Origin of the sequence: Nannocystis pusilla, from assembly GCF_026626665.1 — a bacterium.
Classification (GTDB): domain Bacteria; phylum Myxococcota_A; class Polyangia; order Nannocystales; family Nannocystaceae; genus Nannocystis; species Nannocystis pusilla.
This window is the reverse complement of sequence record NZ_JAPNKE010000002.1, coordinates 7207471-7322813: the sequence shown is the minus strand read 5'-3', so window position 1 is coordinate 7322813 and position 115343 is coordinate 7207471. Positions and strand designations below refer to the sequence as shown.

Genomic DNA, 115343 nt, shown 5'->3' with positions numbered 1-115343 from the left:
TACGGCAAGGCGGTCGAGCAGGGGCGGGCGGCGCGGACGGCCGAGCTGCAGGCCAAGCTGCGGCCGTTCGTGCTGCGCCGGCGCAAGCAAGAGGTGGCGCCGGAGCTGCCGCCGCTGACGGAGATCGTGCTGCGCTGCCCGCTCGACGCGGAGGAGCGGCGGGTCTACGACGGGCTGCGGGTGGCGGCCGAGCTCGAGCTGCCGAAGCTGCAGTCGGGCGGCGGGATGCTCGAGGCGCTCGAGCTGCTGCTGCGCCTGCGCCAGGCCGCGTGTCACAGCGCGCTGGTGCCGGGGCAGGAGGCGACGCGCTCGAGCAAGGTCGAGCTGCTGCTGGCGCAGCTGACCGAGGTGACGGCGGCGGGCCACCGCGCGCTGGTGTTCTCGCAGTGGACCAGCCTGCTCGACCTGGTCGAGGACGCGCTGACCGCCGCGGAGCTCGAGCACGTCCGCCTCGACGGCGCCACCGAGGACCGCGCCGGCGTGGTCGCCCGCTTCCAGGCCGAGGACGGGCCGCCGGTGATGCTGATCTCGCTCAAGGCCGGCGGCACGGGGCTGAACCTCACCGCGGCCGACTACGTGTATTTGCTCGACCCGTGGTGGAACCCGTCGATCGAGGATCAGGCCGGAGCGCGGGCCCACCGGATCGGTCAGTCGCGCCCGGTGTTCCTGCACCGCCTGATCGCGGAGGACACGGTGGAGGAGAAGATCCTCGAGCTGCACGCGCGCAAGCGGGCGCTGGCGCAGGCGACGGTCGACGAGGGCGACGTGTCGGGCCTCGGCCGCGAGGAATTGCTCGAGCTGCTGAAGTGAACCGGTAGATCAGTCACCCACGAGGCAGAAGCATCCGGCGGCTCCTTCGGCGTTCCCGCAGACCTCGCGCTTGTTCACGTCGAGCGCGTTCAACTGCTGGTGGACGAGGGTCTCGGAGAGCAGCGGATTGAAGCGAATCCAGGTCTCTTCGAGCGGCAGAGGGTCTCCGTTCTGGGCCAGGACGTCCAGCAGATCGGCGGAGAGGAGGGCCTCGTTGCCGTCGATCGTGAGCCGCTTGACCCTCGTCAGGCCGCTGAACCCTGCGAGGTCGACGAGCGCGAAGTGAGACGCTGCGGCCTGCTCCTCGAGACAGGAGCCGATCCTCAGGGTCTCGACCTCCTGAAAAGTGTCGAGGGCGATCTCCTCGAGCGAAGGGTTGCTCGACATGATCAATGAAGTGAGCTCGCTGATCTGCTCGAAACCCGTCACGAGGCGCAGGTTCGCGTTGTGATTGATCACGATCGCCCGAACGGACTTCAGGTTCTCCAGGCCCTCGGTCGTCTCCAGCCGATCGTTCCAATCGATCGCCAACCCGTACCCGATGGTGTGCAGGCAGCTCAAGAACGACAGGTCCGTCTGGGGAAGCGCGCCCATCGAGATGAAGACATCGTCCGTCACATGGCCGACGTTGGCGAGGGACGCGAGATCGGTGTCTTCCCAGACGAAGAGGTCGCCCTCGACGACTTCGCTGCACGGCTCGATCGCGCCGGTGGAGCTGCTCGTGGCGCTGCCGGTCGAGTCGCTCGTGGGTTCATGGGTGGAGCCGCTGGTCGAGGTGTCGGTCGAGCTGGACGAACCGTCGGTGGAGCCGACCGTCGTGCTCGCGGCGTCGCTCTCCGTCCGGGTGCTGTCCTCGTGCGGCGGCGCCGGCGGGCAGGCCGTCAGTGTCAGGGCGATCAGGCTTCCAGGAGCAGCGGACCTCATCGAAGAGACCATGACATGGTTGGCCTGGTCGAATCGAACCTCGAGGACCTTCAGCGAGAGATCGTCGCCGGTGAACCGGCCGCGCGCCTTCCGCGGCGACGCGGACGCCACGCGGGTGTGACGCTCGCGTTTGCTCTCGCGCGCGTGGGCGCGGGCCGCGAGGGGCGGGGTATGATCGGCGCATGATCGTTCGCTCGACTTCGCCTTCGCTCTCCGTTCCGCTGCTGTGCGTCGCGCTCGCAGGCTGCGGCGACGCGGTCGCCACCACCGATACGCTCGACCCGGGCACGAGCACGAGCTCGACCACCGCCGAGCCGACCACCGCGGTCACGCCGACGACGTCGACCACCACCGGCGAGGAGACGACCGACTCCGGCGGGATGTCGGCGAGCGAGTCGACGACGACCACCACCAGCACGACGACCGGGCCGGACACCGACACTGCGGTCAGCGCGACGGAGACGACGAGCACGAGCACGACCGACACGAGCACGTCGAGCACGACGAGCACGAGCACGACCGACACGAGCACGAGCACGACGGATTCGACGAGCACGACCACCGGCGGCGTCGAGGTGCCGGAGACCTGCCTGTCGGCCGACTTCCCGGTCAAGGTGCCGCTGTGCGGCGACGGCGGGCCGGCCTGCACGACGCTGCGCGACGAGGTGGTGAGCGCGAACATGATGTTCCGCAACGACATGCCGGCGATCGCCCTCGACGGCGACTGCGAGCCGGTGGTGCTGTACTCCGAGGCGGTGAACGGCTACCACGGGTTCTACGGCGAGCGCCTCGGGCCGGGCATGTGGGTGGCGACGCCGACGCCGATGGTGGTGGCGACCGGCTCGCTGGCGTCCGACCCCGACAACGACGCGGTGTTCGCGATGGTCGACGACGGGGCGTTCGGCACCTCGCTGTGGCGCCGCTTCGACGGCCAGTGGGCGCAGGAGGGCGCGCTGGTCGGGATGAACCACGTGCGCGCGCACCAGCTGGCCCGCGACGGCGTCGGCGCGCTGCACGTCGGCCACGTGAACAGCGACTTCGCGGTCCAGCACGAGGTGTTCGATGGGGCATGGTCGAAGGAGCAGGTGATCACGGACGCCGAGATCCACGTGCGCCTGGCGCTCGACGCCGCCGACGCGCCGCGCCTGACGTCGTGGGCGACGGTCGACGCGACCTGGAAGCTGCACTACTTCGCCCCGCCCGGGGTGACCGAGGTGGTGGCGCCGCTCGGCTCGAACGTGATCGAGCGGCAACACCACGACCTGGCGCTGGTCGGCGCCGAGGCGACGCCGTGGGTGCTGCTGGCCCGCAAGCAGGCCGACCAAATCCACCATGACATCATCCTGGCCCATCGGACAGGTCCGGCGACGTGGGCGCTCGAGACGCTGGCGGCCGAGAACGCGCCGGCGGACAAGACCTGCGACGACCCGCCGCCGCAGGCCGGCGTCACGTGCGACTTCGACTACCAGACCTACTACCCGCTGGCGCTGGCGGCCGGGCAGGACGAGGTGCGGGCGCTGTACGTGGCGATCCGCCGCCAGGGGACGCTGGTGTCGGCGTGCGAGCAGAACCCGCTGCCGTTCTGCTACTGGAACACGCAGGTCGAGGAGCGCAGCTCGGAGCTGCGGGTGGCCTGGCCCGGGAGCCAGCCCGACGAGCACCAGGTCGCGGCGGTCGACGTGTTCACCGACCGCGCCGCGGCCCGCCTCGACACCGCCGGGCAGATCCACCTCGCGTTTTACGACGACCCCGCGGGCGTCGGGCTCGACCCGCTGGTGCGCTATGTGATGATCGGCGGCGAGTGATGCATGCAGCGGCTCGCCCCCGCGCACGGGGCGAGCCGCACCGGGCGAATGAGGCGGCGCCGCGGTTCACTCCTCGGCGTCGGGCTCGACCGCAAATGCGCTACGTGACGAGCGCCCGGAGGTCGTGGCCCCGCGGCGCGGGGCGAGCCGTGCTGTTCGTGAGGACATGTTTTATAAAACATGTCCTCGGCGACATGGAGTCGCGGCGCTCATGCTCCTTTGAAATTGAGCAGCGGGCGCAATCGTCGGACCACGCGGGTCAGCTCGCGCTGCGCTCGCATGACCGCGCCGATGTCCTTGTAGGCGGCCGGCGCCTCGTCGCGGAGGGCGTCGGCGGCCCGGTGGTCGAACCACACGCCGTCCATCTGGGCGACGACGTCGCCGGCGCGAATCTGCCGGCGCGCCTCGCCGCGGCTCAACTGTCGGCCGGCCCCGTGCGCGCTCGAGCACAGGCCTCGGGCCTCGCCGCGGCCGCAGGTGTGATAGCTCGGCGCGCCCATCGAGCCCGGCACGATCCCCGGCTCGTCTGCCCGCGCCGACACGGCGCCCTTGCGGTGGACATACAGCCATTCGTCGCCCGGCTGCTCCCGGCGGACGAAGTTGTGGTGGCACGATATCCACGTGTCCAAAGGACATGGCCCTCGAAACAATGGTCAAAAACCTCGGCGGCGCGGGCGACCATGTGCGCCCGGCTGGCCTCGGCGTAGTCGAGGGCCCACTGCATGTCGTGGAGGTACGCTTCGCCGCCCGGGCTGTCGGCGACGAGGCCGCGCAGGCCGGCGCCGATCGGCTCGGCGAGCGCGTCGTGGTGGTCGCGGATGGCCGTGCCGATCCCCCGCGAGCCGCTGTGCACCATCAGCCACAGGCGGTCCTCGTCGTCGGCCTGCAGCTCCAAAAAATGGTTGCCGCGGCCGAGCGTGCCGAGCTGCAGGCCGGCGGTGCGGCGCTGCTCCGATTGCAGCGAGGGGGAGGACAGCGGGCGTTCGGCCAGCGCGGGCGGCAGCGGGGGCCCGCGCCCGGGTGGCGCAGCGCCGGGATGGCGCGCTGCAGGCCGACCAGGACCGCCGCGGCGGTGCGCGCGTCGGCGAGGACGCCGGCCTCGACGTCGCAGGCGACCGCCGCCATGCCGCAGCCGATGTCGCCGCCGACCGCGGCCGGCAGCAGCATCGTGCGGGTGGCGACGACGGTGCCGACGCACACGCCCGCGGCGAGGTGGACGTCGGGCATGACGGCGATCCGGGCGACATCACGGACGTGGCGCAGGCGCTCGAGCGCGTCGGCGACGTCGCGCGGCGGCGGCTCGGCGACGAAGCGCGTGAGGGTGGCCGTCATGGCGTCACCTCCGCTGCGGGGCGAGGCGGGCTCATGGCAGGGCCTCCTCGTCGTTGTCGCGGATGCGTCGCTGCGGGGCGAGGAGGGCTCATGGCAGGGCCTCCTCGTCGTTGTCGCGGATGCGTCGTTGCGGGGCGAGGCGGGCTCATGGCGTCACCTCCTCGTCCGGTGTGCCGCGGGTCGGTGCGGGCACCAGCCGGAACACCAGGTTGGGCGTGCGCTTGCGGTGGATGGCGCCGGCGATCTCCGAGCGCAGGTAGGAGCGCAGGGCGTCGAGGCGGCGCATCACCAGCTCCGCCTCGCCGCCGCCGGCGCCCACGGGCAGCGCCAGCACGACGACCAGGTTGCCGCTCCCGGGCTCGGGTTCGACCCCGACCAGCGTCAGCGACGACACGTGCGGATCGTCGATCTCGCCGGCCAGCACCAGGGCGAGGCGCTCCTCGACCTGGCGCGACAGCTGGTCGAGCTTGCGCCGCGTCTGGGCCGGCAGGGCCGCGCCGAACAGGGCTGCGGGGTCGATGTCGTCCGGCAGCGATCGTGGGGACTGCGAATATTCAGTTGTGGCCGACGCATGGCGGCGCCGGCGGTCTCGATGTCGATTCATGAGAGGCTCTTTGCGGACTCAATGCACACACACGGGGCCGGATCGCCGGGGCGATCCGGAACTCAGGCACGTGTATGTGGAGAGACACGCATGGCCGACTCCGAGGCCACGAAGCTATGCGAACTCGTGGCCCCGCGCAAGCGGCCGGGGCCGCGCGGGGCGAGCACGCGCGCCTCAGGGCGCGGTGCAGACGCCGACCGGCTGCGGCTGGTCGGGGACCTCTTTGCAGGTCGTGCCGGCCGGGCAGGCCGAATCGTCGCCGGGCGGGCACAGGGCCGCGCAATTGGTCGGGTCGCCCATGCCCATGCCGAGCACGCACTGCCCCTGGGCAGCCGCGCCGGTCGGCGGGCACATGGTCATGGCGTCGCACTGCGGCGCGCAGAAGTTGCCCTCGATGCCGGTGACCTGCAGGCAGTCCGAACCCGCCGGGCACTCGCCCATCGCCCCGCAGCCGAGGTACTCGCCGCCGCCGCCGCCGGTGGTGGTGTCGGTCGTCTCGTCCTGGGTCGTCGACACCGTGGTGGTGGTCGTCGTGGCGGGTTCGGTCGTCGAGGTCGAGGTCGTCGTGCTCGGCTCCTCGGTGGTCGTCGGCGGCGAGACCGTCGTCGTGCCCGGCTCCGTGGCGGTGCTCTCGGTCGCGGTGCCCGCGTCGGTGCCGTCGGTGTCGGTGTCGGTGTCGGTCGCCGTACCGTCGGTCGTGTTGTTGTTGGTGGTGTTGGTGGTGTTGGTGGTGCCGGGCGTCGTCGCGGTGGTCGCGGTCGTCAGCATCGGCTTGCCATCGTCACCGCAGGCCGCGAGGCCGAGCGCGAGGACGGTCACCAGGGAAAAGGAAGTAAGAGAACGAATGGACATGTTGTCTCCGCGGGAGTTTTGGGCGCAGCGTGCGACCCTGCGCCCACGCTACACAACCGCGCCTCGTCACGGAAGCCGACTTGTCGTGCGTTGGCGGACGGGCGGACTCGAGCGTCGGGGCTGCAGGCCCCCGGCCGGTGAGGTCGCTATCGTCATGGTCGCGAAACCGGCGCGAAAACGACCGAAATCTGCAGCGAGCGGGCCCGGCGGGCTCTCCAGAGGCGGGCGTGACGAGCTGTCCCCAGAGACATATCACGCCGGGCGGCCGCGGGCCCGCGAATGCGGTAAGCAGAGGGTGATGACAGGGCAGAGCTTGCTGGGGCGAAGGCGGCACGTGTTCGAGATCGAGGACCAGCCGTGGTTGCCGCAGGCGATCCGCGACGGCGTGACGGGCTACCTCAATTACCTCGGCAACCTCGACGCGCGGCCGTATCAGGGCTTCTGCGACGCCCTCGCGGCCGCGCTGCGGACCACCGGCGAGCGCGAGATCCTCGATCTCTGTTCGGGCTCGGCCGGTCCGCTGCCGACGCTGATCGCCGAGCTCGACCGGCGCGAGCTGCCGGTGCGCGTGCGCCTCAGCGACCTGTTCCCCAACGCCGACGCGATGGCCGCAGCGGCCTCGACCGTGCCCGGGCGGATCGTCCACGAGACGCGGCCGGTCGACGCGACCGCGGTGCCGGCCGAGCTCGCCGGCTTCCGCCTGCTGTGCAACGCCTTCCACCACTTCCGACCCGAAAAGGCGCGGGCGATCCTCGCCGACGCGGTGGCGCAGCGGCGCGGGATCGCGTTGTTCGAGGGCGTCGGCCGCTACCCGGCGTCGATCGCCACGTGCATGGTGACGGGCCTCGGCGTGCTGGCGACGTCGCTGCTGATGCGACCGGTCCGCTTGTCGCGGCTGGCGTTGACGTGGGTGGTGCCGGCGATCCCGCTGGTCGCGACGTGGGACGGGGTGGTGTCGTGCCTGCGCGTCTACTCGCCCGAGGAGCTGCGCGAGCTGCTGGCGACGGTGCCCGGGGCCGAGGACTACACGTGGCAGATCGAGGCGGAGCCGCTCGGCCGCAGCCCGATGCGCGTGACCTGGCTGGTCGGGGCGCCGCGCGCGGCGTGAAGGCGGAAGCCCCACGAGAGATGTCTTGAAGGGCATGTCCTTCTAGACATGTGCGTCGCAACGGACGGAGCCGAGCGCGAGCCGTCGGCGCGATGGCGCGCCGACGCGGCCCGTGCGAGCTCGCGGTATGCTCGCCGGCGATGCCGCTCGAGCTCGTGCTGCTGACGACCAATGCGCGCAAGGCCGACGAGTGGCGGCGCAACTTCGATCGCTACGGGATCGCGGTGCGGGCGGTCGCGGCGGCGGCGACCGCCGAGACGGCGCGTTCGTTGATCGAGGCGGCGCCCGCGGGCGTCCGCGTGATCGCAGTGTGCCGCGAGGACAGCGACCTGTTCGTCCACGGTACCGACGTTCGCAGCGAGCGCCACGACCTCGAGCTGGTCGACCACGTGACGACGATCGAGGCGTGGTTCATGGAGGACGGGGAGCTGCGCGCGGCGCATTATCGACACCGGGCGGAGGGCTTCGTCGACCGCTCGCGCGGGGCGTGCGAGGAGCCGGGCGGGTGGTGGGACGCGATCTTCCGCCTGCGCGCGACCAGCATGACGTATGCGGAGATGCGCGCGGGGGCGGGCAAGCAGTCGTCGCGCGACATGGCGATCTCGCGGTTTTTGCTCGACCGCGTCTATTATAAAAAGCGCGTCGATCTGTCGGCGACGCCGCGCGCCGCGACGGACGATCGAGTTCGACGACGACGTGGCGGCGTTCGTGCGCGAGAGCCCGTGGCTGGGCAGCCCGGCGCTGGCGCAGTTCGGGATCGATCGGGTGCTGGCGGCGGTGATCGATCAGGGGGTGTTCTTCCGCGCGGCGCAGAACCGGCGCGAGCGGGTCTACTGGTGGCCCGGGCTGAACGCGGGGATCCCGTACACCCCGAAGCGCGACGGGCTGCACGAGGCGACCTTCATGATGCACGACTTCGGGCACTTCCTGCTGCCCGACCTGGTGTTCACGGGGACGGCGAGCGAGCTGCACCGGCGCGTGTACGTGGCGTATCGCATGATCTCCGAGGCGGTGACGCTGGTGCTCGCCGACATGGTGTTCGTCGAGGCGCTGCGCCGTTCAGGGGTCGAGTACGACTGGACGCGGCGGCACGCGCATCCGCTGTTCGCCGCGACGCAGATCGATCCGTCGCAGCCCGAGGGCTTGCGGGCGCTGCTGGCGGCCAACGTCGGCTATTGCGTGGGGGGCGACGATTCGCGGTGGCGGGCGCTGCTTGCCGAAGCGGGGGCGTCCGACGCGGCGCTCTGCGATTATCGCCAGAAGTACGAGCCGTACTTCGTCGAGGACCTGCGGTGGACGGTGCGCAACTGGGAGACGATGACGGGCCGCGCCGACGAGTTCGCGCGCTGGTGGGCCGACACGGGGCCGCTGCGCGCGCTGGCGGATCTGGGGCTCGAGACGGTCGAGGCGTTCGCCGAGCAGGTGGCGACGGGGCCCGGGTCGCTGATCGATCGGGTGTTCGCGCGGGTGATGGCGACGCGCATCGAGCCGGCGCTGCGCGGGCAGGTGGCGCCGGCGTCGGCGGAGGAGCGGCGCGAGCGGGCGTTCCTCCGCTGGCTGGTCGGCCAGTTCGGGGTGTTCGCGCGGTTCCCCGCGGCGCAGGGGTCGGCGCTGACGCGCTCGCGCCTGACGGAGTTCGTGAAGACGCACCGCGGACGGCTGGGGCCGGCGGAGATCGCCCGGGCCCGCGCGTTCTACGAGCGCTTCGTCGACTCGCTGGCGGAGCAGCACCTGGCGAGCCTCGACGACGCGGCGACGTGGCGCGAGGTGTTCGCGCTGGTGGAGCCGTTCTACGTGTTTTATGACGGCCCCCGCGAGGCGTACGAGCCGCTGGCACAGGCGGCGAGGCGAGTGCTCGGCGAGGAGTGAGGTGTCCCCCGGGACAGGTGATAGCGTCGTGTGTCCCTATGAACATGTTTTTAAGGACATGTCATGCGGGCGAAAACGCCCGCGCCGACGCCTCGCTTCCACGCTATGATCGCGGGCTCGCATGTCCGACGCCGACGCTATCTCGAATCGACCGACGCTGGCGGTCGCGACCATCGGCCATCATCACAGCGGCAAGACGTCGCTGACGGTCGCCATCACCGAGCTGCTGTCGCAGCGCTCGAACGGGGCGGTCCGGCCGGTGACGGTGCTCGAGCTCGAGCGGCGCGGCGGGTTGTGGTCGCGGTTTCATGGCGATGTCCACAACCCGAGCGAGGGACACATCGAGACGCGCACGATCGCCGCGAGCGAGGTCCGCTACGCGACCGAGCACCGCAACTTCATCCAGGTCGACAGCCCCGGCTGGCGGCCGTGGCTGAAGAACGCGGCCCGGGCCCAGGCGGTCGTCGACGCGCTGATCCTGGTGGTGTCGGCGCCCAAGGGGGTGGAGCCGCAGACGCACGAGCACCTGCTGCTGGCCCGCGCGCTGGGGCTGTCGCAGGTCGTGGTCTTTTTGAACAAGTGCGACCGCGTGGTCGACCTCGAGTGGCTCGACATGGTCGAGCAGGACGTGCGCGAGCTGCTGATCCGCTGCGGCTTCGACGGCGACGGGACCCGCATCATCCGCGGGGCCGCGGCGCCGCGCGAGGGCGATCGCAAGCGGTGGGAGGCGTGCATCTCCGACCTGCTCGAGGTGCTCGAGCTGGAGCTGCAGATCCCCGAGCACCCGGTGCAGGGCTCGCCGCTTTTGTACCTCGACCACGTGTACTCGCGCCGGCCGGGGCAAGAGGGCCTGGTGGTCGACGGACGGGTGCGTCGCGGGCAGGTGCGCCCCGGCGACACGCTGACGATCGCGGGCTTCGGCGAGCCGATCGAGGTGCAGGTTTCGAAGCTCGAGATGAACCGCCGCAAGGTCGAGCGGGCCCAGGCCGGCGAGTTCGTCGGGCTGCGGCTGGTGCGGCCGCGGCTGGCGCTGCAGCCCGAAGAGCTGCGCGTCGGCCAGGCGCTGGTGAAGCAGGGGAAGACCGCCGTGCGCCGCGTGACGGCGCACCTCGACCTGCTGGCGACCCGCGAGAACGGCCGCCGCACGCCGGTGCGCAGCGGTCACATCGGCCTGCTGCTGTTCGGGACGGCGGTGGTGGCCGGGCGCTTCGACGTGCTCGGGCAGGAGACGATCGCGCCGGGCGAGGGCGCGACCGTGGCGGTCGAGCTGATGCAGCCGGTGTACCTCGAGGACGGGATGCGGTTCCTGCTGCGCGACGGCAACCAGGGGCCGCTGTTGCCGGCAGGCGAGCGGGCGCGCTGGGCCGGGACGTCGGGCATGGGACGCGTGCTCGAGGCGCGCGGCTGAATCCGCGATCCGGACGCGGCGTGGACGTGGGACGGGCGTGAGCGCGTCGCCGGGGGCCGGCGGTCGCGCGCCGCCGGCCGATCACGACGACGTGCGTGTCATCGAGATGGGCGATTGGATTTTTTCGGGTCCCCGCGAAGCGGATCGGGCAGGCAGCGAAGTCGCTGCGAGATTTTTTGTTGGAGACGGCGGAGGAGAACGACTGCGGCGCGTCACTTCATGCGCGCGAGGTTCCGCCAGAAGTGCCTCAAGCTGTCCGTGCCGCCGAACAGGGTCGTGAAGTGCGTCGAATCGACCATGAGGATGTCGCCGGCGCGCTGATCGGCGGGCGGGAGCCGGAGCAGGCAGTTGAACTCGGTGTTGCCGGCGGTGGTGAAGGGGTGCGGGCGCTGGAGGTCGATGGGCTGGCGCGCGAGCACCTGCACCGCCTTCGGGTCGCCTTCGAGCAGGGCGTAGTGCGGTAGGTGCGGGTGGAAGTTGAACGTGGTGACGTCGGTGAGCAGCCCCTTCTCGTCGAGGTCGCGGAAGGCGGTCAGCGGGGCGATGTTCCCGGTGCCCGGATCGACCGCGGGGCGCAGGCCCCATTGATTGATCACGGGGATGTCCAGCGCCTGCAGCAGTGAGCGGGTGTAGCCGCCGAAGCGCTGCTGCCGGGGCACGAGCGGGTCGCCGTGGTGCTCGTATTCCTCCTGGCGCTGCGCGTAGTCCGGGGTGGCGCCGACGTCGTGGTGCGGGGCGATCACGAGGCAGGTGCCCTGCCGCTCGAGCCAGTGTCGGATGGCGGCGATCTCCTCCGCCGCGGCCGCCTGGGCGGAGAGCAGGGTGTCGAGGCCGAACACCAGGAGGGTGTCGGTGTCAGCGAGGATCCGTGCGTCGATGGGCAGCGGGTAGCCGGCCTGATCGACGCGCTGGAACACCGCCACGGGGTGACCGGTGACCTCGCCGGCGAGCGCCTGAAAGCTCAGCGCGGAGCGGTGGAACAGCTCCAGGGTGCCGTCGATGCCCTGGAGGAACCGCGCGGCGTCGTACTCCGGGGTCTCGTAATCCGGCCACAGCACGCGGCGCACCTCGGTGATGGTCGAGTAGCGGTTGTCGAGCTCCGCGAGGTCGCGCTGGGCCTCCCACGCGTAGCTCCACGCCCAGTAGATGCTGATCCGCCGCTTGCCCGGCGTGTACTTGCGCGGGACGTGGGTCTGATTGTAAGTCCTCGCCGGGGGGATGTTGCGATGCGTGGAGTTCATGGCGGTGAATCGGGACGAGGGATCGGGGTCAGCCGCCGGCGACGAGCCAGTGCAGCGCCGCGAGCCCGGGGATGAAGAAGTAGGCGCCGCCGCGGACTGTGGTGAATGCGGGCAGGCCCGTGATCCGGCGGCGGATCGGTCGCGTCGGGATCTTGAACTCGAGCGTGCCGTCCTGGGTGCCGACGATCGGATCGCGCTCGTTGCCCAGCTCGTGGAAGTTCTTGTCGTTGATCCACACGTTCTGGGCGAACTCGAACTGGCGGATCAGGCTGGCGCACAGCAGAAACGCCGCGACGCCGCGCTCCTGGCCGTCCTCGGGCGCGTTGTCGGGCAGGGGTGGGCCGTAGGTGGCGCCGCGGCGGATCATGCGGTGCCGGTTGATGCTGGCAGCAGTGTCCCGCGGGTTGACGCGGCGGATGTGGGCGCCGAGCGGGACGGCGTAGCCGTGCGGGTCGTCCTGCGCATAATTGAAGTCGTTGTTGCGCTGCGGGTCGGCGCCGAGCTCCGGGTCGTCCGCGTCGGGCGCGAGCACCAGCGGGGCGCCGCTGCGCCAGCGGCCCATCAGCTTGGCCGCCAGCAGCTCCTGCTCCGCGGGGGTCTCGCCGTGCTCGGCGAGGAACTCGCGGAACTTGCCGACGTGCTCCTGCAGCCGGCGATACGCCATGTAGCTGCCGTTGCGCGCGAGCACCTCCGGCTGCGGCAGGCCGGCGGGCGGTCCGACCTCGTCGGGATAGCCGAGGATGAATTCGCCGGGCTTCAGCAGCCCGCCGGAGCCGGGCGTGGGCTCGTCTCCGGAGCCCTCGATCGCCGGGTTCGTGAGCTGGTCGCGGTAGCCGAAGTGGTCGTGCGCGTGGTCGAACGGCGGGATGGCCTCGACGTCGATCGCCGAGAGCAGGTCCGTACCCGGAGCGCCCGCCCGTATGCTCGCGAGCTCCTCCTGGTAGTGCGCCCGGTCGGCGATGTCGCGGGTGAAGAGGAGGACGATGGCGTGGAGCTCGGGACCGGTGAGGTCGCCGACCCAGTGGTCCGGATGGTTCGCGCCCGTGTCGCCGAGGATGGCCGCGCGCGCCGCCATGCCCTGGCGGAACTCCTCCGGGAAGGTGGCGAGCGAGGCCTCGTCGACGCCGAGCGCGCGCAGGCCGTGCCACGTGAACGCGAGCGTCACCCACCGCTTCTCGTCGGCGATCGACGCGCGCATCGCCGCGACCGACTGCACCTGCTCGACCATCGCGGACAGCCACGCCCGCCCCGCCGCGGCGCTGTCGAACGTGAGGAACTCGTAGCGTCCGGCGCGCGCCGGGGCGCGATTCAGGAGGATGTACTGAATGTCGTCGAGGTCGAGCATGCGGCGGGCGTCACTGCATCTGATCGAGGATGTCGGAGAACAGGGCCTTCACGCGCAGCGACTTCTTGACCTCGTCGGCGCTGACGTACGGATATTCGCCGTACTCGAGGAAGCTGGGGCGGTGGTGCGCTCGCACGAATTCGACGAAGGCGGCAGGATTGGTCTTCCAGTCGGCCGGAAAGCCCTCCAGGTTCTCGAAGACGGTGCTGATCCCCGACTGCGAGAACAGCTCGACGGCGTCCTCGGTGTACTTGTCGAAGTCGGTGTCGAAGATGCCCTGGTACATGAAGTAGGTCGCACCCTCGATCTCGAACAGCACCCAGCGCAAGTAGTGCAGCTGGAGCGGGGCGAGGAAGTGCGGCTGCTCCTCGATGGCTTTTTCGAGGGTCCGCCCGTGCTCGCGAAAGACCTCTTCGCGCCCGGGGATGATCTTGGCGACGATCGTGAAGCCGTAGCAGGCAGGGGTCTTGGGGAAGATGGGCCCGTAGCGGCCGTACTCGACGGCGTCGGGGAAGAAGCCGCCCTCCGGGATCGCCATCGCCGCGGGCTTGGACCATTCTGGTGGCTTGGACCTGTCCGACACGATCCGCGAAGATGCAGGCGTCGCAGGGCGTTGCAAGCGGCTGGGAACAACTCGGCGGCCCGTGGACTTGCTAACGCCGTTGAGGCGGATCGGAGCGGATGGTGCGCGTGCGGCGCGAATCGGAATGCGTCGATGGTGTCGCCGAATGTCGACACCGTCGCGCCTCTCCGGATCGTCAGGGGGATGATCGCGGGCGATGGTGGGCGAGCTTGGCGGCGATCAGCTGGTGGTCCGCGGCGGCGATCAGGCGATCGACCGTGCAAAAGGCGTCGTCGGCCTGGGCGATCCCGACGGAGAGGGTCAACGTCAGCGCGCGCCCGTCGACGGTCGAGGTGTGGCCGGCGACGTCCGTGCGGATCTGCTCCGCCAGCGCCGCGGCGCGCTCGGGGTCGGTGTCTGGCAGGAGCAACGCGAACTTGTCGCCGGCCTGGCGGGCCAGGGTGGCGCCCGGGGGCACGTGGGCTCGCAGGCGCTGGACGAGCTCTCGCAGCAGCTGGTCGCCCGCGAGGTGTCCGTAGGTGTCGTTGATGCGCTTGAAGCGATCGATGTCGAGCATCACCAGCGAGAGCGGCTTTCCGGAGATCTTGGCGGTCTGGAGCTCCCGGTCGAGCAGGCCGACGAGCTGATGCTGCTTGTGCAGGCCGGTCAGGCCGTCGAGCTCCGACGGTGAATAGGTGGACTCGGCGGGGGGCGCGTCGACCACCTTGAGAAGGGTGTCGCCGATCCGGACGCTATCGCCGTCGGAGAGCGGCGCCTCCTGCTTCTGTTGGCCGTTGACCCAGGTGCCGTTGGTGCTGCCGTTGTCGACCACCCACCAGCCGTCGGTGCGTTTTCAGAGCGCCCGTGGCTGCGGGAGGCGGAGTCTCCCCCGAGGACGATGGCGTTGTGCTCGCCGCGTCCGACGGTGATCGGCGCCGAGGCTGCTTCCAGCACATGGTGCTGGCCGACCGTCGCCGCGTCGCCCGAGGCGCGAATGACGAGGTAGCAAGAGCCTGCCGTCGCGCGGCGAAAGCCGAAGAAGAGGCGACCGGCCCAGTCGCCGGTGGGGTCGGGCCTGCCCATCGCGTGGCTCTCGACGCCGCCGTCCGAGAGCTGCTTGGGGATGGCGATGCACTGGCCCGCGAGCGCGCGGGTCTCCGCGTCTTTGACGGTGTCGCAGTAATAGACCTGCTCCTTGCATTGCTGGCAGAAGCGGACGGAGTCGGACTCGCTCGGCGCGAGCGTCTCCCACCGCTTGGGGCAGGCGAAGAGGAAGCGGACCCGTGGACGCTCCTGCTTGGCGCTGTCGCTGCCGCAATTCATGATCACTTCGCGGAACAGCAGGTTGGCGTATTCGAAGCCGATCTGCCGCCCCAGCGCGATGAATCGCGCGATCACGGCGGGATCGGCGGTGGGGCGCGAATGGAGGGCGACCTCGAGGCGCAGCCACTCGGCGCGCGCAGGGTCGCGGCCCTCGATGAGCTCCGCGTAGGCGAGCCGGCCCGCGTCGTCCAGCGACCGGGCGTAGGCCTTGTTGATGAAGGGGCGTTCGTCTTCGGAGCTCAGGTACTCGGAGATGCGGGACTGCGCCTGTGCCACGCAGAAGGGCATAGCACACCTGTTTCGGCGGGCGCATTCGCGCCCAGGCGGTGCGAGGCGGATCGGTGTTCGCAGCGAGGTCGCCGGGGTGGACGAGGGTCAGCGGCCCGAGCGAGCGCGTTCGACGGCGCCGGGCGGCGGCTGGACGTCGCGGCGGCGCGCTGCTGCGAGCGCGCGAGCTCGCAGTCGCGGAACGTCGACGGGGGAGCCGGCTCGTGTCGAGGGGACTCCGCGTGGCCACCTACGCCTGCCCCTATTGGGTGACGCTGTGGATCGTCGAGAACAGCCTGTGGGACGACGAGGCGGCGGACACGATGCGCCGGCTGACGAAGCGCTTCCTCGACAGCCTTGCCAGGGCGCTGGGGCTCGACCCCGCGGCGCGCGAGGACATCGAGAGCGCCACGCGTGCGCTCCGCGGCAGCGACGAGGACGCGGACGACGACTGAGCCGCCATGCTGCCTTGATTCGCTGCGTGCGTTGCTTCAGAAGGGCAAGACGCGGGCGCTCACCAGCTGATCGGCTCGAAATCCTTCAAAAAGACGCCGCGCAGGAATTCGCCGTCGCGGAGGCCGCGGACGATCGGGTCACACACGCGGGCGGCGGCGTCGACGAGGTCGAGGGGGGCATGAAGCCGCGCTCGCGCATGGCGTCGGCGATCGGCGCGGGGTTCTCGTTGGAGGCCCAGCCGGTGTCGACGCTGGTCATGTAGATCCGGTCGGTCGCGTAGTCGTCGGCGGCGGTGCGCGTCATCATGTTGAGCGCGGCCTTGGCCATGTTGGTGTGCGGGTGGTACGGGGCCTTCCAGTCGCGGTCGAAGCGGCCCTCGGGGGCGGAGACGTTGACGACGAAGGCGGCCCCGGCGGCGCGGGCCATGGTGCGGCGCAGGCGGGCGTTGAGGACGAACGGGGCGACCGTGTTGATCAGCTGGACCTCGACCATCTCGATGGTGCCGACCTCGTCGAGGCGCAGGCGCCAGCTGTTGCGCTCGCGCAGGTCGAGCGGCTGGCCGAAGCCGTCGTCGCTGCGCTGGGGGAACAGCGGGTGCTCGGCGAGCGAGATGTCCCCGGGGACATGTGACTCGACGAGCAGCGACTGCAGGGCGGGCGCCAGGGCCTCGGGCGCGGCCTCGTCGGCGAGCAGGGCGGCGTAGAACTCGGGCGGGCGGTGGACGGTCTGGGCGGCGTTGTTGACGAGGATGTCGAGGGCGGGCAGCTCGGCGTCGAGGCGGGCGGCGAAGGCCTCGACGCGGGGGATCTGCCGCAGATCGAGGGCGACGATCTCGAGGCGCTCGCGGAATTCGGCGAAGTCGGGCTCGGCGGCGAAGCGGCGGGCGGCGTCGCGGGCGAAGCGGGTGGTGACGATGACGCGCGCGCCCCAGCGCAGCAGTCGCAGGGCGACCTGATGGCCGATCTTGATGCGCCCGCCGGTGACGAGGGCGACGCGGCCGCGCAGGTCGAGCACGTCGCCGCGGCGGGCGTAGCTGCGGGCGGCGCACTCGGGACACAGGCGGTCGTAGAAGAAGTGCAGGCGGGTGTAGGGCCGCTTGCACACGTAGCAGGTGCGGGCGCCGTGCAGCTCGTGGATGCTGGGGTCGGGAGGTTCGACGGCGGGCGCGGCGACGCCGAGGTGGCGCTGACGAATGGCGGCCTCCTCGCTGCGCCGGCGATCTTCGGCCTGCTGGGCTTCGCGGCGGCGGCGGTCGCGACGGCGGTCGCTGCGGGCCTGGCGACGGTCGTCGCGGTGAAAGCCGAACACGGCCCGGCGCAGCTCGACGAGCCGCGGGTGGTCGCTGCGGAGGAGAGATGGCCGAAGGGACAGGTGGCCGAGGAGGCGCAGGGCGGCGGCGAGGTCGGCCTCGGCGAGCGGGGACGGGAGCTCGTGGGCGAGGCCCTGCGACGGGAGGGCGCGGCGCAGGCGGGCGAGCTCGGGCGCGGGCCGGCGCTCGGGCTGACGGTTGGCGTTGCGGGCGAGGCGGGCGAGGAGGCCGTCGCGGAGGTGCGCGGGGAGGTCGTCGAGGTCGAAGGCGCAGAGGTGAAGGTTGGTCCCGGCGGCGGCGACGAGGGCGCCGCGGTCGACCGAGCGCGGGAGGGCGAGGCGGTGCCATTGCACGCGCGGGAGCAGGCGGTACCACTCGGTGGTGGCCGGCGCGTCGAGCAGGTAGGGGCCGCCCAAGCGGAGGTCGTCGAGGACCCTGTTCTTGAAGACATGTCCGACGAGACATGCCGAACGCGCGGTGAGGGCGGCGCGGCCGAGGTCGAGGCTGCGCAGCGCGGTGTGAGCGGCGAGCGCGGGCAAGAGGTCGGACAGCCCGGGCGGGCCGAGCGGGTTGCCGCGCAGGGAGAGGTGCGACAGCCGCGGGTGGCGAGCGACGAGGGCGGCGAGGTCGACGGCGGTGTCGGGGCCGAGGTCGCAGTCGCCGAGCCACAGGCCGCGCAGGCCCGGGAGGTCGAGCGCGGGCAGCAGGGCGGCGACGTCGAGGCCGCAGAGGTCGAGGTGCGCGCCCGGCAGGACGGCGCCGTGGACCAGGCGCCGGGGCGTCGCGAGCTGGGGGTCGCTGGAGAGGTCGGCGAGGAGGCTCGCGCGGTCGATCGGCGTGGCCATGAGCGGCGCGGCAGCGCGCGGCGAGGATGATACACGATGGCGGACGCGCGACGGGCGAAGCCGAGGACGCCGCGGGCATGCGCCGACGAGGACGAGGTCGCTGTCGCCGCGCCGCGCACGGACTCGCGGACGTGACCGCAAGGGCCGCGCCGCGATCGTGTTACGCTGCGGCGCCGAGATGCCGGACGGGGTGACGATCGAGGTGGCGATGATCGTGCCGCGGACCGAGGCGGAGGGGCCGGGGGTGCGCTACGCGGTGTGGGTGCAAGGCTGCCCGCTGCGCTGCGCGGGCTGCTGCAACCCGGAGATGCTCGAGTTCGGCGGCGAGGGGTCGACGCGGCGGCTCGCGGCGGACCTGGTCGAAGAGGCATGTGCGTCGGGGGCGGAGGGGGTGTCGCTGCTGGGCGGCGAGCCGTTCGCGCAGGCGGAGGCGCTGGCGCCCGTGGCCGAGGGGGTGCGGGCGCGCGGGCTGTCGGTGATGATCTTCACGGGCTACACGCTGGCGGAGCTGCAGACGCAGGGGCCGGCGGCGGCGCGGCTGCTGGCGGCGACCGACCTGCTGGTCGACGGGCGCTTCGAGGCGAAGCTGCGCTCGCAGCGGCGGCGCTTCATCGGCTCGGACAATCAAGTGCTGCACTTCTTGAGCGACCGCTATGCGCCGGACGATCCGAAGCTGCAGGGCGGCAACACGGTGGAGCTGCGGATCCGCGGCGGCGAGATCACGCTCAACGGCTGGCCGGTGCTCGGGCCGCGCACGCGGGTGGCGCGATGAGCCTGGCGGTCAGCGTCGACGAGGGGCACGCGCTCGAGGTGCTCGACATGCTGATCCGCGGCCGACAGGTCCGGATCGTGCCGACGCATCCGGTGTCGCAGCCGCGGCCGGAGCTGGTCGAGGTGGCGGGGCGCAGGATCGCTTCGACGTGCCTGCGCGTGCTGGTCGAGTCGGGTCGGCGCGAGCGCGTGGTGCTGCGCCGCGGCCGACGCGTGCGCGGGAGAATCTGGGATGCGGCCCGCAGCGAGGGCTTCCGCCTGCGCTTCACCGAGGCGACCTACGAGCTGTGGGTGCAGGCGACGCAGCGGCTGGCGGAGATCGCCCGGCCCGCGGAGGTGGTGGAGGGCGAGGGCAGCTCGCGCAAGGCGCGGCGGCAGATCCGTCGCATCATCAAGATCGCGGGGACGGACACGGGTGATTGGCTGGTGTACGCGCTGGCGGTGCGCCACCTGGGGCGCGTGAACATGCCGCGGGAGATCCGCGAAGACTTGGGGCGGCGGCTGTGCCTGGGCTCGCCGCTGGCGACGCTGTTCGCGCTCGAGGACTGGTCGCGCCAGGTCGACGGCGAGGAGTCGTCGGGCAAGCCGGAGCTGCTGCTGAACGGGCCGCAGGTGGTGCTGCTCGAGTGCCTCGACGAGGTGCTGGCGGAGCAGTGGGCGGAGCAGATCGGCCGCTGCATGCGCTGGTCGCCGGGCGAGGAGCGGGCGGAGCGGCTGCTGACCGCCGCGCGCGTGCTCGAGCAATTCGTTCATGCGATCGACTTCCGGGCGCGGCTCGATCTGGCGCGGCCGCTGTGTCGCGCGCTGGCGCGCCTGTGCGGCGGCGAGTGGGGCGATCCGCCGGCGGTGGTGTCGGCGCAGCTGGTGGCGGATTCGGGGCTGATGCTGCGCTCGCAACAGGACGCGCTGCGGCGAGCGCTGGCGCGGATCGTGGGGCTGGGCGAGCGGCTGGCGGAGCTGCGCGAGGCGATGACGCGCCACGCGTTCGGCGACCGCCGCTACGAGGAGTCGCAGCTGTATCTCGAGCTGTTCGATATGGTGCTGCGGCCGCACCTGGGGCGCCTCGACGCGCTCGCGCGAGTGCTGACGGGGCGGCTGGGGTGAGCGCCGGCGGAGGGCGAGGCCGACGCACAGGAGGACGCGCGAGGGTTCGGCCTCGCCAGGGCGCGCGCGGGTCGGTTAGGATGGGCGCCCGCGAGGAGGCAGCGTGAGCCGAGGGTACCGCATCCGCATCAGCGATCCGAACTGGCGACCGGTCACCTACCACGACGCTGCGCGGCGAGGTCGCGACGACCGACGCGATCGAGCTGGACGTCGGGATGCTCGAGATCCTGCCGGAGGGGGCGATGACGGCGCTGCTGCGCGAGGAGCTGGCGGCGAGCGGCTGGTCCAAGGGACAGGACGGGGGGATGTCGCGCGAGTTCGGCGAGGTGGCGGTGACGCTGTCGCCCGACGGCCGGACGGTGACGGTGCGCGCGGCGGCGTCGAAGCAGGTGACGGCGCGGGCGACGAGCCAGGAGCAGGCGAACTCGCGGCTGGACGCGGCGGGCAAGCAGGCGGAGCGCGACCTGGCGCAGGAGGTGGCGCGGCGGCTCGGCGCGCACGAGGGCGAGATCCGCGGCGAGCTGCAGGCGGCGCTGCAGAAGGTGTACGCCGAGGCGCTGCGGCAGAAGGCGGCGTCGATGGGGCAGATCGAGAGCGTCCACGAGGGCCGCGGGGCCGACGGCGAGCTCGAGCTGACGATCAAGGTGCGGGTCTGAGCGTGCGACGCACGGTGCCGATCGAGACCCTGCCGGGCGAGGTGCGGGTCGAGGACGCGGTCGAGATGGCCTGCGCGCAGGACGTGACGTTCATCGAGGAGCGGCTGCGCCGCGGGATGAGCGTGCTGGTCGAGTGCGACAAGGAGCTGGCGCTGCACGTGTACCTGGCCGTGCGCGCGCGCCTGCGTCGCGGGGCGGCCAACGGGCGCGGGCCGCAGATCGTGATCGTCGACGGGCGCCCGCGCGAGGGCGAGGAGAGCCGCGGCAACCTGGCGACGATGCTGACGCAGCTGACGACGGCGATCCGCGGCAGCGTCGAGCGCACGATCATCGTCCTGCTGCACCTCGACGTGCTGACGACGACGCACACGAGCCTGACGATGGAGGCCCGCGAGGCGATCCCGCTGCTGTACGAGAACCCGGAGGCGGTGCTGCTCGGCTTCCGCGACCCGAGCTTCTCGCTGCCGAAGGTGATCGAGGGGGTGTTCGCGGTCCGCCGCGAGATCGTCGGGGTGCCGCGCGAGTCGCTGGCGAAGATCGTGACGCAGCGAGAAGCGAAGGCGATCGACGCGGACAACTTCGATCCGTTCGCCCTTTATAAATATGTGTCGGGGCTGAACCCGGTGCGGCTGCGGCGATTGATGCAAGCGGTCGGGCTGCGCCGCGAGGCGATGCCGGGGCGTTCGCAGGCGGCGCAGGTGTACCGCGAGCTGCGCCGGCAGACGGTCAGCGAGGACGTCGAGCTGCCGAACGTCGATCTCGAGCGCGACATCGGCGGCTACCCGGAGGTGAAGCTGCGGCTGCGCGAGGAGCTGCTCGACCTGCTGCGGCGCAAGGACAGCCTCGGGAGCGAGGGCGAGATCCAGGCGCTCGAGGGGCTGTTGCCGCGCGGGATCATCTTTCACGGGCCGCCCGGGACCGGCAAGACGTACTTCGCCAAGGCGATGGCGACGGCGATGGACGCGACGGTCATCATCGTGTCGGGGCCGGAGCTGAAGTCGAAGTGGGTCGGCGAGAGCGAGGAGAACCTGCGCCGGGTGTTCCGCCAGGCCCGCCGCAGCGCGCCTGCGGTGGTGGTCTTTGACGAGATCGACGCGTTCGCGCACGCGCGCGGGACGTACGAGGGCTCGGGGGTCGAGCACTCGATGGTGAATCAGTTGCTCACCGAGATGGACGGCTTCCGCGGCAGCGAGAGCGTGTTCGTGGTCGGGACGACGAATTCTTGGAGAGCCTCGACGGGGCGCTTCTGCGGCCGGGGCGATTTGAGTTCTTGATCGAGATTCCGGCGCCGGGGGTGCAGGACCGGCGGGAGATCGTGGAGATCTACGACCGCAAGCTCGAACTCGGCATGTCGCGCGAATTGCAGGAGCACCTGGTGCGGCGCACGGAGGGGCTGGCGGAGCGGGCGCGCGGGCTGCCGTTCACGGGCGATCACATCTATGCGGTGTGCCGGGCGCTGAAGCGGCAGGCGATCCGCACCGGCGAGAAGAAGTTCACGCCGGAGGACATCGATCGCGCGCTGCAGCGAAAGACGCGGGCGGCGGTGGTGCTGAGCCCTTCGGAGGAGCGGGTGGTGGCGATCCACGAGGCCGGGCACGCGCTGCTGGCGATGCTGGTCGAGCACGCGACGCCGCCGGAGCGGATCTCGATCGCCGCCGACATGGAAGGGGCGCTCGGCTACGTGCTGCGGGCCGCGCGGGCGCGGCCGTACGCGATCACGGCGGCGGACATGCGGGCCGACATCTGCGTCGGGCTCGGGGGCATGTGCGCGGAGCGGCTGGTGTTCGGCGAGGTGTCGATCGGGGCGCACACCGACCTGCAGCAGGTCAACCGCATCGCGCGGGCGATGGTCGAGGAGTACGGGATGGGCGCGAGCACGGGGGTGCTGGTGCGCCTCGACGATCCGCCGCGCCACGGGACGCCGATGTCGGAGCGCCGCCGCGAGCGCATCGACGCCGAGGTGACGGAGATCCTCGAGAAGGAGCTCCAGCGGGCGCAGGAGCTGTTGACGGGCCACCGCGCGATGCTCGAGGCGCTGGCGGAGACGCTGCTGTCGCGCAAGGTGCTCGACCGCGCCGAGCTGAGCGCGCTGACGAAGGAGAGAGCCATGGCTGAGGTGACGATCCGTCTGCGCCACAACCCGCGCACGGGGGAGCGCGAGGTGGTGATCCACTACGAGTCGGACAGCGACGCGCTGCCGCACGAGCACGAGCGCGACCACCGGGCGCTGGCGGAGCGGCTGATCGGCCGGCCGCTCGAGCAGGTGCTCGGCGGGATGACGGTCGACCGCGTGGTGGTCGAGAAGGCGCCGAAGGCCGGCGCGGCGGCCAGCGAAGAGGTGGCGCGCGAGAAGGCCGGCGTGCGCGGCACCTGACGAGCGAGCGCGGACGTGCGGTTCTGCCTGCTGCTGACGGGGACGACGAGCGACGGGGCGGCGCTGACGGTGCTGCTCGAGGCGGCGCCGTTCCTGGCCGAAAGGACATGGTCGGTGCTGCTCGACCGGTCAGGGCCGGGCAGCGCGCTCGCCTGCGAGGCGCTCGATGCTGTCCTCGCGGACAGGCTCTTGCCGCGCGGGCTGCCGCTGGCGACGGCGGTGGAAGAGGACGAGACGCTGGTGCTGACGCCGCTGCGCGGCGGAGCGCCGACGCGCTGGAACCTGTGGAAGGAGCGCACCGCGCCGCGCTTCGTGGAGGCGCTGCGGCTGCGAAGGCTGCCGGGCGAGCCGCTGGTCGACGAGGCGCTGTTCGTGATGCGCTCCGACTCGGAGGCGCCGCGGCTGCTGCTCGAGCGGCTCTTGTTGCTCGGGCGCTCGGACGCGCAGGTGGTCAGCTTCGTCGACGAGGCGGCGGCGGGCAGCTTCGCGGTGAAGGTCAAGGCGCCGCCGATCTATTTGATGATGGCGGCGCGCGACGGCGGCGGTGAGATCGCGGTGTACGGGCGCAATGGTGGCAGTCCGCTGTGGGTGGCGTGGTCGTTCGAACATCCGGCGGCGGGTCCGGCGGCGGCCTCGCTGGCGCGGATGAACCAGGCGGCGCTGGTCGACCGCGACGGTCAGTGGGTGCGCACGCCGGCGGACTGGCGGGCGCGGGCGATCCTCGACGCGGTGGCGCCGGAGCTCGCGGCGCCGCGGGTGGCGATGCGCTCGGTCGAGTCGGAGGTGCGGTTCCGGGTGCCGATTCGCCTGGCCCCGGCGGCGCTCACGGACCCGGACCTGTGGCTGCTGACGCCGGAGCTGTTGCTCGAGCTCGAGCCGCTGATCGAGGTGAGCACGGCGGACGAGCTGTCGCGGCTGACGGTGGCGCGGCTGACGGGCGCCGACGGGACGGTGTATCTGCTGCGCGAGCGGGTGCGGCCGGGGACGCCGCGCATGGCCGGGCGCGTGAGCGACACGCTCGGGGTGCCGGGTTATTCGCAGGTGGCGGGGGCCGACAACCTGTACGTGCCTGTCGGTCGGCGATTGATGCCGGTGCTGCGACGCGACGATCTGCGGGCGCTGCTGGGGCTCGAGCGGGCGCACACCGTGGTGATCACGGAGGACCGCGACGGGCCGCGGGTGGTGACGATCGTGGAGGTCGACGAGCAGCCGCTGCAGCGGTGGATCGACTACGTGGCGACGGACCGCCGGCTCGAGCTCGACAAGCTGCTCGAGCGCAGCGTGTTCGAGTTCCCCGAGGTGACGATCGAGTGGCCGAAGGAGGCGCGGCCGCCGGCGCCGAAGAAGCCGGTGATCCGCGAGGGGCCGGTGAAGCGGGCGCCGCCGCCGAAGCCGGTGGTGGTCGAGGAGCCGGCGAGCGCGGTCGACGTCGACGCGGCGGCGCACCTGCGAGCGCTGCGTGAGCAGGTGCGGACGCTCGAGCGGCGGGTGATCGCGGGCGGCTGCGACGAGCCCGAGGTGTGGCAAGATCTCGGGGAGATCAAGGCGCAGCTCGGCGACGGCGACGAGGCGGCCGATTGCTTCGAGATGGCGCTGCTGCACGGCGGGCCGCCCTACGACGAGAAATTGGCGAGGCGGCTGGTCGCGGCGACGCGGGGCAGTGATTCGGACGACGCATTGATGGAGTGGGTGGTGGCCGACCGGCGCACGCCGGCGGAGGCGAGCCGCCTGGGGGCGTCGCTGGTGGCCCGCGTGGCGACGCAGCGGCCGCCGGCCGACGAGGTGATGCAGCTGGCGCTGCCGATCTTCGCCGACCCGCGGCTGCCGGTGTCGCGCCGGCTGGCGTGGGCGGTGCTCGCAGGTTGGCACCGCCACGCACGCGACCGCCTCGGGATCACGCGGGCGAAGGAGGCGATCGTCGGCGGGATCAACGAGCGCGGGCTGAGCGAGCTGCACGACCTGCCGCGATTCGTGCGCCACGCGCTGACGCGCGAGGGCGACGACAACAACCACGAGGAGCCGGCCGAGGCCCGCACGGACCGCCTGCAGCAGGGGCAGCTGATCGCGCTCGAGGCGCTGTGGCACGAGGCGGCCCACGCAGGGCTGCCCGACATGGACGCGCCGACGGCCTTCTTGCGCCTGATCTTCGCCGTCGGGTTCGCGCGGCTCGGCGCGCGCGGGCTGGCGCAGGACCTCGTCGCGCCCGTCGAGCTCGAGCTCGATGTGCACGAGATCCCCAACCGCGCGCTGTTCCGCCTGTACATGGCGCGCCTGGCCCACGAGAGCTCGGGCGGCAGCGCGGAGGTGTGGACGGCCGAGGTGACGCGGACCGTCGAGGGCGTCCGCGAGCCGCGGCTGCAGCAGGCGGTGACGTGGCTGCAGAAGCGGTCGATGTGGCTGCGCACGAGCGGCGAGGAGGACTCGGCGCCGAGGGCGACGCGCTACAAGCTGCCGCCGGGGGTCGACGTGAGCGGCCTGGCGGAGGTGGTGTCGCGCGAGCTGTCGAGCGGGACGCGGTCGTTCGACTACCTGCTCGCGGAGGCGGTCGACGTGTGCGTGCGGCGGGCGCTGGCGAGCGGCAGTGATGCGGTGGTGGCGGAGGTGCTGGCGAGCGCGGAGCCGGGCCTCGGCAACATCCAGATCTTGAGTCACCGCGCGGAGGCGGTGGCGGCGTGCATCCACGGGGCGGCGAGCCTCGGCGACGACGCGATGCTCGGGCGCCTGCTCGAGGCGCTGGTGAACATCGCCCGCAGCGAGAAGCTGGGGTCGGCGCGCGAGCTGGTGCGGGCGACGCAGCGCGGGCTGGCGGCGCTGCGCCGGTTCGGCGGACTCGAGCCGGCGCGGGCGCTGCTCGAGGCGCTGGCGCGGGTACACGCGTACACGTCGAGCGACCAGATCGCGCTGTCGGCGACGGTGGCGACCGGGTTCGTGCAGATCGGCGAGGAGCGCGTGGCCGACGAGGTGCTCGACTCGCTGTGCACGCAGGTGCTCGGCAACGGGCTCGACTACGTGACGCGCGCGCAGGGCGGGCTGGCGGTGGCGCAGGCGCTGCGGCACTGGCCCAACATGACGCGCGTCGAGCGGTTCCGCCGGTTCGTCGCCGAGCTGGCGGCGTTCCGCGACACGTTCACCGCCAGCCGCTACTTCGATACGCACAAGATCCTGATCTTGGAGGCGATCGTCGACAGCCTGGCGGACAGCCGCACCCGCCACAGCGACCGCGTGCAGGGCTTCCTCGACCAGGAAGAACACGCCCTGCGCCGGCGCATCGTCACCGACTGGAGCGCAGTATGTGGACGCTAGAGGAGCTCGAGCCCGAGATCGACGATATCCGCGCGCGGATCCAGCAGCACCGCCGGGGTCTGAAGGAGTACTTCGTGGCCCGCGACGAGGAGATCGATCTGGCGATCCTGTGCGCGGTGGCCCAGGAGCCGCTCTTGCTGGTGGGGCCGCCGGGGACGGCGAAGAGCGACCTGGTGGTCAAGCTGACGGAGAGCCTCGGGCTCGGGGCCGGCGATTACTTCGAGTACATGCTGACGAAGTTCACCGAGCCGAGCGAGATCCTCGGGCCCATCGACATCGCGGTGCTCAAGGAAGGGCGCTACCTCCGGCGCACGCGCGGGATGCTGCCCGACTGCCGGGTGGCGTTCCTCGACGAAATCTTCAAGTCGAACTCGGCGATCCTCAACACGCTGCTGACGATCCTCAACGAGCGCAAGTTCTATCAGGACGGGCAGCCGACGCCGGTGCGCCTGGTGATGCTGTTCGCGGCGACCAACGACATCCCCGACCAGAGCGAGCTCGAGGCGATGGCCGACCGCTTCATCCTCAAGATCGAGACGAAGCCGGTGAAGGACCGTCACTTCGAGGAGCTGATCGACGCGGGGGTGATGAACGAGTCGTACCGCGCGAGCGGACACAAGCCGTGGACCCGCGGGGCGGCGTCGCTCGACGATTTCTTGAAGCTCAAGCGGTTCATGGACCTGAGCTTCGGGATGGGCCGCGAGCCGGGCCGCGACCGGGCGCAGTGGTTCCCGCGGCCGGTGTTCGCGGAGATGCGGCGGATCGTGCGGGCGCTCGAGACGGAGGACAAGGTGCTGGTCAGCGACCGCAAGCTGGTCAAGCTTTATAAAGTCATCCGCACGCAGGCGTTCCTGAATCACGGCGGGGCGGTGCAGACGTCGGACCTGAACCTGCTGGCGTACGTGGGCAACCGCCGCGACGAGATCCCGGTGGTGGCGAGCAAGGTCAAGGCGCTGCTGGGGCTCGGCGGGTGAGCGCGTGGGCCGGCGACTCAGCCGCGAAGAACTGCTGCCGGCGCTGAAGGCGTGGGCCCACGTGAGCGGCTACGGCGGCTCGCTGGCAGAGTCGCTGCCGCCGGCGCTGGGCTGGCTGCGCGCGCTGTGGGAGGAGGGCTACGACGCGCTGCCGCTCGACCTCGTGCACGACCTCGGGACGCTGCTGGTCGAGGGCCGGGCGTTCGCGTTCGCGTCGAGCCGCGACCTGGCCGACTGGCCGGAGGAGGAGCGCGGCGAGCGGCTGGCGTACGAAGATCGGGTGCTCGGCAAGTGGGTGCTGGACCCGAGCGTGGGCGACGCGCACGTGGCGATCGCGGCGCTGTCGGGCGAGCTGCAGCCGCGAGCTCTGGCGCACGCGATCGGCCTGGCCCTCGGGCCAGCTTCGCGGAAGGCCGAGCTCGACGCGGGCAACCCGGCGATCTTGCGCTCGTCGTGGCGCGAGGCGCTGGCGCTGTGCGCGAGCTGGCCGGCGCGCCACGGGGCGTGGGAGGAGCCGCCGGTCGACGAGCACTGGCAGGCGTGGGCGCTGTCGATCCGGGCGGCGATCGTGGGCGGGCTCGGCGAGGGCAAGCTGTTCTCGCCGGAGGATCTGTGGAGCTGGCCCACCTGGCCGACCTGCCCAACGAGTCGAGCCGACTGGCGCTGCGCGAGCTGCACGCGGCGACCGCGGCGATCGGCGGGGTCAGCCCGAGCGTGGCGATGGCGGTGCGCCGGCGCGCGCAGGAGGTCGCGATCGACGAGGAGGACGCGAGTCATTACCCGGCCGGAGGCTTCGACGCGCTGAGCACCCGCGGGCGCTTCGAAAATCTGGTGCGCAGCGAGGTGGCCTATGTCGATTCGGGGCGCGACGAATTGGGGCAGATCGATCTGTTCGACGTCCGCTTCGCCCAGGGCGAATTGCTGTACTACACGCGCGACGAGAGCCCGCTGTTCGACCAGCGCCGGCGCGTGACGGTGGTGGTCGAGCGGCCGCTCGACCAGCGGCACAAGCACCCCGAGCTCGACGCGCAGACGCTGGTGCTGGTCGACGCGGCGACGCTGCGGCTGCAGGCCGACATGGTCCAGGTGTTCGGGCCGAGCGGGGCGGAGCTGCACCTGCGCTGGCGCACCAGCGGGAAGGCCGACGCGGAGGCGGCGGAGGAAGAGGCGCGGCTGATGGCGATGACTCTGGCCGACGACCTGGCGCACCGGCGAGTGACTCTGGCGACGATGACCGACTGGCAGGAGGCGCCGCCGCGCGGGCTGGTGGTGTTCGCGGCGCATCAAGAGGACCCGCGCGCGGGGGCGCGAGCGTGGGTGCGGGTCGGCGAGCCGCGCTGGGTGCTGGACGGCGAGAGCTTCGCGGTCGGCGAGCCGGGCGGGCTGCGAGCGCTGCTCGACGCGCTGCTGCTGCGGCTGTTCGCCTAACGGTCGGGTTCCTCGGCGCTCGAGTTCATCAGGCGGTCGCGGTAGAGCTTGCGGAAGCGCAGGGTCGGCTCGTCGGTGCGGACCGAACGCTCTTCGCTCGCGGGCGGGACCTCTCCCGGCAGCGAGGTCTCGATGACGGCCCGATCCTCGCCGCCGATCTTTCGACTGCCGCGGCCGAAGTAGAAGTCGAACAGGCGCGAGCGCAGGAAGTCGCGGACCGTCACCATGATCATGTGGGTGGTCGTGTCGTCGACGGGGAGGACGGTCAAGAGCAGTTCGAAGATGCGTCTGCCCGCGGGGAGGTGCAGATGCATGGTGTTGGGGAAGCGGTAGTCGAGGGTGATCGGCTGGGGGACGCCGTCGATCGTGGTCGAGGTCCGACCGCCCCACGACCGATCCTCCCAGGCGATGTCGAGCCGCGAGTCGGGGCGATAAGGCAGGGCGTCGCGGAGCGTCCGCCGGTGCACGAACGGGAGGTGCGGCCAGTCGAGCGAGTTCTCCATGACGCGCGTCCAGTGGACGGCGAACGGCATGGTGAAGCTGCTGAGCGAGAGGTCGTCGCGCTGCAAGACGTCGGGGACGTCGGGCTCCGAGGGCGCCGCGAGCCCGGGGGCCGTGTACAACCACAAGAGCCCGCCGCGCTCGCGCACGGGCAACGGGGTCGCGCCGAGCCGCTCGCGTTTGGCGTCGGGGTTCCACGGGACGAGCTGGTTGCTGCCGTCGCCGGCGAAGCGCCAGCCGTGGAACGGGCACTCGAGGCATCCGCCCTCGACCTTGCCGAGCGACAGCCGCACGCCGCGGTGCGGGCAGCGATCGACGAGCGCGCAGGCCCGGCCCTCGCCGTCGCGGAACAGGACCACCCGCTCGCCGGCGACCTGCAGCGGGAGCGGCGTGCGGCGCTTCAGGTCCCGACCGAGGCCGACGATCGTCCAGACGTTTGCGAAGCCGCGGAACATGGCTGACCTCCTGTCTCTTCTTTCACCGAACCGGGAGGCGCGCTCGAAAGCCGCGTGCGGTGATTGTTCGGCCCGAGGAGCGCGAGCCGGGACGAAAGCGCGCCGGCGCGGCGAAGCCGGCGCAGCCTGACGAACGAGGTCGACTTCGGCGGCCGAGGCGGTGCGGTCGCGCGCCCGTGTGCTCCTGCGGCGAGCAGGAGTGCGAGCGCGCGGACATGGGCCTCGCGTCACGACGGTGAGAATGGCGGCAGAGCGCGGAGGCAGAGCTCGCGGCGAACGAGCTCGCCATGCCGTGGCGCGCTCAGTTGTGAACGAAGCATTCCCAGCAGAACGTGTCCTCGATGCCCTGGAGGTCGACCGGGAAGACGCACAGCTGGGGGACCGTCGTCGACAGGGTGAAGTCGTCGAGCGGGTTGTCCCCGGCCTGGATGTAGTCGCACTCGCTGAGCCACGGGTCGTCGAGGATGGGGGCCAGCGCGGTGACTGCGTTGTCGGTCAGATCGATCTGCTGCAGCGATTGATAGGCGGCCAGCGGGGCGAGGTCGGCGATCGCGTTGCCCGCGAGCGAGAGGTAGACGAGCTTCGCGGTGGCGAACTCGGGCACGGCGGTGAGGCCGGCGGCGTCGGCCTCGACGGACTGCAGGGCCGGGTGCGCGGCGAGGCTGGTCATGCTGGGCGTGAATGGGTTGCCGGAGACGTCGAGGCGCTCGAGCACGGGCGCGCCGAGCAGCGGGGCGAGGTTTTTCACCTGGTTGTCGCGCAGGTCGAGGTCGAACAGCGCGGGCAAGGCGAGCGGGGCGACGTCGACGACGTGATTGACGGCGAGGTCGAGGTCGGTGAGCGCGTGCAGGCCGGCGAGCGGGGCGAGGTCGACGATCTGGTTGTGCGAGAGGTCGAGGTCGGCGAGCGCGGTCATGCCGGCGAGCGGGCTGAGGTCGACGATCGCGTTCTCCTCGGCGGACAATCGGGTGAGGGCGACCAGATCGGTGAGCGGGGCGAGGTCGACGATGGCGTTCTCGTCGAGGTCGAGGCTCTGTAGGGCGCCGAGGCCGGCGAGCGGGGCGATGTCGGTGATCTGGTTGCTGTCCAGGTTGAGCCCCTGCAGGGCGCCGAGGCCGGCGAGCGGCGAGAGGTCGGCGATCTGGTTGTCGGACAGGCCGAGGCTCGTAAGATTGACGAGTGGGGCGAGCTCGCCGATGTCGGTCAGCGCGTTGTTGCCGAGGTCGAGTGATTCGAGGCTGACGATGTGCCCGAGGCCGGTCAGATCGGCGGTCTCGATGTTGCTGGCGTATAGCTCGGTCAGCGGCAATCCGGCGAGCGGGGCGAGCTCGCCGACCGGGTTGCCCGAGATGTGGAGGAACTTCAGCTCGACGAGGCCGGCGAGCGGCGAGAGGTCGGCGATCTGGCTGTTCGCTACCTGCAAGGAGGCGAGCTTGGTGAGGCCGGCGAGCGGGCCGAGGTCGACGATGTCGGGGGAGTAGAAGGTGATCTCGACGAGATTTTTAAAGCACTCGAGGCCGGACAGCGAGGCGACGTTGTGGCTCGTGAAGATGGTGTCGAGCGATTCGGCGAGCTCGACCGGGATCGGGCCCTCGGGGACCTCGAGGCGCAGGCGCAGGTACTCTTCGAGCAGCGGATCGGCGATGACGATCTCGGTGCATTGCACGGGCGGCGGGGCGGTGGTGCCGGTGGTGGAATCGTCGGTGGTCGTGGTGACTTCGCCGGTGGTCGGCGGCGGCGGCTCGGTGGTGCCGGGCTCGGTGGTGCCGTGGCCGTCGGTGCCGTGTTCGCCGGTGGTGGTGGCGGGCTCGCCGGTGCTGCCTTGCTCGGTCTCGCTGGCAGTGTCCGGGCCGCAGGCGAGGACGAGGGCGAGGGCGAGCCGCGGTCGAGGACGCATGGGGTCAGGATGCCGGGACGGGTCGGATTGTCCATCCGCGGGCGAGGTCCGGGCGAGGGCGGAAATCACGGGTGGCGGGGCACGGAACGGCCGGGTGCTGGCCAGAGCAGGCGGAATTGAGATGTCCTCGAAGACAGGTCCATGCGCGTCGCCGGATGCCCGGGTCGACGGACAGGTGGGCCGGTCCCGCGCTCGCGGGCGAAGAGCGGGCAGCGATCAGCTCTCGCGGGGCTCGTCGTCGTCGGCGCGGACGAGGGCGGGGACGAGCTGGATGGTGAGGTCGGTGAGGCGCCAGTCGAGCTCGCGGGCGATCGCGTGGACCTGCACGGTGCGCTGCAGCGGGGCGGACTCGTCGACGGGGACGAGGTAGACCTCGCCGATGAGGACGTGGCCGTGCTCGCGCAGGCGGACGGAGGCGCGGTGGACCCACGGCAGGGCGACGAGCTCTGCGGCGAGGCGGTCGGGCAGGGGGTCGTCGCTGCGGCAGGCGACGTCGCGGGGGCGGCGGTCCATGAGGTCGCCGAAGGCGGCGATGAGGTTGCGGCCGCCGTCGTGGGTGATGTCGATGGCGATCGCGCAGGCGGCCACTGCGTCGGCCCACCACAAGCCGAGGCCGATGCCGAGGACGCCGAGCATGCCGGCGGCGCCGGTCATCCAGTCGGCCTTGTTCATGAGGGCGTCGGTGTAGAGCGCCTTGTCGTGGAGGTCCTCGGCGAGGCGCAGCTTGATCCGCCCGAGGATGACGGTGGGCACGGCGCTCCAGACGAGGGCGGCGAGCATGAGCCAGCCGAGCCAGAGGTCGTGGCCGAACACGGTGGCGGTGCCGATGGTCGGCCGCTCGGCGCGGATCAGAGTGTAGAGGCTCTCGCCGAGCAGGTAGATGCCGAAGCCGAGGAGGGCGACGGCGGCGACCAGGAAGGCGATGGTGACCGCGCGGTGGTAGCCGTAGCGGTAGGCGTCGGTGGCCTCGCGCCGGCGCAGGCGGGCGGCGATCAGCACCGCGAACGGCGGGACCATGCCGAGGATGTCGTCGATCCACACGGTCTTCATCGCCTGCGACTCGCCCATCACGACGGCGGTGAAGGCGATCGCGGTGACGAAGTACAGCAGCGAGACCTGCTCGACCCGCTCGGCGCGGCGCATCGACGGCTCCTTGCTTCTCGGGAGCTCGTGAGCCGGCGTGTGACCCCAGCGCTCGCTCATGAATCACCGCAGTCCGCCCGCCCCCGCGCGAGGGCGGCGTCGATGTCGGCGCCGCCGAGGAACGCCTCGAGCTGCATGGTCCAGGCGTTCTCGCCCGGCGGCACGGCGAACACGTGCTCGCCGTCGACGGCGCGGTGGTAGGTGCGGGTGAAGCCGACGTCGTCGGCGTAAGGGCTGTCGGCGACGAGGCCGCCGATCACGAGGTCGTACTCGAAGCGCTGCAGGGCGGCGAGCAGGCGGGTCTCGCCGCCGAGCGTGAAGGTGAGGTCGAAGCCGCGGGCGCGCGCGAACTCGCGGACGAGGTCGACCTCGGCGCCGGCGAGCGAGCGACCGTCGCGCCGGCAGGCCCACGGCGGCTCGTGGATGACGCCGACACGGATGCCGCGGAGGGCCACGCGATCGGCGGTGCCCTCGGGGTCGCGCGGCAGGTCGCAGGCGCAGAGCCAGGCGACGACCGCGAGGCGCTCAGCCGTTGACGATCTCGCCGCCATTGGGGTGGAGCACCTGGCCGGTCATGTACGAGGCGTCGGCGCTGGCGAGGAAGACGAAGCAGGTGGCGCACTCCTCGGGCTCGCCGGCGCGGCCGAGCGGGCTGTCGCTGCCGAAGCCGGCGACCTTCTCGGGGTCGAAGGTGGAGGGAATGAGGGGGTCCAGATCGGGCCCGGGGCGACCGCATTGACGCGGATGCCGTCGCCGGCGAGGTTGGCGGCGAGCGAGCGGGTGAAGGCGACGATCGCCCCCTTGGTGGCGCTGTAGTCGAGCAGGCCGCCGCTGCCGCGGTAGGCGGTGACGGAGGTGGTGTTGAGGACGCTGGCGCCCCTTGCTTGCGCAGGTGCGGCAGGGCGGCCTGGGTCAGGAAGAACATCGAGAAGATGTTGGTGCGGAAGGTGCGGACGAGCTGCGCCTCGTCGATGTCCTCGAGCTTGTCCTTGGGGTGCTGCTCGGCGGCGTTGTTGACGAGGATGTCGAGGCGGCCGAAGCGATCGACGACCTGGCGGACGGCGTCGCGGCAGAACGCGCCGTCGCCGATGTCGCCGCGGATCGCCAGACAGGCGCGGCCCTCTTTCTCGACCTGGGCGGCGGTCTCGCGGGCGTCGCCGTCCTCGCTCAAATAGACGATGGCGACGTCGGCGCCCTCGCGGGCGAACAGCACGGCGGTGGCGCGGCCGATGCCGCTGTCGCCCCCGGTGACGAGCGCGACCCGACCCTCGAGCTTGCCGCTGCCGCGGTACTCGGGCCGCTTGAACTTCGGACGCGGGGTCATCTTCGACTCCTTGCCCGGCGGCCTCTGGGTCTGCTCCGGCCGCTGCTCGCTCTTCTCGTCGCGCTTCGATGCGTTGCCCATGGCTGTCTCCGGTTCGTCTCCTGGCGCCCTTGGCCCAGGGGGACGAGGGACTCGTGGCACAGGCGGCCTGACTGTCAACGCAGAGAGCGGCAGGCGAGCGCGCGGGCGCTCGAACACGGCAGGGGCCGCTGGCCGCGACGAAGGCGCAAAAGGCGCGATCTCGCACATGTGTCCGAAAGGGCAGGTGGCAATATTGGGCGCCGCTCGGGGCGGGCGAGCGGGCGAGGTACGACGCCACAGGCTGAACAGGGTGGCATCGTCGGGCGGTTCTGAGGCGCCGACGAGGCCGTTGAGCGTGATCAGGGCTGCGGCTACCATGCCGCCATGGTCGTCGACGCCGACGTTCCGTCACGCTGGAGGCGACACGGCCGGATCATGCACGTGCTCTCCATGGTCGCCGGCGGGCTCTGCGTCCTGCTGGTGGTGCACCCGAGCCTCGGCTACGCGCCGCGTGGCAGCGTCATCGCGGGTGCTGACCTACGCTGGGAAATCATGGAGATCGTGTGGTGGCTGTTCCTGGCCATGGGGGCGACCGCCAGCGTCGTGGTCGCGTTGCTGCCGTCGGCGACGCCGCGGCCGCTGTGGTACGTGGTGCCTTATATGCTCGGCGCGGTGGTCGCGTACAAAATGCTGCCGATCATCGACCGATACTATTGAGATTGCCCGGCTGCTCGGGTCTGGTCTGTCCTGCGTGCCCGCGGGCCGACGCGCGTGGCGATCTTGCCCGTGGCTCGGCCGCGTCGGCCCGGCTACGTTGACGAGGGAGCAGCGTGCGGGTTCATGTCGAACCGCGATGGCTGCTCGCTTTGGAGAAACTATGGCAAAAAAGGATACTTGTTGCATCGAGCCGGCCGACCTCCGGGTCCTCACCCTCGAGCAGGCCGGTCCGGGCATGCACGTGGTCTACACCGTGCCGACCGGCAAGGTGTTCGTGCTGACGGCGTGGATGATGTCGGTCCCCAATCAGGCGAGCGTCAGCACCCGCATGCTGCGGTCGGGCTCGCGCGTGGCGCTCAACCGGATCTTCGATGCCATCAAGCAGTTCAATCACATCACTTTTCCGACCGGGATCGCCTTCGCCGCCGGCCAGACCATCGAGCTCGACGATTTTTTCAATTGGGCCGACCACATGCTTTACGGGTACGAAGTCGATGACTGAGGCACGTCGTCGTCGGCATGCCGGCTGACGAGTTGCATCGAATCGTCGAGATGGATCGGCGCTCCCGCAGGGGGCCGTGCTCGCGTCATTGGACGATCGTTCTTCCGCCGAATGACTGCCTTCGATTCGAAGCGGGCGGCGTGAATGGCGGGACTGATGATTTGGATCGAGTCGCGGCAATGAATCGTCGCTGTACAGGCCCAGCGTGGACGTCGCGGGTGCCGCGAATCGCAGGAGGCGGCGAATGGCGGATGGCGCGGGTCGCGGACGCGCGAGGCCGACCGCGAACGCCGGCGCGGCGCTCGCCGGACGCAGGTGGTATCACCGCGGACGAGCGCCGTGCGCAGCCCGCAGCAGCCGAGGAGTCGTGATCGCGCCCGCCACAGGCGGGTCGCGGTGGTGCTCGGCGGGGTGCTCGGGCTGCTGCCGGCCCGGGCGCCGGCGATGCCGACGATCGGCTGGGAGGCGCCTGCGGGCTGCCCCTCGGCCGAGCGGGTGGTGGCGCGGATCGGCGAGGTCGTGGGGGAGCGGCCGGTGTCCCCGGCGGTGACCTCGGTGCGGGCGCGGGTCGAGCGGCAGGGCGGGGGCTGGCTGCTGGTGGTCGTGTTCTCGGGCCGCGACGGGTCGACCGAGCGCCGGCTGACGCTCCACGACTGCGAGGCGACGGCGAACGCCACCGCCTTGCTCGTCGGCATCGCGCTGGTCGGGCCGGCCTCGGTGGCGGCGCCCGAGGAGATGCCGCTGGCGGTGCCCGTGCCGGAGCCGGACGCGAGGGACGGCGGGACGACGAGCCGCGATCGCGGGGGCGCGGCGGGGCCCGGCGGGCGCGGGGGCGGGGCAGGGTCGCCGAGGTCGGGCGGCGAGGCGCGCGGGCGCGCGGCGGATGGAGCCGAGGCGCGCGGGCGCGCGGCGGACGGGGCGGGCGCGGAGAGGGAGGCGCGAGGGCGCGCGGCCGGGCAGGAGGGGGCAGGGCGAGACGCGCGGCGGCGGTCGAAGATGGGCGCGGGCGCGCGGCGGGGACGGACGGGGAGGCGCGCGAGGGCGCGGACCCGGCCGCGCCGGCCGGCGCAGGCGGGGCCGGAGCCGACAAGGACGGGCAGGAGGGCGTGGTCGGAGCGGACGCAGGAGGGCGCGCGGCCAGAGCACCCGCCGATCGGCCCGGTGGAGGCGCCGCAGCGGCGACGCGGGCGGGGAACGACCGGGCCGGGGGGCGACCGCGCGTTCCTGCAGGTCGGGCCGGCGCTGGCGGTGGGCGTGCTGCCGCGGGCGACGCTCGGGCTGGCGGCGGGGCTGGGCGTGGCGTGGCGTCGGCTGCGGGTCGCGCTCGGCTACGCGGGATGGTTCCGCAGCCCGGCGCGCTGGGCCGAGGACCGGCAGATCGGCGCCGACGTGGCGCTGCACGCCGGGTCGCTGCGAGTCGGGCCGGTGCGGCGGGTCGGGCCGGTCGAGCTGCAGGCGGCGATCGGGCTGGAGTTCGGGGCGCTGCGGGCGGCGGGCGTGGGCAGCGAGGTCAACCTCGAGCGCCGGACGTGGTGGGGCGCGACGCTGGTCGGCGGCGGGCTGGCCTGGGCCCCGCGGGCGCTGCGGGGCCGCGGGGCGCTGCGGGTCCAGGCCGAGCTGGTGGTGCCGCTGCACCGGCCGACCCTCCTCTACAACCGCGAGCCGATCTTCCGCTTCGGGGCGCTGGGCCTGCGCGCCGGGTTGCTGCTGGAGGCGCGGTTCTTCTGATGACGAGGACGAGCCGCGGCCGCGCGAGAACGCGCTGCATTCTCATTAATGGCAGCGCCCCGCTGCGGGAAAGCAGGCGGCGATGATCCCCCTGGCCCAGCCGCCGCACACCGAGGACGCGCCGACGTCCGCGGAGGCTGGCGCGCCGGACCTGATGGAGATCTATCGCGCGCACGTGGACTATGTGTGGCGAATCGCCCGGAGCCTGGGGATCCCCGCCGATGCCGCGGAGGACGTGACCCAGGAGGTGTTCCTCTGCGTGCATCACCGACTTCACACATTCCGGCCCGGCGGGTCGATGCGGGCGTGGCTGTTCGGGATCACCCGCAACCTGGTGCTGCACGACAAGCGCAGCTACGCCCGCCGCGAGCGTCACCTGGCCGCGTTGCCACACCCGCAGGAGACGGCGCGCGAGCCCGACGCGACGGTGCGGGTGCAGCAGGCGGCGGCGCTGATGCAGGCGTTCCTCGACGAGCTCGACCTCGACAAGCGCCTGGTGTTTCAGATGACGGAGATCGAGGAGATGACGGCGGACGAGATCGCGGAGGCGCTGGCGATCCCGCTGGGCACGGTGTATTCGCGGCTGCGAGCGGCGCGGGCCCGACTCGAGCGATTCCGCCTGCGGCTGCACGCGCGCGACGAACGGAGGCACGCATGCGCGACGAACCCGTGACCACGCCCGAGCTCGTCGCCGCGTACCGCGACCGCGAGCGCCCGTCCGAGGCGGCGCGCGAACGAATGGCGCGCGCATTGATGGCAGCGACGGCGGCCCGCTCGGCGACGGTGATCCCGCTGCGCCCGTCACGACGGCAGCGTCGCGGGGTCGCCGGCGGCTGGCTGGCCCTCGCGGCCGCGCTGGCGCTGATCGGGGCGTCCTCGTATTGGCTGGTGAGCGCGCGGCAGCAGCCGAGCGGGCCGGCCGACATGCTGCTGGATGCGCACGACCCCGCGCCCGCGCAGGGGACGGTCACGCCGAAAGCGAGTGAGGCGCCGGGCGGCCGTGTCGTGCATGCGATCGCAGAGCCGCGCGCGACGACGGTCGAGGGGGAGAACGTCGAACTGGTGGCCGCGACGACGGTCGAGGGGACGGTGGAGAACGTCGAGCCGGAGGCCGCGACGAAGATCGAGGGGGCGGCGGTCGAGGTCGCAGCAAAGACCGAGACGGCCGCGGCGGATCCTGCGCAGCGTCGAGCGGGGCGCTCGCAGGCGCGTCAGGTCGCGGCGGACTCGCCGCGCGGGGAGGATGCGCCTGCAGATCCGGTGCTCGAAGAATTAATGTTGATTCAGCAGATCAAGGACGCCCTCGACGCCGAGCGCCCCGCGGCCGCGCTGGCGGCGATCGATGCGCATGCACGGAAGTTCGCCCGCGGCAGCCTGGTCGAGGAGCGCGAGGCGTTGCGCGTGGTGGCCCTGTGCGACACCGGCGAGGTCGTTCGAGGCGAGCGCGCGCAGCGGGCCTTTATCAAAGCGTACCCGCGATCGGCGTACCGCGAGCGGGTCCGCGCGGCGTGCCCGGTGGCTGCAGCGGCGACGGAACAATCGACGATCGATTAATGGCGGAGGGCGCGGGCGGGAAACACACTCGCAACGAGAGACCCCGTCATGCCTTACTTGCCCGTAACCTCGACCTCCCTGCGCGTCCTGCTGCTGACCGGGCCCGCGTGCCTGCTCGCCGCCTGCGTCGACGACCTGCCCGTCGGCCAGACCGGCAGCGAGACCGACACGACCACGCAGACCACTTCGCAGACCACCGAGACTTCGATCGATCCGCCGTCGACCACGACCGAGGAATCGACCACCGACGCGCCGACGAGTTCGACGGTGACGTCGGTGGAGCCGACCGGCACGGAGACGACGACGGTGGAGCCGACCACGGCGACGACGGCGGTCGAGACGACGACCGACGACACCAGCACGACGGCGGAGACGACGACGAGCACGAGCGACACCGACGCGAGCACCACCGATTCGACGACCGGCGACAACGAGGGCTGGCAGCCGCCGAATTGCGCGTCGGTGACCGGCACGGGGGCGGTGACGTTCAGCTTCGATCAGGGGGCGACGCTGGCGCCGATGGACCAGCAGATCCAGCCGGTCACGTACACCTTCGGGCTGGTCGCGCTCGGCAAGCCGGGGGCGATGCTGGCGGGCTCGGGGCAGCAGATCCTGGCGTCGAGCGACGCCGGCTGCTCGTGGCACTCGATCGGCGCGGCCGGCAACCCGAACGCGCCGGCGGTGCGCCTGCACGCGGCCGGCGAGACGCGGGCGTACGCGTACGGCGACAACAACGAGGCGATCGTGCGCGTCGACGACGAGGTGATCACGAAGCTGAGCTCGCCGGCGGGGCAGGACGGGATCGTCGGCCTCGGGGTCGACCCGGGCGACCCCGATCACGTGCGGATCGGCGACAGCGCCGGGCGCGTGTGGGACTCGGTCGACGCCGGCATGTCGTGGCAGCAGATCGGGATCCCCGCGTTCGCCGGGTCGCTGGCCTACCGCGCCGCGTTCGACCCGCAGGACATCGACCACGTGCTGTTCGGGGCGCTGGCCGAGGGCGTGCTGACGTCGCACGACGCCGGCGAGGGCTGGCAGAGCGCGGCCGGGCTCAGCCCCGGCAATTCCAACGGCTTCAACCTGGTGGTCTCGCCGGTCGACGGCGACATCGTGTGGGTCGAGGGCCTCGACCTCGAAGACCCCAACGACCAGACCCAGCGCCACGTGTATCGCTCGGAGGACGGCGGCCTGACGTTCGACGCGGTCATCGAGGCGAGCGAGGCCACGCTGTACAACGGCAACCACCTGTTCCCCCACCCGACCGACCCCGACGTGCTCTACTTCGTGTTCGGCTCGAATTATCAGGCGTACGGGACCGACCTGTACCGCTACGATTACGGGACCGACGCGATCACCCTGACGCACAACATGTGGCACGACACGGTGATCGCGTTCCTGCCGAGCGACCCGTCGGTGATCTACCTCGGGCTGTCGATCGAGCCGGGCGGCGGGTGAAACGGCGGTCGGGTGGATTGAGTACATGTCCCGAGGGACATGTACCTTCTCGCGGCCCCGGGGCCCTCGCCCGGCGCCGAAGCGGTCGTGGGCGCGCCTTGCTCCGCGCCGCGGAGATCGGCTAGCGTGCGGGCGTGACCCATACGCAGATCGAGATCCCGACCGACGACGGTGTCTGCCCCGCCCACGCCTACACGCCGCGTACGCCGGGGCCGTGGCCGGCGGTGCTGGTGTTCATGGACGGGGTCGGCATCCGGCCCACTCTGGTGGAGCACTGCGAGCGGCTCGCGGAGGCCGGCTACTTCACGCTGCTGCCCGACTTGTTTTACAGATCGGGGCCTTACGAGCCGCAGGACCCGGCCAAGCTGTTCGGCGATCCGGCGGTGCGCGGGGCGTGGTTCGCCCGCCACCGCGCGACGACCAACAGCGCGGCGGTGATGCGCGACACCCGGGTGTTCTTGGAGCACATCGCCGCCGAGCCGGGGGTGCGCCCGGGGCCGGTCGGGGCGGTCGGCTACTGCATGGGCGGGCGCATGGCCGTCACCGCCGCCGGTCACTACCCGGACCGCTTCGCCGCGGTCGCGGCCTACCACCCCGGCAACCTCGCCGACGCCGAGCCCGACAGCCCGCACCTGCTGGCAGCGAAGATCTCCGCCGAGGTCTACGTGGCGGCCGCTCGCGACGACCCGACGTTCCCCGAGGAGCAGAAGCAGCGGCTCGCGGCCGCGTTCGACGCCGCGGGCGTGAAGTACACGCTCGAGACGTACCCGGCGCGCCACGGCTGGGTGTTCCCCGACATCCCGGTGTACGACGCGGCCGGCAACGCGCGCCACTGGGCCACGCTGCTCGAGCTGTTCGCGCGCACGCTGCCGCGCTGAGATGGCCGATCGGGCATGTCCGAGGGGGCATGTCCGAACGGGCACGTACGCTCAACGCTCGCGGCCGCCCTCGATGAGCTCGACGAACAGGGCGGTGATGTTGTCCTTGCCGCCGCACAGGTTGGCGTAGCGGATCGCCGCCGGGGCGGCGACGCGCGGGTGCAGGCGGAACAGGTCGATGAGGGTGTCGGCGGCCTGGTCGAGGTACTCGTGGAGGCCGTCGCTGCAGAGCAGCAGGCGGTCGCCGAGCTGCAGCGGGAAGGCCATGATGTCGACCTCGACGAACTCGCGCAGGCCGATGGCGCGGGTGATCTGGCTCTTGCGACCGCGCGCCTTGTCGGCGCTGGCGAGGCCGAGCTTGACCTGCATGTTGAGGAGGGTGTGATCCTCGGTGAGCTGACGGACGTCGTCGCCGCGGGCCAGGTACACCCGCGAGTCGCCGACCTGGCCGACGATCGCCAGCTCGCCGGCGACCAGCACGACCGAGGCGGTGGTGCTCATGCCGGTGTAGCGAGCGTCGGCCTCGGCCATGCCGTGCACGAGGTAGCAGGCGTTCTGCAGCGCGCTGCGGACCAGCGCGCCGAGCCGCGCGACGGTCTCGGGGCTGATGCAGATCTGCGGCTCCACGACCGGGGGCCCGTGCACGACCTGCCTGCGCGCCAGGCGGGCCTCCTCGTGCGCGTAGTGGATGAGCTCGACCTCGCGTTCGACCCACTCGCGGATCAGCTGGACCGTGGTCTGCGAGGCGACCTCGCCGCAGGCGCGCCCGCCGACGCCGTCGCACACCACGAACAGACCGAGCTCGTCGCTGGCGTCGAACGCGTCCTCGTTCTGGCTGCGACGCCGACCGACGTCGGTGTCGCCGTGATGCCGGGTGCGCACGGGGCGAAGAAGATACAGCATGCGCGCCGCGCGAGCGTCGCCGCCGCGAGCGCGATGTCGTCATTGTGACGCGCGAGGCCGCGATGTGGAGATCGATCGGGGGCGCGGGCTCCCGGAGATCGATCGTGCGGAGACGCCGCGCTCGACGATTCGGAGCGGAATCGCGCGGCCGATCGCGGCTGCGGCGCTGGCGGAGGCCGTCGGCGCGAGGGCAGCCCCTCGGACCGGACGAGCCCGCACGCCCGCTCCTATGATACGAGTGAGGCGGACACGCCGGGCGAGTGCGAGCAATCGACCTCGCCGCCGCGAACGTCGCTGGCGCCGAAGGACATGTCTTTGGGGACATGCTGAAGGCGCGTTTGCGGCCCTCCGGACCGCGAGCGTGGCGCTGGCGTGGCGCGGTGCGATCGGCGATCGTGAGGCGTCATGCTCCGGTCTCGCCTGTCGCTCGTGCTCCTCGCCGGCCTCGTCCTCGCCCCCGCGCTCGCGCGCGCCGACGTTCCGCCGCCCCCGTCGATCGCCACGTGCGAGGGAGCCACGGCCGGGGCCGCGTGCGAGCTCGATGCCGGCGGCCCCGGGCAGTGCGCGCCGTGGAAGTGCTCGAAGCTGGATTACTCGCAAGGTTCGCCGCCGAGGTCGGTCGAGTACGACTGCTTGCGCTGCGCGGCGGCGAGCGAGGCGAAGCCGGTGGAGGCGAAGCCCGCGGACACGAAGTCCGCGCCGCCGGCGGCGGAGGCGAAGGGCTGCGCGATCGATCCGGCCGGCGGGATGCTCGGGGTCCTGTTCGCGCTCGTGGGCGTGCGTCGCCGTCGTCGCCCCGAGTCACGCTGCCGGGGCTGAGATCTTTCGTCGCTCGCGCGTCCGCGGCCCCGCGGTGCACGGCAGTCGTCGCGCCGAGATTCCATCGCGGTCCCGCGGCCCTGCGACGCCGGCGACGATCCGCGCCGGTCAGCCGCCGTCGATCACCGTCCGCCCGCGCGGCGCGAGCTTGTAGACCCCGGCCTCGCGCTCCATGTAACCGCCCATGATCCACTCGCGGCGGATCGTGCAGAAGTCGGGGTGGACGACCTCGATGAAGCGGTTGAGCTCGGCCTCGCGGTACTCGCGGCGGCGCGGCAGCCGGCGCAGCACCTCCTCGAGCACGATCTCCTTCTTGCGGCGCTGGGCCGGCAGCGCGCGCAGGCGCGGCCCGTCGAAGAAGGCCCGCAGGACGTCGCGCGTCTCGGTGTCGACCGGCGAGGCGGTCGCCAGCTCGCGCACCCGCTTGGGCGACGACACCGCCTTGACCGCCCCCTGCAGCGCCTCGATGTCGAGCTGATAGAAGGTGTAGGGCGCCTGCCGGGTCTCGCGCAAAAGGCCCGCCTCCGACAGCACGCGCAGGTGATGCGACACGGTGGCCGGCGTGACGCCGACCTCGGCCGCGAGGTCCTGGCCGCAGCGCGGGCGGTCGACCATCGCGGCGATCATGCGCAGGCGGGTCGGATCGGCGAGCCCCTTGAAGAGCTGGACCAGGGCGGGCTTGGGATCGTCGACGGCGGCGTCGGCCATGCGGCGACGATAGTTGTCGATTTGATGGTTGTCAAATTGATCAACGTCAATTTAACGGCTGCTTGACCGCCAGCCAGGCCTGGCGGGCGGGTCACGGCTGGTAGCCTCCGCCAGCCCGGTGGCGCGGGGTGGTCCGGTGAGGGCGCGAGGGCGCGCCAGCGCGAGGCAGCGCGGTGAGCCGGCGGGAGCGAGGCGTAGCGGCTCGCGGCGATGCCGGACGACGAGCGTCGCGGGCGCGACGAGCCGATCGAGGAGTCGCGGTTCGTGGCTCGCGGCGAGGGCGGGCGTCGCGGTCGGAGCCGGCGGGAGCGAGAGTCGAGGACTTCGCGACGACGACGCAGGCGAGCCGGGCCCCGCGCGGAGCCCGGCTCGCGGTCGTCGGTGCCGCTGGCTCAGAGGGTGCCGGCGACGTAGCAGAGCGACTCGACCTCGTCGTAGACGATCTCGCCGGCGATCGGGGCCTCGACCTCGGCCTCGTCCTCCGCGCAGTCGGGGGTGCAGTTGTTGCAGTACGACGGCGGGTTGTCGGACTGGCACGGCTTGGCGCTGCAGCAGATGACCGCGTGGGCGGTGCTCGGGCCGCCGAAGGCGACCGCGCCGAACGAGAGGGCGACAGCGACGAAAGAGAGCGAACGAATGAGACGCATGACCATACTCCTTTGGACTCGACGTATCGTAGCCACGCACGGCACACGGCCGCAGGGCGTGGATTGGCTTCGACCCGGGCGCCGGAACCGGCGCCCTTGCCGGAACAGTAGCCGCCGACCGGCGATCAATTGCGGCGTCGCGAAAAATGCGACGATCGGCTTCAGAATCGGGTGAGACACCAGGAAATAGGGGGGTTCCCCGGTCGAATCGGTGGTCACGCGCGCAGTGGCCTGCGCGCCCCGAGACGCGGCTCGCGTCATTCGAGGGGTTGCCCGACCCCGAGCGATTGCGTCGCCGGCTCCTTCCGCGCGCCGCCGCCATGACCCTGCCTTCCGGGCGAAAACCGGGATGAGGGTGCGCGATTGCCGTCGGCGAGGGGCGCGAATGGAGCGAGGCGTGCGGCCTCGTTGCATTCCGGCGCGTGCCTGCAATGAGTCGTCGGCGATGGCCAGAGTGCGACCCTCGGGGGTCCATCGCGCGGGCCGGCGCCGAAGGTTGGCCGGCGCGAGCAAGAGGCTGGCCGGCACGGGCAAGCGGGGCTCCGGCCGGCTGCCTATGCTCCGCGCCATGCAACGCCCCGCTCTCGCTCTCACCGCCGCCCTCTGCTTCGTCGCTTGTGACGCGCCCGAGGCCGCGGGGGTGCTCCACACCTTCACCTCGGACGCGGCAGGGTTCGACACGCACTCGTTCTATTACGACACCGGCCGCGAGGTCGTCGTGTTCGACGCGCAGTTCACCGAGCCGCTCGCGCAGGCGCTGGTGGAGGACATCCGGGCGCATACGGATTCGCCGATCCGCTACGTCGTCATCACCCACCCGAACCCCGACAAGTTCAACGGCGTCGGGCCGCTGCGGGCCGCGGGCGCGACGGTGGTCGCCAGCGAGGCGACGGCGGCGGCGATCCCCGGCGTCCACGCTTACAAGCGGGCCGCCTTCGTCGGCAACGGCACCTTTACCGAGGACAGCTACCCGCCCGAGGCGACCGTCGACCTGACCTTCCGCGACAGCCTCCGGCTCGAGCTGCTCGGCGACGCGACCGTCGAGTTGCAGGTGCTCGAGCACGCCGGCGTGTCGAGCACCCAGACCGTCGCCCACATCCCCGCGGCCGAGGCGCTGATCGTCGGCGACCTCGTGCATCACGGCGCGCACGCGTGGCTCGAGGGCGGGATCGTCGACGGCGCGCCGCGGCCCGACCTCGCGGCGTGGGCGGCCGCGCTTGACGAGCTGCGCGCGTGGGGGGACGTCACGGTGTACGGCGGGCGCGGCGCGCCGGCGGCGATGGAGGACGCGGTCGTCGCCCAGCAGGACTACCTGGTCGGCATCGACAAGGTCGTCCGCGACTACGTGGCCGGCGTCGACGACCCGGACGCGTTCTCCGGCGAGGCGGCCGCGGAGCACTACGCGGCGATCACCGAGGCCGCGCGGGCCGCGTTCCCCGAGCGCGAGCTCGACTACCTGATCACCTACGGGGTGTACGGATTGGTGCAGTCGCTGGTGCGATGATTGCGATATCCTCGCCGGCGAGATGCCGCCTCGCATCGACGTCGACGCCGCCCCGGTCGCCAGCTTCGTGCTCACCGATCGGCTCGCGGCCGGGACGGACTCCGGCTGGCACGTCCACGCGCGGCACCAGCTGCTGTTCGCCGGCAGCGGCCTGATGCACCTCGAGACTGCCGACGCGCAGTGGCTGCTGCCGCCGCAGCAGGCGGCGTGGATCTCCGCCGGCGCGCGTCATCGCGTCCGCGTCCGCGCCGCCGCGGCCCTGTGCACCGCCTATCTCGGCCCGCCCGCGCCCGACCTCGCCGAGGGCGCGCGCGTGTTCGCGGTCCCGCCCGTGGTCGCGGCGATGCTCGAGCACGCGGCCGGCTGGGACATGCGCCGCTGTCATGGCGACCCGGCGGCGCGCTTCTTCGCGGTGCTGGTCGACCTGTGCCGCGAGGCGGTCACGCGCGGGCGGCCGTGGTTTCTGCCGACCGCGCGCACGCCCGAGCTCGCGCGCGCGATGGCCCACGTGCTGGCGCGCCCGGGGGCGCCGCACACGATCGCCGCCGCGGCCCGCTTCGCCGCGGTCTCGCCGCGGACCCTGGCGCGCCGCTTCGCCGCCGAGGCGCGCATGTCGTTCGAGGCGTTCGTGCGGGCCGCCCGGCTGCTGCGGGCGATGTCCCGCCTGCTCGAGCCCGGCGCGCAGGTGACCGAGGTCGGGCTCGAGGTCGGCTTCACCAGCCCGGCCGCGTTCTCGCGCGCCTTCGCGGCGTTCGTGGGCGAGCCGCCGAGCGCGTGGCGGCGACGGCACGCGAGTGACGCCGGGTAGCAGCGAGGACGTCGTGGGCCGAGGATGGTGGAGATGCGCCTCGCGCCTCACGCGGCCAGGCGGGCCGGCGCGTTTGAAGTTCGAGGACATGTCATGAAAGACATGTTCAAATAGATATGTCTATTGTGACATGTCTGTTTGGTCTTCTCCGCGGATGCGCCTCGCGGAGCGGTCCGTTCGCCCCGCGAGCGAATGTCCGCAGGGACAGGTGACTCGTGGCGCAGCGGCGCGGGCCGGGCCGAACGCGTGGGGCCGCGCGGAGCTCGACGGCTCCCGCGCGGCCCGGGCGCGCCGGTGTCAGCGGATCCAGATGTGGCCGGCCGTATTATAGATGTTCGGACCGGCGGCGAAGCCGGACGGCGTGCGCCAGGGCGCGTCGACGCCGGGGGCGACGTCGCAGCCGGAGGTGTAGTACGACTGGGCGCCGAAGCCGGCGGCGTCGTTGAGGGTGCTGATGTTGGCCTCGTTGTTGAGCACCAGGCCGAAGCGGACGCGGGCGTCGTAGCACGACTGGTCGTCGTCGATGTTGATGCCGACGGCGATGTAGTTGGGGGCGATCGAGGCCTCGGCGATCGTGCGGCCCTGGATCGTCAGCCACTTGGTCTTCTCGGCCTGGGACTCGTCGAAGTACAGGCCCTTCATGGCGATGTCGGAGCCGACCGGGGTGTTTTTGAAGAGGTCGAGCAGGGTCGTGGTGGCCGGCAGCGCGTAGTGCTTGCAGCTGTAGACCTTGGTGACCGGGTGCTGCATGCAGCCGCGGATCTCCGCGCCCGGGAGGGCGTTGTAGGCCTGGAACTTGCCGTCGAGGGTGTCGGTCGGGGAGTTCAGGGCCTCGTTGACGACCGAGACGTTGGTCCAGTGCGGCGAGTAGAAGTCGAAGGTGCCCTGCGACGGGGCGAAGCGGATCGCCAGGGACCAGCCGCCGCCGTCGGTGGTCATGTCGCACCACACCTTGAACGGCGCGCCGGGGCCGGCGCCGTCGGCGTCGATGTCGTAGAGGCCGTCGGTGGCGTTCGGCTGGGCCTGCTTGATCGCCTTGCAGCTGGCCGAGACGACGCACTGGCCCTGGTCGCAGCTGCCGCTGCCGCAGTCGCTGCCCTCGTTGCAATTGTCGGCGAGCTCGCACGGGTCGCACTCGGGGCCGCCGCAGTCGACGTCGGACTCGCCGCCGCTCTGGATGCCGTCGGCGCAGGTCGGCGCGGCGCACAGGGTGGTGCACTCGTCGCTGTCGTCGGCGTTGGCGTCGTCGCAGGTCTCGACGCCGTCGCGGACGAAGCCGTCGCCGCAGGTGGCGGCGGCGCAGTTGCTGAGGCAGGCGTCGGTGTCGATGGCGTTGGCGTCGTCGCAGTCCTCGCCCGCCTGGACCACGCCGTCGCCGCAGGACGCGGGCGCGCAGGCGTTGTTGCAGGCGTCGTCGTCGGCGTCGTTGCCGTCGTCGCAGGCCTCGCCGGGGCCGACGAAGCCGTCGCCGCAGCTGGCCTCCTGACAGCCCTCGACGCAGGTGTCGGTGTTGTCGTCGTTGCCGTCGTCGCAGGCCTCGCCGGCCTCGATCACCCCGTTGCCGCACACCGGGTCGGGCCCGCCGGTCGTGGTGGTGCCGTCGGTGGTCTCGGCGTCGGTGGTGCCGGTCGTGGTGGTGTCGGTCGTGCCCGTCGTGCCGGTCGTGGTGGTGGTGTCAGGGCCGTCGGTGGTGCCGGGGTCGGTCGTGGTCGGCAGCGCCGTGGTGCTCGCGTCGCCCGAGGCGCTCCCTTCGGTCGGCAGCGCGGTGGTGCCGGTGGTCGGGCCGGTAGTCGGGTCGGGCGTCCCCGTGGTGGTCTCCGTGCCGGTGCCGGCGTCGGTGGTGGTCTCGGTCGCGGTCCCGGTGGTGGTGCTGTCGCCCCCGTTGCACGCGACCAGCAAACAGACACTCCACGCCACGACTCCACGAAGCTGTGCTCTCATCGACTCTCGCCTCCACACAATGTTGACGATGACGGGTAAGCCGACGCGACCAGCCCTGTCAAGCCGCGAGCGCGCGCGGTTCCGCTGCCCGCGACATCACCGCCGTACGTGCAATCGGGCTCGACCGTGTGCGAGCGTCCGCGGCGGCTTCACCGCCCGATCGCAGAGCGCGGCCGCGTGTCGGCCAGAGCCCGAACGGGCCGCGTCTTCAGGTGCCGAGGCGTTGCGCATGGACGACGAGAGCCCCGGCGCGCGCGTCGATCCGTGCGACTCGTCTCGCGCGCAGGACGACGAGTGACCTGCTCGTCACACGTGGCGAAGGGCGAGCCCAGGGATGACGCGATGAGCGGCCGAGCCCGGGCGGCAGCGAGAGCCGCGAGCTTCGCTCTCCGACGAACGAACGATCGCGGTCCTGCAGCGAAACCATCGCGGGGCCAAGACCGATCGCGACAGCATCGGTCGCCGGGTCGGCGAGCTTCATCGAGGCTCGAGCGCCGACAGCGGGGCTGCGACCGTGGGCGCGAATCGCCGCTGTCGGTGACGAGCTCCCGCGCTCTGCAGCGAGCGTCGCTCGGCGTCGGTCGACGCGCGCGTGTCTCTTCGAGAGAGATGTCCGAAGAGACATGTCGATCTCGAGCCGACTGTCGAAGTCGCGGCGAGTTATCTGTGCTTTTGGACATGTCTTATAAGTCATGGTGATTCGGACGGGCGACGCGGCGGGGGCGAGCGACCTCGTGTGGGCGGGATCGGCGCGATCGGTCGCGGCGAGGGATCGCGGAGCAGGGCGGCGAGCGGGCAGCGGACGCGAGCGGCAGGACGGGACGTGGTCCAGCGGGCGGGCGGGGGCCGTCGGATGAGCCCGGTGAGGCCGGGTGGCGTTGCCGGGGCCCGAAGCGCTATCATCGTTGTGGCATGAACACGTGGATCGTCGGGGTCGACCTCCGCCACCGCAGCGACGGCGCGGTGCGCTTCGGGGCGTGGTTGCGCGAACAGACGAACGGGGCGATCGAGCTGGTGGGGGTCCACGCCGCGCCGACCGCGGTGGTGGATCAGCTCGACCAGTTCGAGGGCCGCGTGCGGGTGCGCGAGCGGCTGAAGACGGAGGCGGAGCTGGCGATGGACCGGGCCGGCGTGCGCGAGGCGTTCGCGGACCTCGAGCTGGTCGAGGCGGACGAGCCGGCGGAGACGCTGGCGAGCGCGCGGGCCGAGCGGTCGGCGATCGGGATGATCGTCGGGCGCAAGGCGGCGAGCGACGGGCGCGACCTGGTGCGCCTCGGCAGCGTGGCGCGGCGGCTGCTGCAGCGGCTGGTGGTGCCGACGTTCGTGGTGCCGCCCGACCTGCAGACGGAGCAGCTGCGCAGCGGGCCGGTGGTGGTGGCGGTGACGCCGGCCGACGCCAGCTCCGGCGCGGTCGAGGTGGGCACCGCGCTGGCGAAGTCGCTGGGCCGCCAGCTGCTGTTCGTGCGCGTGGTCAGCGTGCCGGAGGAGTACACGCAGATCTACTGGTCGACCGACGCGCTGGCGCAGTTCAAGGGCCAGACGATCGCGGCGGCCAAGGACCGCACCGCCGAGTGGCTGGCCGACCAGGGCCGCAACGAGCCGGTGGTGGTCCGCTACGGCGACACGATCACCGAGATCCTCGCGGTCGCGACCGAGCAGGGGGCGCCGTTCCTGGTGTGCGGGTCGCGGCTGCTCAGCCGCATCGAGCGGGTGATCGCCCTCAGCACGTCGAGCGAGCTGGCGGCTCGGTCCGCGATCCCCGTGCTCGTGGTCCCGCCGGACGCGCGGCCCTAGCGGGCGCCCCGCGGGGCGTGCGCCGGCTGCGAAAGTGGGATATAGACGCCCCGCCATGCACGTCCGCGCTCCGTTCGCGCTCCTCCTCTCCTCCGTCCTGGTCGCCTGCACGGCCGGCGAGGCCCCGAAGACCGACGCCAAGGCCGAGCCGGCCAAGGCCGCCGAACCCGCGAAGGCCGAGGTCAAGGCCGAGCCCGCGAAGGTCGAGGCGCCGCCGCTGCCGCTCGAGCCGAGCGCGGACATCAAGTACGACCCGCCGTTCGACGGCAAGCCGCTCAGCAGCAACAAGACCGCGAGCGGGCTGACGGTCGAAGACTTCGTCGTCGGCGAGGGCGCCGAGGCGGTCCAGGGCGGCGAGGTCGAGGTCCACTACACCGGCTACCTGACCGACGGGCAGATCTTCGACACCTCGAAGAAGCGCAACCGGCCGTTCACGTTCTCGCTCGGCGAGGGCCGGGTGATCAAGGGCTGGGACGAGGGCGTGGTCGGCATGAAGGTCGGCGGCAAGCGGCGCCTCATCGTGCCGGCGGCGCTCGGCTACGGCGACCGTCGGGCCGGGAAGATCCCGCCGGGCGCGACGCTGGTGTTCACCATCGAGCTGCTGTCGTTCACGCCGCCGCCGCCGCCGCCGCAGCCGCTCACCGCGTTCGAGGGCAAGCCGGCGTCGACCAAGACGCTCGAGGACGGGCTCAAGATCAGCGAGTTCAAGGTCGGCGAGGGCGCGGAGGCCAAGGCCGGCGATACGGTCGCGGTCCACTACCGCGGCACGCTCAAGGACGGGACCGAGTTCGACTCGTCGCTGGCGCGCAAGCCGATCAGCTTCCCGCTCGGCCAGGGCCGGGTGATCAAGGGCTGGGACCTCGGCATCGCCGGCATGAAGGTCGGCGGCCTGCGCAAGCTCGAGATCCCCGCCAAGCTGGCGTACGGCGAGCGGGCGAAGGGCCGGATCCCCGCCAACTCGGACCTGACGTTCACCGTCGAGCTGATGTCGGTCAAGCCGGCCCCGACGCCGCCCGCCGGCGTCACCGGGCCGCACGGCGCCGGGCCGCACGGCGCCGCGCCGGGTGGGGCCCAGCCGGGCGCGCCGGGCGGTGCGCAGCCGGCCACGGCCCCGGCGACCGCGCCGGCCAAGCCCGACGCGAAGGCCCCGGCGACGGAGAAGAAGGCCGGGTGAGGGCGCCCGCGGCGATCTCCGCGGTCGTCTTGACCGTGGGCCTGTCCTGTCGGGCAGGTCCCTCGGACCAGGCGCCGGGGGCCGCGGGGCCAGGCAGCGCGCCGGCGGTCGCTGGCTCTTCGGACATGTCCGCCGGGACAGGCGAGCACGGGGGCGCGGCGCCGGCCGCGGGTGGGGCCGGGGCCGCGGGTCCTGGGCTGCCCGAAGGGACAGGTGATGGTTCGCGGGCGCCCGGGGCCGCGAGTCGGATGTCCGCTGGGACAGGTGCGTCCGGGAGCGCGGGTAATCTGTCCGGAGGGATAGGTGGGTCCGGGAGCGCGGGTGGTCTGTCCGGAGGGACAGGTGCGTCCGGTGGCGCGGGCGGCCTGTCTGGAGGGACAGGTGCGTCCGGAGGCGCGGGTGGCCTGTCCGCAGGGACAGGTGCGTCCGGAGGCGCGGGTGGCCTGTCCGGAGGGACAGGTGCGTCCGGAGGCGCGGGTGTCCTGTCCGGAGGGACAGGTGCGCCTGGTCTGTCCGGAGGGACAGGCGGCGCGGGCTCCGGTCCGTCCGCGGGGGCACCTGGCGCGAGTGCCGGGCTGGCCGCAGGGACAGGTGGCTCGGGCGACTCTCTCGCCGACGACCCGCCGCCGCCCGGGGCGCCGGCGCCGATCGCCTGCCTCGACCCGCCGCCGCCGGGGATGGCGTGCATCCCGGCGGGGTGGTTTCTCCGCGGCAGCGACACCGGGCCCGAGCACGCGCGGCCGCAGGCGCGGGTGTGGCTGCAGACGTACTACCTCGACCTCAACGAGGTGACGTACGCCGAGTACAAGGCGTGCGTGAAGGCCAAGCGCTGCGACCCGAAAGGCGGGCCGGCGTACTCCGACTTCGACCGGCCGAAGCAGCCGGTCAACGGGGTCAACTGGTTCCACGCCGAGGGCTATTGCAAAGCCCAGGGCAAGCGGCTGCCGAGCGAGGCGCAGTGGGAGAAGGGCGCCCGCGGACCCGACGGGGCGCTGCACCCGTGGGGCGACGAGCCGGCGACCTGCGAGCGGGCGATCCTGAAGGACGCGACGGGGCGCGGCTGCGGGGTCAAGAAGCAGGGCAGCAAGCCGGACACGGGGCGGCCGTGGGAGGTCGGCTCGCGGGCTCCGGGCCGATATGGCCTTTACGACATGTCCGGCAATTCGTGGGAGTGGGTGGCCGACTGGTTCACCCGCAGCTACGCGGAGTGCGGGGCCGACTGCGAGGGGATCGATCCGCTCGGTCCGTGCGCGAAGGACGGCGAGGTGGCCCGCGAGTGCCCGGGCAAGCTGCGCAAGATCGTCCGCGGCGGGTCGTGGTACTGGGACGCGTCGTACGCGACCGGGGTGTGGCGCCGGCCGCACTTCCCCAGCAATCAGCCGTTCCACCACTTCGGCTTCCGCTGCGCGGCGAATGCCCGCGAGGCGGAGGCGCTGCAGCGCGGCGCGCCGGCGAAGTGAAGCGCCCATGTTCCGGGCGCTGGTGGTCTTCGCCGGTTTCTTTCTCGCCTGTACCGAGCGTCCGTCGCAGCAGGAAACAGACTCGGGGACCTCGAGCTCCGGATCGACCCCGGGCGATTCGGAGCAGGAGATCCTCCGAAAGCGCTGTGAGTTGCTGATCGAGTGCGGGTACGGACCGGACTATGCGGCGGTGGACGCCTGCCTTCGCGATCAGGAGATGCGGTTGGCGAAGTGGGAGGCTCCCGAGTGCGCGCCCGCCCTGTTGGACTTCTTCGCCTGCGGCAACACGGCCGACGACTGCGACGAGTACTGGGTCCTGCACCTCTCGTCGAGAACATCGACGGAGAGTGCGGCCCCAAGCAGGACGAGGTCTGTCGCTGGGACTGCGGGTGCGTGGGAACCGACCACGCCTCGTAGTCGAGCCGAGCCGCGGAGACGCGCCTTCGCGCAGCTTGCGCGGAGCCGCGGGTCGGCGTGGCGAGCACGCGGCGCGAGGGCCGGCGCGCCAGGGTGCGTGCGCGCAGAGGCCCGCGCCGCCGGCGGTTGACGCGGGCGCGGGCGCGTGAAAAAACCCCGGGCGATGAAGTTCACGATCAGGCACCCGTACGCCATCGAGCCGGAGCCGTTCTGGCGCGAGGTGTTCTTCGACCACGACTACAACGAGAAGCTCTACAAGAAAGGCCTCGAGTTCGAGGCGTTCGACGTCGTCGAGGAGACGAGCCCGCCCGACGGCCGCAAGACGCGGAAGGTGCGGGTGACGCCGAAGATCGACGCGCCGGCGGCGATCCGCAAGGTGCTGGGCGACTCGGTCTCGTACGTCGAGGAGGGCCGCCTCGAGGTCGCCGGGCCCAACGCGCCGAAGTGGATCGCCAGGGTCCTGCCGTCCAAGCTGGCCGACAAGACGACGATCAAGGCCGAGATGTGGCTCGAGCGCACCGGGCCCGGTCAGTCGGACCGCGTCGCCGAGTTCGAGATCGAGGTCAAGATGTTCGGCGTCGGCGGGATGGTCGAGAAGTTCCTCGAGAAGACGATGCGCGAGAGCTATCAAAAGGCCGCCGACTACACCAACCAGTGGCTGCGCGCCAACGGCAAGGCGAGCTCCTGAGCCTCAGCGGTCGCGCGGGCGCTCGAGCTCGGGGACGGCCCGCAGCCAGTCCTCGAAGCGCGGCAGCCAGTCGGCGAGGGCGATGAACGCCGGCTCGTCGGCGTCCCAGGCGAACACGAACCACCCGCCGGCCCGCTGCGCCAGCGCGGCGAGCTCGGCCAGCAGGTCCTCGCCCAGGAGCAGCTGGCCGAACCGCGACGGCCCGCGGCCGAGCCGGTCCCAGACGATGTACTCGAGCGCCCCGTACCACTGGGCGCACATGGCCGCCTCGGACACGTGGCGCAGGCGCTCGAGCAGCGCGCTCCTGGCTGTTTCAGGGGACATGTCCTCGAGGACTGTCATGAATGACCTCGCGGACATGTCCTGCAGGACATGATCAGGGGTTGCCGATCAGCACGCTGACGGTGCTGTCGCCGTTGTTGGCGGTGACGAGGTCGACCACGCCGTCCTTATTAAAATCGCCAAGGGCGACGACGTAGGGGGCGGCGCCGACGGGGAACGCCTCGGGGGCCGTGAAGCCGCCGTTGCCGTTGCCGCGCAGGACGCTGACGGTGTTGGCGCCGCGGTTGGCGACGATGATGTCGATGGCGCCGTCGCCCGAGACGTCGTGGAGGAGGAGGCCGATGGGGTCGGCGCCGCAGGGGTAGGGGATCGCGCCGCCGAAGCCGCCGAGGCCGTTGCCCTGGAGGATGAACACCTGGCCGGCGGCCGGGATGGTGACGACGGCGTCCATGTCACCGTCGCCGTTGAGGTCGGCGACCTCGACGGCGTAGACCTGGCCGCCGGCGGGCGAGCCGGTCGGCGGGCCGAAGTTGCCGAGGCCGTTGCCGAGCGAGACGCTGAGGCTGCTGGCGCCGTAGTTGGCGCTGACGAGGTCGAGGTTCTGATCGCCGTTCATATCGCCGACGGCGATCCAGGTCGGCCCGGTGCCGACGGCGACGCTCGCGGGCGCAGGAAGCCGACGCCGTCGCCGAGCAGCACGGTGAGGGTGTTGTCCATGTAGTTGGCGACGACGAGGTCGTCGAAGTCGTCGGCGTTGAGCTTGGCGGCGACGACGTGGCGCGCCTGGGCGCCGGCCGGGACCGCGGGCTGGGCGGTGAGCATGCCGCCGCCGCTGTTGAGATAGACCGAGAGGTCGTTGCCGGTGATGTTGGCGGTGACGAGGTCGGGCGCGCCGTCGTCGTTGAGGTCGGGGGTGGCGGCCGCGTACGGGCCCATGCCGACGCCGAGGGCGCTCAGCGCGTTGAAGGTGCCGTCGCCCTTGCCGGTGCGGACGGTGACGTTATTGGTCATGTTGTTGGCGCAGGCGACGTCGTCGTTGCCGTCCTTGTTGAAGTCGGCGACGGCGACGGAGATCGGGCCGGAGCCCATGCCGAGGGCGGTGAACGGCTTGAAGCAGACCTCGCCCGGCATGGCCTGACCGTCGCCGCACATGGCCGGCGTCTCCATGCCGACGCACACGTTTTCGATGCACTCGAGGCCCGGGAAACATGTCGCAAGGGGCAGGCAAGGACAGTCGGCCTCGCCGTCGACGCAGGCCATGGCGGTGGTGCTGCTGGTGACCGGAGCCGCGGTGGTGGGCTCGATGGTGGTGGCCTCGCCCGTGGTGGTGCCGGTGGTGCTCTCGCCGTCGCCGGTGGTGGTCGTGCCGGGGTTCATGGTGGCGGCCGTCGCCATGGTCATGGTCGAGGTGGGCATGCTGCCCGTCGTGCCCGTGTCGTCGCCGTCGCCGCCGCCGCACGCCGCCACCGCCGCCAGCGCGAGGAGATACCGTGTCCAAAAGGCCATGGCGGGAGGATGGCGGGCGCCGCCAGGGGCCGTCAACGCGCAGCGTCGCTCGTCCGGGCCGCCGCGAACGGCAAAGGCGGAAGGGCCTCGGCTTGCGCGTGCGGCGCGGCACGCGACTTCGGGTGCGAAAGGACATGGCGAATGGGCCATGGCACTTCCGCCAGGTGAGGCGGCGAGGGTGAAGGCGCGGCCGCGGAGGCGATGGGGGCGCGGATGACGGGCCGCGGGGACGAAGCAGGTCGCGGAGAAGCCAGGCGGCGGAGGATGGGGCGGCGGGGACGAAGCAGGTCGCGGAGGAGCCAGCGGAGGGGCGGCCGTGGAAAAAGCAGTCGGGCCGCGGACGATGGCGGTGCGGGACGGCGGTGATGGTCACGCCGATGTCGCGAGGGACGAGGAGCCGGCGAAGGCGATAGTCCGCGGCGCGGCGAAGGTGTCGCGGCGGCATGCGTTGTCGCGGGCGCGAGGTGAGAATCGACGCGTGGCGGCGAGGTGTGAGCTGCCGGCCAGGTGGGACGACCGGGCGGCGCGGGTGGCGACGCCGCGGTCGCGGCGGGCCCGACTGCCGCCGACTCGCGTGCGGACGGCCTGGAAACGGCGTCCGGACCGGTGCCGCCGCGCGGCGATTTCGGGCTATGGTCGCGCCCGCGATGCCCGGCGACTCCCACGGCACCTGGACCCTCGCGATCAGCGTGGTGGCGCTGGTGCTCGGGCCGCTGCTCCACGCGGCGGCCCGTCGCGAGCGCGTGACGATGGCGGCGCTCGACAGCTTCGTGCTGGTGGCGGTCACGGGGCTGGTGGCGCTCGAGATCGTGCCGCGCGCTCTGGCGCTGGCCGGCTGGCCGGCGTTCCTGGCCCTGCTCGCCGGGCTGGCAGGGCCGGCGATCGCCGAGGGGCCGCTGCGGATGGCGGCCCGCGGGACCCACCGCGCCGCGCTGACGCTGGCGATCCTCGGCATGGCGCTGCACGCCTTCACCGACGGGCTGGCGCTGGCCCTGGCGCACCTCGAGGAGGGCGATTCGCACGGGCTCGAGGTGGCGGTGATCGCCCACCAGCTGCCGGTGGCGGTCGGGGTGTGGTGGCTGCTGTCGCCGGCGGGGTTCGTGGTGGCCGCAGGGGCGCTGCTGCTGCTCGGGGCGGCCACGGTGGCCGGCTACGTGTTCGCCGACGCCTCGTTCGCGGTGCTCGACGCCAGCTGGCTCGGGCTGTTCCACGCGATCGTCGGCGGTCTGTTGTTACATGTCGTTGGGCACAGGTCCCAAGAGACAGGTAGCCGCGGGGCCCGCATCGGCGCGGCCGCCGGCGGGCTGGTCGGGCTCGGGCTGCTGGTGGCGCTGGCCGCGGAGACGCACGGGGCGACCGACCCGCTGGCGCGCACCCTGGCGGCGCTGGGCAAGCTGCTGCGAGAGAGCGCGCCGGCGCTGCTGCTGGCGTACGCGCTGGCGGGGCTGGTGTCGGGGTTGATGCCGGAGGCGCCGGTGCGGTGGCTACAGCGCGGAGGGCCGGCCGGGCAGGCGCTGCGCGGGGTGGCGGTCGGGCTGCCGCTGCCGCTGTGCTCGTGCGGGGTGGTGCCGGTGTACCGCAGCCTGCTGCAGCGCGGGGTGCCGGCGGCGGCGGCGATGGCGTTCTTCATCGCCACGCCGGAGCTCGGGGTCGACGCGATCTTGCTGTCGTGGCCGCTGCTCGGGGCGGAGATGACGGTGCTGCGAGTGGTCGCGGCGGCGCTGGTGGCCTGGCTGGTCGGCTGGTGGGTCGGCGGACGGGCGCGGCGGATCGGCGGCAGCAGCGAGCCCGAGGCGGGGCCGCGCGGGCCGGCGCTGGCGCGGCTGTGGAGCGGGCTGCGGACGGGCTTCGGCGAATTGGTGGACACGACGGCGCCGTGGATCGGGCTCGGGCTGCTGGTGGCGGCGCTGATCGAGCCGTGGATCGATCCGTCGGCGTTGATGGCGATCCCGGGGCCGTTGCAGGTGCTGCTGTTCGCGGCGCTCGGGGTGCCGATCTACGTGTGCGCGTCGGGGGCGACGCCGCTGGTGGCGGCGCTGCTGGCGAAGGGGCTGAGCCCGGGGGCGGCGCTGGCGTTCCTGCTGACGGGGCCGGCGACGAACGCGACGACGTTCGGGGTGCTGGCGCAGGAGCACGGCCGGGCGACGGCGGCCCGCTTCGCGGCGGCGATGCTGGCGCTGGCGGTCGGGCTCGGGCTGGTGGTCGACCTGGCGCTGCCGGACCTGCGCGGGGTGGCCGGCGTGCAGCCGCACGCGGGGCACGGTCCGCTGGCCGAGGCGGCCGCGTGGGCGCTCGCGGGGCTTTTTTGATATCCTTCGTGCGCCAGGGTCCGCAGGCGTTCTTTGCTCGGCTGTGGGAGCGCGAGGGACATTCGCACGACCACGGCGAGGCCGGGCACGCGCACGGCGGGTGCGGGCATTCGCATCATTCGCACGAGGGGTGCTCGCACGGGCACGATGCGCACGGGCACGGCTCGCACGAGCATCACTCGCACGAGCACGACTCGCACGAGCGTCATTCGCACTCGCATCACTCGCACGAGCACGACTCGCACGAGCGTCATTCGCACGAGCATCACTCGCACGAGCATCACTCGCACGAGCATCACTCGCACGAGCATCACTCGCACGAGCATCACTCGCACGAGCATCACTCGCACGAGCATCGCCACGCGCATTCTCACTCGCACGGGCACCCCGCGCAATCACACTCGCGCGGGCATGAGGCGCACGAGCACGACTCGCACGGGCACGATTCGCACGGGCATGATTCGCACGGGCATGACTCGCACGGGCATGATTCGCACGGGCATCACTCGCACGAGCATGGCTCGCACGGGCATCACTCGCACGGGCGTCACTCGCACGAGCACGATTCGCACGGGCATGACTCGCACGGGCATCACTCGCACGAGCATGGCTCGCACGGGTATCGCTCGCATGAGCATGACTCGCACGAGCATGACTCGCACGGGCATGATTCGCACGCGCATGACTCGCACGAGAAGCGCCACGCGCATTCGCACTCGCACGGGCACCACGCGCGCTCGCGCGGGCATGAGGCGCACGAGGATCGCTCGCGCGGGCACGAGGCGCACGAGCATCACTCGCACGAGCATGATGCGCACGAGGTCCTCCCGCGCGGGCGGGGTGGGCACTCGCATTAGCAGGCGTATCATTCGCAGCAGTGCACGCCCGAGGCCGTCGTGCGGAGGCGAGGTCGCTCTGGCCTGCCGTGCGCGCGCCGCCAGGCGTTCGCCCCGGCGTGCAGCGGCCGCTTTTGTGATCGCTCGCGTCGCCGGCTATCCTGTCCGGGCATGATCATCCGGGAAGCACGTGACCCGGTCGCGGTCGTCCATGAGAACCTCGCCCAGTGGGCGCGGTGATGGCATTCGTGGGAGGAGAGATTTCGCAATGGTGCTGCGAATCGACCCAGCGCGGGCGGCTGCGGGGTGTTGCAAGGAAAGGGGGATATAAGGCGATGGGTGCGCGTGCGCCAGATCGCCGGTGCGAATGTGCCGGGCGGCACAGGCCGCGACGGGCGGGGCGAGCGGGCGCTTCGGAGCGGGCCTGAATAGGCCCGTCAAAGCCGGCGGACCGGTGTTCTGCAGCGCACGTTCGCCGGAGGCTGCGGGATCAGGGCAGTGCGTCACAGGTGGGAGCGTGTGCCCGATGTCAACATTCGGTGATTGACGGTACCGCGGTCTGAAGCAGAGTTCACGCAGACGACGGGGCGGACAGACGTACGGTCGGTTCGGTCCGGCGCCGAGAAGGAGAGAATCATGCTATTTCATTCTGCGAGCGTCCTCGCGGCGAGCCTCGTGTTCGCCATTCCCTTCATTCACGAGTGCGACCTCGAGCCGTCAGGCGGAGGCGACGAGGGCGGCAACGAGGGCGGCCCAGGCAGCGAGTGCTGGCCGGAGGAAGGCGATCCGGAGTGCCGCTCGTGCCTGCGGATCGCCTGCTGCGACGGGGTGCAGGCCTGCGACGACGAGCGCTCGTGCAGCTGCGTGCTCGATTGTATGTCCGACGCGAGCACCGGCCTGGAGGCGTGCGCCCGGGCGCGCTGCGACGTCCGCGACATCGCGGCCGCCCTCGAGCCGCTGACGCGGATCTGCGCCGTCGACGAGTCGTGCGGGGGGCCGCGGATCTGCGAGGGCACCGAGGAGCTGCCGAAGCCGCAGTGAGGGCGCGCCGGCGCATTCGTCGGTATGGCGAATGCGCCGGCATCAGCGCGAGGGGAGACGCGGGACGCATGAGCCGCATTCGCCGTCCGCTCCGGGGCGCACCCCGAGGGGGCACGGGGAGCGGCGGACGAACGCCGTGCCGGAGTCGCGAATCGTCGGCCCTTCGTCGGCGCGTCTGACAGGGTGGCGCAGACAGGCCCGCGTTACCGGCCGCGTCGGCGCCTGGGCCGCGGGCTTTTGCCGTCTTTTAGAGTTCGTCGACCCGACGCAACCATCGACGAGCTCCGCCCACCCTTCGCTCGCACCGAGCCACGAGCGCTCGTCGTCGTGCCCGCGGATCCATGAACATCCGCGGCCGGCTCAACCGAGCTGTCGCGCCAGACAGTCGGCGAGCTCTGCGCGTACCTCGTCCGGGAAGCCCGACAATCCTGGCGTGTCGTTGCTCTCCAGCACGACAAACTGTCCGTCCTCCTGCTCGAGGAAGTCCAGAGCCAGCGTGTCGGCGTGCAGGTGTCGCATCGCGGCGCGCGTGTGCTGGACGAGCGGCTCGGGGGCTCGATGAGGCGGTATTTTCGCGTGTCGACATTGGCCTTCCAGCCGCGTCCTTCGCGCTCCATCGCCCAATAGCGCTCGCCGATCGCCAGGCAGCGGACGTCGCGCCGATACGCGATGTACGGTTCGACGGTCACGTAATCATCGACTGCGAACAGCAGGTCGGCGACGTCTCCCCACGACTCCTGGTCGCACACCCGCATCTTGCCCAGGCCGGCGTGGTGGTTGCCCGCCTTGACGACGAGCGGGAATGTCCGGCCGAGCCGCCGCGCCATGTCGTCCCCGACCGCGACGTCGAACGGGACGACCGGAAGGCCGGCCGTCCTCAGCTCCGCGAGCATCGAGAGCCGATCGAAGCCGCGGAGTAAAGCTCCGGCAGGGTTGACGCAGGGCACGCCGCTGAGCCGGATGATCTCGAGCGCCGTCCGGTAACGCTCGCTCGGGCGGATCGCGCCCACGCGCCACAGCACGCCCCCCACGCGAGTCGCCGCCTCACGGTCGACGTACCACAGCTCACCGTCCCGCAACACCCACGCGCAGTCCTGGATCCGACCGTAGACGACCTCCGCGCCCGGAAAGCGGGTGTGCCAGTCTCGCTCGCCGTTCACGACGACGATGGTGCGCTTCATGGGCGCTGATTGTATCAGGAGTATGAGAGCGGGCGGGACAGGGCATCGCCTGTCCCTTCGGACAGGCGTCACTCGGGCGGGGGCTCGAACTGGATGCCCTTGCTCTCGGCGGCGATGATGCCCTTGAGGTCGGCCTCGTTGCCCACGGCGACCCAGGCCCAGCCGGGCTCGCTCTTCTCGAGGTCGAGCCAGCGGGTGATGAAGGCGGCGGCCTCGTCGGGGGTGGCGGCGAGCATGGTCTCGGCGTCGCGGGCGAGGGCGGCGACGATCTCGCCGTCGGCGACCGAGAGGTCGAGGGCCTCGCTCCACAGCGCGGTCCAGTCCTCGCCGCCGACGCTGGCGGCGACCATGCGCGCGCCGAGCCACAGCTGGGCGGCGCCGAGCAGGTCCTGGGCCAGCGGGCGCTCGCGCAGGTAGTCGCGGATGACGGTGAGCTCGCGCCGCAGGCGGCGGCTCAGCGGGTCGGCCTCGGACGGGTCGGCGGCCTGCTCGGCGGCCTCGACCTCTTCCAGCGGGTCGGCGGCCGGCTTGCCGCGACCGGCGGCGCCGAGCGGGACGTGGATCGTGAACAGGCCGACGGTGCCGGTGATGCTGAGGCGGATGTCGAGCTCGGCCTGCAGATGGCGCTGGACCAGGCGCGCGAGGCTGCGGTCGCGCGCGGTCGCCAGCGGGAGCGAGCGGCCGAGGACGAGCAAGCTGCGGCTGCCGCGGCCCGAGGCGGGCGGGTCGACCCGCTCGAGCGGGGCGATCGGCGGGCGCCTCAGGTGCTGCGCCGGCGGGGCGGCCGGGCGCGGACCCTGGCGCAGGCGGACCAGCGCCTCCTCGGTGGCCTCGCGGGCGGCGATCAGCTTGACCCGCTGCTTCCAGCGGCCGGCGAGGTCGGCCAGGCCGTCCTCGTGGGCGGCGAGCGTGTCGCCGGCGTGGACGACGAAGAGGGCGCTGCGCGGGTCGGTGAGGGCCTCCCAGGCGTCGCGCAGGGCGGTCTCGGGGGCGTCCTGCACGGCGGCGGCGGTGATCTGCTCGTGCGCCGGCGCGGTGCCGAGGAGGCGCGCGGTGAGGACCCCGAGCGCCTGGCTCTCGGCGTCGGGCGAGCGCAGGTCGTGGGCGACCTGCTTGCGGGCGCGAGCGAGCGGACCGTCGAGGCCGGGCGCGGAGAAGATGTCGCCGAGGCCGGCGAGGATGGCGGGCAGCTCGGCGTCGACGCCGTGGACGGCGACCTCGTAGCGGCCGGCCCGCGGGGTGAACTCGACCCGGATCGACAGGCGCGCGGCCAGGGCCTCGAGCTCGAGCGCGACGCTGCGGGCGGCGATCAGCGCCGGGGCGCCCTGCAGCGCGGGCTTGAGGTCACCTGTCGGAAAGACCAGGCGCAGGTGCACCGCCGGGGTGCCCTCCTCGCGCAGCCAGTGGACGAGGAGGCCGTCAGCGAGGACGACCCGCTCGGGCGCGGGCCACGGCGGGGCCAGGGCGCCGAGCGCCTCGGTCAAGGCCGGCGGCGCGGCCTCGTCGAAGATCTCGACCTTGACGGTGTCCTTGCGCTTGCAGCCTGTCCCGAGAGACAGCAGCACGGCGGTCAGCAGGCAGGCGCGCAGCCGGGGACGTCGGGTCAAGGCTTGGGCTCCGCGGGGCCGATGAGGAGCGCGTCCTCGACGGTGAGGTTGAGGCCGGGGCGGCCGGCGAGGCTGGTGAGGCCGAGCAGGTCGTCGCGGCGGCGCGCGGTCGGGCTGTCCACGGCGACGGGGCCGGGGATGTGCGCCGGCGAGGCGGCCAGCAGGCGGGCCAGGCCGAGGGCGGTGCGGGCGTAGAGGCGGATCGCCTGGGCCATGAACTGGGCCTGGGAGGTCAGCAGCGGCTGGTCGGGGCCGCCGAGGCGGGCCAGGCGGGCGCGCACGAAGGCGGCCGGATCGTCGGCGCCGACGGCCCGCAGGACCAGCGCGGCGCGGCGCGGGTCGGGGTCGAAGTCGCAGCCGATCCGCGACTTGCGGGGCTCCTCGGCGGCCGGCTTCTGGCGGTTGAGGGCGCGGCAGATCGCGCCGGCCCAGGCCGAGGAGGCGCCGTCGGCCGGGACCGGCCAGGCGAACAGGGGCGGCTTGCCGCTCGCGGCAATCGCCGGCACGGGGGGCCTCGCCGGCGGCGGCGAGCGGACCGGCAAGGCGCGGGTCGCGGGCGGCAAGTCGGCGAAGCGGGCCCGGACCTGGTCGAGGATGACCTCGGGCGGCTCGGGAGCGACGACGACGAGGGTGGCGCGGGCGTAGCTGAACTTGGCCGCCAGGGCCGCGGCGAGGGCCGGAGGGGTGATGTCGGCGAGGGAGCGGTCGACCGCGCGGCCGTCGTGGCCGAGGCCGGCGGCGCCGTGGAGCGCGGCGAGGTCGCCGGGGCGCAGGCCGGCCGGGCTGCGCACGTCGGAGCCGGCCCAGCCGAGGCTGATGTCCCAGCGGCGCTTGTCGACGGTGGGGAAGCGGAGCCGCTGCGACTCGGCGAACAGGACCTCCTCGAGGCGGGAGATCGGCACCAGCGATTCAGAGCGGATCTGGCCGGGCCCGGTGGCCAGGAGGTGGACGCCGCCGGCGTCCTGGGCCGCGGCGATCGCTTCGCCGGGCCGCAGCTCGCGGTTGCCCTGGTGGAGGTGATAGGCGAGCGCGTGGACCAGGCCCGGGTGCTCGGGCGGGTCGTCCTCGCTGCCGACCTCGACCGCGAGCACGACCGCGGCGACCGGCAGGCTGAGGTCGCGGGCCGCGAGCACGCGTAGGCCGCTCGGCAGGACGACGTCGAGGACGGTGTCGGCGCCGACGGCGGGGCTGTCCTTCGGGGCAGGTTCCGTGGGGGCCGCCGCGGGCGCTGCCGCGGGGGCCGGCGCGGGCGCGGGGGCGGCGGGCGCGGCGAGGGCCGCCGGCTCGCCGACCATCAACCCGAGCAGGGCGAGCGCCGCGCCGAGGGCGCGGGGGCGGCGAGGGGCGAGCATGCTGAGGAGGTGGTATCCGCTGGCGCGGTAGAGGGCAAGGATCTCTCGGCTCGGGCCGGCCCGGGGCGGCTTTTTGCCTCACTCGACCGGGGTGAACAGCGGCTCGCCCACGGTGTCGACGCCGAAGCTGCCGATCAGGCTCCGGCCCGCCGGAGAGCGCAGGAACTCGACGAAGGCGCGCGCGCCGTCGAGGTCGCCGCCGGCCTGCGGGGCGGGCTCGAGCACGGAGTAGACGTTGTCGAGCTCGGAGCCGCCCTGAAACAGGACGGCGAGCCCGAGATCGCCGCGGCGGGCGAGGAAGGTGGCGCGGTCGCTGAGGGTGAAGGCGTGTTCGCGCGCGGCCAGGGCCAGCGCCTCGGCCATGCTGCCGTGGATCCGGAGGATGAAGGCGCTCTCGGACGGGACGCCGGCGGCGGCCCACAGCTGCAGCTCGCGCTGGTGGGTGCCGGACTCGTCGCCGCGGGCGACGAAGCGGCGGCCGGAGCCGGCGACGGCCCGCAGGGCGCCGCGGATGTCGGTGGCGCCGGCGACGACCCCGGCGGCGGCGGCCGGACCGACGAGGACGTAGGCGTTGCGCATGAAGGGGATGCGCCCGCCGATCCGCCCGCTCGCCAGGGCCTGCGCCTCCTCGACCGGGCTGTGCGTCACTGCGCCGTCGACCTGGCCGGTGGCGAGCAGCTCGATCGCCCGCTTCGAGCCGACGGCGACGACCTCGACCGGCCGACCGCTCGCCGCGGTGAAGGCGGGCCCGAGGACGCCCATGAGGCCGCTGTCGTGGACGCTGGTGGTGGTCGCCAGGCGGAGCGGCCGGGCCCGCTCGCCGCCGCCGCACGCCAGCCAGGCGCCCAGCGGCCAGACGAGGCGGGTGACGGCCCGACGGGTCCACATGCGCTCAGGATGACCGCCCCCGGCGCGCGAGACAAGCGTCCGCTGCGGCGGGGGCGTGGATGTCCCTCGGGACATGTTTTTTGAGACAGGATGTCCGCGGGGACATGTGATGTGTCCCGAGAGACAGGCCCCACGTCAGCCCTGGAGGCCGTGGCGGGTGTTGTCCTCGAAGTGGTCGCCGGTGGTCTTGAGGCGGAGGTCGTGGACGCCGCGCCACACACCGCCGGGGCCGCGGACGAGCGGGCGGATGTTGGCGAACCGCGCGAGCGCCTCCGACTCGCGGCGCTGGCCGGCCGACAGCAAGGGGTCGTCGGCGAACAGCAGGTCGGTGCCCCACTGGGCGGGGACGGTGTCGCTCCACAATTGGGTGTGGACGTGGGCGGCGAAGCGGCGCTCGGGGTAGGCGGCGGGGCGGATCGTGCGATAGGCGTAGCGGCCGCGCGGGTCGGTGCGGAACCAGGCCCGCAGGCGCGGCGGGCCGGGCGTCGCGGCGTAGAGGCCGTCGACGCCGGTGTGATAGGCGTAGAGCACGACGCCCGCGGCCGGGGTGACGCCGTCGGGGCGGTAGACGGTGCCTTCGATCTCCATCGGCTCCCCGGGCTCGTCCGGCCCGGCGATCCGCCCCTCGGAGGGTGCGCCGGGGCCGGGGTGTTTGTCGCACGCGCGGGCGCCGTCGGTCGCGAACACGGCGCCGAGTCCGGCGAGGCCCGCGGAGGCGAACAAGAAGCCGCGGCGCGTCGGCGCAGTCCAGGTGTAGGTCGTCATCGATCTGCGAGCACCTCCTCGGCCGAAGATGCGAGCCGCACGCGCGCGAAGCAAGCCGCGAGCGGCCGATGACGGATCGCAAGGCCGGGACGGCGCGCGCGGGGAACGTCGATCGCGGCGGCCGTGCTCATGGCATTGAGAATTTCGGCGGGGGAAATGGGCGAGCCACGAACGCCGAAGTTCGCCGACGCAAATCGTCGCGGTGTGAAGGCGGAAATACGAAGGTGGCGGACCCGAGGCGAGACGCGTCGGAGGCGTCCGCGCGGTGACCCGGAGGGGCGAGTCGGGCGGAGGCGATCGTCGCCAGCCGCGAGGCTGGGCCACGCCGTCGCGCGTCCGAGTTCGGCCGTCGGTGCGCGGGTGTGGGACAGTTTCTCGCGTGCGGGCCGGGCTGATCGGCGCTCGTCCGGGAACGGCGCGAGGGCGCACTGCGCTGTCTCGCCGAGGCGCGCACGTCCGCCGGCGCGGAAGCTCGGACGAGCCGCATCTCTTGCAGCCAGGACGGTGTTACCCTGGGGGCCGATGCGTACCACTATGATCTTCGCCGGTCTCGTGGCGTTCAGCCTGAGCCCGGTGGCTTGCAAGCGGAACAGTGATTCTCGCGGGCCCGACCAATGCGGCGGCCTGTGTGGCCAGGGCACCCGCTGCGAGGGCGGTACGTGCGTGGTCGAGAGCTCGGAGGACACGTCCGTCAAGCAGGAGGTCGAGACCAACGAGATCCCGATGCGGCCGCAGATCACGTCGTGGGGCGAGTGTACCCACGAGCGCGACGAGCTGCCGAAGAAGCACGTCGCGGTCGACGACTCGGCGATCCCGCAATACGACATCGAACGGCCGCGCGTGCTCGACTGGAGCGAGGGCGAGGAGCAGCTGAACGAGCAGGTGCTGAGCGCTCACATGCGCGAGGTCGAGTACGGGATCAACGAGTGCCTGTCGATCGCCGCCTGTTATAGCGGCGGCAGCCTCAAGGGCGGTCGCCTCGACATGGTCGTCAGCCTGCTCGGAAAGACAGGTCGCGTCGACGCGGTGACCGTGACCGCCTCGCGCGGCCTGCAGGTGTTCGGCATCGTCCCGTGCGTGCGCAAGGCCGTGGCCGACCACGAGTTCCCGCGCTACAACGGCCCGCAGATGACGGTGAAGTACAACATCGAGATCGGCGAGGAGTAGGCTACTTGTCGGCGGCGTCGCGCCGGCGCAGCATCCACGCGGTCAGCAGCAGGCACGCCAGCGTGTAGACCGCGAGGATGATCCACACCATCCCGATGTGCTCCGGCGCGGGGCTGTAGTCGACCGAGGCGTAGACCTCGCAGGAGAGCGGGTCGCCCGGGAACTCGCAGGTGGTCATGTCGCGCGGCTCGAGCAGCGCGGCGATCGAGCCCATCGACTCCATGCCCCAGCGCGCGCCGGTGAGGTACGAGATCGGGGCCAGGACCGCGGGCAGCGGCATCAAGGCCAGCGCGAACACCAATTGGGGGATCAGCGCCAGCGGCACGGTGCTCATCGCCTTGTCGGAGCTCGACACCCAGGTCGAGATCAAGAGCCCGAGCCCGACGCCCGACAGCGAGGTGAGGAACACCGAGACGAGCATGCCGCCCCACAGGCCGAGCGGCGGCTGGCGGGTCATGTCGATGAGGCCGTACTCGGTCAGCGCGACGTAGTCGGCGGCGAAGTCGACGCGCAGCAGGAGCAGCAGCATCAGCACCAGGCTCTGCACCGCGCACAGGCCCGCGAGCACCCCGAACTTCGACAGCAGGTACGCGGGGATCCGCAGGCTCGCGAGGCGCTCGCGGCGGTAGATCTCCGACTCCTTCGTGATCTCGCGGACCGAGTTGATCACGCCGAACCACACCGCGACCACGCTGAGCAAGAACAGCAAGAGCCGCCCGTTGGTCGAGGTCGACATGTGCAGCGCCGACGGCCGCGCCGCGAGCAACAGCACCGCGCCGATCACCGGCGCTTGCAGCAGCAAGATCAGCAGGTTCTTGCGGTCGGCCGCGATCAGCTTGGCGTAGCGGTCGGCCAGCACGCGGGTCTGGAACAGCCACGACGCGTCGTGGCTCGGCGGCGGGGGAGCCGGCGTGGGCGCCGACGTCAGTGACTCCTCGGCGGCGATGCGGAAGTGGCCCGGCGCGACCGCGCGGAGCTTGGCCCCCGAGGCCTGGCTGTCGGTCTGCCGCTCATACACGTAGACCCGGTACTCGTCGGAGCGGCGGAAGCGGATCTCCCACAGCTCGGCCATCGTCGGCGCGCGCTTGCTCTGCGGGTGGTGCTCGTGCCACAGGCGGTACTCGGCGGCCAGCTCGCCCTGGCGCATCACCTCGGGCGGCCCGACCTTGCCGCCCAGCTTGGTGTAGATGTCGGCGAAGTCGCCGCTGGTGACGCCGAACATGACCAGCGCGCCCGCGGGCGGGCCGTAATAGACCAGGCGCCCGCCGGCCATGAACGCGACGAGGTCGCACTGGGTGATGTTGGCGGTCGCGTGGGTGACCAGCACGACGGTGCGGCCCGAGTCGGCGATGTACCGCAGGGTGTACATCATCTTCTTCTCGAGCCCGGGGTCGAGGCCGCTGGTCGGCTCGTCGAGGAAGAACAAATGGGGGTCGGCGAGCAGCTCGGAGGCGATCGAGATCCGCTTGCGCTGGCCGCCGGACAGCTCGGTGATCCGCTGCGCGCGCGCCTCGACCATCTCGACCTCTTCGAGCACGCGGACGATCCGCGCCTCGATCTCGGCCGCCGAGGTGTCGGTCGGCAGGCGCAGCCGCGCGGTGTAGCGGAGCGCGTCCTCGACGGTGAGGTGGCGGTGCAGGATGTCGTCCTGCGGCACGTAGCCGATCCCGCCGCGGTACAGGTGATAGCTGGCGTACAGGTCGTCACTGCCGATCCGCACCAGGCCGGCCTCGGGCCGACGCACGCCCGCCAGCGCGGCCATCAGCGTGCTCTTGCCGGCGCCCGAGGAGCCGACCAGTGCGACGAACTCTCGCGGCTCGATCACGAGCGACACGCGGTGGAGGATCGCCTTGCCCTCCGGCGTGAGCCGCACCAGCTCGCGCGCGTCGATCCGCATCGCGCCCTTCTGCTCGAACTGATCGAGCGACTTGCCGGTGTAGACCAGCTTGAAGGGGCCGATCTGGAGCACGTCGCCCTGCTTGAGCTCGTGGACGTGCACCCGGGCGCCGTTGACGAAGGTCCCGTTGGCGCTGCCGTGATCGGTCAGCTCGTGGCCGCTGGCGAAGGCGCGGATGGTCGCGTGGCGGCGCGAGACCTGGAGGCTCGGCAGCACCAGGTCGCAGCCCTCGCGGCCGATCGTCACCGCCGGCTTGTCGAGGGCGCAGCGCTGCACCGGCGCCTCGGGCTGGGCCTGCGCCCGCTTGCCGAGGTCCTGATAGGTGAGGCTGACGAAGTTGCCGGTCACCGGGTCGGCGATGCGGATCACGTCGCCGTCGTTGAACACGTGCGATTGGACGCGCCGGCCGCGGAACAACAGGCCGCTGCCGCGGCCGAGATCGACGATCCGGTGGCCCTGCAGGTGCGGCTCGACCCGCGCGTGATGTTGCGCGACGCAGGCCGACTGGATCACCACGTCGTTGTCCTGCTTGCGCCCGATCCGCAGCGGGCCCATGCCCAGGCGCACGTCCTGGAGCTTCCGGCCCGCCACTTCGATCGTCAGGTAGGTCGTCGAAGAGCGGACGACGACCGTATCCTCGGGCCCATGCACGCGGGCACATCGTACCCGCTGGCGCCGGCCGCCGGGACTTCCTGGCGTTTCGCCGGGGGCAGGCTGCGGATTCGAGCGCGGGCTGCGCGAACGGATGCCTGCTCAAGCGGACAGGTCGCGCATCGGTTTGCGCCCGTCGCGGGGCGAGTCTCCGGGCCCGCCGATCGTGTTAGGCTGAGCGGGAGATGATCCTGCCCATTTCGCGCCCCTCCCGTCTCGGGCCCCTGCGTCTCATGCACCTGGCCGCGGCGCTGACGCTGACCCTCGCCGGCGCGGCCTGCGACGTCGACGAGATGGAGGTGTCGAGCGACAAGTCCGGCGCCTACAAGATGGAGCCCGGCGGCCGCGGCACCAAGGTCCTGACCGCGTCGGACGGCTCGAAGGTGACGATCCAGCGCGACGGCACGGTCACCAAGCCGGACGGCAGCAAGGTCCAGATCAAGAAGGACGGCACGATCATCATGCCGGACGGCAAGCAGGTCCGCGTGTTCCCCGACGGCTCGCGCTCGACGCTGTCGGTCGAGCGCACCGAGTTCGCCGCCGACGGCTCGATGATCGTCACCGCCGACGACGGCTCCCGCACGACGATCGCCCCCGGCGGCACCGTCACCCGCGAGCTCCCGGGCGGCGCCCGCTCGTCGATGACGATCGAGAAGCCGACCCCGCCCTCGGGCGCGACCCCGGCCCCGGCGCCCACCAAGACCGCCACGCCCTGAGCGGGACTCGGCGCGGCGCAGGCCGCGAGCCCGCGGGCCTCGCCCGGTCGCGCAGGGGGCGTCCCTCCCCGGCGCGGCGGACGATTCGGGCGGCCGCCGCGGGATCGATCGCCTGGGCGAAGGGGCATGTCCTCGGTGACATGCCCGAAGAACATGAGCGATCGGGCATGCCCGATCGCTCATGTCTTTTTAGAAGAGACAGCCGGTTCAGGAGCGGCGGAACAGCTCGGGGCCGGGGTAGCGGGCCGACTCGCCGAGCTGCTCCTCGATGCGGAGCAGCTGGTTGTACTTCTCGACGCGGTCGGAGCGGGAGGCGGAGCCGGTCTTGATCTGGCCGGCCGCGGTGGCGACCGCGAGGTCGGCGATGAAGGTGTCGCCGGTCTCGCCGCTGCGGTGGGAGATGACGGCGCGGTAGCGGTTGTGCTGGGCCAGGCGGACGGCCTGGAGGGTCTCGCTGAGGCTGCCGATCTGGTTGACCTTGACGAGGATGCTGTTGGCGACCCCGGCGTCGATGCCCCGCTGCAGGCGCTCGGGGTTGGTGACGAACAGGTCGTCGCCGACGAGCTGCAGCTTGCTGCCGAGGCGCTCGGTGAGCAGGCGCCAGCCGTCCCAGTCGTCCTCGGCCATGCCGTCCTCGATCGAGACCAGCGGGTACTTGGCGGCCAGGTCGGCGTAGAGGCCGACCAGCGCGGCGCCGTCGAGCTCGCGCCCGCCCTCGCCGGCGAGCACGTAGACGCCCTTCTTCTTGTCGTAGAACTCGGAGGCCGCGACGTCGAGGGCGAGGCTGACCTGCACGCCCGGCTGGTAGCCGGCGGCCTCGATCGCCTGCACCAGCACCGCCAGCGCCTCGCCGTTGCTGGCCATGTCGGGCGCGAAGCCTCCCTCGTCGCCGACCGCCGTGACCTTCTTCTGCGCGCGCAGGATCTTCTTCAGGTTGTGGAAGATCTCCACGCCCGCCCGCAGCGCCTCCGAGAAGGTCGGGAAGCCGTGCGGCACCAACATCGTCTCCTGGAAGTCGAGGTTGTTGTCGGCGTGGGCGCCCCCGTTGATGACGTTCATCAGCGGCACCGGCAGCACGTTGGCCAGCGGACCGCCGAGGTAGCGGAACAGGGGCAGCTCGGCGTCGAAGGCGGCCGCGCGGGCGACCGCGAGCGACACGCCGAGCACCGCGTTGGCCCCGAGCTTCGACTTGTTGGCCGAGCCGTCGGCGGCGAGCAGGGCCTGGTCGACCGCGAGCTGGTCGAGGGCGTCGAGGCCGACGACGGCGTCGGCGAGCGGGCCGTTGACGTGCTCGATGGCCTTCTGCACGCCCTTGCCGAGGTAGCGCTTGCCGTCGCCGTCGCGCAGCTCGTGGGCCTCGTGCTCGCCGGTGCTGGCCCCCGAGGGGACGGCGAAGCGGCCGAGGTTGCCCTCATCGGTGATGACCTCGACCTCGACCGTGGGGTTGCCGCGCGAGTCGAGGATCTCCCGCCCGTGGACGCTGAGGATGACGCTCATGCGCGGGAAGGTAGCGCGCCCGCGTGGGCGCCGGCCAGAGCCGATCGCGGGGGCGAGCGGGCGCGCGGGCCGGGCCGAAGCGCTGAACGAATTGGCAGACGTTGCGATCGCGCGGGGAAACCGCGGCCGCGCCGGCCAGCCGCGCGGCTGCTCACTCGCGGCGGCGACGAGATCGTCCGCGGGCGGGCGGGCGAGCGGGCGGGACCGTCGCCGACCGCCTACTATGCGGCATGCGCAGGGCGCTTGTACTGTGGACGGCGGCGATCGGTTGCGGCGGAGATCCGTCTTCGAGCGCCGGGGCGAGCGAGACGACGACGGGGACCGAGACGACGACGGCGACGACGGGGCCGACGAGCTCGTCGACGACGGCGCCGACGACCACGGGGGCGCCGCTTCTCCCGGGCGAGTGCGAGAGCCCGATCGAACCTGTCCTTTTGACCAGCGCGCGGGTCGGCCTCGACGCCGAGGGGCGGATGCTCGACGAGCACGGGCGCGACGTGCTGCTGCGCGGGGTCAACACCGGCGGGCGCTCGAAGTGGGCGCCGTTCGTGCCGTTCCCGATCGACGCCGAGGCCGAGCAGGCGGCGTTCGCGGCCGAGGCGGAGCAGTTCTTTGCCCGCCTGCCTGGCTGGGGCGTCAACGTGGTGCGGCTGCTGTTCTCGTGGGAGGCGCTCGAGCCGACGCCGGGGCAGTACGACGCGCGCTACCTCGACCGCTACGCGGCCATGGTCGACGTCGCGTGGTCGCACGGGCTGCGTGTGGTCGTCGACTTCCACCAGGACATCTACACCTCGACCTTCTGCGGCGACGGCTTCCCGCCGTGGACCTTGCCGCAAGATCCGCCGCCCGAGCCGCACACCTGTCCGGACGCCGATTGGGGGCTCAAGTACGTCCTCGACGGCGACGTGCGCGCCGCGTTCGACCGCTTCTGGGCCGGCGAGGACGACCTGCACGCGAAGTTCTTCGCCATGTGGGGGCAGATGATCGCCAAGGTGGGCGACCACCCCGGCGTGGTGGGGCTCGAGATCCTCAACGAGCCGGGCTCGGGCACCGCGGGCGACGTCGCGGCGTGGAAGCACGAGACGCTGAACCCGTTCCACACCGAGGCGGTGGCGCAGCTGCGAGCGCTGGCCGGCGACGAGCTGCTCATCCTCTTCAACAACCCCGGGACCGACGCGGTCGGCTTCCAGCCGATCGAGCACGTGCGGCCCGAGGGCTCGGGGCTCGTGTACGCCGCGCACATGTACGACCCCGGGCTCGTCAAGGGCTTGCCGGCGGTGGGGCTGATGCCGGAGCCGTTCCTCGACAGCATCGCCGATTTCGCGGCGGCGGAGGGGCTGGGCGTGCTCATCGGTGAATTCGGCTACGGCCACGGGGCGACCGGCGCCGAGGAGTGGCTCGCCCGCGCCCTCGATCATATGGACGCGCGGCGATTGTCGGCCACGCTGTGGGAGTGCTCGCAGAACGAGGTCGCGTGGAACGAGGAGGACCTGTCGGTGCTCGAAGCCGACGGCAGCGAGCGGGACACTTTGGACGTGTTCGTCCGCCCGTACCTGCGCGCGGTCGCAGGCACCGACAGCGCGTTCGCCTGGGACCAAAAGACGGCCACGGCGAGCTGGACCGGCGACGGCGGGATCAGCGAGATCGCCCTGCCGACGCGGCGCTTCGACGCCGCCTCGCTCGACATCGAACTGACCACGCAGGCCGGTCCGGAGGGCGCTTGCTGGACGCTCGACCCGAGCCGCGGCGAGCTGCGCGTCCAGGCCCCGGACGGGGCCCAGGTCGAGGTGCGCGTGACGGTCGTCGATTGAGCGGTGCGGGACGGCGAACAATTGTCCGCATGACCTTCGGGACATGTCCTCGGGGGAATGTCGTGACCGCGAGCGGGGTCGGGTCGCCCCGCGCGTTCGGTTCGTTTTCGAGCCGCGGCGGCGCCGGGCTCGGCGGGACGCTCGCGGGTGTTTCCGGTAAGGTGGCAGCGACGTGACGAACGCGGTCCTGCGGGTGCGAGCGGCGTTGTCGCGGGCCGTCCGGGCCGGTGTCCGCGAGGACATGTCCCGCGAAGACGGGCGGCGGATCCGCCTGCAGAACGCGCTGGCGCTGCTCGGGATCGTGATGAGCTGCGTCGGTCACTTCGGCACCGGCAGGCCGCTCGACCCCGAATTGTTGGTCCACCTGCTCGTCACCGTCGGCGGCCTCGCGGCAGTGTTCGCGCTGCACGTCCGCGGCCGCCCGCGCGACGCGGCGCTGGCGTTCCACGGGACGCTGATGACGTCGATCCTGATGGGCTCGTGGACCATCGGGCTCGACTACGGCAACTTCTTCCTGCTGATCCTCGCGGCGGCGCTGCCGTTCTTGCTGTTCCCCACCCGCGAGCAGACGGCGGCGCTGGGCACGGCGCTGGCGGCGTCGATCTGCCTGGCGGTGCTGGTCTACGGCTGGGACCTCGACGGCGACCTGGCCCGCCGCGTGGCGCTGTACGGGCCTTATCAATACCTGCACCAGGCGATGCTGGTGGCGGTGATCCTGCTGGTCGGCTACGGCTCGCGCTCGTTCAACGCGCTGGCCGAGGACGACCTCGAGCTCGAGCGGGCCAAGTCGGAGCGGCTGCTCCGCAGCGTGTTCCCCGAGGAGATCGGGCGCCGCTTGCAGGCGGGCGAGCAGGAGATCGCGGAGCGCCACGGGGACGCGTCGGTGCTGTTCTGCCGGGTGATCGGGCTCGACCGCCCGGCCGAGGGCCAGACGTCGGAGGCCTACCTGGCGCGGCTGCATTCCGTGATCGCGGCGATCGATCGCCGTTGCGCCGAGTTCGGGGCCGAGAAGATCAAGACCACCGGGACCAACTTCGTCGCCGCGGCCGGGCTGCCGGTGTACCGCCCCGACCACGCGGAGGTGCTGGTGGCGATGGCGCTGGCGCTGCGCGACGAGTTCGCGGCGACGCCGGGGATCGCGGTGCGCATCGGGGTCAACTCGGGGCCGGTGGTGGCCGGCGTGATCGGCCAGGTGCGCCCGATCTACGACCTGTGGGGCGACACCGTCAACACGGCCCAGCGCATGGAGATGCACGGGACCGCCGGCGAGGTCCACGTCTCGCCGCTGACGTTCGCCAAGATCAACCACCGCTTCGAGTGCAGCGGCCGCGAGAGCGTGGAGATCAAGGGCAAGGGAGCGATGAAGACGTACTTCGTCCGCGGCGCGCGCAAGGCAGGGCGCTCGCCGTGACGCTCGGTCGACTGCTGCGCCTCGGGCTCGCGCCGCAGGCCGCCCCGCTGGAGCGCCAGCACGTGGTGTTCCTCCACGGGCTGTGCCTGCTGGCGATCGGCTTCACGATGATCACGGTGCTGCTGAGCGTGACCTACGGGGCGACGGCGCCGGGGGCGGTGGCCTACGCGCTGTCGGCGGGGATCGTGCCGCCGGCGCTGTCGCTGTGGCTGTCGGCGCGCGGGCACCACGCGCCGGGGGCGGTGATCTTCGCGCTGTACACGTTGCTGTCGACGGCGGGCGCGGCGTCGCTGTTCGGGCCGAGCTACGGGCTGCAGTACTGGTACATGCCGGTGATCGTGCTGACGTTCATGCTGTTCCCGAGCGCGCGGCGGCGGACCGCGCTGGCGGTGGCGGGGCTCAACGCGGCGGCGTTCCTCGGCTTCTGCTTCGCGTTCGAGGTCGTGCCGGCGATGGTGCTGGCGCCCGACGACATGCGCAGCAACTTCCAGATCAACATCTCGCTGGTGGCGGTGGCGACCGCGGTGGCGACATACTACGCGCAGCGGGTGACCGCGCGGACCCGCGACGAGCTGCGGGCGCTGCGGCAGCGCACCGACGCCCTGCTCGGGACGGTGCTGCCGGCCGACTTCGTGGCGGCGCTGCGCGAGGGCGGCGAGGGGGTCGGGCGCCGCCACGCGCCGGTCAGCGTGGTGGTGTGCGACATCGCCGGGTTCACTCGCCTGGCCGAAGAGGCAGCCGCGGAGGACATCGTCCGCGTGCTCAACGCGACCTTCGGCGCGTTCGATGCGGTGTGCGAGGAGCGCGGCGCCGACAAGGTGAAGACGGTCGGCGACGCCTACGTGGCGGCGGTCGGGCTGACGGACGGGCCGCCGTCGGCCCGCGCGGCGGTCGACCTGGCGCTGCGCATGCGCGCGGCGGTCGAGCGCGCCGAGGCCTGCCAGGCCCGGGAGATCCGCGTGCGCATCGGCATCGGCACCGGCGAGGTGATCGCCGGGGTGGTCGGCACCAACAAGCTCGCCTATGACATGTGGGGGGCGGCCATCGAGGCGGCGTTCGCGATGGAAGAGCGCGCGGCCCCCGAGCAGATCGTGGTCGACGCGGCGACCTGGGCCGAGCTGACTGCGGAGGAACGTGCGGCGGTGGTCCGCGGCGAGCCCGAGGGCTATCGCAGCCCGGCGACCGCCGCGGTGCCGGCCTGATCCCGGGACGCGGGCCGGAGCGCGAGGCGGTTCAGGCGGCGGGGCCGAGCGGGCTCGCGGTCGAAGGTCAGCCGCGTCGAAGCTGGCCTTTCGGTCAGCCGGAGGATGCACGGCTGTCCGAAAGGTCAGCCGAAGCGGAGCGGGCGGAGCAGGCCGAGGCCGCCGGTCTTCAGCTTGTAGCGCGTCTTGCCGAGGACCAGCATGACGATGCCGCCGGCGAGGGCGGCGGCGCCACCGACGAGCAGACCGATCGGCGCCCCGTACTTCGGCGGTTCGGCCGGTCCTTCGCCGAGGATCTCGTCGCGATCGGCCCGGCTCTTGGAGAGGACGAACAACCCGCCGCCCAGCGCCATGAGGGCGAGGCCGACGCTCATCGTGATGATGCCGCCGGTCCGCAGGCCCCTGCGGCCCGGCTTGACGACCGCGGTGACGTCGCCGCGCGCGTCGGTGAGGTTGAAACGGTTCGAGGTGGTGAGGCCCTCGCCGCCGAAGAAGTACGAGCTGCCGCCGCTCGTGTCGATGACCTTGTCGCACGGGGCCGCGCACACGGGGCGGTACTGGATGCCGTGGACGGTGACGTTGGCGCCGTGGGCGACCATCTCGCCGGTGATCTCGTACAGATGGACGGAGGCGGGCTTGGTGGTCTCGATATGGAGGCGCGGGCCGTAGACCGGCGCCGGCTCCTCGCGCGGGGCCGGGGCCGAGACTGCGCCGATCTCGACGCGCTGGCCGCCCTGCTCGTAGGCGGCGAGCTCCGACCACGCAAACGACTTGCGGTCGCCGGTCGCGGCCGAGACGATCGTCAACGAATCATTCGGTAAGACCTCGAGGATCGAGCCCTGGACCATGCCGCCGTTGCTCAGATAGACGCGATCGGCGGGCTGCTCCGCGGGCGTGGTCACGACCTCCACGGGCTGGGCGTGGGCGGGGATACTGGCGAAAAACAGGGTGAGGACGACGAGCGATGCGCTCGCTCGCTGCAGGCATGACAACATCGGCGGGATGATACCGGGCTCATGGAGGTTCGCAACGGTCTTGTGGTTCCTCTGTGCAAACGACCAGGTCGGACGGGAGGACGAACGGGGCCACCTCCGCGAGCTCCGAGCGCGGCGTTTCGAGGTCGCGGTGCCGCGTCCTGGAGCTCGGCCGGGTCGTCCGGCGAGCGACCTCGCCGGACGCTCGAGCTTCCTTCGCGGGCTCGTGCCAGTGCTCGCTGCCGGACGGTGAGGCCGTCGGCCTTCAGCCGCGGCTCGTGGCGCGAGCGCGGGGACGCGAGGGCTCCCTGAGGAGCGGAGCCTTCGGCGGCCGCCGAGCCGGCAGAGGGACCGTTTCAAAAAGAGCGGAACGATGCGACTGCTCGAACCGACGACCTCGCGCCGCCCCGGAGCGCCCTCGGCCGCGACATGACCTTCGGGACATGTGCCCGAGAGCGCGGCGCGCCGCGAGCGGATGTCCCTGCGGACATGCCGGTCGCGGCGCGCGGGGGCCTGGCGAGGCCTCTTGGTTCAGGCCGGCTTGATCTGGCAGGTCGAGCTGCAGAACGAGCCCTGGGTGCCGTTCTGGGCGCCCTGGTCGCACATCTCGACCTGGCCGCTGCCGTTCTTGGGGTCGTTCTGGATGATGCCGTCGCCGCAGAACGTCCGCTTGCAGGAGTTGCTGCACTCGTCGGCGTTGGACTGGTCGGCGTCGTCGCACTCCTCGGCCTGGCCGTTGCCGTTGGGGCTCTGGGTGATGCCGTCGCCGCAGGTGGTCTTGGCGCAGGTGGTGTTGCAGGTGTCGGCGTTCGACTGGTTGCCGTCGTCGCAGACCTCGTTCTGGCCGTTGCCGTTGGGGGTCTGCTTGGTGCCGTCGCCGCAGGTGGTCTTCTTGCAGGTGGCGTTGCAGGCCTTGTCGTTGGCGTTGTTGGCCCCGTTGTCGCACTGCTCGTTGTAGGGCGCGCCCGGCTGGACGATGCTGTCGCCGCAGGTCGGGGTCTTGCAGGCGTTGCTGCAGGCGTCGTCGTTGACGTTGTTGCCGTCGTCGCACTGCTCCTGGTTCTGCGGCTGCTTGTAGCCGTCGCCGCACTTGGCGGGGACGCAGAAGACGGTGCAGAGGTCGGTGTTGTCGGCGTTGCCGTCGTCGCAGGTCTCGCCGGCGTTCGGCTGGGTGATGCCGTCGCCGCACTTGGCCGCCTTGCACATGTTGGTGCACAGGTCGGTGTTGACGTTGTTGCCGTCGTCGCACTCCTCCTGGCCGACCCAGGTCTTGCCGTCGCCGCACTTGGCCGGGACGCAGGTCGACAGGCACGCCTTGCTGTCGCCGTTGTTGAGGCCGTCGTCGCAGGTCTCGTTGTTGCTCGGCTGGATGAAGCCGTCGCCGCACTTCGGGGTCAGGCAGGCGGTGGTGCAGGTGCCGGTGTTGCTGTTGAGGCCGCCGTTGTCGCACTGCTCGCCCGGCTGGATGAAGCCGTCGCCGCACTTGGCCATCTTGCACACGTTGGTGCAGGAGTCGTTGTTGTTCTGGTTGCCGTCGTCGCAGGCCTCGCCGGGGCCGACGTGGCCGTCGCCGCAGAACTGCTTGGTGCAGTCGGCCTTGCAGGTGCCGCTGTTGGAGTTGTTGACGCCGTCGTCGCACTCCTCGTGGTTCTGCCAGATCAGGCCGTCGCCGCACTTGGCCGCGGTGCAGACGAGGGTGCAGGCGCCGGCGTTGTTGTTGCCCGGGCCGAGGTCGCACTGCTCGTCGAGGCTCGGCTGGACGATCGCGTCGCCGCACTTCGGCAGGGCGCAGGCGTCGGTGCAGCCGTCGTCCTGGTCGCCGTTCTTGCCGTCGTCGCACTGCTCGCCCGGGTCGACGACCTCGTTGCCGCACTCCTCGAGCTTGCACAGCGAGGTGCAGCCGTCACCGCCCTGGTTGTTGCCGTCGTCGCACTGCTCGGTCGGGCTCTTGTCGCCGTCGCCGCAGGTGTTCTGCTTGCACTGGGCGTTGCACTGCTGGCCCGGGCCGTTGCCCGCGCCGAGGTCACACTCCTCGTCGCCGCTGCCGGTGTTGTGAAGGAGGCCGTCGCCGCACGTCGCGGGCTTGCAGGCGAGGGTGCAGTCGCCGGTGTTCGAGTTGTTGGCGCCCTGGTCGCACTGCTCGCCGTTGCTGTTCTGGACGAAGTTGTCGCCGCACTTGGCCGCGGTGCAGTTGTTGGTGCACTCGTCGTCGTTGCTCTGGTTGCCGTCGTCGCACTGCTCCTGGGCGGAGATGATGCCGTCGCCGCAGCTGGCCAGGGCGCACACGTTGGTGCAGGTGTCGGCGTCGTTCTGGTTGCCGTCGTCGCAGCCCTCGCCGGGGCCGACCTTGCCGTCGCCGCAGAAGGCCTTCGTGCAGTCGGGCTTGCACGAGTTCATGTCGCCGTTCTCGGCCCCGTTGTCGCACTCCTCGCCGGGGCCGATGTACGTGTCCCCGCAGAAGTTGAGCATGCAGCCGAGCTTGCACTCGTTGCCGCCGCCGTTGTTCGGGCCGCTGTCACATTCCTCGCCAGGGTCGAGGATGCCGTCGCCGCAGCCGCCGCCGCCGATGCCGGTGGTCGTGTCGTCAGGCATCGTGTCGCTCGAGTTCGAGTCGGAGATGCCCATGCCGCTGGTGGTCGGCACGCCCGAGTTCGAATCGGAGATGCCCGCGGTGCCGTCGGTCGCCTCGCTGGCCGACATGCTCGCGCTGCCGACGGTCGGCTCCGTCATGCTCCCGGACGTCACGTCGGTGCCGGTGCCGGAGTTCGACGCGCTGTTGCTGTTGGAATTGGAGCTGTTGCTGTTGTCGCCGCAGGCCACGAGACCGACGGCGGACAGACAGAGGGGAGCGACGAGCTTCAACAAGAAAGCACGAGAGCGGGACATGCGAGCCTCGATTGGACGAGTGATGAAGAAACCAGGTGGTTCGTTACGGCCCGGGACAAAAGACCCACGGGCAGCAGTGGTAGCGACGCGGTGGATCCGTCTGGATCGTCGGAATACGAAACCGTACCCGAGAACGGGCACGGCGTCGTCACGGAGCAAAATCGCACGCGCACGTCCGGCGCGAGGCCGTCACGCGCGCGAGGTTTTTAATAGCGCGAAGGCGGCGGCGGAGCAGGCGGCGGCGGCGTGTACGGTGCGTAAGGCTGGCCCTTGGGGTCGGGGCCCGAGGGCAGGCGCGGAACGACGACTTGCAGCTCCGACAGCGGCCGGTCGACGCGGCCCAGATCGACGTACGCGCGGTCCTTCATGATGACGAACGGGTGTTCCATGAAGGCGAGACCGCCCTTGCCGTCGTGCTGCACGGCCTGCAGCTTGCCCATGCCGTAGCCCATCGGCCCGCGGCTGTAATAATGCGCCTGGAGCACGTACGGGAAGGCGGCGGCGTTGCCGGGGATCGTGAAGCATTCAGGGCCGTAACCCGTGGTCACGTCGGCGTACAGGCGGCCACCCGTCGGCAGCTGCTTCTGGCTGAAGAAGGCGTGGCCGCCCTTGCCGTCGTAGATGTGGAAGTCGACGTCGTTGGCGTCGGTCTCCCAACTGAGAACGAAGCGCAGCGAGGGGCTGCGGTCGGGGGTGACCCCGGCAGCGGCGATCGCCGACTGCGCGGCGGCGTCACCCGGGCGGGCGGCGAGCCAGGCGGCCGCGATCAGGGCGAGGTCCTCCTCGAGGATCTGCTGCACGCCGGCGAAGCGGCCGCTGGGGTAGCTGCGACGGGCGCCGGCGAGCGCGGCCGCGAAGGCCTCGGCGTGCCGCCCGGCCTTGAGCAGCGCAAAGGCGTAGAGCCGGTGACTGGCAGGATGGTCGGGCCGCTGTGACACGGCCTGCGCATAGGTGTCGATCGCAAGTTGCAGACCGACGTCGCCGAGCGACTCCAACCGCTCGCCGGCCATGCGTCGGATGTCCGTCCGCCCGGGGAACAGGTCGATGAGCGAGCCGTAGGCGCGAGCCGCGAGGGCGCGGTCGCCGACCGCCTCTGCCGCCTCGCCAAGGCCGAGCAGCGCGAGCTCGTCACCAGGGTTGCTGTCGCGCCAGGCCCAGGCCTTGGCCAGACCGTCGGCGGCGCGGCCGGCGCGAACGTCGACCATGACATCGGCGAAACGTCCCTCCCACGCGTCGGCCGGCTTGGGCTGCTCGAAGGTGGGCTGCGGCGTCGGGTTCCAGGGCGGCGCCTCGTGGAAGTGGTCCGGGTGCGGGGGACGGCGCGCGGCGGCGCGGGTCGTCGCCGGGCGGCGGGCGTCGTCAGCGACCTCGCGCATCACCGGGTCGGGCGAGTCCTCGCTGGCGACGACGCGGGCGGGCGCGGCGGGCTCGGCCATGGGCGGCGGCTCGGGGGGCGGCGGCGGTGCCGCGTGTGAGGGACCATCGTTCGCCGCTTCGTCACGAGGCGCGGCGGCGAAGGGATCGTCGCCGTCGCGCTCGGGCGCTCCGCCCGGCGCGGGGCTGCCGCCGATCGCCTGCTCGACTTGCGCCATCTCCGGGTCGCTGCCGCCGCGATCGCCCTTGGCCTGCGCTTCGGCCGGCTTGGGCAGCGGCATCGCGTCGCGCTTGGACTCGAAGGCCGGCTCGGCGTTGGCGGCGGTGGCGACGGTCGCGGACTCCTTCTTGGCCTTGCTCTTCTCGCCGCCGAAGAACCACCCGAGCGGGCCGTCTTCCTCGGCCTCGCCGTCGCCGCGGTTGCGCGCGACGGGCTCCTCGGGGGCGATCGGCTGGGCGACGACGGGCTTGTCGGGGAGGCGCGTGCGGTCGACGACGGCGACGCCGTCGGGCCCGACGGTGAGGATCTCCGCCAGCGCGGTGCGATCGATGCCGAAGCGCTGGTAGTCCCAGTCGGTCTCGAGCACGAGCAAGGCGGTGTAGTCGGACAGCACGCGGTAGCGGGTCGAGAGGCCGATGATCTGCTGCTTGAGGTCGGCCTTGGCCTTGGCGTCGCCGGCGGCCTCGTGGCCCATCATCGCGGTGAGGCGGTCGATGCTGGCCCGGATCCACGCGCGCTCGAGCAGCGGGCGCTCGCCGGTGCCGAGGCTGACCTCGCGGACATCCTCGCCGCGCTCGCCGAGCTCGACGCGCATCGGCTTGTCGACGGGGAGGTCGGCGAACACGAGGAACTGATCGCCGGGCTGCACCGCGGCGAGCGTCTGCGGCCACACCCACGTGGCCCCGGGGACATGGACTTTGACGCCGGCCTGGGTGGCCCGCACGAGCCGCGAGGCGACCAGCGGGGCGGGCAGGCGGGCGTCGACGAGGATGCCGGCGTTCTGCAGGCCGGCGGTGGTGAGCTGACGCAGCGCGGCCTCGTCGCGCAGGCCGCCGTCGACGACGGCGTCGAGGCGATGCACGCCGGCGCGGCCGAGCTCCTGCACGGCGGCGCGCAGGCCGTCGCGCTCGAGGGCGCCGGCGGTGGCGACGCCGTCGCCGACGAGGATGAGGCGGTCGTGGACCTTCGATTGATTCGCGGCCCAGCGCAGGGCGCCGGCGAGGTCGGAGGCGCCGAGGGCCCCGCGCTTCAAGATCGCGTTCTGGGCGTCGGCGCTGAAGCTGCTGGCGGTGCCGGAGAAGACCTGCTCGACGCCCTGGTCGAAGCAGGCGACGGTGAGCGGGAAGTCGACGCCGGCGGCGCCGCGCAGCTCGGCGACGAGCTGGCCGAGGCGCGCGACCTGACCCTTGAAGTCGAGGGCCCGCGAGGCGCTGGTGTCGAACAGCAAGGTGACGCCGGTGACGGGGACCTGCGGCAGCTTGACGTCGGGGGTGATGCGGGCGACCGCGAGGCGGTCGTAGCGGAGGCCGACCTCGGGGGCGCGCCGGCTGGTGGCGAGCTCGAGGTCCTGCTGCGGCATGAAGTTGGTCTCGTGGATGCGGGTCTTCTCGTGCACGCCGCCGCCCTTGGGCACGACGACCTCGACGTCGAGGTCCTGCAGCTGCGGCAGGCCGCGCAGGTAGACGCGGTAGGGCTCGCTGCTCGAGGTCAGCTCCTCGGAGTAGGAGACGATGATCTCCTTGACGCCGCGCGCGGGGATCGGGAACACGCGCGCGCTGAAGCGGTTGCCGGCGCTCTTCTCGAGCAGGGCCGGATCCTGGCGGCGGTGGAGGAAGTCCTCGTAGGCCTGACGCGCGGCCTGCAGCTCGACGACCTCGGCCTCCTGCCAGCGACCGTCGATCAACATGGCGAACCGCGAGATCGCCGAGTTCGGCGGGAGGTTGATCTCGAAGCGGCCCTCGATCACGCGATCGTTGGGGTTCTGGAAGGCGAGGTGGAGCTCGGTGAAGGCGAGCGGGTCCTCGACGACGGCGCGGCTCTTGACGCTGAGGAGCTTGAGGCCGGTGCCGTCCTGCGTGGTGAGCGAGAAGGGGGCGACGCCGGCGCTCGGCTGGGGATCGGGGGCGCGCCACTCGAGCTTGCACTCGCCTTCCGACTGCGACTGTGTCTGTGAGGTGGAGTCCGAAGGGCCCGGGCGGCCGGTGCAGGCGACGAGGCCGGCGAGGCCGAGGCAGACGACGAGCGGGATGTGACGGCGCATGATCTCTCCGGTGATGGCGAGGGTATCGTTCGTCGGCCTGCAACGCGATCGTCGGCGCGGCGGGTCTTCCCGCGCACACGCCCGAGACCGGCGTGTACGAGGGTGATGAATGCCGTTCTCGCGCGGACTCGACGGCGCGCGCCGGACCGTCGCCGCGGCTTACAGGGCCCTTCGGGCAGATCGCTCACGCCGGCCTGCGAGCGGGCGCACGCGCGCGGATGCTTGCCACGGGCGGATCCGGCGCTCACCCTTCGCGCCCATGTCCCGCCCGCTTCTTCCCGAGTCCTCGCTCGCGCCGCACGTGCGCGAGCAGATCCAGAGCTTCCACCGCAACGTCGTCGACGCGGTTACCGCGGCGATCGCCCGCGACCCGGTGGTGGTCGTCGGCATGGCCCAGAACCCGTTCGTGAAGAAGGCCCGCCGGGCGCTCGAGGCCGCAGGCGTGCCGTTCACGTACCTCGAGTACGGCAGCTACTTGAGCCAGTGGAAGGAGCGCCTGGCGATCAAGCTGTGGTCGGGCTTCTCGACGTTCCCGCAGGTGTTCGTGCGCGGCACGCTGATCGGCGGCTTCACGGACGTCGAGCGCATGCTCGCCGACGGCAGCTTGCAGCGGCTGCGAGACACCCACTGACAAGCATTTCGTCGGTCGTAACCGCGCCCCTCGGCGCGGCTGCACACGCAGATCACGGGGCCGTCGGCCCCCGTAGCGTCGCTACCAGTCCATCGGGGATCGCCCACGGTTGACATCGCCGGCTGCTGCCGGGACATTGCGTCCGTATGGCTCAGCGACGACGAGCGCTTTGGTGGCGGTCCATGGCGGCCTGGCCCGTGGGACTTTGCCTGTCGACCGGGTGTTACTCCGGCATGTCGGGGCAGCAGACCGACGGTGATCCCACCGAGGGATCCGGCGGCCCAGGCGGCGCGACCGAGGGCAGCGGCAACAGCGACACGGCTGCGACGACGAACAACCAGCCGACCGACGGCGGCCCCGATTCCGACACCGACACCGGTGGCACGGAGCTGCCGGAGCTGCCGGAGTCGTCGCGGGTGCCGCGGCTGTCGCATCGCCAGTGGGAGAACTCGATCCGCGACCTGCTGCTGCTCGACCAGACCACCGGCAAGTCGTCGCTGTTCATCGGCGACCCGATCAGCGGCGGCTACGACAACAACAGCGAGAAGCTGGTGGTGTCGGCGACGCTGTGGACCGACTACCAGCGCGCGGCCGAGGAGATCGCCGAGCAGGTGATCGGCGACGCCGAGCTGGTGGCGCTGCTGGTCCCGAGCGAGGGCGACAGCGACGCGCGCGGGCGCGGCTTCATCGAGTCGTTCGGCCCGCGGGCGTATCGCCGCCCGCTGACCCCGGAGGAGATCGATCGCCACATGCAGGTGTTCGCCGAGGGCGTGGCGCTCGGCGGCGGCGACCCGGTGCTCGAGGGCGTGCGCGTGGTGATGCAGACGTTCCTGCAGTCGCCGTACTTCCTGTACCGCGTCGAGGTCAGCGACGTCGCCGACCCCGACGGCAACATCCCGCTGAACAGCTACGAGGTGGCGTCGAAGCTGTCGTACATGCTGTGGGACACGATGCCCGACGAGGAGCTGTTCGACGCCGCGAAGAACGGCTCGCTCGACTCGGTCGCCGGCATCGAGGCCCAGGCCGCGCGCATGCTCGACGACCAGCGCGCGCACGACATGGTGGCGTCGTTCCACTTCCAGACGCTCAAGGTCGACAGCTACTCGAAGATCAACAAGAGCGCCGACAAGTTCCCCGAGTTCGCCGAGTCGATGCGCGACATGATGGTCCAGGAGACCATGATGTTCGTCGACGACGTGGTGTTCACGCACGAGACCGGCGACCTGGCGACGCTGCTGGCGGCGCCGTACAGCTTCGTCAACGCGACGACGGCGGCGCTCTACGGGGCGCAGGGGCAGTTCACCGACCAGCTCGTCAAGGCCGACCTCGACCCGAGCCAGCGCGCCGGCGTGCTGACGCAGCTCGGGTTTTTGGCCGCCAACGCGAGCTCGACCCAGAACGACCCGATCCACCGCGGCGTGTTCCTCAACCTGCAGATCCTGTGCACCGGCCTGCCGCCGCCGCCCAACAACGTGCCGCCGCCGCCGCCGGCGATGGAGGGCGAGTCGCTGCGCGAGCTCATCGACCGCCACACCGGCGTCGGCACCTGCGGCGAGGCGTGCCACGGCTACCTCATCAACCCGCTCGGGTTCGCGATGGAGCAGTACGACCCGCTCGGCCGCTGGCAGACGATGGACGCCGGCAAGCCGGTCGACGCGACGGGCTCGTTCAACTTCGTGCAGGGCAAGCAGAGCTTCAACGGCGGCGTCGAGCTGGCGAAGCTCATCGCCAGCAGCGACGAGGCCCACCGCTGCTACGTGTCGCACCTGCTCGAGTACGGCTACGGCCGCGTGCCGAAGCTGCAGGACAACGCCGAGATCAAGCGCCTCGCCGAGGGCTCGCGCGACGGCATGTACTCGATCAAGGAGCTCATCGTCGAGCTGACGACGAGCGACGCGTTCCGCTTCCGCGCCCCGGTGAAGGAGTAAGCCATGCGACTTCCCAGCAACCTGTCCCGACGCGCCTTCATCACCGGCATCGGCGGCGCCACCGTCGCGTTGCCGTTCCTCCCGAGCCTGTTCCCCCGCGACGTCAAGGCGGCCACCGAGCGCCCGCGCTACTGCGTGTACGTGCGCCAGGCCAACGGCTGCGCCCAGGCCGACAACGGCGAGCCGGAGCGCTTCTGGCCGAACGAGCTCGGCGCGGTCACCACCGAGAGCCTGTCGACCGTCGACGCCGAGCGGGCCGTCAACGAGCTCGCCGACTACGCCGACAAGCTGCTGCTGGTCCGCGGCACCCGCTTCGGCTTCCCCGGCAACGGCTGCGGCCACTCCGGCGGCGGCAACCAGTGCCTCACCGCCGCCAAGGTGTCCGACGACCCGAAGGGCAACCTGTCGCTGGCGATGGGCGAGTCGGTCGACAACCGCATCGCCCGCGAGCTCAACCCGGCGTCGAACCCCGACCCGCTGACGCTCTACGCCGGCCGCATGGCGGGCTACATCAACGAGGTGCTCAGCTACCGCGGGGCCAAGGACCTGCGCGCCGCCGACCGCAACCCGTGGAGCGTGTACACCAAGATCGTCGGCATCACCGCGCTGCCGCAAGAAGTGGCGATGAAGATCAAGGCCCGCCGCACCAGCGTCAACGACCTGGTCCGCGAGCAGATGCAGGCGCTCATGTCCAAGCAAGACATGAGCAAGCAGGACCGCGACCGCCTGCAGATCCACTTCGACGCGATCCGCGACCTCGAGATCGAGCTGCTGTGCGAGCTGCCCAGCGACGCCGACATCATGGAGATGGAGGCGCAGCAGGACTACGACGGCGCCGACGAGCTGATCCAGACGATCACGCGCATGCAGATGAACCTGATCGCGTTCGCGTTCTCGTGCGACTACACGCGCGCGGCGACGCTGCAGATCGGCGACGGCAACGACGGCACGCAGTACTGGATCGACGGCGTCCAGCTGCCCCGCTTCCACCAGATCTCCCACCGCATCTACGCCGACGGCTCGGAGGGCGACCCGATCCCCGACGCGCAGTCGAAGCACCACGTGATCGACCGCGAGCACGCCAAGCTGTTCAAGCACCTGCTCGACCGCCTGTCGGCGCTGCAGACCGACGTCGGCACGCTGCTCGACGACACCGTGGCGATCTGGTGTAACGACCTCGGCGCCGGCGTCAGCCACACCTACAACAACATCCCGTGGGTGTGCGCCGGCAGCTGCGGCGGCTACCTCAAGACCGGCCAGTACATCGACGCCGGCGGCGTGACCCACAACCAGTTCCACAACACGATCCTCAGCGCCGTCACCGGCGAGCTGGTCGAAGACTTCGGCGACCCCGAGCTCGAGCCCGGCGTCATCGACGCGATGATCGCGTGAGCGGAGCGGCCGGCGAGGCCCCGAACGTGACCCGCGAGGTTCGCCTCGCGGGTCTCGCTGTTTCGTGTGCATCAGGACATGTCCGTCAGGACATGTCGGAAAGCCCGTGTTCGCGTCGGTTCCGACCCTGCCCGCGGTCGGACGCGCGAAAGCGCGCGCTCACGCTTCGCGGCGCGGGAGGCCGAGGCGGCGGTGCTCGGCGAGGGTGCAGCGATCTTCGACGACGACGATCCCGGCGTCGCGCAGGGTCCGCGCGAATTCGCCGTGGCGGATGCCGAGCTGCAGCCACACGACCTTGGGCTTGACGGCGAGGATCTCCGGGACATGGCCCAAGAGGAATTCGGGGCGGCGGAACACGTCGAGCAGGTCGAGCTCGCCGGGGGCGAGCCCGAGGTCGGTCAGCGCGCCGACGCAGGTCGCGTCCCACATGCGACGGCCGGCGAACACGGGATTGACGGCGCGGACGATGTACCCCGCGTCGTGCAGGTAGTCGGGGACGTAGCACGCGGGTTTGTTGGGGTCGGTGTGCGCGCCGAGGACGGCGATCGTGCGCGTGCGCGCGAGGATCTCGCGCAGCTCGGGGTCGGGGGGCGAAGACACGCGACCAGGGTGCCATGGTCGGGCCGTGTGGGCGAGGTCCGGTGCGCCCCTCCGGCGGGTCGCCCTGTCCGGGTCGCATGGGCTCGCTGTACCCTTGGGTCCCCCTCATGACTCGCTCCACGCCTCGGCCGCTGCCATGGGTCCTCGCGCTGACGATGCTGCTGTTCGCCTCCGCGGCGGCGGCGGCCCCCACGCGCCCCGGCCGAGCCGGCCGCGCAGGCGCCCGCCGACGTCCCCGAGGCGCTGCGGCCGTGGGTCCCGTGGGTGCTGCAGCCCCTGTCCGATCGGGCATGTCCGTACGTACATGCGAGTGCCAGCGAGCGCCGCTGCGCCTGGCCGTCGCAGCTCGAGCTCGAGCTGACCGACGAGCGCGGGTCGTTCGCCCAGCGCTGGCAGCTGTACGCCAAGGGGGTGGTGCCGCTGCCCGGCGATCCGCGCCGCTGGCCGCAAGACGTCGAGGTCGACGGCCAGGCGGCGGTGGTGGTGAACCAGGGCGGCCGGCCGGCGGTCGAGCTCGGCCCCGGCGCGCACCGGATCACCGGCGCGTTCCTGTGGGACAGTATGCCGGAGAAGCTCAGCGTGCCGGCCGAGACGGGGCTTTTGGCGCTCAAGCTGCGCGGCAAGCCGGAGTCGTTCCCGCGCCGCGACAACGACGGGACGCTGTGGCTGCAGAAGAAGGTGGAGGCGGCGAGCGAGCAGAACCTGCTCGACGTGGTGGTGCACCGCAAGCTGACGGACGCGATCCCGCTGCGGATGACGACGGAGATCTCGCTGCACGTGGCCGGCAAGAGCCGCGAGGAGCTGCTCGGCAAGGCGCTCCTGCCCGACTTCGTGGCGATGGAGGTGGCGAGCGAGCTGCCGGCGCGGCTCGAGCCCGACGGCCGCGTGCGCGTGCAGGTGCGCCCCGGGGCGTGGACGATCCGCGTCGAGTCGCGCCACCCCGGCGACCTGCAGAGCATCGCCCTGGCCAGCAACGAGGGGCCGTGGGCGAGCGAAGAGTGTGGGTGTTCGAACCGGGGCCCGAGCTGCGCCGCGTCGAGTTCGCGGGGCTGGTGTCGGTCGACCCGCAACAGACGCAGCTGCCCGACGCGTGGCGCTCGTTCCCGGCGTTCCGCGCCCGCCCGGGCGAGGCGCTGCAGCTGACGGTGACGCAGCGCGGCGAGGCCGACCGCGGGCCCGACCAACTGTCGCTCGCCCGCGACTGGTGGCTCGACTTCGACGGCCGCGGCTTCACGGTCAAGGACCGCATCGCCGGCCAGGTCCAGGGCACGCGCCGGCTCGAGATGCAGGGCTCGGCCCGCCTCGGCGCGGTGGCGGTCAGCGGCCAGCCGCAATTCATCACCGCCCGCGACGACCCGAACAAGGCCGGCGTCGAGCTGCGTGACCCCAACGTGGCCCTCACCGCCGACCTGCGCGTGCCGGCCGAAGGCCTGCACCCGGCGATCTCCGCGGTCGACTGGGACCACGACTTCGCCTCGGTGTCGGGCACGCTGCACCTGCCGCCCGGCTGGAAGGTGCTGCACGCGACGGGGGTCGACCAGGTCGACGACACGTGGCTCGGCCGCTGGACGCTGCTCGACCTGTTCATGGTGCTGGTGATCGCGATCGCGATCGCCAGGCTGTACGGCTGGGCCTGGGGCGTGCTGGCGGTGGTGACGCTGGCGCTGGTGTTCCCCGAGTGGATGGCGCCGCGGACGGTGTGGATCTTCGTGCTGGTCGGCGAGGCGCTGCACCGGGCGCTGCCCGACAACTGGCTGCGCTCGGCGGTCCGCGGCTACCGCCTCGGCGCGCTGGTGACGCTGGCGGGGATCTGCTCGGTGTTCGCGGTGCAGCAGATCCGCCAGGGCCTGTACCCGGCGCTCGAGGAGCGCGGACGCGACGACTTCGACCTGGTCCTTGCGACAGCTCAGCTGGCGCCGCCGATGGAGGCCGCGCCGGCGCAGGACGTCCCGGCCGCCGCCGAGTTCAGGCCGGGCGCGCTCGACCAGGCGGAGGTCGACTTCGACGGCGCGGGCGGGGAGCGCCAGCGCGGCGAAGAGGGCCGCATGGGCCGGCCGAAGAACGAGGCGTTCGACGAGGAGGCCGAGGAGCTGCAGCAGGAGCTCAGCGCGTCGTCGATCGTGAAGTCGAAGCGGGCCAGCCTGAGCGGCGAGTACCGCCAGCGCCAGCAGAAGAAGCTGCGCGAGTACGACGCCGGCACGGTGGTGCAGACGGGCCCGGGCGTGCCGCGCTGGTCATGGCGCTCGGTGCCGCTGCGCTGGAGCGGGCCGGTCGATCGCACGCAGAAGGTAAGCTTCGTGCTGGTGCCGCCGCACGTGAACCTGGCGCTGGCCGGGGTGCGCGTGCTGTTCCTGGTGGCGCTGGTGATGGCGGTGTTCGGGGTGTTCCGCAAGCGCCGGGTGCTCCCGCCCGCGCGGCCGAACCCGGCCGTCGGCGCGACGATGATGGGGGCGCTGGCGTTGGGGCTGTTGCTGCCGTCGTCGGCGGCGGCGCAGGTGCCCGACACCGCGACGCTCGAGCAGCTGCGCGCGCGCCTCACCGAGCCGCCGAGCTGCCTGCCCGACTGCGTGACGAGCCCGCGCATGCGCCTCGAGGCCAGCGGGTCGGCGCTGCGCCTGGTGGTCGAGATCCACGCGGCGGCCCAGGTCGAGGCGCCGCTGCCTGGCTCGGCCGAGCACTGGTTGCCGTCGCAGGTCAGCGTCGACGGCTCGCCGGCGACCGGCGGCCTGGTGCGCGTCGGCGACGGGAGCCTGCGCATCGCGCTCGAGCCGGGCCGCCACGAAGTGGTGCTCGAGGGGCCGCTGCCCAACCGCGAGACGATCCAGCTGCGCCTGCCGGTCGGGCCGCACCGCGTGACCGCCAAGGCCGAGGGCTGGACGGTCGCCGGGCTGCACGAGGACGGGCTCGCCGACGAGGTGCTGCAGCTGACGCGGACGAGCAAGCAGGACGCGGCCCAGCCGGACACGCTCGAGGTCGGCACGCTGCCGCCGTTCGTCCGCGTCGAGCGGGCATTGACGCTGGGGCTGTCGTGGGAGGTGACGACCCGGGTCATCCGCGCCACGCCGCGCGGCTCGGCGGTGGTGCTCAAGGTGCCGCTGCTGCCCGGCGAGTCGGTGACGACCGCGGAGCAGCGGGTCGAGGCCGGGGCGGTGCTGGTCAACATCCGCCCCGACGAGGACGTGGTCGAGTGGACCTCGGTGCTGCCGATCTCGCCGCAGATCGTGCTGGCGGCGGCCACCGGGGCGCCGTGGAGCGAGGTCTGGGAGGTGATGGTCGGGCCGGTGTGGCACGTCGAGGCCGGCGGGATCCCGCCGATCCGCCGCGGCGCCGAGGGCCTGCAGGTCTGGATGCCCTGGCCCGGAGAACAGGTCGTTTTGGACATCTCGCGCCCCGCCGGCGTGCCCGGCGAGACGCTGACCCTCGACTTCGCGCGCCTGACCCTTCGGCCAGGTATGCGGGCGGTCGACGCCGAGCTGCAGCTCGAGCTGCGCTCGTCTCGCGGCGGCCACCACACGGTCGCCCTGCCGTCCGAGGCCCAGCTGCAGAAGGTGCTGATCAACGGCTCGCAGCAGCCGATCGGCCAGGAGGGCCAGCAGGTCCGCCTGCCGATCGCGCCGGGCGTGCAGCGGGTCCAGCTCGAGTGGCGCGAGACGGCGGCGCTCGGCCAGCGCTACACGGCGCCGGTGGTGGACCTAGGGGCGGCGGCGGTCAACGCCGAGGTCTACATCGAGTTCCCGCCGAGCCGGTGGATCTTGCTGCTCGGTGGGCCGCGGCTCGGGCCGGCGGTGCTGTTCTGGAGCTACATCGTGGTGCTGCTGCTGGCGTCGGCGGTGCTCGGCCGCCTGGCCGTGTCGCCGCTGCGCGCCCACCAGTGGTTCTTGCTCGGGCTCGGGCTGTCGACCGTGACGGTGTTCGAGGCGATGCTGGTGATCGGGTGGTTCTTGCTGCTCGGCTGGCGCCGCCGCCGGGTCGAGCTGGCGCCGGGGTGGTTCGCGCTGCGCCAGCTGACGATCGGATTGTGGACGCTCATGGCCTGCTCGGCCCTGATCACCGCGGTGCACGCGGGGCTGCTCGGCCAGCCCGACATGCAGATCGAAGGCAACGGCTCGTGGGCGGGCTCGCTGCGCTGGTATCAGGACCGCGTCGAGTACGTCGAGGGCGTGGGCGGGCTGATGCCGCGCCCGTGGGTGCTGTCGGTGTCGCTGTGGTGGTACCGCGGGCTGATGCTGGCGTGGGCGCTGTGGCTGGCGTGGTCGATGATCCGCTGGCTGCCGTGGGGCTGGCAGAGCGCGTCGCAGGGCGGGCTGTGGCGCCCGCTGTGGCGCCCGTCGCCGCCGAAGACGCTGCCGCCGACGACGCGGCAGTCGGGGCCGGTGCCGCAGCAGCCGGTGATGCAGACGACGGTGACGCCGCGCGCGGCCCAGTCAGGGGTGTCGGAGGCGATCTTCATGAGCCAGTCGACGGACAGCGGCGGCCTTATCCACGAGGACACGACGCCGCGCCCGCGCGCGTCGAAGTTCCGCATGACCGACACGATGGAGGCGCCGCCGCCCCCGCTGGACGTCGAGCTCGACGCGCCGCGCCCGACGGTGGCCCGCCACAACGCCAGCGGCCCGCAGCCGGTGCGGCCGGTGGCGGAGGCGATCACGCCGGCCGCGCCGGGCCGCCCGCGCCAGGCACCGCCGCCGCCGCCGCCCGGCAAGCGCCCGCTGCCGCCGATCGTCAGCGGCGAGGACGACGACACCCCGCCGCCGTGATGGTCTGAAAGGTCAGGTTGATTGGAATGTTCGGACATGACCTTCGGGGCATGTCCGAACATTCTTTCACGCGGCGTCAGGCCGGGGCGCACAGGAGGCGGGACAGCGACTTCACCGGCTGCTCCCACAGTTTTTCGTAGTTCACGCTGAGCAGCTCGCGCGAGCGCTTGCCGCGGCGGTAGGCGGCGCGCAGGCGGCCGAGGTAGGGCACGAGGTCCTTCCAGCCGGCGACCTTGACCCGGCGCGGGACCGAGTAGGCGAGGATCAGGACCGCCTGGCGGACGCCGAGGTTCCCGAGCACGAACGCCTGCAGCAGCATCTCGCCGTGCTCGTCGGTGCCGTAGCCGGTGATCAGGTGGAACAGGTCGTGCGTCTCGCGGTAGCGCTTGCTCAGGTAGTCGACGTCGGTCTCGACCGGGAAGGTGGTCTCGAACGGCTGGATGCCGTTGTCCTGGAAGTAGCGGACGAACTCGCGGCCGAGGGTGCCCTCCGGCAGCTTCTCCAGCGCCTCGAGGTCGAGCTCGCGGCCCTGCAGGGTCGGCCGGTCGTCGAGCATGCGCCGGCCGTCGTCGCTGGTGCGCCAGTGACGGGCCAGCTTGGTGTACGTCTCGCTGTCGAGGCAGGCGTTGACCAGCGGGCCGTAATACGTGTTGCCGGGGTCGTCCGTCAGGACCTTGAGCGCGTGCAGGCTGAGGCGGACGCGGGTGAAGAGCGACGCGTTCGGGGGCAGGGTCGGAAACGCTGGCTGGTTCATGAGGAGCACTCCTTCGGCGAGCGGGGCCCGGGCCCCGCTCGCCGAAGGAGTGTGGTCGAAACGGACAGTCGTGTCCACTTAGGGCCGGCGTGGATCCGCACGAGCCGCGCCCGCGCGGCCTCGGGCCCGCGAGGGCCGCGGCGGCGGTGCAGCGTCGCTCGCGCTCGCGCTCGCGCGCGCGCGCTCAGAAGTGCGACACGAGGATCACGCCGGCCTTGCGCGGGTCGACGGCTTCTTGCGGCAGGCGGAGGGTGAACACCGAGCCGACGCCGGGCTGGCTGCGGACGGTGATGTCGCCGCCGAGCATGCGCGCGTAGTGGCGGCTGATGGCGAGGCCGAGGCCGGTGCCGCCGAACTTGCGGGTGGTCGAGGAGTCGGCCTGGACGAACGGGGCGAACAGGCGCTCGAGCACGTCGGGGGCGATGCCGATGCCGGTGTCGCTGACCTCGAAGCGGTACCACGAGCGGCCGCCCTCGGCCTGGATCCGGATCGACAGCTCGATGCGGCCGTTGTGGGTGAACTTGCAGGCGTTGCTGAGCAGGTTGCTCAGGATCTGATGCAGCTTGGTGCGGTCGGTCTTGAGCTCGCCGAGGTCGCGGGCGCAGCGGAGCTTGAGGGTGTCGCCGTTGCGCTCGGCCAGCGGGGCCAGGTGCGACATCACGCTGCCGAGCACGTCGCCGAGCTGGAACGCCTCGATGTTGATGTCCATCTTGCCCGACTCGATCTTCGACAGATCGAGGATGTCGCTGATCAGCGCGAGCAGGTGCTCGGCGCTGCCGTGGATCTTGCCGAGGTCCTCGTGCAGCTCGTGCAGGTCCGGGCGCGCGGTGTCCTCGAGCAAGATCTCGCTGTAGCCGATGATGGCGTTGAGCGGGGTCCGCAGCTCGTGGCTCATGTTGGCGAGGAACGAGCTTTTGATGCGATTGGCCTCGAGCGCCTGCTCCTCGGCCTGGCGGCGCACGCGGATCTCCGACTCCATCTTGCGGTTGGCGCGGGTCAGCGCGATCGTCCGCTCCTCCACGCGGCGCTCGAGCTCGTCGTGGGTGCGGCGCAGCTGGTCCTCGATCTGCTGGCGGTTCTCCATCTCGCGCTCGAGCCGGCCCAGCGCGGTGCGCAAGATCTCCCCGCTGCGGCCGTGGTGCGCCAGCACCAGCGTCAGCGGCACCCCGGCGGCCGACACCGTCAGCGCGGCGATCAGCGCCTGCGACGTCGGGCCGCCGGCGACGAGCACGCCGAGGGCGCAGGCGAGGCTGAGGCCGGCGACGCAGGCGCCGGCGAGGCGCGGGGCGAACGACAGCGGGGCGGCGCACGCGGCGGCGAGGCCGAGCAGCATCACCGGCGCGTCGGGGGCGAGCAGGCCGGGCAGCACCACCAGCAGGCAGGCGAGCGCGGCGTAGCGGACGAGGTCGCGGGTGCGGGTGCGCGCGCGGTCGAACGACACCGGGTTGAAGAAAGAGACCGCCTGTACCAGCACGAAGGCGCTGCAGCCGAGGACCGCGGCCGGGCTGTGGTCGGCGGCGACGACCACGACGGCGGCGAGCACGACGCTGACGAGCACGATGGCGCGGCCCTGCGACGCGAGCGACAGCGCGAAGTCGAGGACCTGGGGCGGCAGGGTGGTGAACCGCGACTTGCGTCGCACCGAGGATTCCCCGGCGGTCGCGGCGGCGGCGAGCACGTGAGCCGGTTGCATAGGCGCGACCAGAGCATGCGCCGGCATCGCCGTCAGCGGTTTAACCGCCGAAGATCCGGAGCAGCCACTCTGCGCCGTAGCGGTAGCCCACACGCTGCCACAGGCGCGCAGCGAGCGCGCACACGATCACCCAGATCGCGACGATCGTGAGCGCGACTTCCGAGCTGAACGCTTGCCACGCGCCGAGCGGTCGCGTCACTTCGCGAAAGACGACGACGTGGACGAGCAGCAGCGTGAGCGAGGCGCGGCCGAGCGGGACCAGCCAACCGCGTTCGTCGATGCGTCCGCGTCGCTCGAGGGCCAATGCGCCGAGCAAGAGGAGGAGCGTGCCCGACTGGAGCAACATGACGATCGCCGGCGTCGCGGGGTAGAAGCTCAGGCGGATCTGGAACAGCCGGTGCCACACGCCCTCGTGGGGTCCGAGCCGCAGGCCGACGGCGGCGAGGGCGACACCGGTGACGAGCAGCACACTCGCCATGCGCAGGATCGGCGCGGTGCGGCGCTGCTGCAACCACCGACCGACGACGATGCCGCCGAGGAACAGGCCGAGCCACGGGACGATCGGGAACTGGCCCTCGGCGAGGGCGAGGCGCAGCGGTCCGCCGGCGAGGTCGAGGCGGCGCATGCGGTCGTTGAGGAGCAGCTCCGGGGTGGCGAGCCAGTGCTGCACGAGCGGGGCGGCGAGCAGCAGGAGGGCCTGTCCGATGAGCAATGACCGATCGGACAGGCGCCGCCACAGCGGGGCGGTGAGGATGCCCAGGCCCATGAGGTGGAGGACGAACCACGAGCCGGCGGAGAACCAGCTCGGGGTGAGCAGGTTGAGCAGCCAGCCGAAGCCCATGACGACGAGGCCGCGGCGGACGAGGATCGCGTCGAGACCGGCGGTGCGACTTCGGGCGAGGAAGCTGGTGCCGGCGCCGGCGAGGGTGATGAAGGTGGGCGCGGCCAGGCCCCCCAGGCCGTTCAGGGCCATCAGCACCGGGGCCTGCGCGATCGCCGAGACGCCCGGGTCCGAGCGCCACAGCCATACTGCCATGTGCTGCTCCATCATCAGCACGACGGCGAGGCCGCGCAGGGCGTCGAGGCTGAGCAGGCGGGCGGACGTCACGTCGCTTGAGGCTACCCGGACGGGCGCGGCGGGTGAAGGTCGGGGTCGGCGCGTGACCGGCAGCCCTGGCCAAAGGGCGGCGCGGCTGCGATAGTCGGGGGGATGTCGAGCCTGTCCGACGCGACCCATCCGGCGACCGAGACGATCGGCGACGGGCGCTTTTTGCGCCTCGTACGCCGTGGGAAGTGGGAGTACGTGGAGCGCCTCGGGGCCCGCGGCGCCGCGGCGATCGTGGCCGTGACCGACGACGGGCGGCTGGTGCTCATCGAGCAGCCGCGGCCCGCTCTCGGCGGGGTGGCGGTCGAGCTGCCGGCCGGCCTGGTCGGCGACACGCCGGGCGACGAGTCGGAGGAGGCCGCGGTCGCGGCCAATCGTGAGCTGGTCGAAGAGACAGGTTACGAGGCCAGCCGCATCGAGCAGGTCGCCCACGGCCCGAGCTCGCCCGGGCTGACCAGCGAGTGCATCAGCATCTTCGTGGCCACCGGCCTGCGCAAGGTCGGGCCCGGGGGCGGCGACGGCAACGAGCAGATCACCGTGTTCGAGGTGCCGCTCGCCGAGGTCGAGGCCTGGCTGGGCGAGCGCATCGCTCGCGGCGCCCACGTCGACCTCAAGGTCTACGCGGGGCTCTACTTCGCGCGCCAGCTGGCCCAGCGCAAGTAGAAGGCGGCCGCGGGCGCGGGCGCTGTGGCACACTGACGGTCCCCCATGGCGCCCGTCACCGTCTTCCTCGTCGCCATCGCCTGTCTGCTGGCCGCCGCGGCGGCGGTCCGTCCGCTGGCGCTGCGGACGAACGTGCCCGAGGCGGCGTGGCTGATCGCGCTCGGCGTGGTGCTGCGGACCACCGGGATCGTGCCGCCGGCGACGATCGCCGCGCTGGCGCCGTTCTTCGCCGCGGTGGCGCTGATCATCGTGCTGTTCGAGGCCGGTCGCGACATGGTCTTCGGGGCAGCCGGCGACCAGGTCGTGCGCGCGCGCAAGCTGGCGCTGGCCGGCGCGGCGCTGGTGGTGCCGCTGGTGGCGCTGTTCAGCCAGGCGCTGTCGGGGCTGCACCTGCTGCCGGTGTGGAGCTGGACGCACGCGTTCATGCTCGGGGCGCTGATGCTGTGCACCGCGCCGGAGGTGTTCGCGCCGACGCTGTACCGGCGGGCCCACCCGGGCCTCGTGGCCGCGCTCGAGCGCGAGGCGGCGCTGACCGGGGCGCTGGCGATCGCGGCCACCGCGTTCTGCATCGACCTGCTGAGCCTGCGCGTGCCGGTCGGCAAGGCGTACGCGGCGATCGCCGCCGGCTTCGGCCTGGCGCTGGCGTTCGGGGCGTTCGCCGGGCTGCTGTGGATCTCCGCGATCCGCCGCGTCGGGCCCGGCCGCGGGGTCTATCCGTACACGCTGGCGGCGATCCTGGCGCTCTACGTGGTGACCGACACGCTCGGCGGGATCGGGGCGCTGGCGGTGCTGGTGTTCGGCGCGGTGGTCAGCAACGCGGGGCCGCTGGTCGGCGCCCTGTTCCGCCCGCGCGGCGGCGCGGTCGTCGAGGCCGCCGACGAGGACTTCCGCGCGGCGCTCGACGACCACGCGCGCACGGTCGAGATCACGCGGGTGCTGCTGTTCACGTACCTGGGCATGAACCTCGGGCCGCCGTGGGGGCTGCTGGCGATGGGGATCGTGCTCGGCCTGCTGCTGGTGGTGCTGCGCCTGCTGGCGGCCCGACTGGTGCTGCGCGGGGTCGACGAGCGCACGTTCTCGGCCCTGGCCCTCGGCTGGCCGCGCGGGATGCTGGTCGCCGGCCTGGCGGCGCTGCCCCACGCGGCCGCGGTGCCGGGGACCGAGTCGCTGACGACGCTGGTGTTCGCGGCGGTGGCGACGACGTGCGTGGCGTTCGGGGTGGCGGTGTCGCCGCTGGGTCACGCGCATGTCTCCGAAGATCTTTCTCAGGGGAAAGGTCCTTCGGGACATGCTCCGGGGACATGTCTGGAGGGGCAGGGAAGATCCGGGCGGTCGCGCCGGCGGCGACGGTCGACGAGGTGATGGGCGAGGCGGGCGCGCCGGCTCCGAGGGAGCAGGGCGGCCCTTCGCGGGATGCGAGCGCGGCAGGGCCGACGAGCCCCGGTGCGGTGCTGACGACGCACGAGGTCCGCGGCGGTGAGGGGCCGGCGGCGGTGCCGGGCCGGATCGGCGATGAGGTCCTCGGCGGCCTCGCGCCGGCGAGCGAGACGGCGGGGCCGGCGAAAGGGACCGGCGGTGAGGGCCTCGGTGGGGCTGCGCTCGCGCGCGAGACGCTGGCGAGAGGGTCCGGCGAGGCGGGGAGTTTGGGCGGTGGGGCTGCGCTCGCTGGCGAGACGCTGGCGAGAGGGTCCGGCGAGGCGGGGAGTTTGGGCGGGGCCGCAGCACTGGCGAGCGCGACGCTGGCAGGAGGGACCGTCGTCGGCGGCGAGCCGGTGGTGACGCGCACGGTGCTGGCCGAGTCGTCGACGGCGCCGGCGCACGTGGTGGCGGAGGGGCAGGGCGTGAGCGGGAAGACGCTGCCGCCCGAGGGGCCGGTGAGCGGAAGGACCGCGGTACCGGAAGGCCCGGGGCTCGCCGGCAAGACGCTGCCGCCGGAGGAAGCGGTGCTGGGCGGGAAGACGCTGCTGCCGGACGCGACCGGGGGCGAGCGGCGCGGGCTGTTCGCGGTCGACATGCCGCCGGCCGGGCGGACGCTGGTGCCGGGCGAGCCGCTGGCGGGGCCACGCACGCTGTTGCCGGGCGAATCGTCGCCGGGGATGCGCTCGGCGGACGTGCCGAGGTTCGCGCCGCCCGGGTCCCGCAGCTCGGAGCGCACGGTGCTGCGCGGCTCGGGACCCGGAGCGCCGGAGCTGGTGCGGCACGTGTTCATCAGCTCTCCGGCCGGGACGACGGTGACGCACGAGACGAGCGTCGTGATGCCGGGGACAGCGGATGCGCCGGGGCGCGAATCGGGGCTGCCGGTGCGGACGGTCAATGTCGAGTCGAGCGGGGCAGCGGCGGGGCTGCCGGTGCGGACGGCGAATGTGGAGTACGGCGAGCCGGGAGCACCGGGAGCGGCGGGGCTGGAGGTCGCGGTGACCTTCACCGAGCCCGCGACACCGCCGAAGCCGGCAGTCGCCGCCGATCCGCCGCTGCTCGAGCTGGTCAGCGAGGCGATCTTGCCCTCCGGACATGTTTTGAAGAACCTGGTGAAAGATACAGGTGACGGCGGGACGAAGAGGGCTGAGCGATGGGGTGGCGGGTGGTCGAGCGCCGGTTGGGCAAGGCCGGCGGCGTCAAGCAGCGCACGGCGCGGCAGCGCGAGTGGGACCGCAAGTACGGCGAGGACCGGTGGGCGATCGGCTACGAGGTGGACGGCGAGTTCGTGCGCCAGGAGGACGCGCTCGAGTCGGTTTATTATAAGAGCTATGAAGAGCACTTCGCGGCCCACCCCGAGGACCTGGCCGAGCTGATCGCGCTGGCCAAGACGCTGCGCAACCCGCACGCGGAGGCGACCACCGGGGTCGACCTGCAGGTGCCGGCGATCGGTGATTACCTGCGGCGCCACGGGCTGCGGCTCGCCGGCGCGGAGGTGGTCGACATCGGCACCTGGGACGGCAAGGCGTCGCACCCGATCAGCGTGCGACTCAGCCCGCTGACGATCGCCTGCGCAGTCGATCCGAACCGCACGCTCGAGCAATGGTGGCAGCAGCGCAAGGTGCTGGTCGTGTGGGAGGATTGAGACCGACGAATCACCGCATGCGGTGGCCGCCGCGGGAGCGGCGGCCGCCGCTTTCGTGGGGCACGTCGAACACCGGGGCGTGCGTGGTGTGGGGCCGCATCTTGTGGACCGGGAATTCGGGCGGGTTGTGCGGGAAGGCCGTCGCGGCCGGGGCTCGCTTCGATTCGACGAAGGGGGTGTGCTCGACGGTGTCGCCGGCGACGTGCGAGCGGACCAGCTCGCCGCTGCGCGGGGGCGGCGGCAGGTGGACGGGGGTCTGCGGTCGGCCGACGATGTCGGCGGGCGGACCGGCGCGCCAGCCGGGGTGGGCCGCGGGGTGGGCGGCGTTGTCGGCGAACACGACCTGGCCGCGCTCGTTCGGCTGGATGTGGCCTTCGAGGTGCGGCCGCGTGAGGTCTTCGGCGGCGACGACGATCCAGTGCGAGCGCGGCGCCTCGCGCACTCCCACCATTCGCGGCGGCAGCGGAGCCCAGCCGACGTAGCCGGCGTTCCACCGCCAATCCACCCAGGCGGGGCCCCACACGTCGCCCGGCACCCACATCCAGCCGACGCCGGCGTCGAAGGCCCAGCGGCCGTAGTGGAACGGCGCCCAGCCCCACGCATAGCTGCTGTCGAACATCCAGCCGGCGTCGGTGTAGACCCACTGGCCGCCCGTCATGTACGGGAAGAAGTCGGCGCCGACGATCGCGGGCGCGGGCAGCCAGACCCAGCCGTAGGCGGCGTCGTCGATCCACGTGCCGTACGGCGCCAGGGCCCCGTAGAAGCGCGCGCTCGGCCCGGTGGGGGCGACCGGGGGCGCCGGCGCGGCGGTGTCGGTGTGATGGCAGTCGAGGCCGGCGACGACGGCCAGAGCCGCCGCGGCCGCGAGGTGTCGGACGACGCGCATGGCGAGGCTCAGGTGGCCGGCAAGGCGCGGAGGGCGTCGCGGATCGCTTCGGCCTCCTTGAGGTCGCTGTCGACCTGGGCGCGCACGGTGTTGAGTTCGTCGCGCAGCTCGGGCAGGTCGACGTTGGGCATGAACCTGCGGTCGATCGTGTCGAGGACGTTCGTCAGCGCCTGGACCTCGTCGTCGATGTACGTGGTGTCGTATTCGTTGCCCCGGGTCGCGGTGTCGAGATCCTTGTAGGTCTCGGTCATCGAGGCCTTGTAGGCGACGTCGGTCGGGCCGGTCTTGGGCTTCAGCTTGTGCCGGACGTGCAAGGCAGTCTGCCGCTTCTTGGCCCCCTTGGCGTGCTTGACCCGCATCTCGGCGAACTTCTTGACGCGCTTGTTCTTGGCCGCCTTCTGGGCCCGGCGGTTGTGCTCGGCGCTGGTGTCGTTGATGGTCTCCATCACCATGAGGATCTCCTCGTCGGAGAGCTCGTCGGTCGGCGTCTGCACATTGGTCGGGTTCTGCTCGGTGTTGTGCGTCGGGCTGGTCGACGGACTCGGATGGGTGGGAGCGCCCGAGGTCGGGGTCGACGGCTGCGACGGACCGGGCGGCATGTCGGCGGCGGCGACGCCCGGGAGCGCCAGAGCGAGGGCGACAGTGAGGGGGAGGGTGGTCCGGGTGAATGACATGCTTGCAGCGTTGGACGTCTTTTACGCGAATGCCACCACCACGGCGCCGCGGGGACCCGTCGCGGGGGCGATTCGCGGGTGTGGCGATCAGGGCTTGTCCGGGTGCGCGCCGGCCACCCGCCGCCGGCTCGCGCGCCCGTCGACGGTTCAGGCCGGTCGCGGCTGCACCGGCCGCTCGCCGCGAGGCGCCTGCAACTCGAGCCATTTGAGGATGTCGCGCCGGCGCAGCACGCCGACCAGCCGCTCGCCGTCGACGACCGGCAATTGCTCGACGTCCTTGCGGCTGAAGGCCCGCATCGCCACGGTGAGCTCGTCGTCGACGCCGACCGTCTCGAGCGCGGCCGCCGGGGTCATGATCGTGCCGACCTCGATGTCGTTCCACACGTCGCGCTCGACGACCCGCACGTCCTCGAGGCAGACGATGCCCGCCAGTTTGTCGCCGGCGATCACCGGGAAGGCCCGCTGATCGCTGCGCATCAGGTAATCGTCGACCAGGCGGGCGACCGGCAGGGTCGGCGGGACCGCGGCGACGTCGCGGCGCATCAATCGCCGCACCGGCACGCCCTCGACCAGATGCATGATCACGAGCTGGCGGTAGCTCATGGCCGCGGCGCTGGCGAGGAACCACCCGATGACGCTGATCCACAGCCCCGAGACGACGCCGGTGCCGAACCACGGCACGCGCGCGCCGAAGATCATCGCCATGCCGGCGAACACGAGCACGAAGCCGATCGCCTGCCCCGACAGCGAGGCCCAGCGGGTGGCCGCCTGCAGGTCGCCGGTGGCCCGCCACAGCAGCGCGCGCAGGACCCGGCCGCCGTCGAGCGGGAAGCCCGGCAGCAGGTTGAACAGGCCCAGGAAGAGGTTGAGCGGGCCGAGCCAGAACAGCAAGGTGGCGGTCGGGCCGAGGTCTCGCATGAGCCGCTCGGGGTCGCCGCCGAGGCGCGCGAGCCAGCCGCCGAGCGCCAGGAACACCACGCCGAGGCCGATGCTCGTCAGCGGGCCGACCATCGCAATCGCCAGCTCGGCGCGCGGGGTCTCGGGCTCGCGCTCGATGTTGGCGACGCCGCCGAACACGAACAGGTGGATGCTGCGCACCTCGAGGCCGTAGCTGCGCGCGACCAGGGCGTGCGACAGCTCGTGGATCAGCACCGAGGCGAACAGCAGCACCGCGGCGACGCAGGCGACGACCCAGCGCAGGCCGTCGCCCCACTCGGGGTGCCAGACCGGGAACGAGCCCAGCGCGAGGCTGACGGCGACCAGCCACAGGGCGACGAACAGGCTCCAATCGGCCGCGATCCGCACGCCGAAGACTCTTCCCAGATTCAGACCGCCCATGCGCCGATCCTTGGGCCGGGCCGCGCCGCGCCGCAACGGCGCGGCGGTCGCCGGGCGAGGAAATGCTGGCAGTCGAGCGAATCGGCGCTGCCTCGGCGATCGGCCGCGGCTCGCCGCGGGGGTGTGCTCCTGCCGCTGCCGCGGGGCCGGCCGAGGCTGTCGGTCCCGCCGGCGCAGCGGCTCTGTTCGCATTGCGATCGTGCTGTCCCCCGGGACAGGTCGATTCGCCTAGCCGAGCGACAGCATGACGAGCGCGGCGAGGCCGACGAGGGCCAGGACGACGAGGGCGAAGTAGAGGGCGACGCCGAGGCGGGGGTAGCGGTCGATCATGCGGCCGCTCTCGCGCATGGCTCGCTTGGTGAACGAGTACATGCAGCGGACCTCGCCGCGGCCCTCGAGGTAGCCGCGGATGCCGGCCAGCATCTCGGCGGCGGACTGGTAGCGCTGGGCCGGGTCCTTGGCGACGCCGTGGGCCACGACGATCTGCAGCTCGACGGGCGGCGAGCTCTGGTGCGGGCTGTCGTAGGCGCCGGGGCCGCGCAGCGCCGGGCTCTCGCGCTCGATGGCCTCGAGCAGGCCGAGGAGGTTGTCGGCCCGGTGGTTCAGGTAGTGCTTGAGGCCGATGAACTCGTGCAGCACCACCGCGACCGCGTAGAGGTCGCTGCGGGCGTCGAGCGGCTCGCAGCGGACCTGCTCCGGCGACATGTACGCGGGTGTGCCGATGAGGCCGGCGGTCGGGTCCTCGCCGCGCTCGGTGGGCACCCCGGGGTCGGGCTCGTCGATCTTCTTGGCGATGCCCCAGTCCATCAGCCACACCTCGCCGAAGCGGCCGATCATGATGTTGTCGGGCTTGATGTCGCGGTGGACGATGCCGCGCTCGTGGGCGTAGGCCAGCGCGCGCAGCACGGAGATGATGATCTCGGCCCGGCGCTCGAACGGCCACTGGCTGTGCGCCTCGGGGTCGCCGCGGCGCAGGCGCTCGATGATCTCGCCGAGGGTCTGACCCTCGACGTACTTCATGACGAAGAAGTAGCGGCCCTCGGCGTCGAGGCCGACGTCGTGGATCGGCACGACGTTGGGGTGCTCGAGGCTGCCGACGATCCGCACCTCGCCGACGAAGCGGGCCACGCCGAGCGGGTGCGAGGCCTCGGGCAGCAGACGCTTGATCGCCACCGGCCGGCCGATGTCCACGTCCTCGGCCCGCTCCACCACGCCCATGCCGCCCTCGCCGACGACGCCCAGCGAGCGGTAACGGTCGCGCGGGTCGTGGACCAGGCGCACCTGACCGCCGACGTCCGTCTCGATCTGCGGCAACACCGAGAGGCTGCGCTGGCTCGCGTCGATGCGCGTGACCCGCGAGGCCGCCGAGGCCCCGGCCATGGTCGAGGCCAGCTCGGCCGGGAACTGGGTCTCCATGCGCGACCACGCGAGGGTCGCTTGGTTGCTGACTGCTGCTTCCATGGGACTCCTCCTGTCTGCGGGGACAGGTCGGCGCCAAGTATACGCGCCGAGCCCCGGCGCCTGACGCGGCCGAACGTGATGATGCGCGGCGCGAGGCCGCGCGCACCACGGCCTGCCGTGGCGAACGGCCCGGGTGCGACGTCTGCGTCGGCGCACGTGCGAGTCGCCCGCGAAGGCCGATGCACGTCGCTCGCTCCTCTGTGACAGAAATAAACAGAAGACGAACGAGGCGGTGAGGAGACGGATGGTCTTCGGGACAGGTGGCGATCGCGGGGGTGGGTGATTGGCTGGTCTCGAGGACATGTCCTCGAAGACATGGTTTGGCGATCACCGGGGCGAGCACGCCTGAGGCCGCGAGCCCGCTGGGGTCGGCCGGCCCTCGGGCAAAGCCAGGGGCGAGGAGTCGCGAGGTGATCGCGGCGGGCGATCCGTAGTACGATGTTTTTAAATGGAGGGAATATCGTGCCGCGCCTCAGCAAGTGCATCGTCGTCGTCTACGCGCTGTTCAACCTGCTGATCGCGTGCACCCTGGTGTTCGACCCGGGGCCGCTCGACGCACAGTACCGCGGCGGGGCGATGACGCCGACGCGCGAGTTCCAGTGGTTCAGCATCGCCAGCTTCCACGTGTTCATGGCGGCGGCGGTGTTGCTGACGCTGCGGATGGGCCGGGCGGCCGACCGGCGGGCGATCTTGCTGGCCAACGCTGGTTTTTATGGGTGGGACGCGGCGACGCAGTGGCTCTACTGGGGCGCCAGGGTCGGGCTCGCGCCCGCGGACCTGCACGTCAACGCGGGCGTCAGCGCGGGCTGTGCGGCGCTGCTGCTGCTGGCGGCCAGGCGCGACCGCGAGGGCTGAGGACCTCGCAGCGCCGCGAATGGGGCCGCGGCGCTTCGCGGTCGACAGGGCGGCGGCGATCGGTTAGCCCTTCGCCATGGCCGAGACGCAAGCCAAGAAGAGCTTCGTGCCGACGTTCCTCGCGTACGTGGCGATGTGCATGGGCGCGATCGCGTTCGTGGAGGCGGGCATGAAGGGGCACCGCGTGGGGTGGGAGCAGATGATGCTGTACACCGCGCCGGCGGTGGCCTGCGGGCTGCTGGCGATCATGCTGCGGCGCGACAAGTACACCTATTTCGGGGTGGTGTTCGCGCTGCTGGCGATCGTCGCGCTGATGCTCGGGGCGTGACGCATCAGTAGGTGACCTGCACGCCGAGGACGGGCAGGATCGGCAGGCCGACGGCCGCGCGGGTGCGGGCGTAGTCCTGCGAATACAGGATGCCCTCGGCATTTTGCCGGTTGTACACGTTCATCACGTCGAGGTAGGCCCCGACCACGCAGCGAGGCAAGATCCACGTGCGGTCGACGCGGAGGTCGAGCTGGTGGAACACCGGCATGCGCGCGCCGTTGGGCGCGCCGAACACCGGCGTGTTCGGGCTGAACGCCCAGCTCTCGTCGGTGGTGATCGAGCCGATGATCGCGGTGTAGGGCAGGCCGGTGACGAGGCGGAAGCGGCCGGCGATCGACCAGCGGCGCGGGAGCTTGTAGCCGACCAACATGACGAGGTTGTGGCGCTGGTCGAAGTCGTCGGCGACCCGCGTCGGCGTCGGCCGGTTCGGGAAGGTGAAGGTGGTGCTCGAGCGCATCCAGGTGTAGGCGATCCAGCCGAACAGGCGGGCGGTGAGGTCGTGGCGCAGCATGACCTCGAGGCCGCCGGTGGCGGAGCGGGCGGTGGGCGCGTCCGGGTCTGCGGGAGCGGGGGGAATGTCGGCGCGGACCTTGCGATAGAACAGGGTGGCGTCGAGGGCGATGCGATCGCCGAGGTCGAGGTGGAGGTTGGCGCTGTACTGGGTGGCCCGCAGGGCGCCGACCTGTCCCTCCGGATCGAACTCGAGCTGGGGGTCGAGGTAGCGAATGGCGGCGGGGAAGACGGTCCGGAAGTCGCCGGAGTAGATGGTCGGCCCGGGGAACAGCTGCCCGGGGGTCCGCCACTGGTCGAAGACGCCGGCGCTCACGCTGTCGCTGCGATAGGTGGCCTGCGAGTAGGTGCCCGCGGCGAGCTGGATCCGGACCCGCTCGTGCGGGCTGTAGCGCAGCATCAGGCGCGGGTCGACGACGTGCTTGGCGTTGGTGCCGCCGGTGAAGGCGCTGACGCGGGCGCCGGCGACGAGCGCGTAGCGGCCGAGGTCGAGCTGCGAATGGAAGTAGACGCCGGTGTTGGAGAAGAAGCCGCGGTTCCGCGTGTCGACGAGGTCGCCCTGATCGTCGCGCGTGCGCACGAGGGCGCGGTAGCGGTCGAGCTGGGTGTCGACGCCGAGGGTGAGCTGGAGCGGGCGCCACGGGCGGACGCTGGCCTCGGCGCGGAGCAGGCCGACGATGTCGTTGCGCCGGCGGAGAAAGACGTTACCGCTGTCGAATTCGGTGCGGTCGAAGCGCACGGCGGGGGCGAGCAGGAAGTCCCAGCGGCCGTGGCGTTGACGGAAGGCGAGGTCGACGCGGTTGAAGCCGCTTTGCATCGACAGCGGCTCGCGCGTGTCGAAGGCGTGGCGAAAATGGAAGGTGTCGTCGGCGCCGAGGAGCCGCATCGTCACCGTGCCGCCGCGGCCGACGGGGTGGTCGAAGATGAATTGATAATCGTGGTAGCGCGGGTTGATGTGGGGGAGGCCGCGGGTGGCGTCCTCGGGCAAGGCGCGCCAGACGAGGTCGAGGTAGCCGCGCTGGGCGGCCAGCAAGTAGGAGCCGCCCTTGCCGAACGGGCCCTCGACCCGCGCGCCGGCGGTGATGAGGTCGAGCTTGACGTGACCGTGGACGCCGTCGCGCCGGCCGACGCGCGGCATGAGGTGGACGATGCCGCCGACGGCGTTGCCGTAATGCGCGGAGAAGTTGCCGGGGACGTATTCGATGCCGCCGATGACGCCGGCCGGGACGATGCTGGCGAGGCCGGGGATGTGAAAGGCGCGCGGGAGCGGGTGCTCGCCGAAGAACACCTGCGATTGATTGGGGGCCGCGCCGCGGAGGATGAGGAGGCCGAGGCCGGCGGGGACGCGGGCGACGCCGGGCAGGTTCTGCAAGGCGCGCAGCGGGTCGCCCTGGCTGCCGGGGAGGTTGGCGATCTCCTCGGGCTGCATGGTGCTGACGGGGCTCGGCTTGCTGACGCGCTCCTGCTCGACGATCGTGCGATAGCCGCCGGCGCCCTGGGGCTGGAGATAGATCGTCGGCGGCTTGCGGCGCGACCAGTAGGCGGCAGGCGTGGGCTGCTCGAAGCGCTGGTGGCCGGTGGCGACGACGATGAGGACGAAGTCGCGGGAGGAGGTCGGTGAGGAGGAAGCGGCCGTCACCGGCGGACACCGCCTCGCGGGTCCACGCGGGGCCCTTGCGCGCGCGGGCGAAGACGCGGGCGCCGGCGACCGGGAGGCGCTCGCCGGCGCTGCGCAGGGTGCCCTGCACGGCGGTATGAGCCGCGGCTGGGCCAGTCGCCGGGGCGGCGACGAGGAGGCAGGCGGCGAGGCCGAGAGTGATCATGCGCCGGCTTCGGGGACGAACTGGAGCTCGACGAAGGCCTGGCCCTGGCGATCGTCGAGGACGTCGATCCACATGGTGGTCGGGACGACGTCGTGGGGGACCACGAAGGTGAACGGCGGCCCCTGCCCGTATTCGGGGTCGTAGATGACGGGCTCGCTGAACAGGACCTCGTAGCGGAGCTCCTCGACGCGCTGCTCGAGGGTGCCCGACCACGGCATGTTCGGCAGGTCGCCGACCGAGACCCAGTACTCCTGGGCGGCGTCGGCGGCGAGGCGCGGCTCGACGTGGAGGCGATCGCCGCGGCGGACCGGGACGGGGTCGCCGAGGTCGATGACGAGCTCCTCGCGCAGGTCGCCGCGCTCGCGCGTGACGGTGAAGCCGAGCACCGTGGGGTTGGTGTCGGCCTGCTCGTCGCGGACCTCCTTCGGGACGCCCGCTTCCTCCGGCAAGAACGGCAGGCCGAACGCGTCGGGGTTCCAGGGCGGGTAGCGCAGGATGATGAGGCAGGGGGCCAGGTCGCCGCGCGGGGAGGTGGCCAGGCGCTCGAGGCATTCGCGGGGGAAAGGTCCGCGCGGCGGCTGCCGACGACCAGGAGCATGAACAAGTTTCCGCCAGAATAGGCGCCGGCCGTGCGCACGCGGATCCGGTGCTCCTCGCCCAGCCGACACGAGACGGCGACGCGGATGGGCATGGGGTCGGGGCAGTCGTACAGATAGTCCAGGAAGTAGGCCCCGTTCCACAGCCCGAGGCAGTCCTCCTGCGAGCAGGCGACCCAGATCGGCGGCTGCAGCTCCTGCCCGGGCGGGACGGCGACCTTCCACTCGAGCTCGACGGTGTCGAGCGGGAGGACGAAGGCGCGACGCCGATCCGGGGGCACATGCAACAATGAGCCGTAGCCGCCGGGCTCGACGACCTCGGTCAGGATGCCGCGGAAGCGCGCGTCGACGACCTGCCAGTCGTACTCGACCGGGATGCAGGCGCCGAGGCCCACGGTGCCGAGCGCGAACAGCCAGCGCCGCATCACCCGGACGCTAGCTCGGCCCGGCTGGAGCGACCAGTCGAGATGTCGTGCGATTTTTCTCGCGGGGTCGAGGCGGCGGGCGGGAATGAAAAAGATGTCCCCGAGGACATGTCAGACGGTGTGGGCGGACACGGGGTGTCGCGACATGTCTTTTGAAGCATGCCATGAAGGTCATGGCAATCGCCGATCCCGACACGCTACAGGTGCCCCGAGATCTGGCGAGGCGCAGCGAGAGCGGCGTTCGGCCGGCCTTCGGGACAGGTGCGGCGAGGGCAGAGGTCGCGACGAGGGGCCGCGCCGGCGCGCCGGCGTGGCCCCTCGGACGGGCGCGATGGAAGAGCTGCGGCGGCTCAGCCCGGGCAGATGTCGAGGGCGTCGGCGCCGAGGTTGTTGCCAGGGTGGCAGTCGGCGATCTTGTCGGCCGGGTCGACGTCGACGTAGACGGTGCCGCCGCCCTGGAGGTCGGCGGTGCACGTCACGGTCTCGCACTCGCCGGGGGCGAGCAGCTTGGTGGTGACGGCCTCGCAGACGACGGCGGCCTGGTCGACGGGCTGGTTGGGGTCGGTGGTCTCGAGGAACTGGACGACCACGCCGTCCTGGACCGGGTTGGTGCCGCGGTTGCACACCTCGGCCTGGAGGTCGATGGTGCCGCCCTGGTTCTGGCACAGGGTGCCGAGGTCGGTCAGCTCGACGGTGAGGTCGGCGATGTTGAGCTTGCCGGTGCTGCCCTGGTCGTTCTGGCGGAAGTTGTTGAGGCCCTCGGTCTGCCAGTTGTTGACGAACGTGCCGGCCGGCGGGACGCGGGCGTCGTCGGTGACGTGGGTGATCGAGTATTGATATTGGTTCCAGATCGGCCGCGAGTTGGCCCAGCGGTCGAGCGGGTCGCGGTAGACGACGAAGCCGGGGCGCGACACGAACTTCGGCGCCATCGGGAACAGCGGGTCCATCGCCGGGCAGCTGTTGAAGCTGGTGCGCGGGACGACGATCTCGGTGGCGAAGTCGCCGTCGACGTCGGCGATCGTCGGGTACTCGTTGCCGGTGCCCGACGAGGCGGGGGCGCTGAACAGGACGTCGCCGCTCTTGCCGTCGTAGACGCGCAGGTAGCACTCGTCGCGGTAGACGGCCTCGGCCGCGCCGTCGCCGTTGAAGTCGAAGATCGACGAGCCGGTGATGTTGGACGACAGGTCCTGCGAGGGCTGGACCCACAGCACGCCGTCGGGCAGGTTCTTGGCCTGCTGCGCCGGCGAGCGCTCGCACTTGCCGCCGGGGCGCTCGGTCGGGCTCTCGCCATTGAGCGCGGCGACGCAGTCGGGGTCGTAGACGGCGTAGTAGGTGGCCGCGGCGGTGGCGAACTCGACCTGGCCGTCGCCGTCGAAGTCGCTGATCGTGACCGGGCCGCCCTGGCCGATCGTCTCGTTGGCCTTGGCGTAGAGCTGAATCGGGCCCCACTTGGTCTCGCCGGTGAGGCTCTGGATCCGCAGGCGGCCGATGCTGTTGCTGACCGACAGCACGACGACCTCGGGGACCTGCTCGAAGTCGACGCCGTCGACCACCGAGTAGAGGCCGACGTTGGCGACCGCGAGGAAGCCGCCCGGCTGGTTGGCGGGCATGAACCACGGCTTGTCGACCCACTCGCCGGTCATCGGGTCCCAGCCGGCGACGCGGCGGTGGTTGACGAAGTCCATCTGACCGTCGAGGTCGACGTCGGCGATCACCGGCATGTGGTTGGCGCCGCTGGCGCTCCAGGTGGTGAGGATGCAGCCGTCGCGGTCGAACACCTGGTCGCCGACGATGATCTCGGGGAACTCGTCGCCGTCGAGGTCGTGCACGCTCGGGCCGTTGGTGGCGCCGGCGCTCGAGAAGTTGAGGAGCGTGTCGGTCTCGCAGTTGCGGCCGTACCACATGCGCTCGAGCTTGGGCGTGTCGCCGTCGTCGACGATGCGGAAGGCGTAGAGGTTGAGCGGGCCGCTGTCGTTGTTGCTGGTGACGCGGTGGTAGCCGATGAGCTCCGGCCGGCCGCCCTGCGGGACGTCGTTGTCGAGGTCGGCGATGGCCCAGTGCGCCGAGTAACCGGGGCGGTTGGCGTCGTCGGGCTCGTCGGCGCCGCCGGCCTGCAACTGCAGCTCGCAGGTGCGGCCGTCGAAGATCCGCAGGGTGCCGATCCGGCCCATGTTGCCGATCGAGGCGAAGGTGTTGACGATGATCGAGGGCTGCAGCTTGTCCGGGTCGTTGTCGAGGTTGAGGTCGGCGACCATCGGCGTGGTGTAGATGTACGTCGAGTTCTTGGTCGGGTCGTTGGCCGGGTCGGCGACCGCGCTCCACTCGCACTGCACCACCGGGGTGATGCCCTCGGGGATGTTGTCCTTCTGACACTCGGGGTCGTTGATGATGTCGGCCGGGACGCCGTACGGGATGCACTCGCCGTCGGGGTCGCAGTAGGAGTCACCCGGGCAGTCGTCGTGGGTGGTGCAGGTGCCGAGGTCCGGGATGCAGGTGTCGTACTTGCACTTGAAGTTTGCCGGACAGTCGCAGCCGTCGGTGGTCTCGGTGTCGACGGTGGTGCTGGTGACGACCGGGTCGGTGGTGCTCGAGGTCGCCGTGGTGCCGGTCGGCGCGACGGTCGACTCGCTGTCGTTGTCGCTGTCGCTGCCGCCCTCGGTGGTGCTCGTGGGCGGCGTCGCGGTGGTGCTCGCGGTGCCGTCGGTCGCGCCGTCGGTCGTCGACGCGGTCGGGAGGATGCCCCCCGTCGTGTCGGCCGTCGAAGCCGTGCCGTCGTCGCTGCAGCCGGCGGTGGCCGCCGCCGCGATGCTCCACATCCCCACCCAAGTCAGTCGCCGTGTCCGCATATCTGCGGGACTCTACAGCAAAGCCCCGCAGCCGCGGGCTCGTCGGCGCGCGGCCGGCGATCGGCGGGCGCGGTGCGAAGGCGGCTGCTCGTGGCTGCCCCGACCCGCGAGCTCGCAGGCTCGTGGCGACGTCCTCCGCAGATTCCTGGCTGTCTTTGCAGACAGGTGCCCGCGGCGACGGCGATGACCTGTACTTCGGGGCAGGTCGCGCGCGGCGCGAGGAGGCGCGGCGGCGCGCGAGCCCTTCGAGACATCTGCGAAGGCCGGCGAGGGGAAGCGACATGGCCTTCGGGCCAGGCCACGCGGCCGGCGAGCCTGCGCCGGCCGCCGGGTCGGGTCGGCGGGCTTCGCGGGACGGCGATCGCGGCGTGGTGGCGCACATGTCCCGGAGGACAGGCTGTCCTGCGGCGCGGCGGCGCACATGGCCCGGAGGATAGGCTGTCCCGGGGGACAGGTCGCTACAGGACGACCATGCGCAGGGTGTCGGAGAAGCGCACGGGGGCGCCGCCGGGGGTGGCGACGACGCGGCCGTCGCGGGCCACGAGCTCGCCGCGCAGGACGGTGGCGATCGGCCAGCCGTGGTAGCGGACGCCGGCGTGGGTGTGCTCGGCGTCGAGGTCGACGAGCACGAGGTCGGCGTCGTAGCCGAGCGCGATCCGGCCCTTGCGGGCGACGTTGTAGATCCGGGCTGGCCCGGAGGACAGCAGCTCGACGAGCTGCGGGAGGCCGAGGCGGCCGGCGTGGACGTGGCCGAGCATGGTCGGCAGGAGCGGGCCGCCGGGCCCGGGCTCGGGGCCGGAGCCGAGGGCGTCGACGAGGCCGCCGGCGACGGCCCGCCACAGCGCGCCGGCGCCGGGGTTCGACTGATCGAGGTCGGCGGCGGCGAGGCCGACGGTGGCGAGCTCGCGGTGCTGCATGAGCAGGGCGAGGGCCTCGTCGCCGTCGACGTTGGAGGCGTGGACGCGCCGACCTGCCCGTTTGGCCATGTTGAGGAAGCGCTGGAGGGCGCGCGCGGCGTCGCCCTCGTCGCGGTAGAGGTCGACGGCGGCGCCGGCCGCGACGGGCTCGGGGTGCGGGTCGGGCTCGCACGAGACGGTGACCCGCCGCTGGCCGCAGAAGAGGGCGCGGTGCAGCGGCTCGTCGTCGGTGCCGAGCGAGAGGACGACGCCGCTGCAGCCCGGCAACCGCTCGAGCCGGTCGAGGTCGTCGAGGTGGTCGGTGGCGGCGGCGATGAAGAAGGCGTAGTCGCAGTGGGCGCGGCCGCGCGCGCGAGAGCTTGTCCTCGAGGCCGGCGGCGGTGGTCGGGTGCGGGTGCGCGTCGAACACGGCGGTGACGCCGGCGAGCAGCTGGGCGCTGCCGCCCTCGTCGCGCAGGTAGCCGCCGGTGTCGAGCACGCCGGGCAGGACGTGGAGGTGGCGCGCGTCGAGCTCGCGCTCGGCCTCGGCCCCGGCGAGGTCGCCGATCGCGGCGAGCCGGCCGCCGGTGATCCCCAGGTCGCAGGGGGTGGTGACGCCGTGGAGCGCGCAGGTCCCGCCGCGCACGAGGAGGTCGTAAGTGGGAGCCATGGCGCGCCGGGGACTATGCCAGGAGGCGCCTGGCCCGTCGAGGCGATGCGCGCGCGGCCGTATCCCCCGGGCCGCAGCGGGGCGGCGGTCGCATCGGCGGGCGATGCGGGGGGCGCGTGCGCGGGGCGTCGCTGCAGGCCGAGCGCGGCGCTCGCCGCGGTGAATGCTCGGTGGCGTGGGCGGCGAGCTCGGCGGCGGTGATTCCCTTGCGAGGGTCCGGGGGATCTGCGGCGATGCTCGTCGGCGCGGGCGGCGGGCTCGGCGGCGGTCGCGGCGATGCTGGCCGGGTCTCGCGGCGGCTGTCTCTCGGGACAGCTCGCAGTGTCACGAGGCGGGGCGGCGGGACTTGCGGGCGACCAGCAGCTCGAGGCCGTCGAGGACGCGCTCGAGGCCGAAGGCGAAGGCGCCGGCGGGGTCGTGGGCGCCGTAGGTCTCGCCGGCGACCTGGCCGACGCGGGCGGCGAGCGGGAAGCGCTCGGTGTCGAAGACCTCGGCGAGGAAGGGGCCGACCTGGGCCCACCATTCGCGGTCGGTCATGCCGGTGCGCTCCTTCACGGTGCGCTCGCGGGCAGCCCCGCGCACCGCGCCGGCGACGTAGTCGAGGACGAGGGTGAGGGCGCGGTCCATCTCGAGGTCGTCGAGGCCGATGCCCTCGAGGGCGGACAGCTCGAGGTGGTACTTGGCGATCGAGTTGGGGCCGAGGACGGGGCGGTGCGTGACGACCTCGACGATCCACGGGTGGCGCAGGACGAGGGCCCAGTTCTGACGCGCCACGTCGGCCACTCGCTCGCGCCACGTCCCCCCGGTGGGCGCGCGGATCTCCCCCATCAGCGCGTCCAGCATCAGGTCGATCAGCTCGGGCTTGCCGGGCACGTAGGTGTAGAGCGACATCGGCGATACGCCGAGGTCCTCGGCCACCCGCCGGGTCGTCAGCGCGGCCAGCCCCTCGGCGTCGACCAGCGCGATCGCGGCGGCCACCACGTCGGTCACGGTGAGCCGGGCCTTGGGCCCGCGGGAGGCGCGAGGCGCCCGGCCCCACAGCAGCTCGAGGGTCTTGCGCGGGTCGCCGCGGCCGGAGATGTCGTCGCTCATGAGCTCTCGGTAGGGTGCTGATTTTTGCCGAGGGAAAACTGTTTTCGGTGGACGGAGTTCGAGAATAAAAACTTTGTACGGTGAACGGCGAGCAGGTCCGCGGGTCATCGTACCCGATGCCACCGGCCCGCGTTCGCGCCCGGGAGGTTCGGAGGAAGCGTGTAGCGATCGGCGCGACCGGCAAGGTCGGCCGTCCGCTGGTGGAGGCGTTGCTGGCGGCGAGCTCGACTGCGGGGCGGCGTCGAGGGGGCGGGCGGGGACCTCGGAGCGAGCGACGGGCAGGGCATCGCGACGGACACGCCCCGGATGCTCGCGTCACTCCTGGCGGAGCGCGCCGATCGGATCGATGCGAGTGGCCCTTCGCGCAGGGACATAGGCCGCGAGCAGCCCGATCGCCACGAGCAGCAGGGTCACGCCGATGTACGTCGCCGGATCGGTCGGGCTGACCTGCTGCGTCAGCAGCGACGTCATCAGCCGCGTCAGCGCCAGCGCTCCGACGAGCCCGAGCGCGGCGCCGGCGACGAGCAGCACCAGGCCCTGCCGCACCACCAGCCACACGACGTGGCGGGGCTGGGCGCCCAGCGCCATGCGGACCCCGAGCTCGTGCGTCCGCTGGGCCACCGAGTTGGCCATGGTCGCGTACAGGCCGACGGCCGCCAGCAGCAGCGCCAGCCCCGCGAACACCGACAGCAGCGCGCTCGTGAAGCGGCGCGGGGCGACCGAGTCCGCGATGTACTGCTCGAGCGTCTGCACCGCGAACACCGGCTGGTCGGGGTCGACCGCGGTGACCGCCTCGCGCACCTGCGTCGCGTACCCGAGCGGATCGCCCTGCGTGCGCACGCTCAGGGTCATGCCCGACGCGACCGTCGCCTGGGTCTGCTCGGGCAGCTGCCGGTAGGCGTAATACATCTGGTACTGCGTCCGCTGCGGCCCGTCGAGCCCGTAGTGGGCGACGTGGCCGACGACCCCGACGATCTCGGCGACGCCCTTTTCGGTCATGCCCTCCTGCAACTGCTGACCGACCGGGTCCTGCCTGG

At 72.1% G+C, this 115343-nt stretch carries 92 protein-coding genes and 4 pseudogenes (2 of these 96 only partly in view); 46 read left to right on the top strand and 50 right to left on the bottom strand.

Translation table 11 applies throughout. The features are described 5' to 3' along the window. Positions 1 to 810: the final stretch of a DEAD/DEAH box helicase gene (locus OV079_RS56385; RefSeq protein ID WP_267772991.1), read on the top strand. 1641 nt of this gene lie to the left of the window's left edge; the window shows 810 of its 2451 coding nt (coding positions 1642–2451); the start codon falls outside the window, past its left edge; the stop codon is at positions 808 to 810. A 9-nt stretch (positions 811 to 819) separates the two neighbouring features. On the opposite strand, the gene OV079_RS32250 is transcribed toward OV079_RS56385, so the two are convergent. Then, on the bottom strand, positions 820 to 1845 hold the full coding sequence (locus OV079_RS32250) for a hypothetical protein (protein ID WP_267772990.1): 1026 nt from the start codon (positions 1843 to 1845) through the stop codon (positions 820 to 822). A 71-nt stretch (positions 1846 to 1916) separates the two neighbouring features. Here OV079_RS32250 and OV079_RS32245 point away from each other — a divergent pair, with 71 nt between their 5' ends. Further along, positions 1917 to 3539, top strand: a complete 1623-nt coding sequence (locus OV079_RS32245) for a hypothetical protein (RefSeq protein WP_267772989.1) — start codon at positions 1917 to 1919, stop codon at positions 3537 to 3539. A gap of 209 nt (positions 3540 to 3748) precedes the next feature. Here the strand turns inward: OV079_RS32245 and OV079_RS32240 are convergent, their stop codons facing one another. The 5 genes and pseudogenes from OV079_RS32240 to OV079_RS32225 all read right to left on the bottom strand — a co-directional run bounded on the left by OV079_RS32240 (position 3749) and on the right by OV079_RS32225 (position 6294). Continuing rightward, positions 3749 to 4168, bottom strand: a complete 420-nt coding sequence (locus OV079_RS32240; RefSeq protein ID WP_267772988.1) for an RtcB family protein — start codon at positions 4166 to 4168, stop codon at positions 3749 to 3751. A 71-nt stretch (positions 4169 to 4239) separates the two neighbouring features. Next, positions 4240 to 4470 (bottom strand): annotated as a pseudogene (locus OV079_RS58940) (RtcB family protein); the annotation flags it as partial. After that, positions 4395 to 4871, bottom strand: coding sequence for an RtcB family protein (locus tag OV079_RS32235; RefSeq protein WP_267772987.1), 477 nt, complete (start codon positions 4869 to 4871; stop codon positions 4395 to 4397). The pseudogene OV079_RS58940 and the gene OV079_RS32235, both read right to left, overlap by 76 nt. A gap of 145 nt (positions 4872 to 5016) precedes the next feature. Continuing rightward, positions 5017 to 5475 (bottom strand): ribosome-binding factor A, encoded by a 459-nt coding sequence (locus OV079_RS32230; protein WP_267772986.1) that lies wholly within the window; start codon positions 5473 to 5475, stop codon positions 5017 to 5019. A gap of 174 nt (positions 5476 to 5649) precedes the next feature. Beyond that, a complete protein-coding gene (locus OV079_RS32225; protein ID WP_267772984.1) occupies positions 5650 to 6294 on the bottom strand; it encodes a hypothetical protein in 645 nt (214 codons plus the stop codon). A gap of 331 nt (positions 6295 to 6625) precedes the next feature. Between OV079_RS32225 and OV079_RS32220 the strand changes: the two genes are divergently transcribed. Beyond that, positions 6626 to 7435: a class I SAM-dependent methyltransferase gene (locus tag OV079_RS32220; protein WP_267772982.1), complete on the top strand. Its 810-nt coding sequence runs from the start codon at positions 6626 to 6628 to the stop codon at positions 7433 to 7435. 211 nt (positions 7436 to 7646) lie between these two features. On the opposite strand, the gene OV079_RS32215 is transcribed toward OV079_RS32220, so the two are convergent. Beyond that, positions 7647 to 7850, bottom strand: a complete 204-nt coding sequence (locus tag OV079_RS32215) for a hypothetical protein (protein ID WP_267772981.1) — start codon at positions 7848 to 7850, stop codon at positions 7647 to 7649. Positions 7851 to 8131: 281 nt separating this feature from the next. On the opposite strand from OV079_RS32215, the gene OV079_RS32210 reads away from it, so the two are divergent. Continuing rightward, entirely contained in the window at positions 8132 to 9304 is a 1173-nt protein-coding gene (locus OV079_RS32210) for a hypothetical protein (RefSeq protein WP_267772980.1), read from the top strand. A 121-nt stretch (positions 9305 to 9425) separates the two neighbouring features. Continuing rightward, complete coding sequence (locus OV079_RS32205) at positions 9426 to 10712, top strand: GTP-binding protein (RefSeq protein WP_267772979.1); 1287 nt, start codon at positions 9426 to 9428, stop codon at positions 10710 to 10712. 212 nt (positions 10713 to 10924) lie between these two features. On the opposite strand, the gene OV079_RS32200 is transcribed toward OV079_RS32205, so the two are convergent. From OV079_RS32200 to OV079_RS58935, 5 genes and pseudogenes are all read right to left on the bottom strand, one after another. Next, positions 10925 to 11953, bottom strand: coding sequence for a hypothetical protein (locus tag OV079_RS32200; protein WP_267772978.1), 1029 nt, complete (start codon positions 11951 to 11953; stop codon positions 10925 to 10927). 28 nt (positions 11954 to 11981) lie between these two features. After that, complete coding sequence (locus OV079_RS32195; RefSeq protein ID WP_267772977.1) at positions 11982 to 13298, bottom strand: Dyp-type peroxidase; 1317 nt, start codon at positions 13296 to 13298, stop codon at positions 11982 to 11984. Positions 13299 to 13308: 10 nt separating this feature from the next. Beyond that, positions 13309 to 13836 (bottom strand): hypothetical protein, encoded by a 528-nt coding sequence (locus OV079_RS32190; protein ID WP_420829553.1) that lies wholly within the window; start codon positions 13834 to 13836, stop codon positions 13309 to 13311. A 220-nt stretch (positions 13837 to 14056) separates the two neighbouring features. After that, positions 14057 to 14584: a GGDEF domain-containing protein gene (locus tag OV079_RS32185; RefSeq protein ID WP_267772975.1), complete on the bottom strand. Its 528-nt coding sequence runs from the start codon at positions 14582 to 14584 to the stop codon at positions 14057 to 14059. 63 nt (positions 14585 to 14647) lie between these two features. After that, a pseudogene (locus OV079_RS58935) lies at positions 14648 to 14692 on the bottom strand (hypothetical protein); the annotation flags it as partial. A 1000-nt stretch (positions 14693 to 15692) separates the two neighbouring features. On the opposite strand from OV079_RS58935, the gene OV079_RS32175 reads away from it, so the two are divergent. Then, the gene (locus tag OV079_RS32175) at positions 15693 to 15905 is read left to right on the top strand and encodes a hypothetical protein (protein WP_267772971.1); all 213 of its coding nucleotides are present in this window, start codon (positions 15693 to 15695) and stop codon (positions 15903 to 15905) included. An 85-nt stretch (positions 15906 to 15990) separates the two neighbouring features. Here OV079_RS32175 and OV079_RS32170 read toward each other — a convergent pair whose 3' ends face one another. After that, complete coding sequence (locus tag OV079_RS32170; protein WP_267772968.1) at positions 15991 to 18060, bottom strand: SDR family NAD(P)-dependent oxidoreductase; 2070 nt, start codon at positions 18058 to 18060, stop codon at positions 15991 to 15993. A 157-nt stretch (positions 18061 to 18217) separates the two neighbouring features. Here OV079_RS32170 and OV079_RS32165 point away from each other — a divergent pair, with 157 nt between their 5' ends. The 9 genes and pseudogenes from OV079_RS32165 (at position 18218) to OV079_RS32125 (ending at position 28670) form a co-directional block, all read left to right on the top strand. Continuing rightward, positions 18218 to 18832, top strand: a complete 615-nt coding sequence (locus tag OV079_RS32165; protein WP_267772967.1) for a 4Fe-4S single cluster domain-containing protein — start codon at positions 18218 to 18220, stop codon at positions 18830 to 18832. Continuing rightward, on the top strand, positions 18829 to 19935 hold the full coding sequence (locus tag OV079_RS32160; RefSeq protein ID WP_267772965.1) for a hypothetical protein: 1107 nt from the start codon (positions 18829 to 18831) through the stop codon (positions 19933 to 19935). Before OV079_RS32165 ends, OV079_RS32160 begins: the two co-directional genes overlap by 4 nt. Before the next feature lie 134 nt (positions 19936 to 20069). Beyond that, entirely contained in the window at positions 20070 to 20591 is a 522-nt protein-coding gene (locus tag OV079_RS32155; RefSeq protein WP_338089109.1) for a hypothetical protein, read from the top strand. Between the two features lie 2 nt (positions 20592 to 20593). Next, the gene (locus tag OV079_RS56380; RefSeq protein WP_267772964.1) at positions 20594 to 21865 is read left to right on the top strand and encodes an AAA family ATPase; all 1272 of its coding nucleotides are present in this window, start codon (positions 20594 to 20596) and stop codon (positions 21863 to 21865) included. Then, complete coding sequence (locus OV079_RS32145) at positions 21862 to 22965, top strand: hypothetical protein (protein WP_267772963.1); 1104 nt, start codon at positions 21862 to 21864, stop codon at positions 22963 to 22965. The genes OV079_RS56380 and OV079_RS32145 overlap by 4 nt, the downstream gene beginning before the upstream one ends. 15 nt (positions 22966 to 22980) lie before the next feature. Continuing rightward, positions 22981 to 26268: a hypothetical protein gene (locus tag OV079_RS32140; protein ID WP_267772962.1), complete on the top strand. Its 3288-nt coding sequence runs from the start codon at positions 22981 to 22983 to the stop codon at positions 26266 to 26268. Next, on the top strand, positions 26256 to 27242 hold the full coding sequence (locus OV079_RS32135; protein ID WP_096329844.1) for an AAA family ATPase: 987 nt from the start codon (positions 26256 to 26258) through the stop codon (positions 27240 to 27242). Before OV079_RS32140 ends, OV079_RS32135 begins: the two co-directional genes overlap by 13 nt. 4 nt (positions 27243 to 27246) lie before the next feature. Continuing rightward, positions 27247 to 27926 (top strand): annotated as a pseudogene (locus OV079_RS32130) (hypothetical protein); the annotation flags it as partial. A gap of 36 nt (positions 27927 to 27962) precedes the next feature. Then, entirely contained in the window at positions 27963 to 28670 is a 708-nt protein-coding gene (locus OV079_RS32125) for a hypothetical protein (protein ID WP_420829552.1), read from the top strand. On the opposite strand, the gene OV079_RS32120 is transcribed toward OV079_RS32125, so the two are convergent. The 5 genes and pseudogenes from OV079_RS32120 to OV079_RS58930 all read right to left on the bottom strand — a co-directional run bounded on the left by OV079_RS32120 (position 28667) and on the right by OV079_RS58930 (position 34071). After that, positions 28667 to 29626: an aromatic ring-hydroxylating oxygenase subunit alpha gene (locus OV079_RS32120; protein WP_267772960.1), complete on the bottom strand. Its 960-nt coding sequence runs from the start codon at positions 29624 to 29626 to the stop codon at positions 28667 to 28669. The genes OV079_RS32125 and OV079_RS32120 overlap by 4 nt on opposite strands. A gap of 301 nt (positions 29627 to 29927) precedes the next feature. Next, a complete protein-coding gene (locus OV079_RS32115; protein ID WP_267772959.1) occupies positions 29928 to 31523 on the bottom strand; it encodes a leucine-rich repeat domain-containing protein in 1596 nt (531 codons plus the stop codon). Between the two features lie 216 nt (positions 31524 to 31739). Beyond that, entirely contained in the window at positions 31740 to 32666 is a 927-nt protein-coding gene (locus OV079_RS32110) for a cation efflux transmembrane domain-containing protein (protein ID WP_267772958.1), read from the bottom strand. Positions 32667 to 32722: 56 nt separating this feature from the next. Further along, entirely contained in the window at positions 32723 to 33217 is a 495-nt protein-coding gene (locus OV079_RS32105) for a transporter substrate-binding domain-containing protein (protein ID WP_267772957.1), read from the bottom strand. Beyond that, positions 33192 to 34071 (bottom strand): annotated as a pseudogene (locus OV079_RS58930) (SDR family oxidoreductase). Before OV079_RS58930 ends, OV079_RS32105 begins: the two are co-directional and overlap by 26 nt. Positions 34072 to 34395: 324 nt before the next feature. On the opposite strand from OV079_RS58930, the gene OV079_RS32090 reads away from it, so the two are divergent. The 7 genes from OV079_RS32090 to OV079_RS32060 all read left to right on the top strand — a co-directional run bounded on the left by OV079_RS32090 (position 34396) and on the right by OV079_RS32060 (position 40845). Further along, entirely contained in the window at positions 34396 to 34728 is a 333-nt protein-coding gene (locus OV079_RS32090; protein ID WP_267772956.1) for a hypothetical protein, read from the top strand. A gap of 160 nt (positions 34729 to 34888) precedes the next feature. Next, positions 34889 to 35230, top strand: a complete 342-nt coding sequence (locus OV079_RS32085) for a hypothetical protein (RefSeq protein WP_267772955.1) — start codon at positions 34889 to 34891, stop codon at positions 35228 to 35230. 339 nt (positions 35231 to 35569) lie between these two features. Beyond that, on the top strand, positions 35570 to 36958 hold the full coding sequence (locus tag OV079_RS32080) for a hypothetical protein (RefSeq protein ID WP_267772953.1): 1389 nt from the start codon (positions 35570 to 35572) through the stop codon (positions 36956 to 36958). 82 nt (positions 36959 to 37040) lie between these two features. Continuing rightward, on the top strand, positions 37041 to 37631 hold the full coding sequence (locus tag OV079_RS32075; protein WP_267772951.1) for an RNA polymerase sigma factor: 591 nt from the start codon (positions 37041 to 37043) through the stop codon (positions 37629 to 37631). Next, positions 37613 to 38512 (top strand): hypothetical protein, encoded by a 900-nt coding sequence (locus OV079_RS32070; protein WP_267772950.1) that lies wholly within the window; start codon positions 37613 to 37615, stop codon positions 38510 to 38512. The genes OV079_RS32075 and OV079_RS32070 overlap by 19 nt, the downstream gene beginning before the upstream one ends. Before the next feature lie 48 nt (positions 38513 to 38560). Then, positions 38561 to 39967, top strand: coding sequence for a WD40/YVTN/BNR-like repeat-containing protein (locus OV079_RS32065; RefSeq protein ID WP_267772948.1), 1407 nt, complete (start codon positions 38561 to 38563; stop codon positions 39965 to 39967). Between the two features lie 134 nt (positions 39968 to 40101). Next, positions 40102 to 40845, top strand: a complete 744-nt coding sequence (locus tag OV079_RS32060) for a dienelactone hydrolase family protein (protein ID WP_267772946.1) — start codon at positions 40102 to 40104, stop codon at positions 40843 to 40845. A gap of 51 nt (positions 40846 to 40896) precedes the next feature. Here the strand turns inward: OV079_RS32060 and OV079_RS32055 are convergent, their stop codons facing one another. Further along, positions 40897 to 41727 (bottom strand): PP2C family protein-serine/threonine phosphatase, encoded by an 831-nt coding sequence (locus OV079_RS32055; RefSeq protein WP_267772945.1) that lies wholly within the window; start codon positions 41725 to 41727, stop codon positions 40897 to 40899. 426 nt (positions 41728 to 42153) lie between these two features. Between OV079_RS32055 and OV079_RS32050 the strand changes: the two genes are divergently transcribed. Further along, on the top strand, positions 42154 to 42567 hold the full coding sequence (locus OV079_RS32050) for a hypothetical protein (protein ID WP_267772943.1): 414 nt from the start codon (positions 42154 to 42156) through the stop codon (positions 42565 to 42567). A 108-nt stretch (positions 42568 to 42675) separates the two neighbouring features. Here OV079_RS32050 and OV079_RS32045 read toward each other — a convergent pair whose 3' ends face one another. After that, complete coding sequence (locus tag OV079_RS32045; RefSeq protein ID WP_267772941.1) at positions 42676 to 43275, bottom strand: metalloregulator ArsR/SmtB family transcription factor; 600 nt, start codon at positions 43273 to 43275, stop codon at positions 42676 to 42678. A gap of 392 nt (positions 43276 to 43667) precedes the next feature. Next, on the bottom strand, positions 43668 to 43922 hold the full coding sequence (locus OV079_RS32040; protein WP_267772940.1) for a hypothetical protein: 255 nt from the start codon (positions 43920 to 43922) through the stop codon (positions 43668 to 43670). A 568-nt stretch (positions 43923 to 44490) separates the two neighbouring features. Here OV079_RS32040 and OV079_RS32035 point away from each other — a divergent pair. After that, complete coding sequence (locus tag OV079_RS32035) at positions 44491 to 45426, top strand: MBL fold metallo-hydrolase (RefSeq protein WP_267772938.1); 936 nt, start codon at positions 44491 to 44493, stop codon at positions 45424 to 45426. A 22-nt stretch (positions 45427 to 45448) separates the two neighbouring features. Next, positions 45449 to 46234, top strand: coding sequence for an AraC family transcriptional regulator (locus OV079_RS32030; protein ID WP_267772937.1), 786 nt, complete (start codon positions 45449 to 45451; stop codon positions 46232 to 46234). Between the two features lie 297 nt (positions 46235 to 46531). On the opposite strand, the gene OV079_RS32025 is transcribed toward OV079_RS32030, so the two are convergent. Both OV079_RS32025 and OV079_RS32020 read right to left on the bottom strand, forming a co-directional pair. After that, positions 46532 to 48151, bottom strand: coding sequence for a fibrinogen-like YCDxxxxGGGW domain-containing protein (locus OV079_RS32025; protein WP_267772936.1), 1620 nt, complete (start codon positions 48149 to 48151; stop codon positions 46532 to 46534). Positions 48152 to 48383: 232 nt separating this feature from the next. After that, positions 48384 to 48656 (bottom strand): hypothetical protein, encoded by a 273-nt coding sequence (locus OV079_RS32020; RefSeq protein ID WP_267772935.1) that lies wholly within the window; start codon positions 48654 to 48656, stop codon positions 48384 to 48386. 431 nt (positions 48657 to 49087) lie between these two features. On the opposite strand from OV079_RS32020, the gene OV079_RS32015 reads away from it, so the two are divergent. The 4 genes from OV079_RS32015 to OV079_RS32000 all read left to right on the top strand — a co-directional run bounded on the left by OV079_RS32015 (position 49088) and on the right by OV079_RS32000 (position 53708). Then, the gene (locus tag OV079_RS32015; RefSeq protein WP_267772934.1) at positions 49088 to 49969 is read left to right on the top strand and encodes a universal stress protein; all 882 of its coding nucleotides are present in this window, start codon (positions 49088 to 49090) and stop codon (positions 49967 to 49969) included. A gap of 55 nt (positions 49970 to 50024) precedes the next feature. Further along, positions 50025 to 51143, top strand: a complete 1119-nt coding sequence (locus OV079_RS32010) for an FKBP-type peptidyl-prolyl cis-trans isomerase (RefSeq protein ID WP_267772933.1) — start codon at positions 50025 to 50027, stop codon at positions 51141 to 51143. Positions 51144 to 51268: 125 nt separating this feature from the next. Then, a complete protein-coding gene (locus tag OV079_RS32005) occupies positions 51269 to 52603 on the top strand; it encodes a formylglycine-generating enzyme family protein (protein WP_267772932.1) in 1335 nt (444 codons plus the stop codon). A gap of 580 nt (positions 52604 to 53183) precedes the next feature. Then, positions 53184 to 53708 carry a DUF2505 domain-containing protein gene (locus OV079_RS32000; RefSeq protein WP_267711385.1) on the top strand — a complete coding sequence of 175 codons (525 nt, stop codon included), beginning with the start codon at positions 53184 to 53186 and terminating at the stop codon, positions 53706 to 53708. Between the two features lie 3 nt (positions 53709 to 53711). On the opposite strand, the gene OV079_RS31995 is transcribed toward OV079_RS32000, so the two are convergent. The 3 genes from OV079_RS31995 to OV079_RS31985 are packed head-to-tail and all read right to left on the bottom strand — an operon-like array spanning position 53712 to position 55496. Beyond that, a complete protein-coding gene (locus tag OV079_RS31995) occupies positions 53712 to 54068 on the bottom strand; it encodes a hypothetical protein (protein ID WP_267772931.1) in 357 nt (118 codons plus the stop codon). Between the two features lie 16 nt (positions 54069 to 54084). Continuing rightward, positions 54085 to 54606 carry an FG-GAP repeat domain-containing protein gene (locus OV079_RS31990; RefSeq protein ID WP_267772929.1) on the bottom strand — a complete coding sequence of 174 codons (522 nt, stop codon included), beginning with the start codon at positions 54604 to 54606 and terminating at the stop codon, positions 54085 to 54087. Next, positions 54603 to 55496, bottom strand: a complete 894-nt coding sequence (locus OV079_RS31985; RefSeq protein ID WP_267772927.1) for an FG-GAP repeat domain-containing protein — start codon at positions 55494 to 55496, stop codon at positions 54603 to 54605. The genes OV079_RS31990 and OV079_RS31985 overlap by 4 nt, the downstream gene beginning before the upstream one ends. Positions 55497 to 56143: 647 nt before the next feature. Between OV079_RS31985 and OV079_RS31980 the strand changes: the two genes are divergently transcribed. From OV079_RS31980 to OV079_RS31975, 3 genes are all read left to right on the top strand, one after another. Further along, positions 56144 to 57805: a permease gene (locus OV079_RS31980; RefSeq protein ID WP_267772924.1), complete on the top strand. Its 1662-nt coding sequence runs from the start codon at positions 56144 to 56146 to the stop codon at positions 57803 to 57805. Between the two features lie 43 nt (positions 57806 to 57848). After that, positions 57849 to 58220 carry a pentapeptide repeat-containing protein gene (locus tag OV079_RS58925; RefSeq protein WP_420829440.1) on the top strand — a complete coding sequence of 124 codons (372 nt, stop codon included), beginning with the start codon at positions 57849 to 57851 and terminating at the stop codon, positions 58218 to 58220. A gap of 1057 nt (positions 58221 to 59277) precedes the next feature. Next, a complete protein-coding gene (locus OV079_RS31975) occupies positions 59278 to 59682 on the top strand; it encodes a hypothetical protein (protein ID WP_267772923.1) in 405 nt (134 codons plus the stop codon). A gap of 203 nt (positions 59683 to 59885) precedes the next feature. Here the strand turns inward: OV079_RS31975 and OV079_RS31970 are convergent, their stop codons facing one another. The 5 genes from OV079_RS31970 to OV079_RS31950 all read right to left on the bottom strand — a co-directional run bounded on the left by OV079_RS31970 (position 59886) and on the right by OV079_RS31950 (position 65475). After that, positions 59886 to 60863: an ATP-grasp domain-containing protein gene (locus tag OV079_RS31970; RefSeq protein WP_267772921.1), complete on the bottom strand. Its 978-nt coding sequence runs from the start codon at positions 60861 to 60863 to the stop codon at positions 59886 to 59888. 68 nt (positions 60864 to 60931) lie between these two features. Then, entirely contained in the window at positions 60932 to 62470 is a 1539-nt protein-coding gene (locus OV079_RS31965) for a peptidase M16 family protein (RefSeq protein WP_267772919.1), read from the bottom strand. Then, on the bottom strand, positions 62467 to 63822 hold the full coding sequence (locus OV079_RS31960) for a peptidase M16 family protein (protein ID WP_267772918.1): 1356 nt from the start codon (positions 63820 to 63822) through the stop codon (positions 62467 to 62469). The genes OV079_RS31965 and OV079_RS31960 overlap by 4 nt, the downstream gene beginning before the upstream one ends. Before the next feature lie 78 nt (positions 63823 to 63900). Then, positions 63901 to 64710 carry an ABC transporter substrate-binding protein gene (locus OV079_RS31955; protein ID WP_267772916.1) on the bottom strand — a complete coding sequence of 270 codons (810 nt, stop codon included), beginning with the start codon at positions 64708 to 64710 and terminating at the stop codon, positions 63901 to 63903. A 135-nt stretch (positions 64711 to 64845) separates the two neighbouring features. Further along, complete coding sequence (locus OV079_RS31950) at positions 64846 to 65475, bottom strand: peptidase associated/transthyretin-like domain-containing protein (RefSeq protein ID WP_267772915.1); 630 nt, start codon at positions 65473 to 65475, stop codon at positions 64846 to 64848. A gap of 522 nt (positions 65476 to 65997) precedes the next feature. Between OV079_RS31950 and OV079_RS31945 the strand changes: the two genes are divergently transcribed. Then, the gene (locus OV079_RS31945; RefSeq protein ID WP_267772914.1) at positions 65998 to 66642 is read left to right on the top strand and encodes a hypothetical protein; all 645 of its coding nucleotides are present in this window, start codon (positions 65998 to 66000) and stop codon (positions 66640 to 66642) included. Between the two features lies 1 nt (position 66643). Here OV079_RS31945 and OV079_RS31940 read toward each other — a convergent pair whose 3' ends face one another. Then, positions 66644 to 69190 (bottom strand): ATP-binding cassette domain-containing protein, encoded by a 2547-nt coding sequence (locus OV079_RS31940; protein WP_267772913.1) that lies wholly within the window; start codon positions 69188 to 69190, stop codon positions 66644 to 66646. Positions 69191 to 69423: 233 nt separating this feature from the next. Between OV079_RS31940 and OV079_RS31935 the strand changes: the two genes are divergently transcribed. Beyond that, a complete protein-coding gene (locus OV079_RS31935) occupies positions 69424 to 69906 on the top strand; it encodes a hypothetical protein (protein WP_267772912.1) in 483 nt (160 codons plus the stop codon). Positions 69907 to 70113: 207 nt separating this feature from the next. Here the strand turns inward: OV079_RS31935 and eno are convergent, their stop codons facing one another. Then, complete coding sequence (gene eno / locus OV079_RS31930; RefSeq protein WP_267772911.1) at positions 70114 to 71403, bottom strand: phosphopyruvate hydratase; 1290 nt, start codon at positions 71401 to 71403, stop codon at positions 70114 to 70116. A gap of 230 nt (positions 71404 to 71633) precedes the next feature. Between eno and OV079_RS31925 the strand changes: the two genes are divergently transcribed. The 3 genes from OV079_RS31925 (at position 71634) to OV079_RS56370 (ending at position 75827) form a co-directional block, all read left to right on the top strand. After that, a complete protein-coding gene (locus tag OV079_RS31925; RefSeq protein WP_267772909.1) occupies positions 71634 to 73214 on the top strand; it encodes a cellulase family glycosylhydrolase in 1581 nt (526 codons plus the stop codon). 172 nt (positions 73215 to 73386) lie between these two features. After that, positions 73387 to 74625, top strand: a complete 1239-nt coding sequence (locus OV079_RS56375) for an adenylate/guanylate cyclase domain-containing protein (RefSeq protein WP_267772907.1) — start codon at positions 73387 to 73389, stop codon at positions 74623 to 74625. Further along, on the top strand, positions 74622 to 75827 hold the full coding sequence (locus OV079_RS56370; protein WP_267772905.1) for an adenylate/guanylate cyclase domain-containing protein: 1206 nt from the start codon (positions 74622 to 74624) through the stop codon (positions 75825 to 75827). Before OV079_RS56375 ends, OV079_RS56370 begins: the two co-directional genes overlap by 4 nt. A 125-nt stretch (positions 75828 to 75952) precedes the next feature. Here OV079_RS56370 and OV079_RS31910 read toward each other — a convergent pair whose 3' ends face one another. From OV079_RS31910 to OV079_RS31900, 3 genes are all read right to left on the bottom strand, one after another. Beyond that, the gene (locus OV079_RS31910) at positions 75953 to 76822 is read right to left on the bottom strand and encodes a hypothetical protein (protein ID WP_267772903.1); all 870 of its coding nucleotides are present in this window, start codon (positions 76820 to 76822) and stop codon (positions 75953 to 75955) included. Positions 76823 to 77332: 510 nt separating this feature from the next. Next, the gene (locus OV079_RS31905; protein ID WP_267772902.1) at positions 77333 to 79687 is read right to left on the bottom strand and encodes a DUF4215 domain-containing protein; all 2355 of its coding nucleotides are present in this window, start codon (positions 79685 to 79687) and stop codon (positions 77333 to 77335) included. Between the two features lie 206 nt (positions 79688 to 79893). Further along, positions 79894 to 83322, bottom strand: a complete 3429-nt coding sequence (locus OV079_RS31900; protein ID WP_267772901.1) for a VIT domain-containing protein — start codon at positions 83320 to 83322, stop codon at positions 79894 to 79896. A 259-nt stretch (positions 83323 to 83581) separates the two neighbouring features. Between OV079_RS31900 and OV079_RS31895 the strand changes: the two genes are divergently transcribed. From OV079_RS31895 to OV079_RS31885, 3 genes are all read left to right on the top strand, one after another. After that, positions 83582 to 83953 (top strand): glutaredoxin, encoded by a 372-nt coding sequence (locus OV079_RS31895; RefSeq protein ID WP_267772900.1) that lies wholly within the window; start codon positions 83582 to 83584, stop codon positions 83951 to 83953. Positions 83954 to 84186: 233 nt separating this feature from the next. After that, a complete protein-coding gene (locus OV079_RS31890; protein ID WP_267772897.1) occupies positions 84187 to 85881 on the top strand; it encodes a DUF1592 domain-containing protein in 1695 nt (564 codons plus the stop codon). Positions 85882 to 85884: 3 nt separating this feature from the next. Further along, complete coding sequence (locus OV079_RS31885) at positions 85885 to 87273, top strand: DUF1552 domain-containing protein (protein ID WP_267772895.1); 1389 nt, start codon at positions 85885 to 85887, stop codon at positions 87271 to 87273. A 159-nt stretch (positions 87274 to 87432) separates the two neighbouring features. On the opposite strand, the gene OV079_RS31880 is transcribed toward OV079_RS31885, so the two are convergent. Beyond that, the gene (locus OV079_RS31880; RefSeq protein WP_267772894.1) at positions 87433 to 87873 is read right to left on the bottom strand and encodes a CoA-binding protein; all 441 of its coding nucleotides are present in this window, start codon (positions 87871 to 87873) and stop codon (positions 87433 to 87435) included. A gap of 1004 nt (positions 87874 to 88877) precedes the next feature. Between OV079_RS31880 and OV079_RS31875 the strand changes: the two genes are divergently transcribed. After that, a complete protein-coding gene (locus OV079_RS31875) occupies positions 88878 to 92630 on the top strand; it encodes a hypothetical protein (RefSeq protein WP_267772892.1) in 3753 nt (1250 codons plus the stop codon). 76 nt (positions 92631 to 92706) lie between these two features. Here the strand turns inward: OV079_RS31875 and OV079_RS31870 are convergent, their stop codons facing one another. From OV079_RS31870 to OV079_RS31860, 3 genes are all read right to left on the bottom strand, one after another. Beyond that, positions 92707 to 93384 carry a Coq4 family protein gene (locus tag OV079_RS31870; protein WP_267772890.1) on the bottom strand — a complete coding sequence of 226 codons (678 nt, stop codon included), beginning with the start codon at positions 93382 to 93384 and terminating at the stop codon, positions 92707 to 92709. A gap of 184 nt (positions 93385 to 93568) precedes the next feature. After that, the gene (locus OV079_RS31865; RefSeq protein ID WP_267772887.1) at positions 93569 to 95077 is read right to left on the bottom strand and encodes a sensor histidine kinase; all 1509 of its coding nucleotides are present in this window, start codon (positions 95075 to 95077) and stop codon (positions 93569 to 93571) included. 40 nt (positions 95078 to 95117) lie between these two features. Then, positions 95118 to 96185: a DUF418 domain-containing transporter gene (locus tag OV079_RS31860; protein WP_267772885.1), complete on the bottom strand. Its 1068-nt coding sequence runs from the start codon at positions 96183 to 96185 to the stop codon at positions 95118 to 95120. A 102-nt stretch (positions 96186 to 96287) separates the two neighbouring features. On the opposite strand from OV079_RS31860, the gene OV079_RS31855 reads away from it, so the two are divergent. The 3 genes from OV079_RS31855 (at position 96288) to OV079_RS31845 (ending at position 99906) form a co-directional block, all read left to right on the top strand. Beyond that, a complete protein-coding gene (locus tag OV079_RS31855) occupies positions 96288 to 96845 on the top strand; it encodes an NUDIX hydrolase (protein ID WP_267772884.1) in 558 nt (185 codons plus the stop codon). Positions 96846 to 96890: 45 nt separating this feature from the next. Continuing rightward, the gene (locus OV079_RS31850) at positions 96891 to 98207 is read left to right on the top strand and encodes a cation:proton antiporter (protein ID WP_267772882.1); all 1317 of its coding nucleotides are present in this window, start codon (positions 96891 to 96893) and stop codon (positions 98205 to 98207) included. A gap of 1207 nt (positions 98208 to 99414) precedes the next feature. After that, on the top strand, positions 99415 to 99906 hold the full coding sequence (locus OV079_RS31845) for a hypothetical protein (protein ID WP_267772881.1): 492 nt from the start codon (positions 99415 to 99417) through the stop codon (positions 99904 to 99906). A gap of 10 nt (positions 99907 to 99916) precedes the next feature. Here the strand turns inward: OV079_RS31845 and OV079_RS31840 are convergent, their stop codons facing one another. The 4 genes from OV079_RS31840 to OV079_RS31825 form a co-directional block, all read right to left on the bottom strand. Next, a complete protein-coding gene (locus tag OV079_RS31840; protein ID WP_267772879.1) occupies positions 99917 to 100792 on the bottom strand; it encodes a DUF6600 domain-containing protein in 876 nt (291 codons plus the stop codon). Between the two features lie 8 nt (positions 100793 to 100800). Continuing rightward, positions 100801 to 101466, bottom strand: a complete 666-nt coding sequence (locus OV079_RS31835) for a DUF4142 domain-containing protein (protein WP_267772878.1) — start codon at positions 101464 to 101466, stop codon at positions 100801 to 100803. 147 nt (positions 101467 to 101613) lie between these two features. Further along, a complete protein-coding gene (locus OV079_RS31830) occupies positions 101614 to 102804 on the bottom strand; it encodes a site-2 protease family protein (RefSeq protein ID WP_267772877.1) in 1191 nt (396 codons plus the stop codon). 228 nt (positions 102805 to 103032) lie between these two features. Beyond that, complete coding sequence (locus OV079_RS31825) at positions 103033 to 104265, bottom strand: serine/threonine-protein kinase (RefSeq protein WP_267772876.1); 1233 nt, start codon at positions 104263 to 104265, stop codon at positions 103033 to 103035. A 462-nt stretch (positions 104266 to 104727) separates the two neighbouring features. On the opposite strand from OV079_RS31825, the gene OV079_RS31820 reads away from it, so the two are divergent. Next, the gene (locus OV079_RS31820; protein WP_267772874.1) at positions 104728 to 105120 is read left to right on the top strand and encodes a hypothetical protein; all 393 of its coding nucleotides are present in this window, start codon (positions 104728 to 104730) and stop codon (positions 105118 to 105120) included. A 76-nt stretch (positions 105121 to 105196) separates the two neighbouring features. Continuing rightward, on the top strand, positions 105197 to 105448 hold the full coding sequence (locus OV079_RS31815) for a hypothetical protein (RefSeq protein WP_267772871.1): 252 nt from the start codon (positions 105197 to 105199) through the stop codon (positions 105446 to 105448). Between the two features lie 4 nt (positions 105449 to 105452). Here the strand turns inward: OV079_RS31815 and OV079_RS31810 are convergent, their stop codons facing one another. The 6 genes from OV079_RS31810 to OV079_RS31785 all read right to left on the bottom strand — a co-directional run. Next, positions 105453 to 107597: a TonB-dependent receptor plug domain-containing protein gene (locus OV079_RS31810; protein WP_267772870.1), complete on the bottom strand. Its 2145-nt coding sequence runs from the start codon at positions 107595 to 107597 to the stop codon at positions 105453 to 105455. A gap of 180 nt (positions 107598 to 107777) precedes the next feature. Then, positions 107778 to 108230 (bottom strand): hypothetical protein, encoded by a 453-nt coding sequence (locus OV079_RS31805; protein WP_267772869.1) that lies wholly within the window; start codon positions 108228 to 108230, stop codon positions 107778 to 107780. A gap of 922 nt (positions 108231 to 109152) precedes the next feature. After that, a complete protein-coding gene (locus OV079_RS31800) occupies positions 109153 to 111618 on the bottom strand; it encodes an FG-GAP repeat domain-containing protein (protein ID WP_267772868.1) in 2466 nt (821 codons plus the stop codon). A gap of 488 nt (positions 111619 to 112106) precedes the next feature. Then, on the bottom strand, positions 112107 to 112832 hold the full coding sequence (locus OV079_RS31795) for an amidohydrolase family protein (protein ID WP_267772867.1): 726 nt from the start codon (positions 112830 to 112832) through the stop codon (positions 112107 to 112109). 706 nt (positions 112833 to 113538) lie between these two features. Continuing rightward, on the bottom strand, positions 113539 to 114306 hold the full coding sequence (locus OV079_RS31790) for a TetR/AcrR family transcriptional regulator (RefSeq protein ID WP_267772866.1): 768 nt from the start codon (positions 114304 to 114306) through the stop codon (positions 113539 to 113541). Between the two features lie 315 nt (positions 114307 to 114621). Continuing rightward, positions 114622 to 115343: the 3' portion of an FtsX-like permease family protein gene (locus OV079_RS31785; protein ID WP_267772865.1), read on the bottom strand. It continues 520 nt past the right edge of the window; only the last 722 of its 1242 coding nucleotides appear in the window; its start codon lies off the right edge, out of view; its stop codon occupies positions 114622 to 114624.

What these genes read in the sequence shown, in the direction of transcription:
- OV079_RS32245 (WP_267772989.1), top strand. Translation starts at nt 1,917, where the DNA reads ATGATCGTTCGCTCGACTTCGCCTTCGCTCTCCGTTCCGCTGCTGTGC.
- OV079_RS32235 (WP_267772987.1), bottom strand. Translation starts at nt 4,871, where the DNA reads ATGACGGCCACCCTCACGCGCTTCGTCGCCGAGCCGCCGCCGCGCGAC.
- OV079_RS32230 (WP_267772986.1), bottom strand. Translation starts at nt 5,475, where the DNA reads ATGAATCGACATCGAGACCGCCGGCGCCGCCATGCGTCGGCCACAACT.
- OV079_RS32220 (WP_267772982.1), top strand. Translation starts at nt 6,626, where the DNA reads ATGACAGGGCAGAGCTTGCTGGGGCGAAGGCGGCACGTGTTCGAGATC.
- OV079_RS32215 (WP_267772981.1), bottom strand. Translation starts at nt 7,850, where the DNA reads ATGAACCACGCCTCGATCGTCGTCACGTGGTCGACCAGCTCGAGGTCG.
- OV079_RS32205 (WP_267772979.1), top strand. Translation starts at nt 9,426, where the DNA reads ATGTCCGACGCCGACGCTATCTCGAATCGACCGACGCTGGCGGTCGCG.
- OV079_RS32200 (WP_267772978.1), bottom strand. Translation starts at nt 11,953, where the DNA reads ATGAACTCCACGCATCGCAACATCCCCCCGGCGAGGACTTACAATCAG.
- OV079_RS32195 (WP_267772977.1), bottom strand. Translation starts at nt 13,298, where the DNA reads ATGCTCGACCTCGACGACATTCAGTACATCCTCCTGAATCGCGCCCCG.
- OV079_RS32190 (WP_420829553.1), bottom strand. Translation starts at nt 13,836, where the DNA reads ATGGCGATCCCGGAGGGCGGCTTCTTCCCCGACGCCGTCGAGTACGGC.
- OV079_RS32170 (WP_267772968.1), bottom strand. Translation starts at nt 18,060, where the DNA reads ATGGCCACGCCGATCGACCGCGCGAGCCTCCTCGCCGACCTCTCCAGC.
- OV079_RS32160 (WP_267772965.1), top strand. Translation starts at nt 18,829, where the DNA reads ATGAGCCTGGCGGTCAGCGTCGACGAGGGGCACGCGCTCGAGGTGCTC.
- OV079_RS32135 (WP_096329844.1), top strand. Translation starts at nt 26,256, where the DNA reads ATGTGGACGCTAGAGGAGCTCGAGCCCGAGATCGACGATATCCGCGCG.
- OV079_RS32125 (WP_420829552.1), top strand. Translation starts at nt 27,963, where the DNA reads ATGGCGGTGCGCCGGCGCGCGCAGGAGGTCGCGATCGACGAGGAGGAC.
- OV079_RS32120 (WP_267772960.1), bottom strand. Translation starts at nt 29,626, where the DNA reads ATGTTCCGCGGCTTCGCAAACGTCTGGACGATCGTCGGCCTCGGTCGG.
- OV079_RS32115 (WP_267772959.1), bottom strand. Translation starts at nt 31,523, where the DNA reads ATGCGTCCTCGACCGCGGCTCGCCCTCGCCCTCGTCCTCGCCTGCGGC.
- OV079_RS32110 (WP_267772958.1), bottom strand. Translation starts at nt 32,666, where the DNA reads ATGCGCCGCGCCGAGCGGGTCGAGCAGGTCTCGCTGCTGTACTTCGTC.
- OV079_RS32105 (WP_267772957.1), bottom strand. Translation starts at nt 33,217, where the DNA reads ATGGCGGCGAGATCGTCAACGGCTGAGCGCCTCGCGGTCGTCGCCTGG.
- OV079_RS32090 (WP_267772956.1), top strand. Translation starts at nt 34,396, where the DNA reads ATGGTCGTCGACGCCGACGTTCCGTCACGCTGGAGGCGACACGGCCGG.
- OV079_RS32085 (WP_267772955.1), top strand. Translation starts at nt 34,889, where the DNA reads ATGGCAAAAAAGGATACTTGTTGCATCGAGCCGGCCGACCTCCGGGTC.
- OV079_RS32075 (WP_267772951.1), top strand. Translation starts at nt 37,041, where the DNA reads ATGATCCCCCTGGCCCAGCCGCCGCACACCGAGGACGCGCCGACGTCC.
- OV079_RS32070 (WP_267772950.1), top strand. Translation starts at nt 37,613, where the DNA reads ATGCGCGACGAACCCGTGACCACGCCCGAGCTCGTCGCCGCGTACCGC.
- OV079_RS32065 (WP_267772948.1), top strand. Translation starts at nt 38,561, where the DNA reads ATGCCTTACTTGCCCGTAACCTCGACCTCCCTGCGCGTCCTGCTGCTG.
- OV079_RS32050 (WP_267772943.1), top strand. Translation starts at nt 42,154, where the DNA reads ATGCTCCGGTCTCGCCTGTCGCTCGTGCTCCTCGCCGGCCTCGTCCTC.
- OV079_RS32045 (WP_267772941.1), bottom strand. Translation starts at nt 43,275, where the DNA reads ATGGCCGACGCCGCCGTCGACGATCCCAAGCCCGCCCTGGTCCAGCTC.
- OV079_RS32040 (WP_267772940.1), bottom strand. Translation starts at nt 43,922, where the DNA reads ATGCGTCTCATTCGTTCGCTCTCTTTCGTCGCTGTCGCCCTCTCGTTC.
- OV079_RS32035 (WP_267772938.1), top strand. Translation starts at nt 44,491, where the DNA reads ATGCAACGCCCCGCTCTCGCTCTCACCGCCGCCCTCTGCTTCGTCGCT.
- OV079_RS32030 (WP_267772937.1), top strand. Translation starts at nt 45,449, where the DNA reads ATGCCGCCTCGCATCGACGTCGACGCCGCCCCGGTCGCCAGCTTCGTG.
- OV079_RS32020 (WP_267772935.1), bottom strand. Translation starts at nt 48,656, where the DNA reads ATGAAGCTCGCCGACCCGGCGACCGATGCTGTCGCGATCGGTCTTGGC.
- OV079_RS32015 (WP_267772934.1), top strand. Translation starts at nt 49,088, where the DNA reads ATGAACACGTGGATCGTCGGGGTCGACCTCCGCCACCGCAGCGACGGC.
- OV079_RS32010 (WP_267772933.1), top strand. Translation starts at nt 50,025, where the DNA reads ATGCACGTCCGCGCTCCGTTCGCGCTCCTCCTCTCCTCCGTCCTGGTC.
- OV079_RS32005 (WP_267772932.1), top strand. Translation starts at nt 51,269, where the DNA reads ATGTCCGCCGGGACAGGCGAGCACGGGGGCGCGGCGCCGGCCGCGGGT.
- OV079_RS32000 (WP_267711385.1), top strand. Translation starts at nt 53,184, where the DNA reads ATGAAGTTCACGATCAGGCACCCGTACGCCATCGAGCCGGAGCCGTTC.
- OV079_RS31995 (WP_267772931.1), bottom strand. Translation starts at nt 54,068, where the DNA reads ATGTCCGCGAGGTCATTCATGACAGTCCTCGAGGACATGTCCCCTGAA.
- OV079_RS31990 (WP_267772929.1), bottom strand. Translation starts at nt 54,606, where the DNA reads ATGAACGGCGATCAGAACCTCGACCTCGTCAGCGCCAACTACGGCGCC.
- OV079_RS31985 (WP_267772927.1), bottom strand. Translation starts at nt 55,496, where the DNA reads ATGGCCTTTTGGACACGGTATCTCCTCGCGCTGGCGGCGGTGGCGGCG.
- OV079_RS31980 (WP_267772924.1), top strand. Translation starts at nt 56,144, where the DNA reads ATGCCCGGCGACTCCCACGGCACCTGGACCCTCGCGATCAGCGTGGTG.
- OV079_RS31975 (WP_267772923.1), top strand. Translation starts at nt 59,278, where the DNA reads ATGCTATTTCATTCTGCGAGCGTCCTCGCGGCGAGCCTCGTGTTCGCC.
- OV079_RS31970 (WP_267772921.1), bottom strand. Translation starts at nt 60,863, where the DNA reads ATGAAGCGCACCATCGTCGTCGTGAACGGCGAGCGAGACTGGCACACC.
- OV079_RS31960 (WP_267772918.1), bottom strand. Translation starts at nt 63,822, where the DNA reads ATGCTCGCCCCTCGCCGCCCCCGCGCCCTCGGCGCGGCGCTCGCCCTG.
- OV079_RS31955 (WP_267772916.1), bottom strand. Translation starts at nt 64,710, where the DNA reads ATGTGGACCCGTCGGGCCGTCACCCGCCTCGTCTGGCCGCTGGGCGCC.
- OV079_RS31950 (WP_267772915.1), bottom strand. Translation starts at nt 65,475, where the DNA reads ATGACGACCTACACCTGGACTGCGCCGACGCGCCGCGGCTTCTTGTTC.
- OV079_RS31945 (WP_267772914.1), top strand. Translation starts at nt 65,998, where the DNA reads ATGCGTACCACTATGATCTTCGCCGGTCTCGTGGCGTTCAGCCTGAGC.
- OV079_RS31935 (WP_267772912.1), top strand. Translation starts at nt 69,424, where the DNA reads ATGCACCTGGCCGCGGCGCTGACGCTGACCCTCGCCGGCGCGGCCTGC.
- eno (WP_267772911.1), bottom strand. Translation starts at nt 71,403, where the DNA reads ATGAGCGTCATCCTCAGCGTCCACGGGCGGGAGATCCTCGACTCGCGC.
- OV079_RS31925 (WP_267772909.1), top strand. Translation starts at nt 71,634, where the DNA reads ATGCGCAGGGCGCTTGTACTGTGGACGGCGGCGATCGGTTGCGGCGGA.
- OV079_RS31910 (WP_267772903.1), bottom strand. Translation starts at nt 76,822, where the DNA reads ATGTTGTCATGCCTGCAGCGAGCGAGCGCATCGCTCGTCGTCCTCACC.
- OV079_RS31905 (WP_267772902.1), bottom strand. Translation starts at nt 79,687, where the DNA reads ATGTCCCGCTCTCGTGCTTTCTTGTTGAAGCTCGTCGCTCCCCTCTGT.
- OV079_RS31900 (WP_267772901.1), bottom strand. Translation starts at nt 83,322, where the DNA reads ATGCGCCGTCACATCCCGCTCGTCGTCTGCCTCGGCCTCGCCGGCCTC.
- OV079_RS31895 (WP_267772900.1), top strand. Translation starts at nt 83,582, where the DNA reads ATGTCCCGCCCGCTTCTTCCCGAGTCCTCGCTCGCGCCGCACGTGCGC.
- OV079_RS31890 (WP_267772897.1), top strand. Translation starts at nt 84,187, where the DNA reads ATGTCGGGGCAGCAGACCGACGGTGATCCCACCGAGGGATCCGGCGGC.
- OV079_RS31885 (WP_267772895.1), top strand. Translation starts at nt 85,885, where the DNA reads ATGCGACTTCCCAGCAACCTGTCCCGACGCGCCTTCATCACCGGCATC.
- OV079_RS31870 (WP_267772890.1), bottom strand. Translation starts at nt 93,384, where the DNA reads ATGAACCAGCCAGCGTTTCCGACCCTGCCCCCGAACGCGTCGCTCTTC.
- OV079_RS31865 (WP_267772887.1), bottom strand. Translation starts at nt 95,077, where the DNA reads ATGCAACCGGCTCACGTGCTCGCCGCCGCCGCGACCGCCGGGGAATCC.
- OV079_RS31855 (WP_267772884.1), top strand. Translation starts at nt 96,288, where the DNA reads ATGTCGAGCCTGTCCGACGCGACCCATCCGGCGACCGAGACGATCGGC.
- OV079_RS31850 (WP_267772882.1), top strand. Translation starts at nt 96,891, where the DNA reads ATGGCGCCCGTCACCGTCTTCCTCGTCGCCATCGCCTGTCTGCTGGCC.
- OV079_RS31845 (WP_267772881.1), top strand. Translation starts at nt 99,415, where the DNA reads ATGGGGTGGCGGGTGGTCGAGCGCCGGTTGGGCAAGGCCGGCGGCGTC.
- OV079_RS31840 (WP_267772879.1), bottom strand. Translation starts at nt 100,792, where the DNA reads ATGCGCGTCGTCCGACACCTCGCGGCCGCGGCGGCTCTGGCCGTCGTC.
- OV079_RS31835 (WP_267772878.1), bottom strand. Translation starts at nt 101,466, where the DNA reads ATGTCATTCACCCGGACCACCCTCCCCCTCACTGTCGCCCTCGCTCTG.
- OV079_RS31830 (WP_267772877.1), bottom strand. Translation starts at nt 102,804, where the DNA reads ATGGGCGGTCTGAATCTGGGAAGAGTCTTCGGCGTGCGGATCGCGGCC.
- OV079_RS31825 (WP_267772876.1), bottom strand. Translation starts at nt 104,265, where the DNA reads ATGGAAGCAGCAGTCAGCAACCAAGCGACCCTCGCGTGGTCGCGCATG.
- OV079_RS31815 (WP_267772871.1), top strand. Translation starts at nt 105,197, where the DNA reads ATGGCCGAGACGCAAGCCAAGAAGAGCTTCGTGCCGACGTTCCTCGCG.
- OV079_RS31800 (WP_267772868.1), bottom strand. Translation starts at nt 111,618, where the DNA reads ATGTGGAGCATCGCGGCGGCGGCCACCGCCGGCTGCAGCGACGACGGC.
- OV079_RS31790 (WP_267772866.1), bottom strand. Translation starts at nt 114,306, where the DNA reads ATGAGCGACGACATCTCCGGCCGCGGCGACCCGCGCAAGACCCTCGAG.